The 84,574-nt window shown below is 66.1% G+C and carries 81 protein-coding genes and 2 tRNA genes; 48 read left to right on the top strand and 35 right to left on the bottom strand.

All coding sequences use genetic code 11. The features are described 5' to 3' along the window. Window positions 1-24: 24 nt before the first annotated feature. Window positions 25-1,752, bottom strand: a complete 1,728-nt coding sequence (locus OXS31_RS21125; RefSeq protein WP_044341405.1) for a sigma-54-dependent Fis family transcriptional regulator — start codon at window positions 1,750-1,752, stop codon at window positions 25-27. Between the two features lie 227 nt (window positions 1,753-1,979). On the opposite strand from OXS31_RS21125, the gene OXS31_RS21120 reads away from it, so the two are divergent. From OXS31_RS21120 to OXS31_RS21110, 3 genes are all read left to right on the top strand, one after another. Beyond that, window positions 1,980-3,452 carry a benzaldehyde dehydrogenase gene (locus OXS31_RS21120; protein WP_267401843.1) on the top strand — a complete coding sequence of 491 codons (1,473 nt, stop codon included), beginning with the start codon at window positions 1,980-1,982 and terminating at the stop codon, window positions 3,450-3,452. Window positions 3,453-3,667: 215 nt separating this feature from the next. Further along, window positions 3,668-4,435, top strand: a complete 768-nt coding sequence (locus OXS31_RS21115) for a coniferyl-alcohol dehydrogenase (protein ID WP_267401842.1) — start codon at window positions 3,668-3,670, stop codon at window positions 4,433-4,435. Between the two features lie 70 nt (window positions 4,436-4,505). Continuing rightward, window positions 4,506-5,450, top strand: coding sequence for a transporter (locus OXS31_RS21110; RefSeq protein WP_027602777.1), 945 nt, complete (start codon window positions 4,506-4,508; stop codon window positions 5,448-5,450). Between the two features lie 2 nt (window positions 5,451-5,452). Here OXS31_RS21110 and OXS31_RS21105 read toward each other — a convergent pair whose 3' ends face one another. Further along, entirely contained in the window at window positions 5,453-5,938 is a 486-nt protein-coding gene (locus tag OXS31_RS21105; protein ID WP_007159057.1) for a DUF4124 domain-containing protein, read from the bottom strand. A 180-nt stretch (window positions 5,939-6,118) separates the two neighbouring features. On the opposite strand from OXS31_RS21105, the gene lpxO reads away from it, so the two are divergent. The 4 genes from lpxO to OXS31_RS21085 all read left to right on the top strand — a co-directional run bounded on the left by lpxO (window position 6,119) and on the right by OXS31_RS21085 (window position 12,243). Further along, entirely contained in the window at window positions 6,119-7,018 is a 900-nt protein-coding gene (gene lpxO, locus OXS31_RS21100; RefSeq protein WP_027596814.1) for a lipid A hydroxylase LpxO, read from the top strand. Window positions 7,019-7,140: 122 nt separating this feature from the next. After that, window positions 7,141-7,755, top strand: coding sequence for a translesion DNA synthesis-associated protein ImuA (imuA, locus tag OXS31_RS21095; RefSeq protein WP_267401840.1), 615 nt, complete (start codon window positions 7,141-7,143; stop codon window positions 7,753-7,755). Window positions 7,756-7,762: 7 nt separating this feature from the next. Next, window positions 7,763-9,172 carry a DNA polymerase Y family protein gene (locus tag OXS31_RS21090; protein WP_042135603.1) on the top strand — a complete coding sequence of 470 codons (1,410 nt, stop codon included), beginning with the start codon at window positions 7,763-7,765 and terminating at the stop codon, window positions 9,170-9,172. Next, window positions 9,169-12,243 (top strand): error-prone DNA polymerase, encoded by a 3,075-nt coding sequence (locus OXS31_RS21085; RefSeq protein WP_276591448.1) that lies wholly within the window; start codon window positions 9,169-9,171, stop codon window positions 12,241-12,243. Before OXS31_RS21090 ends, OXS31_RS21085 begins: the two co-directional genes overlap by 4 nt. A 112-nt stretch (window positions 12,244-12,355) precedes the next feature. Here OXS31_RS21085 and OXS31_RS21080 read toward each other — a convergent pair whose 3' ends face one another. From OXS31_RS21080 to OXS31_RS21070, 3 genes are all read right to left on the bottom strand, one after another. Continuing rightward, window positions 12,356-12,628 (bottom strand): HU family DNA-binding protein, encoded by a 273-nt coding sequence (locus OXS31_RS21080; protein ID WP_007159052.1) that lies wholly within the window; start codon window positions 12,626-12,628, stop codon window positions 12,356-12,358. A 397-nt stretch (window positions 12,629-13,025) separates the two neighbouring features. Continuing rightward, window positions 13,026-13,397: a YkgJ family cysteine cluster protein gene (locus tag OXS31_RS21075; protein WP_027602781.1), complete on the bottom strand. Its 372-nt coding sequence runs from the start codon at window positions 13,395-13,397 to the stop codon at window positions 13,026-13,028. Window positions 13,398-13,503: 106 nt separating this feature from the next. Further along, window positions 13,504-14,412, bottom strand: a complete 909-nt coding sequence (locus tag OXS31_RS21070; RefSeq protein ID WP_027596810.1) for a LysR family transcriptional regulator — start codon at window positions 14,410-14,412, stop codon at window positions 13,504-13,506. A 102-nt stretch (window positions 14,413-14,514) separates the two neighbouring features. Between OXS31_RS21070 and OXS31_RS21065 the strand changes: the two genes are divergently transcribed. Next, window positions 14,515-14,913 (top strand): DoxX family protein, encoded by a 399-nt coding sequence (locus OXS31_RS21065; protein ID WP_007159049.1) that lies wholly within the window; start codon window positions 14,515-14,517, stop codon window positions 14,911-14,913. 23 nt (window positions 14,914-14,936) lie between these two features. Then, window positions 14,937-15,713, top strand: coding sequence for a class III extradiol ring-cleavage dioxygenase (locus OXS31_RS21060; RefSeq protein ID WP_267401825.1), 777 nt, complete (start codon window positions 14,937-14,939; stop codon window positions 15,711-15,713). Window positions 15,714-15,783: 70 nt separating this feature from the next. On the opposite strand, the gene OXS31_RS21055 is transcribed toward OXS31_RS21060, so the two are convergent. After that, on the bottom strand, window positions 15,784-16,377 hold the full coding sequence (locus OXS31_RS21055; RefSeq protein WP_007159047.1) for a Yip1 family protein: 594 nt from the start codon (window positions 16,375-16,377) through the stop codon (window positions 15,784-15,786). Between the two features lie 291 nt (window positions 16,378-16,668). Between OXS31_RS21055 and hpxO the strand changes: the two genes are divergently transcribed. The 3 genes from hpxO (at window position 16,669) to OXS31_RS21040 (ending at window position 19,741) form a co-directional block, all read left to right on the top strand. Further along, window positions 16,669-17,826, top strand: a complete 1,158-nt coding sequence (gene hpxO / locus OXS31_RS21050) for an FAD-dependent urate hydroxylase HpxO (RefSeq protein WP_267401823.1) — start codon at window positions 16,669-16,671, stop codon at window positions 17,824-17,826. A 75-nt stretch (window positions 17,827-17,901) separates the two neighbouring features. Beyond that, window positions 17,902-18,915: an ABC transporter substrate-binding protein gene (locus tag OXS31_RS21045; protein WP_007159045.1), complete on the top strand. Its 1,014-nt coding sequence runs from the start codon at window positions 17,902-17,904 to the stop codon at window positions 18,913-18,915. A 46-nt stretch (window positions 18,916-18,961) separates the two neighbouring features. Beyond that, window positions 18,962-19,741: a PhnD/SsuA/transferrin family substrate-binding protein gene (locus OXS31_RS21040; RefSeq protein WP_267401817.1), complete on the top strand. Its 780-nt coding sequence runs from the start codon at window positions 18,962-18,964 to the stop codon at window positions 19,739-19,741. Between the two features lie 266 nt (window positions 19,742-20,007). Here the strand turns inward: OXS31_RS21040 and OXS31_RS21035 are convergent, their stop codons facing one another. After that, entirely contained in the window at window positions 20,008-20,841 is an 834-nt protein-coding gene (locus OXS31_RS21035; protein WP_042135586.1) for an MBL fold metallo-hydrolase, read from the bottom strand. A 284-nt stretch (window positions 20,842-21,125) separates the two neighbouring features. Here OXS31_RS21035 and OXS31_RS21030 point away from each other — a divergent pair, with 284 nt between their 5' ends. The 5 genes from OXS31_RS21030 to OXS31_RS21010 all read left to right on the top strand — a co-directional run bounded on the left by OXS31_RS21030 (window position 21,126) and on the right by OXS31_RS21010 (window position 24,971). Beyond that, window positions 21,126-22,085: an ABC transporter substrate-binding protein gene (locus OXS31_RS21030; RefSeq protein WP_267401811.1), complete on the top strand. Its 960-nt coding sequence runs from the start codon at window positions 21,126-21,128 to the stop codon at window positions 22,083-22,085. Window position 22,086: 1 nt separating this feature from the next. Next, on the top strand, window positions 22,087-22,938 hold the full coding sequence (locus tag OXS31_RS21025; protein WP_027602790.1) for a proline/glycine betaine ABC transporter permease: 852 nt from the start codon (window positions 22,087-22,089) through the stop codon (window positions 22,936-22,938). Continuing rightward, a complete protein-coding gene (locus OXS31_RS21020) occupies window positions 22,935-23,750 on the top strand; it encodes a glycine betaine/L-proline ABC transporter ATP-binding protein (protein ID WP_007159039.1) in 816 nt (271 codons plus the stop codon). The genes OXS31_RS21025 and OXS31_RS21020 overlap by 4 nt, the downstream gene beginning before the upstream one ends. Window positions 23,751-23,861: 111 nt before the next feature. Beyond that, window positions 23,862-24,614, top strand: coding sequence for a TerC family protein (locus OXS31_RS21015; protein WP_007159038.1), 753 nt, complete (start codon window positions 23,862-23,864; stop codon window positions 24,612-24,614). A 132-nt stretch (window positions 24,615-24,746) separates the two neighbouring features. Beyond that, window positions 24,747-24,971, top strand: a complete 225-nt coding sequence (locus tag OXS31_RS21010; RefSeq protein WP_007159037.1) for a hypothetical protein — start codon at window positions 24,747-24,749, stop codon at window positions 24,969-24,971. A 56-nt stretch (window positions 24,972-25,027) separates the two neighbouring features. Here the strand turns inward: OXS31_RS21010 and OXS31_RS21005 are convergent, their stop codons facing one another. From OXS31_RS21005 to OXS31_RS20970, 8 genes are all read right to left on the bottom strand, one after another. Beyond that, on the bottom strand, window positions 25,028-26,449 hold the full coding sequence (locus OXS31_RS21005; protein ID WP_267401802.1) for a TIGR00366 family protein: 1,422 nt from the start codon (window positions 26,447-26,449) through the stop codon (window positions 25,028-25,030). A 169-nt stretch (window positions 26,450-26,618) separates the two neighbouring features. Next, on the bottom strand, window positions 26,619-27,800 hold the full coding sequence (locus OXS31_RS21000; protein WP_267401800.1) for an acetyl-CoA C-acetyltransferase: 1,182 nt from the start codon (window positions 27,798-27,800) through the stop codon (window positions 26,619-26,621). 14 nt (window positions 27,801-27,814) lie between these two features. Next, window positions 27,815-28,441 carry a CoA transferase subunit B gene (locus OXS31_RS20995; protein WP_267401798.1) on the bottom strand — a complete coding sequence of 209 codons (627 nt, stop codon included), beginning with the start codon at window positions 28,439-28,441 and terminating at the stop codon, window positions 27,815-27,817. Window position 28,442: 1 nt separating this feature from the next. Continuing rightward, window positions 28,443-29,144, bottom strand: a complete 702-nt coding sequence (locus OXS31_RS20990) for a CoA transferase subunit A (RefSeq protein WP_007162850.1) — start codon at window positions 29,142-29,144, stop codon at window positions 28,443-28,445. Window positions 29,145-29,163: 19 nt separating this feature from the next. Next, window positions 29,164-29,916 (bottom strand): 3-hydroxybutyrate dehydrogenase, encoded by a 753-nt coding sequence (locus tag OXS31_RS20985; protein WP_108581905.1) that lies wholly within the window; start codon window positions 29,914-29,916, stop codon window positions 29,164-29,166. A 10-nt stretch (window positions 29,917-29,926) separates the two neighbouring features. Then, window positions 29,927-31,321, bottom strand: a complete 1,395-nt coding sequence (locus tag OXS31_RS20980; protein WP_074584685.1) for a GntP family permease — start codon at window positions 31,319-31,321, stop codon at window positions 29,927-29,929. Window positions 31,322-31,682: 361 nt separating this feature from the next. Further along, window positions 31,683-33,119, bottom strand: a complete 1,437-nt coding sequence (locus OXS31_RS20975) for a sigma 54-interacting transcriptional regulator (RefSeq protein WP_267401794.1) — start codon at window positions 33,117-33,119, stop codon at window positions 31,683-31,685. Beyond that, window positions 33,116-34,033 carry a 3-hydroxyacyl-CoA dehydrogenase family protein gene (locus OXS31_RS20970; RefSeq protein ID WP_074584683.1) on the bottom strand — a complete coding sequence of 306 codons (918 nt, stop codon included), beginning with the start codon at window positions 34,031-34,033 and terminating at the stop codon, window positions 33,116-33,118. The genes OXS31_RS20975 and OXS31_RS20970 overlap by 4 nt, the downstream gene beginning before the upstream one ends. A gap of 198 nt (window positions 34,034-34,231) precedes the next feature. Between OXS31_RS20970 and codB the strand changes: the two genes are divergently transcribed. Together codB and codA are read left to right on the top strand one after the other, a co-directional pair. Next, the gene (gene codB, locus OXS31_RS20965; RefSeq protein WP_027602796.1) at window positions 34,232-35,494 is read left to right on the top strand and encodes a cytosine permease; all 1,263 of its coding nucleotides are present in this window, start codon (window positions 34,232-34,234) and stop codon (window positions 35,492-35,494) included. Window positions 35,495-35,504: 10 nt separating this feature from the next. After that, entirely contained in the window at window positions 35,505-36,746 is a 1,242-nt protein-coding gene (gene codA, locus OXS31_RS20960) for a cytosine deaminase (protein ID WP_027597566.1), read from the top strand. A 585-nt stretch (window positions 36,747-37,331) separates the two neighbouring features. On the opposite strand, the gene OXS31_RS20955 is transcribed toward codA, so the two are convergent. The 4 genes from OXS31_RS20955 to OXS31_RS20940 form a co-directional block, all read right to left on the bottom strand. Continuing rightward, window positions 37,332-37,817: a GNAT family N-acetyltransferase gene (locus OXS31_RS20955; RefSeq protein ID WP_027597567.1), complete on the bottom strand. Its 486-nt coding sequence runs from the start codon at window positions 37,815-37,817 to the stop codon at window positions 37,332-37,334. Between the two features lie 35 nt (window positions 37,818-37,852). Then, the gene (locus OXS31_RS20950; RefSeq protein WP_044341382.1) at window positions 37,853-39,955 is read right to left on the bottom strand and encodes an ATP-binding protein; all 2,103 of its coding nucleotides are present in this window, start codon (window positions 39,953-39,955) and stop codon (window positions 37,853-37,855) included. Then, window positions 39,952-41,445: an ATPase domain-containing protein gene (locus OXS31_RS20945; protein ID WP_027597569.1), complete on the bottom strand. Its 1,494-nt coding sequence runs from the start codon at window positions 41,443-41,445 to the stop codon at window positions 39,952-39,954. Before OXS31_RS20945 ends, OXS31_RS20950 begins: the two co-directional genes overlap by 4 nt. Before the next feature lie 254 nt (window positions 41,446-41,699). Beyond that, entirely contained in the window at window positions 41,700-43,313 is a 1,614-nt protein-coding gene (locus tag OXS31_RS20940; RefSeq protein ID WP_181084630.1) for a histidine kinase famiy protein, read from the bottom strand. Between the two features lie 235 nt (window positions 43,314-43,548). Here OXS31_RS20940 and OXS31_RS20935 point away from each other — a divergent pair, with 235 nt between their 5' ends. The 4 genes from OXS31_RS20935 (at window position 43,549) to OXS31_RS20920 (ending at window position 46,470) form a co-directional block, all read left to right on the top strand. Beyond that, window positions 43,549-43,935 carry a response regulator gene (locus tag OXS31_RS20935; RefSeq protein WP_052504098.1) on the top strand — a complete coding sequence of 129 codons (387 nt, stop codon included), beginning with the start codon at window positions 43,549-43,551 and terminating at the stop codon, window positions 43,933-43,935. A gap of 214 nt (window positions 43,936-44,149) precedes the next feature. Next, window positions 44,150-44,638 carry a hypothetical protein gene (locus tag OXS31_RS20930; RefSeq protein ID WP_027597570.1) on the top strand — a complete coding sequence of 163 codons (489 nt, stop codon included), beginning with the start codon at window positions 44,150-44,152 and terminating at the stop codon, window positions 44,636-44,638. Window positions 44,639-44,747: 109 nt separating this feature from the next. Continuing rightward, entirely contained in the window at window positions 44,748-45,368 is a 621-nt protein-coding gene (locus OXS31_RS20925) for a LysE family translocator (RefSeq protein ID WP_267401783.1), read from the top strand. 535 nt (window positions 45,369-45,903) lie between these two features. Further along, window positions 45,904-46,470, top strand: coding sequence for a sce7726 family protein (locus tag OXS31_RS20920; protein ID WP_267401781.1), 567 nt, complete (start codon window positions 45,904-45,906; stop codon window positions 46,468-46,470). Here OXS31_RS20920 and OXS31_RS20915 read toward each other — a convergent pair. From OXS31_RS20915 to OXS31_RS20905, 3 genes are all read right to left on the bottom strand, one after another. After that, window positions 46,425-47,483 (bottom strand): hypothetical protein, encoded by a 1,059-nt coding sequence (locus tag OXS31_RS20915; protein WP_267401779.1) that lies wholly within the window; start codon window positions 47,481-47,483, stop codon window positions 46,425-46,427. The genes OXS31_RS20920 and OXS31_RS20915 overlap by 46 nt on opposite strands. Window positions 47,484-47,508: 25 nt before the next feature. Further along, on the bottom strand, window positions 47,509-48,372 hold the full coding sequence (locus OXS31_RS20910) for a hypothetical protein (RefSeq protein WP_267401777.1): 864 nt from the start codon (window positions 48,370-48,372) through the stop codon (window positions 47,509-47,511). Between the two features lie 904 nt (window positions 48,373-49,276). Beyond that, a complete protein-coding gene (locus tag OXS31_RS20905) occupies window positions 49,277-49,681 on the bottom strand; it encodes a helix-turn-helix domain-containing protein (RefSeq protein ID WP_267401775.1) in 405 nt (134 codons plus the stop codon). Window positions 49,682-49,749: 68 nt separating this feature from the next. Here OXS31_RS20905 and OXS31_RS20900 point away from each other — a divergent pair, with 68 nt between their 5' ends. Together OXS31_RS20900 and OXS31_RS20895 are read left to right on the top strand one after the other, a co-directional pair. Beyond that, window positions 49,750-50,553 (top strand): cation transporter, encoded by an 804-nt coding sequence (locus OXS31_RS20900; protein ID WP_267401773.1) that lies wholly within the window; start codon window positions 49,750-49,752, stop codon window positions 50,551-50,553. Between the two features lie 434 nt (window positions 50,554-50,987). Continuing rightward, entirely contained in the window at window positions 50,988-51,800 is an 813-nt protein-coding gene (locus OXS31_RS20895) for an NYN domain-containing protein (protein WP_267401771.1), read from the top strand. 228 nt (window positions 51,801-52,028) lie between these two features. Here the strand turns inward: OXS31_RS20895 and OXS31_RS20890 are convergent. The 3 genes from OXS31_RS20890 to mobA form a co-directional block, all read right to left on the bottom strand. Then, window positions 52,029-52,105, bottom strand: a tRNA-Pro gene (locus OXS31_RS20890). 76 nt (window positions 52,106-52,181) lie between these two features. Beyond that, window positions 52,182-52,403 (bottom strand): YgdI/YgdR family lipoprotein, encoded by a 222-nt coding sequence (locus OXS31_RS20885; RefSeq protein WP_059314378.1) that lies wholly within the window; start codon window positions 52,401-52,403, stop codon window positions 52,182-52,184. A gap of 109 nt (window positions 52,404-52,512) precedes the next feature. Continuing rightward, window positions 52,513-53,088: a molybdenum cofactor guanylyltransferase MobA gene (gene mobA / locus OXS31_RS20880; protein ID WP_267401765.1), complete on the bottom strand. Its 576-nt coding sequence runs from the start codon at window positions 53,086-53,088 to the stop codon at window positions 52,513-52,515. Window positions 53,089-53,292: 204 nt separating this feature from the next. Here mobA and OXS31_RS20875 point away from each other — a divergent pair, with 204 nt between their 5' ends. The 5 genes from OXS31_RS20875 (at window position 53,293) to OXS31_RS20855 (ending at window position 57,358) form a co-directional block, all read left to right on the top strand. Further along, window positions 53,293-53,784, top strand: coding sequence for a hypothetical protein (locus OXS31_RS20875; protein WP_027597574.1), 492 nt, complete (start codon window positions 53,293-53,295; stop codon window positions 53,782-53,784). A gap of 220 nt (window positions 53,785-54,004) precedes the next feature. Next, complete coding sequence (moaB, locus tag OXS31_RS20870) at window positions 54,005-54,544, top strand: molybdenum cofactor biosynthesis protein B (RefSeq protein WP_007162868.1); 540 nt, start codon at window positions 54,005-54,007, stop codon at window positions 54,542-54,544. After that, window positions 54,541-55,737 (top strand): gephyrin-like molybdotransferase Glp, encoded by a 1,197-nt coding sequence (gene glp / locus OXS31_RS20865; RefSeq protein ID WP_042135518.1) that lies wholly within the window; start codon window positions 54,541-54,543, stop codon window positions 55,735-55,737. Before moaB ends, glp begins: the two co-directional genes overlap by 4 nt. A 126-nt stretch (window positions 55,738-55,863) precedes the next feature. Then, on the top strand, window positions 55,864-56,808 hold the full coding sequence (gene yegS, locus OXS31_RS20860) for a lipid kinase YegS (protein ID WP_007162870.1): 945 nt from the start codon (window positions 55,864-55,866) through the stop codon (window positions 56,806-56,808). A 22-nt stretch (window positions 56,809-56,830) separates the two neighbouring features. Next, window positions 56,831-57,358 (top strand): sterol desaturase family protein, encoded by a 528-nt coding sequence (locus OXS31_RS20855; protein ID WP_082066319.1) that lies wholly within the window; start codon window positions 56,831-56,833, stop codon window positions 57,356-57,358. Between the two features lie 40 nt (window positions 57,359-57,398). Here OXS31_RS20855 and OXS31_RS20850 read toward each other — a convergent pair whose 3' ends face one another. The 6 genes from OXS31_RS20850 to fni all read right to left on the bottom strand — a co-directional run bounded on the left by OXS31_RS20850 (window position 57,399) and on the right by fni (window position 64,036). Next, the gene (locus OXS31_RS20850; protein WP_007162872.1) at window positions 57,399-57,932 is read right to left on the bottom strand and encodes a gluconate 2-dehydrogenase subunit 3 family protein; all 534 of its coding nucleotides are present in this window, start codon (window positions 57,930-57,932) and stop codon (window positions 57,399-57,401) included. 172 nt (window positions 57,933-58,104) lie between these two features. Continuing rightward, the gene (locus OXS31_RS20845) at window positions 58,105-59,040 is read right to left on the bottom strand and encodes a phytoene/squalene synthase family protein (protein WP_267401747.1); all 936 of its coding nucleotides are present in this window, start codon (window positions 59,038-59,040) and stop codon (window positions 58,105-58,107) included. A gap of 2 nt (window positions 59,041-59,042) precedes the next feature. Then, window positions 59,043-60,539: a phytoene desaturase gene (locus tag OXS31_RS20840; RefSeq protein WP_007162874.1), complete on the bottom strand. Its 1,497-nt coding sequence runs from the start codon at window positions 60,537-60,539 to the stop codon at window positions 59,043-59,045. Then, entirely contained in the window at window positions 60,536-61,729 is a 1,194-nt protein-coding gene (gene crtY / locus OXS31_RS20835; protein WP_143008534.1) for a lycopene beta-cyclase CrtY, read from the bottom strand. The genes OXS31_RS20840 and crtY overlap by 4 nt, the downstream gene beginning before the upstream one ends. After that, complete coding sequence (locus OXS31_RS20830) at window positions 61,692-62,987, bottom strand: glycosyltransferase (RefSeq protein WP_267401737.1); 1,296 nt, start codon at window positions 62,985-62,987, stop codon at window positions 61,692-61,694. The genes crtY and OXS31_RS20830 overlap by 38 nt, the downstream gene beginning before the upstream one ends. Continuing rightward, window positions 62,987-64,036: a type 2 isopentenyl-diphosphate Delta-isomerase gene (gene fni, locus OXS31_RS20825; RefSeq protein WP_077173218.1), complete on the bottom strand. Its 1,050-nt coding sequence runs from the start codon at window positions 64,034-64,036 to the stop codon at window positions 62,987-62,989. Before fni ends, OXS31_RS20830 begins: the two co-directional genes overlap by 1 nt. Window positions 64,037-64,171: 135 nt before the next feature. Between fni and OXS31_RS20820 the strand changes: the two genes are divergently transcribed. Next, the gene (locus tag OXS31_RS20820) at window positions 64,172-65,053 is read left to right on the top strand and encodes a polyprenyl synthetase family protein (RefSeq protein WP_077173219.1); all 882 of its coding nucleotides are present in this window, start codon (window positions 64,172-64,174) and stop codon (window positions 65,051-65,053) included. Window positions 65,054-65,120: 67 nt separating this feature from the next. After that, window positions 65,121-65,345, top strand: a complete 225-nt coding sequence (locus OXS31_RS20815; protein ID WP_027602825.1) for a hypothetical protein — start codon at window positions 65,121-65,123, stop codon at window positions 65,343-65,345. Between the two features lie 18 nt (window positions 65,346-65,363). Here OXS31_RS20815 and pdeM read toward each other — a convergent pair whose 3' ends face one another. After that, a complete protein-coding gene (pdeM, locus tag OXS31_RS20810; RefSeq protein WP_267401730.1) occupies window positions 65,364-66,023 on the bottom strand; it encodes a ligase-associated DNA damage response endonuclease PdeM in 660 nt (219 codons plus the stop codon). Window positions 66,024-66,405: 382 nt separating this feature from the next. Here pdeM and OXS31_RS20805 point away from each other — a divergent pair, with 382 nt between their 5' ends. From OXS31_RS20805 to OXS31_RS20770, 8 genes are all read left to right on the top strand, one after another. Next, entirely contained in the window at window positions 66,406-66,669 is a 264-nt protein-coding gene (locus OXS31_RS20805; protein WP_007162881.1) for a DUF1315 family protein, read from the top strand. A gap of 85 nt (window positions 66,670-66,754) precedes the next feature. Continuing rightward, the gene (locus OXS31_RS20800) at window positions 66,755-67,597 is read left to right on the top strand and encodes a DUF2797 domain-containing protein (protein WP_027597587.1); all 843 of its coding nucleotides are present in this window, start codon (window positions 66,755-66,757) and stop codon (window positions 67,595-67,597) included. 11 nt (window positions 67,598-67,608) lie between these two features. Then, a complete protein-coding gene (gene pepN / locus OXS31_RS20795; RefSeq protein WP_267401725.1) occupies window positions 67,609-70,248 on the top strand; it encodes an aminopeptidase N in 2,640 nt (879 codons plus the stop codon). Between the two features lie 383 nt (window positions 70,249-70,631). Next, window positions 70,632-71,240, top strand: a complete 609-nt coding sequence (locus OXS31_RS20790; RefSeq protein WP_108581926.1) for a hypothetical protein — start codon at window positions 70,632-70,634, stop codon at window positions 71,238-71,240. Window positions 71,241-71,363: 123 nt separating this feature from the next. Continuing rightward, window positions 71,364-71,951 carry a LemA family protein gene (locus OXS31_RS20785; RefSeq protein WP_007162885.1) on the top strand — a complete coding sequence of 196 codons (588 nt, stop codon included), beginning with the start codon at window positions 71,364-71,366 and terminating at the stop codon, window positions 71,949-71,951. 4 nt (window positions 71,952-71,955) lie between these two features. Beyond that, on the top strand, window positions 71,956-73,815 hold the full coding sequence (locus OXS31_RS20780; protein WP_267401719.1) for a M48 family metallopeptidase: 1,860 nt from the start codon (window positions 71,956-71,958) through the stop codon (window positions 73,813-73,815). Between the two features lie 67 nt (window positions 73,816-73,882). After that, entirely contained in the window at window positions 73,883-74,785 is a 903-nt protein-coding gene (locus tag OXS31_RS20775; RefSeq protein ID WP_027597590.1) for a response regulator, read from the top strand. A gap of 3 nt (window positions 74,786-74,788) precedes the next feature. Beyond that, window positions 74,789-75,643 carry a hypothetical protein gene (locus OXS31_RS20770; protein WP_052382647.1) on the top strand — a complete coding sequence of 285 codons (855 nt, stop codon included), beginning with the start codon at window positions 74,789-74,791 and terminating at the stop codon, window positions 75,641-75,643. On the opposite strand, the gene OXS31_RS20765 is transcribed toward OXS31_RS20770, so the two are convergent. After that, window positions 75,631-76,821, bottom strand: coding sequence for a serine hydrolase domain-containing protein (locus tag OXS31_RS20765; protein ID WP_042135503.1), 1,191 nt, complete (start codon window positions 76,819-76,821; stop codon window positions 75,631-75,633). The two genes, OXS31_RS20770 and OXS31_RS20765, sit on opposite strands and share 13 nt — an antisense overlap. 59 nt (window positions 76,822-76,880) lie before the next feature. Between OXS31_RS20765 and def the strand changes: the two genes are divergently transcribed. After that, complete coding sequence (gene def, locus OXS31_RS20760; RefSeq protein WP_027597592.1) at window positions 76,881-77,420, top strand: peptide deformylase; 540 nt, start codon at window positions 76,881-76,883, stop codon at window positions 77,418-77,420. Here the strand turns inward: def and OXS31_RS20755 are convergent. Next, window positions 77,417-78,055 (bottom strand): DsbA family oxidoreductase, encoded by a 639-nt coding sequence (locus OXS31_RS20755; RefSeq protein WP_027597593.1) that lies wholly within the window; start codon window positions 78,053-78,055, stop codon window positions 77,417-77,419. The two genes, def and OXS31_RS20755, sit on opposite strands and share 4 nt — an antisense overlap. A gap of 283 nt (window positions 78,056-78,338) precedes the next feature. Between OXS31_RS20755 and OXS31_RS20750 the strand changes: the two genes are divergently transcribed. Beyond that, window positions 78,339-79,277 carry a bestrophin family ion channel gene (locus OXS31_RS20750; RefSeq protein WP_027597594.1) on the top strand — a complete coding sequence of 313 codons (939 nt, stop codon included), beginning with the start codon at window positions 78,339-78,341 and terminating at the stop codon, window positions 79,275-79,277. A 43-nt stretch (window positions 79,278-79,320) separates the two neighbouring features. On the opposite strand, the gene cprA is transcribed toward OXS31_RS20750, so the two are convergent. After that, entirely contained in the window at window positions 79,321-80,472 is a 1,152-nt protein-coding gene (gene cprA / locus OXS31_RS20745) for a cationic peptide resistance protein CprA (protein ID WP_037007239.1), read from the bottom strand. Between the two features lie 138 nt (window positions 80,473-80,610). On the opposite strand from cprA, the gene OXS31_RS20740 reads away from it, so the two are divergent. From OXS31_RS20740 to OXS31_RS20715, 6 genes are all read left to right on the top strand, one after another. Next, on the top strand, window positions 80,611-80,850 hold the full coding sequence (locus tag OXS31_RS20740; protein WP_007162892.1) for a DUF2789 domain-containing protein: 240 nt from the start codon (window positions 80,611-80,613) through the stop codon (window positions 80,848-80,850). Between the two features lie 57 nt (window positions 80,851-80,907). Next, entirely contained in the window at window positions 80,908-81,039 is a 132-nt protein-coding gene (locus OXS31_RS20735) for a hypothetical protein (protein WP_007162893.1), read from the top strand. A gap of 187 nt (window positions 81,040-81,226) precedes the next feature. Then, the gene (locus OXS31_RS20730) at window positions 81,227-82,216 is read left to right on the top strand and encodes a DctP family TRAP transporter solute-binding subunit (RefSeq protein WP_169854214.1); all 990 of its coding nucleotides are present in this window, start codon (window positions 81,227-81,229) and stop codon (window positions 82,214-82,216) included. Between the two features lie 72 nt (window positions 82,217-82,288). Then, the gene (locus tag OXS31_RS20725; protein WP_144946244.1) at window positions 82,289-83,410 is read left to right on the top strand and encodes a beta-ketoacyl-ACP synthase III; all 1,122 of its coding nucleotides are present in this window, start codon (window positions 82,289-82,291) and stop codon (window positions 83,408-83,410) included. A 70-nt stretch (window positions 83,411-83,480) separates the two neighbouring features. Continuing rightward, window positions 83,481-84,359, top strand: coding sequence for a ParB/Srx family N-terminal domain-containing protein (locus OXS31_RS20720; RefSeq protein ID WP_267401686.1), 879 nt, complete (start codon window positions 83,481-83,483; stop codon window positions 84,357-84,359). A gap of 99 nt (window positions 84,360-84,458) precedes the next feature. After that, window positions 84,459-84,534 (top strand) — tRNA-Ala (locus tag OXS31_RS20715). The last annotated feature ends 40 nt before the right edge of the window (window positions 84,535-84,574 follow it).

Below are 84,574 nucleotides of genomic sequence, written 5' to 3'. Positions count from 1 at the left end.
AGTGGAGGGTATCGAGGGGTCATTCTAGTCCAGATCCTGGCGGGCGCGGCGATGGCGATAGGCGAACTGGGCGCGGCTCAGGCCGAGCAGGCGCGCCGCGGCGGCCATGTTGCCCTGGCTGCGCGCCAGGGCTTCGTCGAGCAGCTCGGCTTCCAGCTGCGCCAGCGGCAGCTGGCGTTCGCCGTCCACGCCCAGGCGCTCCAGCCAGCCGGTGGCAGGCGGCGCCTCGTCGACGAGCTCGGCCGGCAGCGGCTCGCCGCGAAACAGGTGGGGCAGGTCGATGAGTTCGCCCGGATCGCTGGCGATCACCCCGCGCTCCACCAGATTCTGCAATTCCCGCACGTTGCCGGGAAAGTCGTAGCGCAGCAGGGCCTTGAGGGCGCGCATGGTCAGGCCCACCGGCGGCCGTTCGTAGGCGGCGCAGAAGCGCCGCAGGAACAGATCCACCAGCAGGGGCACGTCGTCGCGCCGGTCACGCAACGGCGGAATGCCGATGGGATAGACGTTGAGGCGATAGAAGAGGTCTTCGCGGAATTCGCCGCGACGTACCGCCTCGCGCAGATCCAGGTTGGTGGCGGCGATCACCCGGACGTCCACCCTGAGCGTGCGGCTGCCGCCGACCCGCTCGATCTCGCGCTCCTGAAGCGCGCGCAGCAGCTTGCCCTGACCGGGCAGGCTCAGGCAGGCGATCTCGTCGAGGAACAGGGTGCCGCCCTGAGCCCGTTCGAAACGTCCGGCGCGGGACTGGTTGGCGCCGGTGAAGGCGCCGCGCTCCACGCCGAACAATTCGGCTTCGATGAGATTCTCGGGAATGGCCGCGCAGTTGAGGGCGACGAAGGGGCCGTCGGCGCGGCGGCTGAGGCGGTGCAGGTGGCTGGCGAACAGTTCCTTGCCCACCCCTGATTCGCCGGTGAGCAGCACCGTGGCTGGCGTCGGGGCGACCCGCTGCAGCGCCTGGAACGCGCTGTTGAAGGCCGCTGAAGCCCCCACCAGCGGCTGCTGGCCGTCGGCGGCGTGGGGCAGGGGCGCGGGCAGGCGTTCCGCCGGCGTCAGCGCCGGAGCGCCGTCGCCGGCCGCATTGAGATAGCGCAGGTCTTCCGCCACGTCGGGCCAGCGTTCGGCGTTGCGGCCTTCGACCCGGCAGACGGCATGCCCCATGGCCCGGCATTCCACTTCGCGAAAGATCACCAGGCGGCCGAACAGGCTGCTGACGTAGCCGATCGCATAGCCGATCTCCATCCAGCAGGCCGGATCGCTGCCCTGGCCATGGGCGATCTGGTGCTCGTCGCATTCGGCCGAGTGATGCCAGAGGAATTCGCCGCCATAGCGCCCCTGGTCGACATCGAATTCGAAATGCAGCGGCTCGACCCGCACCAGGCCCTCCAGGCCATGCAGCCGGGTACCGGCGGCAAAGATCGCCGCGGCGTCGGCCTGCGGCCAGCGCTTGCGCACCAGCTCGGCATCGCGCACTCCGGAAAGATAGCCGACCCGAGTCAGCAGGCCGCGGGCGCGTTCCTGCCCCAGGGCGCCGATCAGCTCGCGCCGCAGGGCACCAAAGGCGGAGGCGTGTACCAGCAGCATGCGCTGGTCGTTGAGCCAGATGCGGCCATCACCGGGGGAGAAGAACAGGCACTCGGCCAGTTCCGCCTGGGTCGGACTGGCGCTGCCATCCCAGGCGGCACTGTCGCCACGCTGGAAGCCGGTAGCGGCCTGCTGCAGATCGCTGAGGGACAGACGTTCGGAACGGGCCATGGCACGACCTCTCGGGTGAATTGCGCAAATGCGCAATCGAGGAAAAGGTTATACCTCATAACTTTATCTTTTGAGCAAGGCGTTTGCCGGTCGAGCCTGCTGCCTGCGTCCGCTCAAGCCAGCAAGTCCTTGATAGAAAGACTCTTTTTCCTGTCAGCCCGGTCTGGGCACAGCCCTTGCTCCCTTGCCTGTGCCCACCGCGGCCTGATAACAACAAGGAGAAGGCTATGAGCAGATCATCCACGCCGTTCCTGGACGGCGCCCCCTGGCGCGAGCGGATCTTCGATGGCGACTGGATCGCCGCCCAGGGCGGCACCCTGGAGGTCATCGAACCTGCCACCGGCCAGCCCCTGCACCGCACCGGTCTGGCCAGCGTCGCCGACATCGACCAGGCCTGCGCCAAGGCGGCCCAGGCGCAACCGGCCTGGGCCGCCTGGACAGCCCGGCAAAAGGCCGGGCTGTTCCTGGCCGCCGCCGCGCACCTGGAAATGAATCGCGCCGAACTGGCCCCCCTGATCGCCCGGGAGACCGGCGGCATCCTGCCCAAGGCCGAGCTGGAATTGCGTGAAGCCGGGGTCATCCTGCAGCAGGTCGCCGGTCAGTTGCTGCAGGCCCATGGCGTGGTCCTGCCCAGCGAGCGCGGGGCCCTGTCCTATGCCCGGCGCCTGCCCCATGGCGTGGTGGGGGTGATCTCGCCGTTCAATTTCCCGCTGATCCTTTCCCTGCGCGCCGTGGCCCCGGCGCTGGCCTGCGGCAATGCCGTGGTGCTCAAGCCGGATCACCAGACGCCGGTGAGTGGCGGCATCCTCATCGCCCGGCTGTTCGAGGCCATCGGCCTGCCCCGGGGCGTGCTGCAGGTGCTGCCCGGGCGTGCCGAGGCCGGCGCGGCGCTCTGCGCCCATCCCCAGGTGCGGATGATCGCCTTCACCGGCTCGACCCAGGCCGGACGCCAGGTGGCGGAAAGCGCCGGACGCCACCTGAAGAAGGTGGCCCTGGAACTGGGTGGCAAGAATCCGCTGATCGTGCTCGACGACGCCGATCTCGACCGCGCCGTCGGCTGCGCCGCCTGGGGCAGCTTTTTGCACCAGGGGCAGATCTGCATGGCCACCGGGTTGATCCTGGTGCACCAGCGCCTCGCCGCCGCCTTCACCGAACGCCTGGCCGCCCGCGCCGCCGCCCTGCGCCTCGGTGATCCGCTGGAACCCACAACCCAGCTGGGTCCGCTGATCAATGCCCGGCAACTGCAACGGGTACAGGGCATCGTCGCCGACAGCCTCGCCGCCGGTGCCCGGCTGGAGCAGGGCGGCCGGCACGAAGGGCTGTTCTATGCCCCGACCGTACTGAGCGGCGTCCGTCCCGGCATGCGCGCCTTCGACGAAGAGATCTTCGGACCGGTGGCCAGCGTGGTGACCTTCGCCAGCGAGGCCGAGGCCGTCGACCTGGCCAATCGCACCCCCTATGGCCTGGCGGCCGGCGTGCTCTCCGGCTCCCTGGCCCGCGCCCGGGCGCTGGGCGAGCGGCTGGACTGCGGCATGCTGCACCTCAACGACCAGACGGTGAACGACGAGGTGGTCAATCCCTTCGGCGGCCGTGGCCAGTCCGGTAACGGCGGCAGCGTCGGTGGCCTGTGCAACTGGGACGACTACAGCCAGTGGCAGTGGGTGACCGAGCATAACGAGCCGCCACGCTATCCCTTCTGAGAGCCTGCTCAAAGGCTGCTGCGCGTCGGCCAAACCGCGTTGAACACGACCTGGGTCGCCAGTCCGATCGGAATGCTCATTTACCACTCGTAAACCCGAGCGCGGGTCCGATCCGCTTCCTCAGCCGTGTTCGCCTTGTTTGGCTCTAGCTCGTGAGCCTTTGAGCAGGCTCCAAGCCCGTGTTACCCAACCAATAACAACAAGAGGAAAATCCCATGACCCTGAATGGCAAGACCCTGGTCGTCACCGGCGTGGCCTCCGGCATCGGCGCCGAACTGGCGCGGCTGGCGCGCTTCCAGGGCGCCTATGTGATCGGCGTCGACCGCAACCAGCCCCAGTTCAGCCTGGACGACTTCCACCAGGCCGACCTGGGCGACCCCGACAGCATCGCCGCCCTGGTCAGTCGCCTGCCGGCGCGCCTGCACGGCCTGTGCAACATCGCCGGGGTACCGGGCACGGCGCCCCGGGAGACGGTGGCGCGCGTCAACTACCTCGGCCTGCGCTTGCTCAGCCAGCAACTGGTCGCGCGGCTGGGGCCGGGCGGCGCCATCGTCAATGTCGCCTCCATCCTCGGCGCCGAATGGCCAGAGCGCCTGGAGCGGCACCGCGAGCTGGCGCAGATCGCCGACTTCGCCCCGGCCCAGGCCTGGCTGGCGCGTCATCCGGTCGACCAGGCCACCTGCTACCAGTACTTCAAGGAGGCGCTCATCGTCTGGAGCTTCGTGCAGTCCCAGACCTGGCTGCGCGAATTCGGCGTGCGCCTGAATTGCGTGGCGCCGGGGCCGGTATTCACCCCCATCCTCGGCGACTTCGTCAGCATGCTCGGCGAAGAGCGCGTCGCCCGCGACAGCCAGCGCATGCTGCGCCCGGCGCTGGCCGACGAGGTGGCCGCGGTGATCGCCTTTCTCTGCAGCGATGCCTCGCGCTGGATCAACGGCGCCAACCTGCCGGTGGATGGCGGTCTAGCCGCCAGTTACGTCTGACCCGGATCGCCGCGCCGGCCGGTGCGGCGATCGCGTTTTCCCACAACAAGAACAACTTCAGGACGACGTCATGCGCACACGTTTCGGATTCGGTCTGCTGGCCGCGGCCAGTCTCGCCTCCACATTGGCCCAGGCCTACGACCTGCCCGGTCTCAATCTCGGCTCCACCAGCTTCTACGACGGCGCCCCGGCGCCGGACGGTCCCGGCTGGTACTGGGAGGAGTACCTGATCTACGGCAAGACCAGCCGCTTCAACGACCAGGACGGCCGCAAGCTGCCCCTGCCCAAGCAGGAGCTGACCACCTTCGCCCCGGTCAGCCAGATCATCTATGTCGGCCAGCCCCTGGCCAATGGCGCCATGCCCGGATTCACCGCCATCCTGCCCTGGCTGGCCCACGCCGATGTCGATGACGGCCTCGGCGGCCAGGCGCTGAGCGCCCGCGAAGGGGTAGGGGACCTGACCCTGGGTGCCTTCCTGCAACTGCCCACCACCACCCGCCCCGACGGCGGTCCGCGCTGGGCGCAACGCATCGAGGCCGAGATCGTCGCCCCCACCGGTCGCTACGACCGCGACCGGGCGATCAATCCGGGCAGCAACTTCTGGTCCTTCAATCCCTACTACGCCACCACCTATTGGCTGACGCCCCAGTGGTCGGTGACCGGACGCTTCTGGTACCTGTGGAACGGCAAGAACGACCAGCCGCTGCGCAGCTTCGGCGCGGTCTCCGACACCCAGGCCGGCCAGGCGCTGCACGCCAACTTCGCCACCCAGTACGCGCTGAACGATCGCCTCAGCGTCGGCCTGAGCGGCTACTGGCTGCGGCAGATCACCGACACCCAGGTCGATGGTCACGACGTCAGCGGGCGGCGGGAAAAGGTCTGGGCCTGGGGTCCGGGTTTCACCTATGCCTTTTCCCGGGAGAATCTGATCACCGTCAACAGCTACTTCGAGCAGGACGCCGAGAACCGCACCGAGGGGCGCAAGTTCGTCGTCAACTTCCTGCACAAGCTCTAGTGCTAGCGATCGATGGGAATGCCCCGGTTCGGTGGCGGCGGAGGCGCCGGCGGCTGGGGCTGCTGCGCCTGGGGATGGGGCACCATGTGCCAGGTCTCGTTGCGCGGCCGGCGGTCGATGTAGACCGGCACCGGCTGATAGATGATGCCGGAGCCGCGCACCTCGCTTTCCTGGCGAAAGCTCGAAGAGGACGAAGAGCCACCGACCACGGTGACGTCGTCGACCGGACGTTGGCGGCTGGAAGCGGGGGCGGGTACCACGGTGACCTCCCGCGGCGCGGCGGCCGGCGGCGGCGTGGCAGGCCGGGGCGGCGGCGTGAAACCGTTGCTCTCGGGCAGGCTCTGCAGCGGAATGGTGGTGATCTGACTATTCGTCGGGCAGGCGCCCTGGGTATAGGTCGTCCGGCCCTGGTCGTCCACGCACTTGTAGACATCCTGAGCGGCCACGACGCCACTGGCGAGCAGCAGGCCATAGAGCAGCGAACGCATGATGAGGCCCTCCGGGCACTCGAATTGTCACCTGCAGGATACAAGATGCCCGCTACGGCTCCCAGTGCTGCTGTCCGGCTCGACACCAGGCATTCAGCTTATCGTCAGACTGTAAAGACTAGGCCCGGCCCGAGGTGAGGCGTATAACATCCGGAAACATTCTTTTCAGGGCAGCGACGCGTGAAGTGGTTCGTGATTGGCGGTTTTTTTCTCTGTGTTTTGTATGTGCACTTTCGCGGCCGGGTGCGCCATCGCTTGCTGCGTCAGCTCAGTGACCATTCGACCTTTCTGGCGCCGCTGAACACCTTCATGTTCCTGACCTCGCGGGTGCCCAACGCGCCCTATCACCCGGTGGAGCGCTTTCCCGAACTCCAGGTGCTGCAGGACAACTGGCAGCTGATCCGCGACGAAGCCCTCGACCTGCTGCGCGCCGGCCAGATCAAGAAATCCGCCGAGCACAACGATGCCGGCTTCAACTCCTTCTTCAAGAGCGGCTGGAAGCGCTTCTATCTGAAGTGGTACGGCGACAGCCATCCTTCCGCCATGCAGCTGTGCCCCAGGACCACCGAATTGCTGCGCGGCATCGGCACGGTCAAGGCGGCCATGTTCGCCGAGTTGCCGCCCGGATCGCGGCTGGTGCGCCATCGCGATCCCTATGGCGGCTCCCTGCGCTATCACCTGGGCCTGGCCACGCCCAATGATCCACGCTGCTTCATCGAGGTGGACGGCCAGCGCTATCACTGGCGCGATGGCCAGGCGGTGGTATTCGACGAAACCTTCATCCACTACGCCGAGAACACCACCGACCAGGATCGCATCATCCTGTTCTGCGACGTGGAAAGGCCGCTGCGCTATCGCTGGGCAAGCGCCTTCAACCGCTGGGTCAGTGGCACCCTGCTGGCCTCGGCGGCCTCGCCCAATGACGCCAGCGACAAGACCGGCGGCCTCAATCGCGCCTTCCGGCACCTCTATCGCATCCGCCAGCGCGGCAAGGCGCTGAAGAAGCGCAACCGCTTCCGCTACTACCTCGAACAGTGGCTGTTGCTGGCCGCGCTGGTCGGCGTGGTGATCTGGATCTGAGCGATCCCTGCAACCGCAAAGACAGCGGTTCGACTTGACCCCGATGCGAATCGCCTCTAATACTGTATGCATATACAGATAGAGGCGATGGCCATGGACAATATCCCTGCAGGTCTGGCGGCATGAGCGGCGGCGCCAGCCTGGCCCGGCTGTTCGAGGAGCGGCGCCTGTGGAAGGGGCAGACCAGTCCCGACGCCCGGTGCAGCGACCAGCCCACCGGGGTCGCCGCCCTGGATGCCCATTTGCCCGGCGCCGGCTGGCCGGAGGCGGCCCTGACCGAATTGCTGCTCGCCGGCCCCGGCCATGGCGAGTTGCGGCTGCTCTGGCCGACCCTGGCGCGCCTGAGCCAGGCCGCCGAGCGCATCGCCCTGATCGGGCCGCCGCTGTTGCCCTATCCCCTGGCCTGGCAGGCGGCCGGCGTGGCGCTGGATGCCCTGGTGGTGATCCGCGCCCAGGGCGCCGAGGTGCTCTGGGCCGCCGAGCAGTGCCTGCGCTCCGGTTGCTTCGGCGCGGTGCTCTGCTGGCCCGAGCGGGCCGACGATCGCCAGCTGCGCCGGCTGCAGGTCGCCGCCGAGAGCGGCCGTACCCTGGCCTTCGCCCTGCGCCCGGCCGCCGCCCTGGACAATCCCTCGCCGGCGGCCTTGCGCCTGGAGCTCAGGGCGCCGCTGGAACGGCTGCACATCCGCAAATGCCGCGGCGGTCAGCCCGGCGTGCTCGATCTGGCCGGCGGCGCTTGAGCTTGCCATGCGCTGGGCCTGCATCCTCTTTCCGCAGCTGGCGCTGGATGCCGTGCTGCGCCGTCATCCCCAGCCGGAGCGGCCGCTGGTGCTGCTTTCCGGTCCGCCACAGCGCCGCCTGCTGCAGGCGGTCAATCCGGCCGCGCGGGCCCTGGGGCTGCGCCCCGGCCTGACCCTGGCCGCCGCCCAGGCGCTGACCCGCGACTTCGAGCAGCAGGAATACGACCCGGCGCTCATCGAGACGGCCGAGGCGCTGCTGGCGGCCTGGGGCTACGGCTTCAGCTCCCAGGTCAGTCGCCACTATCCGCGGGCGCTGCTGCTGGAAATCCAGTCCAGCCTGCCGCTGCTGGGGCCCTGGCCACGGCTGGAGCGGCGCCTGCGCCAGGAGCTCCAGGGCCTGGGCTTTCGCCACCGGCTGGCGCTGGCGCCCAATCCGGTGGCGGCGCGCATGCTGACCAATGTCGCCGATGGCCTCATCGCCGCGCCGGACGATCTGCCGCGCCTGCTCGATCGGCTGCCCGTGGAGCGCGCCGGTTTCGCCCCCCAGCAGGCCCAGGCGCTGGTGCGCATGGGCATCCGCCGCCTGGAGCAACTCAAGGCCCTGCCCAGGCCCGCCCTGGCCCGGCGCTTCGCCCCCGAGCTGCTGCAGCAGCTGGATCTGCTGGGCGGCAGTCGCAGCCTGGCGCTGGAGTTCTATCGGCCGCCCGATCGTTTCGTGGCGCGGGTGGAGCTCAATTTCGAGGTGGAATCCCACCAGGCGCTGCTGTTCCCCCTGCGTCGCCTCACCGCCGATCTGGCGGTCTGGCTGGCCAGTCGCGACCGGGGCGTGCAGCGCTTCCTGCTCTGGCTGGAGCATCGCCAGGGGCCGGCCACCACCCTCACCATCGGCCTGCTGGCCCCCGAACGCGATGCCGCCCTGCTGTTCGAATTCGCCCGCGGTCGCCTCGAACAGCTGCAGGTGGTGGCCCCGGTGCTGGCGCTGCGCCTGGAAAGCGAGGAGTTGCCGCTCTTCGTGCCGGAACGCCATGGCCTGTTCGACGAGCGTCCCGCCCAGGCCGTGGGCTGGGAAGTGCTACGCGAACGCCTGCGTGCCCGGCTGGGCGAGGAAGCGGTGCTGGGGCTCGGCATCCAGGCGGATCATCGTCCCGAGCGCGCCCTGGTCTGGCGCCACGAGCGGCGTCTGGAGACCGCCTTGCCCGGCCTGCGTCCGGGTTGGCTGCTGAGCGAACCGCGCCCCCTCGACGGCCAGCCACGCCGGGTCCTCGCCGGTCCCGAGCGCATCGAAAGCGGCTGGTGGGACGGGGGCGATCAGCGGCGCGACTACTACCGCATCGAGGTGGCCGACGGACGCCAGGCCTGGGCCTTTCGCCGCTATGGCGAGGAGGCGCCCTGGTGGATCCAGGGCTGGTTCGCATGAGCGGCTATGCCGAGTTGCACTGCCTGTCGAATTTCAGCTTCCAGCGCGGTGCCTCCAGTGCCCTGGAATTGTTCGAGCGGGCCAAGGCGCTGGGCTACACAGCGCTGGCCATCACCGACGAATGCACCCTGAGTGGCAGCGTCCGCGCCTGGCAGGCGGCGCGGCAGGTCGGGCTGCCCCTGATCATCGGCAGCGAGCTGACCCTCGACGACGGTCTGCGCCTGGTGCTGCTGGTGGAGGATCTGCCGGGTTACGAGTGCCTCTGCGCGCTGATCACCCGGGCCCGCCGCCGTGCGCCCAAGGGCCGCTACCAGCTGGGTCGCGCGGATCTGCAGCCGCCCATGCCCGGCCTGCTGGCGATCTGGCTGCCGGGCGGCGAACCCGCGAGCGAGGAGGGCGCCTGGCTCAGGAGCGTCTTCGCCGAACGCCTCTGGCTCGGCGTCGAATTGCTGCGCGGCGCCGACGATGCCGCTCGACTCCTGCAGCTGCAGGCGCTGGGCACGCAGCTGGGCGTGCCGGCAGTAGCCTGCGGCGACGTGCACATGCACACCCGCGGACGCCGTGCCCTGCAGGATGTGCTCACCGGCATCCGCCATCACCTGCCGGTGGCCGAGGCCGGCTATCACCTGCATCCCAACGGCGAGCGCCATCTGCGGCCGCTGCCGGTGCTGGAGGGCCTCTATCCCGCGGCGCTGCGCGCCGAGACCCTGGCGATCGCCGCCCGCTGCCGCTTCGACCTGGGCGAGTTGCGCTATCGCTATCCCCAGGAGGTGATACCCGCTGGCGAGACGGCCGGCTCCTGGCTGGCCGAGCTGACCCGCCGCGGCCTGGCCTGGCGCTGGCCGGAGGGGGCACCGGCAAGGGTCACCGACCAGGTGGCCCGGGAGCTGGCGCTGATCGCCGAGAAGGGCTACGAGAACTACTTTCTCACCGTGCACGACATCGTCGACTATGCCCGCCGCCAGCACATCCTCTGCCAGGGCCGTGGCTCGGCGGCCAACTCGGTGGTCTGCTACGTGCTGGGCATCACCGAGCTGAATCCGCTCACCGGCAATCTGCTGTTCGAGCGCTTCATCTCCCGCGAGCGCGACGAACCGCCCGACATCGACGTCGACTTCGAGCACGAGCGCCGCGAAGAGGTCATCCAGTACGTCTTTCGCCGCTATGGGCGCGAGCGCGCTGCGCTCACCGCGGTGGTCAGCACCTACCATGCCGCCGGCGCCCTGCGCGATGTCGGCAAGGCGCTGGGCCTGCCGGGCGACCAGCTCGACGCCCTGTCCGGGTGCGCCGGGCGCTGGACCGACGAGATCCCCGGCCCCGCGCGCCTGCGCGAAGCGGGTTTCGATCCCGACAGCCCCCTGCTGCAGCGGGTGCTCATCCTCGCCGGCCAGTTGATCGGCTTCCCCCGGCACCTTTCCCAGCACCCTGGTGGCTTCGTCATTTCCGAAGCGCCCCTGGCCACGCTGGTGCCGGTGGAAAACGCCGCCATGCCCGAACGCACCCTGATCCAGTGGGACAAGGACGACCTCGATGCCGTGGGCCTGCTCAAGGTCGACATCCTCGCCCTGGGCATGCTCAGCGCCCTGCGCCGCTGCTTCGACCTGGTCGCCAACTGGCGCGGCCAGCGCTGGACCCTGGCCAGCCTGCCCCAGGAAGATGCGCCCACCTACGCCATGATCTCCCGCGCCGACACGGTGGGGGTGTTCCAGATCGAATCCCGCGCCCAGATGGCCATGCTGCCGCGACTGCGGCCACAAACCCTCTACGACCTGGTGATCGAGGTGGCCATCGTTCGCCCCGGGCCGATCCAGGGCGACATGGTGCATCCCTATCTGCGCCGCCGGAATGGCGAGGAAGAGGCCGACTATCCCCATGACGAATTGCGGCCGGCGCTGGAACGCACCCTGGGCGTGCCGCTGTTCCAGGAACAGGTGATGCAGATCGCCATGGTCGCCGCCGAATATTCGCCGGGCGAGGCCGATCAGCTGCGCCGCTCCATGGCGGCCTGGAAGCGTCATGGCGGCCTCGAACCCCATCGTCAACGCCTGCACAGCCGCATGGTCGAACGCGGCTATCGCCCGGAATTCGCCGCACGCCTCTTCGAGCAGATCAAGGGCTTCGGCAGCTACGGCTTTCCCGAATCCCATGCCGCCAGCTTCGCCCTGCTGACCTATGCCAGCTCCTGGCTCAAGTGCCACGAGCCAGCCGCCTTCGCCTGTGCCCTGGTCAACAGCTGGCCGATGGGTTTCTACAGTCCCGACCAGGTCCTCCAGGACGCCCGGCGCCACGGCATCGAGGTGCGCGCGGTGACCGTGCAGGTCAGCGACTGGGACTGCCGGCTGGAGGCGGGGACCGGCCATCAGCCGGCGATCCGCCTGGGCCTGCGCCTGGTGCAGGGGCTGGCGGAGGCGGTGGGTCGGCGCCTGGTGGCGGCACGGGGTACGCAGCCCTTTCGCGATGTCGAGGACCTCTGTCGCCGGGCCGAGCTGGATGCCCGGGCGCGCGGACAGCTGGCCGAGGCCGGTGCCCTGGCGGAGCTGGCCGGTGATCGCCACCAGGCGCGCTGGGCCATGGCCGGGGTGGAGCGCCAGCTGCCGCTGTTCGCATCGGCGGACAGCGCCCTGGAGGAACGACCAGCCCTGCCCGCGCCCAGTGTCGCGGAAAACGTCCATGCCGACTACCGCATGCTGGGCACCACCCTGGGGCCGCATCCGCTGAGTCTGCTGCGCGGCGAACTCCAGGCGCGGCGCTGTCGGGATTTCCGGCAGCTGGACGAGATCAAGCCCGGTGCCCTGGTGCGGGTAGCCGGACTGGTGCGCGGCCGACAGCGCCCGGGCACGGCCAGCGGGGTGATCTTCGTGACCCTGGAAGACGAGCACGGCATGCTCAATGTGGTGGTCTGGCGCGCGGTGGGCGAACAGCAGCGTCGATCCCTGCTGCAGGCACGGCTGCTACAGGTCGAGGGGCATCTGGAACGGGAGGCGGGGGTGCAGCACCTGATCGCCGGTCGCCTGACCGATCTGAGTCCGCTGCTCGACGAGCTCATGGTGTCGAGTCGGGATTTTCACTAGGACGGAGAGGGGAGAGGGGGAAAAGCGGAGGAGGGAGAGAGCGGGTGGAGCGGGGGACTGTCTTCCGAAGCGCTCTGGAGCGCCCGGAAGACAAGAATCGACCAACGCAGTCTTAGCTGACGGCGTCTTTCAGGCCTTTGCCGGGCTTGAAGCCGGGCAGCTTGGCAGCGGCGATCTTGATGGTGGCACCGGTCTGCGGGTTGCGGCCTTCGCGAGCAGCGCGCTCTTTTACTGCGAAAGTTCCGAAACCGACCAGGCTGACGCTGTCGCCTTGCTTCAGGGCGTCGGTCACCGCAGTGGTGAAGGCGTCCAGGGCTTTGGCAGCGGTGGCCTTGGGCAGGTCGGCAGACGCGGCAATGGCGTCGATCAGCTCAGCTTTATTCATGTAAAAACTCCATGTGTGAGTATTGGCCAGGCAGTATAGCGGCAGCTTTGCCTTGCGTAGAGCCTTTGTGAGCCTCTACGTGGCCGGTTGAAGCAGCCTTGTTGTTCGGCGCTACAGGATACGCATAGCGGGCGAAAGAGCGATAGGGTATTCGATCAAGCAGGGCCGTGAAAACCTGATCCGCACTGCATTTTCCACGCTTTACAGCCCAGCCGTCGCCTTTTTGGGCAGCGGCGATGGCCGTTTGGTTTCCTCTAGGCGCTGAACGAAAAGTCGCCGAGCGATGGTGAGGCGAGGCGAAAAACCTTGAGGAAGCGGAGTTTACGAGTGGTAAATGAGCATTCCGAAAGGTTTTTCAACGAAGCATCACCGAGCGCAGGCAGTTTTCGTACAGTGCCTAAGCTACGCGATCGGGCGATAGATGCGGCTGCAACGGCGGCGTCAGGGGCGGCAACCCATAGGCGGCGCGGGCCGCATCGCAATGGGGATTGGCTTCGCCGTTCTCCCAGGCGGCGGTGAACTCGCGGCAGGTGCTGGAACGGTTCTCGTAGACGGTGCAGCGCGTGCCGCAGCCGACCTCGCCGAGCAGGGCGGTGCAGCGTACCGGCTTCTGCTCGGTACCTTGCATGGCCACCAGATGCGGGCTGATCGCGACGGTCAGGTGGTCGGGCACCAGGCCACCGGCCGACTGGCATTCGCCCCAATAGAAAGACACGCGGAAATGGGCGCAGCAGGCGCCACAGCTGAGGCAGGGATTCTCGGTCGACATGGACGACAGCCATCGCAGAAACCGGCAGCGCCGGCGGGACAGACGGGGATTCTAGGCAAGCCCCGCGAGGCTGCGAAGCCCCTCCCAACGACCGTTCGGCGGCGACCTACGGCAGTGCTTTTCGCGGCCCGGGCGTGACCAGATGTCGCTGCAGCCAGGCGATGAACAGCCGCACCTTGGCCGGCACCAGGCGCCGATGGGGATAGAGGGCATGGATGGCGATGGCCTGGGTGTACCAGGGCGCGAACAGTCGCTCCAGGCGACCCGCCGCCAGGTCATCACCCACCAGGAAATCCGGTTGGCGAATGATGCCATGGCCGTCCAGCGCCGCCTGGTGCAGGACGCTGCCGTTGTTGGCGCGCAGCGGCCCGCTGACCTTGATCTGCAGGCGCTCGTCGTCGCGCCGGAATTCCCAGAGATCGCCGTCGCTGGCATAGCTGTAGAGCAGGCAGCGGTGCTCGCGCAACTCGGCAGGATGCTCGGGGCGACCGTGGCGCTGCAGATAGGCGGGCGCGGCGCAGATGAATAGCTCGACCGCTCCCAGGGGCTGCGCCACCAGGCTGGAATCGCTGAGGTCGCCGATGCGCACGGCCAGATCGAAGCCTTCCTCGACCAGGCGCACCTGGCGATCGCTCAGCTCCAGGTCGATGGCGACTTCGGGATATTCGTGCAGGAAACTGCTCACCAAGGGCGCAAGGTGACGCACGCCAAAGGTCAGGGGCGCACTGACCCTGAGACGCCCGCGGGGCCGTTCGTGGCCTTCCTGCAGGCGCTGTTCGAGGGCCTCCAGATCACCCAGCAGGGGCACCAGTCCTTCATGGAGGGTGCGTCCGGCTTCGGTTAGGCTCAGGGTACGGGTGGTGCGCTGCAGCAGCCGGGTACCGTAATGCCGTTCAAGGGCGGCCAGGTGCTTGGTCAGCACCGAGCGGGACAGCTCCAACCGCTCCGCCGCCGCGGTCAGGCTGCCCAGTTCGACGATCTTGACGAAGGCCTGCAGAGCTTTCAGGGTATCCAAGGATTGTTTCCATAACGTGCACAGTTCATTCCCAGCGTGCACCTTTATTCGCGTCTTGGAAACAGGACAATGGGGTCATCTTTCCTCAGTTCGAGAATCAGCATGACCGACCGTACCTCTTCCTATGCTCCTCTGTTGCTGCGCCTGGCCCTGGGCGCCATGTTCCTGGCCCATGGCCTGACCAAGCTGCTGGTGTTCACCCTGCCGGGCACGGCGGGTTTCTTCGCCTCGGTGGGCTTTCCCGGCTGGCTGGCCTATCCGGTCACCTTCTTCGAGCTGGGCGCCGGCGTGCTGCTGATCCTGGGCGCCTGGGTGCGTCCGGTCGCGGCAGTCGCCGCCGTCCAACTGTTCGCGGCGGCGACGGTCCATTTCGGCAACGGCTGGTCCTTTTCCAATCCCCACGGTGGCTGGGAATATCCGGTCTTTCTCGCCGTGACCGCTGCCGCCCTGGCGCTGCTGGGCGCGGGCCAGCTCTCCTGGGATGCACGCAAGCGCTCCTGAATCCTGCTCGAGAGGTCGCCACCATGTCGCTTCCCACCCTGTTCGTTTCCCACGGCTCGCCCATGGAGGCGCTCGACGCCGGTGCGGCGGGAGCGGCCTGGCGCGCCCTGGGGCAGTCGCTGCCGACCCCGGCCGCCATCGTCGTGGTCTCGGCGCACTTCGACACCCGGATACCGGTATTCGGCAACGCCACGCGGCCGGCCACCGTCCATGACTTCTACGGCTTTCCCGAGGCCCTCTATCAGCTGGAATATCCCGCACCTGGCGCTCCGACCCTGGCCGAGCAGCTGGCCCAGGGCCTACGCGAGCAGGGCTGGGAGGCCGAGACGGGCGAGCAGGGGCTGGATCATGGCGCCTGGGTGCCCTTGCGCTATCTCTATCCCGACGCGCAAATTCCTGTGGTGCCGCTGTCGATGAGCGCCGCCCGTGGACCGGACTATCACTTTGCCCTGGGCCGGGCACTGGCCAGGGTGCTACCGGCGGATACCCTGCTGATCGGTTCGGGCAGCCTGACCCACAACCTCGGTGACTTCCGCCGTGGCGGCGCCGAGTCTCCCGGCTATGTGCGGGACTTCCAGCACTGGATCCAGAGCCGCCTGCGCGAGCGGGATCTGGACGCCTTGCTCGACTACCGGCGTCAGGCGCCGCAGGCCCGTCAGGCCCATCCCACCGACGAGCACCTGTTGCCGCTGTTCGTCGCCCTGGGCGCGGCCGATCCCGAGGGCACCTTCAGCGTCCATCACGATGGCATCGCCCATCGCATCCTGGCCATGGACCTCTACGGCTTCTCCCGCCACTAGCGCCCTGACGACAAAAAGCCCGGATCGATTGACGGATCCGGGCTTTTTGCTATGTCAAAACGACGTTCGATCAGCCAAACAACTCGGGTCCATACCCCCACATCAGCACCGTGGTGGCCATCAGCACCTCCAGCACCAGCACCCCGATGGCCAGGGTGGAGCCGGACATGATGAAGCCTTCCCGCTGATCGATATTGAGGAAGGAGGGGATGCCGGTATAGAGCAGGTAGGCCGAATAGGCCAGGCCGACGATCCCGGCGATGGCGCACAGCCACACCAGCGGATAGAAGCCCACCAGGCCGCTCAGCAGCATGGGCGTGGCCACGTAGCCGGCGAACAGGATGCAGCGGTTGGCGCTGGGCCGATCCGGATAGCGCCGCGCCAGCCAGTGGATCACGTGCCCCATGGCCACCACCGCCGCCATGATCAGCGCATAGCTGATGACCGCCAGAACCACCGCCGTAGGCAGGTCCAGCACATGGGCCTCACCGCCACCGAAGCGCCAGCCGAAGGTCGTGGTACCCACGAGGGAAGCGACGACGGGAATGGCCGCCAGGAAGGCGACATGATGGGCAAAGAAGTGCCCGACCGTTTCCCCTTCGCGACGAATCTGCTGCCACTCGCGATCGGGATGGGCCAGCAGGCCCCAGACATGATTGATCATGATCCTGCTCCTCACCCGCTGTGGTCGCCGCAAGCGGGCCTCTGTGGATGGCGAACGCTGGGTACAACGCGACTGGCGACTACCTTAGGAGTATAGAAGAGCTCTGGAATGCGTCATGCGAGCCGACGAAGGGCAGCCTGCCTGGAAACGAAGCGACCAATGGTCAAGGGGCACCACCCTGGTGCGTTTCTGGGCCCCTGGCAAGCGGGCAACGCCCGGGCGGCAATACTTGACCACTTGGTCAGGAAATTGCTTGCCCAAGGCATCTGTTACCGGTCAACGAGGTCCGTCATGCCATCTCTCGACATCATCATCGCCGGCGCCGGCATGGGCGGTCTCACCGCCGCCCTGGCGCTGCAACAGGCCGGCCACCGGGTCCGCCTGTTCGAGCGCGCGCAGGATCTGGCCCCCATCGGCGCGGCCATCTCCATCTGGCCCAACGGCGTCAAGGTGCTGGAGCAGCTGGGGCTCGGGTCCGCCATCGCCGCGGTCAGCGGCGACATGCAGACCATGAGCTACCGTGACCATGAGGGACAGTTGCTTACCCGGTTCAGCCTGCTGCCACTCTATGAGGCCGTGGGCCGACCGGCACGCCCCATCGCCCGCGCCCACCTGCAGCGCCTCCTGCTCGAAGCGGTAGGCACCGAGCACGTGACCCTGGGCGTCGGCTGCGAGGGCTTCGAGCAGGATACGGCCGGGGTGACCGTGCTGCTCGGCGATGGTCGGCGCGAACGGGCCGACCTGCTGATCGCCGCCGATGGCACCCACTCGCGCCTGCGGGAGCGGGTGGTGGGCCAGGCCATCACCCGCGAGTATTGCGGCTACGTGAACTGGAACGGGCGGGTAAAGATCGCGCCGGATCTGGCCGAGGCCCAGGACTGGGCGCAATTCGTCGGGGCGCATCAGCGGGTCTCGCTAATGCCCATGGGCGGCGATGAGTTCTATTTCTTCTTCGACGTGCCCCTGCCCAAGGGCACGCCCAACGACCGCAGCCGTTACCGCGCGGAATTGGCCGAGCACTTCGCCGGCTGGGCGCCGCCGGTGCAGCGCCTGATCGAGCGGCTGGACCCCCAGGGTGTGGCCCGGGTGGAGATCCACGATACCCGGCCGTTGCCGACCCTGGTGCAGGGGCGGGTGGCGCTCCTGGGTGATTCCGCCCATGCCATGGCCCCGGACCTGGGACAGGGCGGTTGCCAGGCCATGGAGGATGCCTGGGTGCTGGCGCGCTGTCTGGACGCCGAACAGGATCCCCTGGCCGCGCTGCAGGCCTATCAGGCCGCGCGGCTGGAGCGGGTGGCCGGCATCGTCGAGCGGGCGCGCAAACGCTGCGAGATCACCCACGGGCATGAGCCCCTGGCCACCCAGGCCTGGTACGCCGAGCTGGCCCGGGAAACCGGCGACACGGTGATCGCCGGCCTGCGCAAGACCGCCGAGGGCGGTCCGCTGTGAAATAGCTCTGGGCCGCGGGGACGAATGGCAGTGCCGGGGGTCGAAAGGCCCACGTCCTCGTCGGAGAGTTAGCCCATGCGCCTGCGTCTCGCCCTGACCCTTGCTAGCCTTGCCATCACCCCGCTGGCCTTTGCCGCCGATGGCGGCTGTCCCTATCCGCAGACGGTGAAGTTCGCCGGCCCCAACTGGGAGAGCGGCATGTTCACCACCGAGGTGCTGCGCCTGCTGGTGGAAAAGGGCTATGGCTGCCAGACCGACAGCGTGCCGGGCAACACCGTGACCCTGGAAAACGCCCTGGCGCAAAACGACATCCAGGTCACTGGCGAGCAGTGGGCCGGGCGCAGTCCGGCCTGGCGCGCGGCGGAAAAGGCCGGCAAGGTCTTTGCCGTCGGCGAGACGGTCAAGGGCGCCACCGAAGGCTGGTGGGTACCGGAATACCTGGTCAAGGGCGACCCCGCGCGGGGCATCCAGGCCAAGGCGCCGGACCTCAAGAGCGTCGCCGATCTGCCGCGCTACAAGGAGCTGTTCCGTGATCCGGAAGAGCCTGGCAAGGGCCGCTTCCTCAACTGTCCGACCGGCTGGACCTGCGAGATCGTCAACAGCCAGAAGCTCAAGGCCTACAAGCTGACCGACAGCTACACCAACTTCCGCACCGGTACCGGTCCCGCGCTGGATGCTGCCATCGCCACCGCCATGCGCCGTGGCGAGCCGGTGCTCTTCTACTATTGGTCGCCGACCCCGTTGATGGGCCGCTACAAGCTGGTCCAGCTGGAAGAGCCGCCCTTCAGCGAAAAGGCCTGGGAGACCCTGTCGGATCCGAAGAATCCCGATCCCCTGCCGTCGCGCTCGCTGCCGGCCAAGATCACCATCGGCGTCTCCCGCGACCTGCACGACAAGGCACCGGCCCTGGTGGCGCTGTTCGAGAAGGTCGAATTCCCCCTCGACCAGTTCAACGGCATCCTCGCCGGCATGGCCGAGAAACGCGAAGACGCCCAGGTGGTGGCCAAGCGTTTCCTCAAGGAGCATCCGGAGGTCTGGACGACCTGGCTGCCGGCGGAAAACGCCGAACGGGTAAAGGCGGCGCTCTGAGTGCGGTGATAGGGGATAATGGCGGTTTTCCTTGCTGGAGCCGCCCATGACCGTCGCCGCCCTTACCATGTACGTCGAGCCTGCCGAGGTGCGCGACGCCTATCGCCAGCTGGCCGAAGCCGTGGCGCTGCGCCTGGGCGAGACGCTCGACCCCGCGCCCGAGGACCTGCCGGCGCTCTGGACGCATCCCGAGCTGCTGCTGGCGCAGACCTGCGGCTATCCCTGGGCCACCCGCCTGCGCGGCCAGGTGCGCCTGGTGGCGGCGCCGCGCTATCGCTTCGCGGGCTGCCAGGCGGCCGAGCACTGCGCCTTCATCCTGGTGCCCGAGACGCTGGAGGCGACCAGCCTGGCCGATCTGCGCGGCAAGCGCGTGGCGCTCAACGGCCTGGATTCCAACACCGGCATGAATCTGCTGCGCCACGCCGTGGCGCCCCTGGCGGAGCGGGCCCGCTTCTTTGGCGAGATGATCGTCAGCGAGAGCCATGCCAACAGCCTGGCGCTGTTGCAGCAGGGTCATGCCGATGTGGCCTCGGTGGATGCCGTGACCTACGGCTACCTGCGCGCCCAACCCGAGCGGGTCGCCGGCCTGCGCCTGCTGCAACGCACCCGCCCCAGTCCGACGCTGCCCTTCATCACCGCCGCCAGTCGTTCGGATGCGGACGTGGAAGCCCTGCGCGCCGCCCTGAACGACAGCCTGGCCGCCGATCCTGCGCTGGCCGACGTCCTGGCCATCGAGGGTGTCACGGCGGTGGATGAGACGACCTATCTACCGCTGCTGGACTGGCGGCGAGAAGCGGTGGAGCAGGGTTATCCGGTGATTGCCTAGGTTGGTTGAGACGGCCCTGTCGTCGCAACCAACCTGAAGGATTCGGCCCTGGCATTGTTGCCGTTGCGCTCTGATCAATCGCGGCCATGGCGGTCCGCCGATGCGGCCGCTCCTACGGACGCCAGCCCTCTGTAGGAGCGGCCCATGGCCGCGATGAGTAGCCGCTAACGGGTACGCGCGTAGGTTGTTTGCAACGGCTCCATCATCGAAACCCAACACGGGGGAGCTGCCTGGCCACTGTTGGGCTTCGCTGCGCTCAACCCAACCTACGGTGTCCCTGCCTGCAACCGCTTGAACTCCACCAAATCATGACTGCAGAACAGCGTCAGCCCCAAGTCCTGGCGCAGGGAAAGTTCGCGCAGGCGGGCCTGGTTGTCCAGGCGGCTGGCGCGGTCGGCTTCCATCAGTCGCTGGTAGAACCTCAGCCCCGGCGTGCAGTGGCGTTCGGGCTGACGCATCTCGTCGCGGTAGAAATAGGCATCGCCGGCGTGCAGCAACCAGCCCCCGTCGTGCTGGACGGCGATGCCGGCATGGCCCGGGGTGTGGCCGGGCAGGGGGATCATCAGAATTTCCGGCGGCAGGCCGGGCAGGTCGCGCACGCTGGCGAAGCCGTGCCAGGCCTCGCCCCGGGGCTCGTGGAAATGCCAATGGCGGATGCCTTGCCACTGCGCCGGACTGTAGCGGCGCCGACCGATGAAGCCGTGGCGCTGGCGCTGCGCATCCCACTCCCGCTGCAGCACGTGGACCTGGGCCTGGGGAAAGTCGTCCAGGCCGCCGGCGTGGTCGAAATCCAGGTGGGTCAGCACGATATGGCGGACATCGCCCGGACGAAAACCCAGGCGGCGGAGCTGCGCCAGGGCGCTGAGTTCGGGATCGTACTGGATGCGATTCATCAGCCGGAAGAAGGGGCTCAGGCGCCGGCCGCGCTCCCGCAGATCGGCTTCGCCAAAGCCGGTATCCACCAGCACCAGACCGTCCCGGTCGGTTTCCACCAGCAGGCAGTGACAGGCGAGGTGGGCGGCGAGTCCGCGGCTGAAGCCGTCGTACAGCGCCCCGCCCAGGGGGCACATGCAGCCGCAGTTGAGGTGATGGATACGCATGCTCGGCTCCGCGAAGGTGACCTCCGGTAGAAGAGGCGCGCGTGGGCAAAGTTCGAGCGCAGCGGCCATTCGCGCGGGTTTCGCAGCCAGTGAAGAGAGATCGACGGACCCGGGTGGCGACGATCGATCGACCGGAGCAGGCTCCCGGATTCAGCAGCGCCGAGGCGGGTAACGGCAGTGCCAGGGCCTCTGGCTGAACCCTGAGCCATTGGCGCTGACCAAGATAGGATCGCCAGCGGACCGGCTCTGCCGCCCTGGCCCTCCCAGTGCAGACGGAGCCACCCATGCCCACAGCCTTTCCTCGCCGTTCCCTCCTGGCCGCCGGCCTTTCCCTTGGCCTGCTCGCCGCCGGTACCGCCCAAGCCGACAGCTGGTGCGCCAGCAAGCCGGTCAAGTTCGCCGGGGTGAACTGGGAGAGCGGCATGCTGCTCACCGAACTGATGGGCTTCGTCCTGCAGCACGGCTACGACTGCAAGGTGGATAGCATCCCGGGCAACTCCATCACCCTGGAGCAGGCCCTGGGCAACAACGACATCCAGGTGTTCGCCGAGGAGTGGATCGGCCGCAGCGAGGCCTGGAACAAGGCCGCCGCGGCCGGCAAGGTGGTCGGCGTGGGCGCGCCCATCGAAGGCGCCACCGAAGGCTGGTACGTGCCGCGCTATCTGGTGGAAGGCGAGGGCGCCAAGGCGCCCAAGCTGAAGAGCATCGCCGACCTGGGCCAGTACGCCGAGCTTTTCCGCGATCCGGAAGAGCCGGGCAAGGGCCGCTTCTACAACTGCCCGGCCGGCTGGACCTGCGAGCTGGAAAACACCCAGATGCTGCAGAGCTACGGCCTGAGCGACAAGTACACCAACTTCCGCCCCGGCACCGGTCCGGCGCTGGATGCGGCCATCGTCTCGGCCACCAAGCGCAAGCAGCCGATCCTCACCTACTACTGGTCGCCAACGCCCCTGCTGGGTCGGGTCGACATGGTCCAGCTCAAGCCGCGCGACGGCGAAGCCAAGCGCATCCAGGTGCAGGCAGGCCTGTCCAAGCCTTTCCACGATGGCGCCCCCGAACTGGTGGACGTGCTGAGTCGGGTCAATGTGCCCATCGAACTGCTCAACCGCACCCTGGCCGAGCAGGCCGAAACCAAGCAGGACGCCCCCGCCGCCGCCAAGGCGCTGCTCAAGGCCCATCCGGAACTCTGGCAGGCCTGGGTGACCGACGCCGCGGCGCGCAGCAAGATCCAGGCGGCGCTCTAGGATGTTTCCCGAAGGCCTGACCTTTTCCTTCGCCGACGCCGTCAATCGTGGCGTCGACTGGCTGGTGACGCGCTACGGCGACGTCTTCCGAACCATCTCCGACACCCTGCTGCAGGCCATCGTCTGGCTCGAGGGCCTGCTGCGCGGCACCCCCTGGTGGGCGCTGTTGCTGATCGTCGCGGCCCTGGCCGCCCACGCCACCCGCCGGGTGGTGCCGACGCTACTGATCACCGGCCTGTTGTTCCTGGTCGGCGCCCTGGGGCTGTGGGACAAGCTGATGCAGACCCTGGCCCTGGTTCTGGTGGCCACCGCCATCGCGGTCATCATCGGTGTGCCCCTGGGCATCCTCTGCGCCCGTAGCGCCCGCCTGCGCCTAGTGCTGATGCCGCTCTTGGACATCATGCAGACCATGCCCAGCTTCGTGTACCTGATCCCGGTGCTGATGCTGTTCGGCCTGGGCAAGGTGCCGGCGATCTTCGCCACGGTGATCTACGCCGCGCCACCGCTGATCCGCCTCACCGATCTGGGCATCCGCCAGGTCGATCGCGAGGTCATGGAAGCGGTCAACGCCTTTGGCGCCAGTCGCTGGCAGCAGCTGTTCGGCGTGCAGCTGCCGCTGGCGCTGCCGAGCATCATGGCCGGCATCAACCAGACCACCATGATGGCGCTGTCCATGGTGGTGATCGCCTCCATGATCGGCGCCCGCGGCCTCGGTGAAGAGGTGCTCGTGGGCATCCAGACCCTGGACGTGGGCAAGGGCCTGCAGGCGGGCCTGGCCATCGTCATCCTCGCCGTGGTCATCGACCGCATCACCCAGGCCTATGGCCGCCAGCGCCATGAGGTGGAGCGATGAAGATCGTCGTCGAGCGGGTCTCCAAGATCTTCGGCAAGCGCGAACAGGCGGCCCTGGCGCTGCTGCGCGAGGGGCACGACAAGGCCGAGATCCTCGCCCGCACCGGTTGCGTGGTGGGGGTGGACGATCTGTCCCTGGAAATCGCCGAGGGCGAGATCTTCGTCATCATGGGCCTTTCCGGTTCCGGCAAATCGACCCTGGTGCGCCACCTCAACCGGCTGATCGATCCCAGCAGCGGGCGCATCCTCATCGATGGCCAGGACATCCTCCAGCTGCCGCTGCCGGCGCTGCGCGAATTGCGCCGCCAGCGTATCAGCATGGTGTTCCAGAGCTTCGGCCTGCTGCCCCATCGGCGAGTGCTGGACAACGTCGCCTACGGCCTCAAGGTGCGCGGCGAGCCCAAGGCGGTCTGCCGCGAACGGGCGCTGCACTGGCTGGAGGTGGTGGGTCTGGCCGGCTACGAGCGCAAATGGCCGCACCAGCTCTCCGGCGGCATGCGCCAGCGCGTCGGCCTTGCCCGCGCCCTGGCGGCCGATACCGAGATCATCCTGATGGACGAGGCCTTTTCCGCCCTCGATCCACTGATCCGCGCCGAGATGCAGGAGCAACTGCTGGAGCTGCAACAGCGCCTGCACAAGACCATCGTCTTCATCACCCATGACCTGGACGAGGCCCTGCGCCTGGGCAATCGCATCGCCATCCTGCGTGACGGTCGGCTGGTGCAGGTGGGCACCCCGGCGGACATCCTCGGCCAGCCGGCCGACGACTATGTGGCGCGCTTCGTTCAGCGGCGTACCGCTGCGACAGTTTGAAACAATTGCGGCAGAGGCCTTCACGAGCATTTCACAGATGCGAGGCTCTGATGGTGAGACCTGCGGCCTGACCCTGTCAGGCCTTTCTCTTCCCACTGGAACCGCGCCGCAATGGACTATCTGCTACAACTCGCCGCCGACCCGACCGTCTGGGCTGCTCTCGCCACCTTGATCGTGATGGAAGTGGTGCTGGGCATCGACAACCTCATCTTCATCTCCATCCTGACCAACAAGCTGCCCGCGCACCAACAGCAGAAGGGCCGCCGCATCGGCATCAGCCTGGCGCTGATCCTGCGCCTGGGTCTGCTCGGTACCGTGGCCTGGATCGTCCAGCTCACCGAGCCCATCATCGAGGTGTTCGGCAAGAGCTTTTCCTGGAAGGACCTGATCCTCATCGCCGGTGGCCTGTTCCTGCTGTGGAAGGCGACCAAGGAGATCCACCACAACGTCGATCCCGAGCCCGACAGCGCCCTGAGCAAGGGCGGCGAGACGGCGACCCTGGCCTTCGGTTCGGCCATCGTGCAGATCCTCCTGCTGGACCTGGTGTTCTCGGTGGACAGCATCATCACCGCCGTCGGCATGACCGAGCACCTGCCGGTGATGGTGATCGCGGTGGTGGTGGCGGTGACCGTCATGTTGCTGGCGGCCGACCCCCTGGCCAGGTTCATCAACGACAACCCCACCGTCGTGATGCTGGCGCTGGGCTTCCTGATCATGATCGGCATGACCCTGATCGCCGAAGGTTTCGGCGCCCATGTGCCCAAGGGCTACATCTATGCGGCCATGGCCTTCTCGGCGCTGATCGAGGGCCTGAACATGCTGTCGCGGCGGGCCAAGCGTCGCCAGCAGGCTGCCGGCAAGTGAGGGCAGGGCGTGTCGGAAAAGGCCTTGTTACATTCCGGCACGCCTATTGCTAACAATTACTGGAAAGTCTAGGCACTATCGGTCAAGACCTTTGTCATAGCAGCGTCACACGTGAGGTTTACAACTGAAGTCATGAACATACAAGCCCAAGCCCAGAACGCCATGCATGCCCTCAGCGCCGCTTTCGCGCCGATGAGCTGCGTCATCGACGCGCCCAGCAAGCGTGGTTTTTCCTTCATCGTCGTCAACGAGCATGGCGTGGCCAAGCACACCCGCCGGATCTACCGCGACGAATACAGCAACCCGAGCCGCCTGCAGGCCATCATCGACAGCACCCGCCTGGCCATCGCCGGCTGAGATTCAGCCGGCTTCCGCTCCACCCCTCCCGCTTTACCGTCTGCGCCCCACCCGAGCTACGGGTGTACCGGCGGCAGATAGGCCAACGTTCCCCCCAACAGCCATAGCAGCACCAGCACCAGGGGTGCATGGACCAGCAGCTGTACGAAGGAAAAGCCGACCAGGTCGCGCGCCTTCAGCCCCAGCACGCCCAGCAGCGGCAGCATGTAGAAGGGATTGATCAGATTCGGCAATGCCTCGGCGGCGTTGTAGATCTGCACGGCCCAGCCCAGGTGATACTGCAGGTCGTTGGCCACCTGCATGACGTAGGGCGCCTCGATGATCCACTTGCCCCCGCCCGAGGGGATGAAGAACCCCAGCAGCGCCGAGTAGACGCCCATCAGCAGGGCGAAGGTGTCGTGGGTGGCGATCTGGGTGAAAAATGCTGCGATATGGTGCGCCAGGGTCTGGCCATCGGCGCCATTGACCTTGGTCAGGATGGCGGCGATGGAGCCGTACAGCGGAAACTGGATCAGCACCCCGGTGGTGGCCGGCACGGCGCGGGCCACGGCGTCGAGGAAATGCCGCGGCCGCCAGTGCAGCAGGGCGCCCAGGGAGATGAACAGCAGGTTGTAGGTGTTCAGCCCGGAAATGGCCTCGATGGCCGGCTTGCTGGCGAATTCCTGCACCAGCCAGCCCGCGGCCAGGAGCACCAGCAGGATGATCAGGATCGGGCTGTATTCCAGCCATTCGCCTGGACGGGTCGGCGTAGCGGCCGGCTTGGGCGCCGGGGTGACGTCGACGCCACAGGCACGGGCATCGCGCGCACTGTCCGGTCCGGGCGCGGTGACATAGGCGATCACCGCCGAGACCACCAGCAGCACCAGCAGCAGGGCGCCGGATTGCCAAAGGAACAGCGTCTGGCTGAAGGGAATCACCCCGGTGATGGCGAGGATCGAGGGCGGCAGGCTGGCCGGATTGGCCTGCAGCTGCGCCGCCGACGACGACAGCCCCAGCGCCCAGACCGCGCCCAGGCCCAGGTAGGCCGCGGCGCCGGCGGCGCGATAGTCCATCTTGAGTTCTTCGCGGCGGGCCAGGGCGCGCACCAGCAGGCCGCCGAACACCAGGCTCAGGCCCCAGTTGAGCAGGGAGGCGAGCATGGCCACCAGGGCCACCCAGCACACCGCGCCACGTCCGGTACGGGGCACCCGCGCCAGGCGCTCGATCAGGCGCCCGGCCGGACCGGAACTGGCCACCACATAGCCGCCGATGACCACGAAGGCCATCTGCATGGTGAAGGGAATCAGACTCCAGAAACCGTCGCCAAAGGCCTTGGCGGTCTTGGCCGCCGGCGCGCCCATGCCGAGGGCGGTCAGGGCCACCACGGCCACGGCGAGCACGGCGAACACCCAGGAATCGGGAAACCAGCGCTCGGCCCAGTTGGAACAGGCCAGGGCGAACCGCGCGCTGCGCGAATCGCGGGAGGGGGTTGAACTCATGGGAGATCCTTTTGTTGTTGTTTTTCAGGGGAACATCAGGCGTAGCGTGGAAAACGGCGCAGCCTTTTCCACGCGGTTGGGGTCATATCGCGGCCATGGCGGTCCGCCGATGCGGCCGCTCCTACAGTGTGTCCGTATCTGTAGGAGCGGCCCACGGCCGCGATAGGGACTAGCGCCGCTCCACCGCCAGGGCCACACCTTGGCCCCCGCCGATGCACAGGGTCGCCAGGCCCCGCCGACCGTCCCGTCGACGCAACTCGTGCAGCAGCGTCACCAGCACCCGGCACCCCGAGGCGCCGATGGGGTGGCCCAGGGCGATGGCACCGCCATTGACGTTGACCTTGTCATCATCCCAACCCAGCTCCTGGCCCACGGCCAGGGCCTGGGCGGCGAAGGCTTCGTTTGCCTCGATCAGGTCCAGGTCGCTCAGCTGCCAGCCGGCCTTTTCCAGGGTCTTGCGGGTGGCCGAGACCGGGCCGATGCCCATGATCGCCGGGTCCACCCCGGCGCTGGCATAGGCGGCGATATGGGCCAGCGGCATCAGGCCAAGGGCGGCGGCCCTGGTCGCGCTCATCACCAGCACCGCGGCAGCGCCGTCGTTGAGGCTGGAGGCGTTGCCGGCGGTGACGCTGCCGTCCTTGGCGAAAGCCGGGCGCAACCGGGCCAGGCCCTCGGCGGTGGTATCGGCGCGGATGCCTTCGTCGGTGTCGAACAGCAGCGGCTCGCCCTTGCGCTGGGGGATGGCCACCGGGGTGATCTCCTCGCGGAAACGCCCGGATTCCACCGCCGCCGCGGCGCGCTGCTGGGAGCGGGCGGCGAAGGCATCCTGGGCCTCGCGGCTGATCTGGTACTGCTGCACCAGATTCTCCGCGGTTTGGCCCATGTGGTAGTCGTTGAAGGCATCCCACAGCCCGTCGCTGATCATGGAATCGACCAGCTCGGCATGCCCCAGGCGCAGGCCGCTGCGCACCTTGGGCAGCACATAGGGCGCAAGGCTCATGTTTTCCATGCCACCGGCGATGACGATCTCGGCGTCGCCGCAACGGATCGCCTGGACGGCCAGTTGCACCGCCTTGAGGCCGGAGCCGCAGACCTTGTTCAGGGTCAGGGCTGGCACCTCGTGGGGTAGGCCGGCCTTGACCGCCGCCTGGCGGGCGGGATTCTGGCCGGCGCCGGCGGTGAGCACCTGGCCGAGAATGACTTCATCCACCTCGGCCGGTGCCACGCCGGTTTGCGCCAGCAGGGCGCGGATGACCGTGGCGCCGAGCTCCACCGCGGGTACGTTGGCCAGGGAGCCCTGGAAACTGCCGACCGCGGTGCGGGTGGCGGCGACGATGACGACGTCTTGCATGTTCAGGGTCTCCTCTAGACCTGGATGGGGGCACCGGTGGCGGCGCGCAGTTCATCGAGGCTGACGCCTTCGGCCAGTTCCACCAGCTTGAGGCCGCCTTCGGTCACCTCCAGCACGGCCAGGTCGGTGATGATCAGGTCGACCACGCCGACGCCCGTCAGCGGCAGGTCGCAGGCCGGCAGGATCTTGTGGGCACCCTTGGCGGTGTGCTCCATCAGCACCACCACGCGCTGCACGCCGGCCACCAGGTCCATGGCGCCGCCCATGCCCTTGACCATCTTGCCGGGGATCATCCAGTTGGCCAGATCGCCTTGTTCCGACACCTGCATGGCGCCGAGGATGGCGAGGTTCACGTGGCCGCCGCGGATCATGCCGAAGCTCGCGGCGCTGTCGAAATAGCTGCTGCCAGGCAGGGCGGTGACGGTCTGCTTGCCGGCGTTGATCAGGTCCGGATCGACCGTCTCGGCGGTGGGGAAGGGACCGATGCCGAGCAGGCCGTTTTCCGACTGCAGCCAGACGTCCATGCCGGCGGGGATATAGTTGGCGACGAGGGTCGGCAAGCCGATGCCGAGGTTGACGTAGAAGCCGTCCTGCAGCTCCCGGGCGGCGCGTTGCGCCATCTGTTCGCGGTTCCAGGCCATCTTACTTCTCCTCGCTCAGGGTGCGTTTCTCGATACGTTTCTCGGGGCTGGCGTTGACCACCAGGCGCTGCACGAAGATGCCGGGCAGGTGGATCTGGTCGGGATCCAGCTCGCCGACCTCCACCAGCTCTTCCACCTCGGCCACGCAGACGCGACCGGCCATGGCGCACAGCGGATTGAAGTTGCGCGCGGTCTTGTTGAAGACCAGATTGCCGGCCTTGTCGGCGCGCTGCGCCTTGACCAGGGCCACGTCGGCGGTCAGCGCCAGCTCCATGACATGGGGCTGGCCATTGAAGTCGCGGACCTCCTTGCCCTCGGCCACCAGGGTGCCGTAGCCGGTGCGGGTATAGAACGCCGGGATGCCCGCGCCACCGGCGCGCAGCTTCTCGGCCAGGGTGCCCTGGGGGGTGAATTCCAGCTCCAGTTCGCCGGCCAGGTACTGGCGCTCGAATTCCTTGTTCTCGCCCACGTAGGAGGAAATCATCTTGCGGATCTGCCGGGTCTCCAGCAGCTGGCCGAGGCCGAAGCCGTCCACCCCGGCGTTGTTGCTGATGGCGGTCAGTTCGCGGGCGCCGGTGTCTCTCAGGGCGGCGATCAGCGCCTCGGGAATGCCGCAGAGGCCGAAGCCGCCCACGGCCAGGGTGATGCCGTCGCTGACCAGCCCGTCTAGGGCAGCCGCGGCGTTGGGATAGAGCTTGTTCATTATGGAGATCCTCTTGTCGTTATTGGGCGGTCCAGCCGCCGTCCATGGTCCAGGCGGCGCCCCGTACCTGAGCAGCGGCCTGGCTGCACAGGAACAGCGCCAGTTCGCCCAACTGGTCGGTGGTGACGAATTCCTGCGACGGCTGCTTTTCGCTGAGCAGGTCGCGCCGCGCCTGGTCCGGATCACTGCCACGGCTGTCCAGCTGCTGCTGGATCAGCGGGGTGAGCACGAAACCCGGGCAGAGGGCGTTACAGGTGATGCCGGTGCGGGCGGTCTCCAGGGCGGTGACCCTGGTCAGGCCCACCACGCCATGCTTGGCGGCCACATAGGCGGCCTTGCCGGTGGAGGCCACCAGGCCATGCACTGAAGAGATGTTGATGATGCGACCCCAGTCGCGCTCGCGCATGCCCGGCAGCGCCAGGCGGGTGGTGTGGAACACCGCCGAGAGATTGAGCGCGATCACCGCGTCCCAGCGTTCCACCGGAAAGTCTTCCACCGGCGCCACGTGCTGGATGCCGGCGTTGTTGACCAGGATGTCCACGCCGCCGAAGTCGCGCTGGGCGTAGGCGAAGAGCTCTTCGATCTCCTCCGGCCTGGACAGGTCGGCGCCGTGGAAGCCACTGCGGCCGGTCAGGCTGGCCTGGGCCGCAGCGGGATCGCCGAAGCCGTTGAGGATGAGGGTGGCGCCAGCGGCGGCCAGGCGCTGGGCGATGCCCAGGCCGATGCCGCTGGTGGAGCCGGTGACCAGGGCGGTCTTGCCGGTGAGGTCCATGGCTGTCTCCTTAGACGAGGCCGGTCAGGTAGTAGAGGGCGATGACGAAGAACACCGCCACGGTCTTGATCAGGGTGATCTTGAACACGCCGCCATAGGCTTCGCGGTGGGTCAGGCCGGTCACCGCCAGCAGGGTGATGACCGCGCCGTTGTGCGGCAGGGTGTCCATGCCGCCGCTGGCCATGGCCGCCACCCGGTGCAGCACCTCCAGGGGGATGCCGGCCGCGTTGGCGGCGGCGATGAAGGTGTCGCTCATGGCGGCCAGGGCGATGCTCATGCCACCGGACGCCGAGCCGGTGATGCCGGCCAGCAGGGTCACGCTGACGGCTTCGTTGATCAGCGGATCGGGGATGGCCTTGAGGCCCTGGGCGAACAGCACGAAGCCGGGCAGGGCGGCGATCACCGCGCCGAAGCCGTATTCCGAGGCCGTGTTCATCCCGGCCAGCAGGGCACCGGAGACGGCGGTCTTGCTGCCTTCCGCCAAACGTCCGCGGATGGCGCCGAAGCCGGTCGCCAGCACCAGCAGGATGCCCGCCAGCAGCGCGCCTTCCACCGCCCAGATGCCGGTCAGCTTGGCGACTTCCTGGGTCACCGGTTTGGCCATGCCGGGCAGGGCCAGGTTATGGGTGGCGCCGTACCAGTCGGGAATCCAGCGGGTCAGCAGCAGGTTGAGCACGCCCACCAGCACCAGCGGCGCCAGGGCCAGCCAGGGATTGGGCAGCGGCAGGTCGGCGGCGGTCTCGGGTTCGTTGCGCAGCGGTACGCTGGCATAGCCTTCGCCACTGTTGCGCGCCTTGCGGCGAGCGCTGCCGAGGTAGGCCAGGCCCACGGCGATGACGAACAGCGATCCGGCCAGGCCCAGCCAGGGCGCGGCCCAGGCGGTGGTCTGGAAGAAGCTGGTGGGGATGATGTTCTGGATCTGCGGCGTGCCGGGCAGAGCGTCCATGGTGAAGGAGAAGGCGCCCAGGGCGATGGTCGCCGGGATCAGCCGCTTGGGGATGTCGCTCTGGCGAAACATCTCCGCGGCGAAGGGATAGACGGCGAAGACCACCACGAACAGCGAGACGCCGCCATAGGTGAGCAGGGCGCAGACCGCGACGATCACCGGGATGGCCCGCTCGCGACCGAGCAGACGAATGGCCGCGGCGACGATGGCACGGGAAAAGCCCGACAGCTCGATCAGCTTGCCGAACAGGGCGCCCAGCATGAACACCGGGAAATAGAGTTTGAGAAAGCCCACCATCTTGTCCATGAACACCCCGGTGAAGGCGGGCGCCACGGCGGACGGGTCGGTGAGCAGCACGGCGCCGAGGGCGGCGAGAGGGGCGAAGAGGATGACACTGAAACCCCGGTAGGCGGCGAACATCAGCAGCGCCAGGGCGGCGAGTGCGATCAGGACACTCATGGCTTCTCCTAGAGCTTCGCCTGGGGCGAAGCGGTTCTTGTTGTTATAGGGCGATGCAGAGATCGCCCGAAAGCAGGAGCCAGAACCGTGCCAGATTCATAGGTTATTGTTTTGTATGGATTTTTATTTTGATCGCTGCCAATTACCGCCATTTTGTCTCAAAAGCTGGACCCCGTAGGTTGGCTTGAGCGCAGCGAAGCCCAACAACGGCCCGACGCCGGCCATATTGGGCTTCGACGATAGAGCAATCTCAATCCAACCTACGGCAAGGATCTTGTAGGAGCGGCCCATGGCCGCGATAGATCGTCAATCGCGGCCATGGGCCGCTCCTACAGGCTTTGTCTCTATATATGGATCTGTCTCATATTCGAGACATAAGCCCCAGCGCCACCAGCTTCTTGTATAGCGTAGAACGCCCCAACCCAAGGCGCCGGGCGGCTTCGTCTACCTTGCCGCCGCAGGCGGCCAGGGTCGCCTGGAACAATTCCCGGTCGAAGCGCAGGCGCGCTTCGGCGTAGGTTTCGCCGGTAGCGCTCGCTACGGGCTTGGCTGGCAGTTCGGCGGAAACGCCCAAGGCCTCCGCCAGCGCCGCGGCGTCCAGCTGGCTGTCGTCGCCCAGCAATACGGCGCGCTCCAGCACGTTGCGCAACTCGCGCACATTGCCGGGCCAGGGCTGGCGCTGCAGCAGGGCCAGGCCGTCGGCGGTGAGGTCGGGCGTCGACTGTCCGCCCACCTGCGGCAGCCCGTCGAGGATGGCCTCGGCCAGCAGCGCCAGGTCGTCCAGGCGTTCACGCAGCGGCGGGATGCGGATCGGCAGCACGTTGAGGCGGTAATAGAGATCGGCGCGAAAGCGTCCCTCGGCCACGGCGGTCTCCAGGTCGCGGGAGGTGGCGGCGATCATGCGCACGTCGCAGGCCAGCACCTCGTTGGAGCCCAGGGGTTCGTATTCCTTTTCCTGCAGCACCCGCAGCAGCTTGGCCTGCAAGGCCAGGGGCATGTCGCCGATCTCGTCGAGAAACAGGGTGCCGCCCTGGGCGATCTGCAGCTTGCCCGGGCGGGCGCGCCGTTCGGCACCGGTGAAGGCGCCCGGCGCGGTGCCGAAGAATTCCGCTTCCAGCAGGCTTTCCGGGATGGCCGCGGCATTGATGCTGACGAAGGGCCGCCCGGCCCGTGGCGAGGCGCCGTGGATGGCGTGGGCCAGCAACTCCTTGCCGGTGCCGGTCTCGCCCAGCAGCAGCACCGCAGCCTCGCTGGCGGCGGCGCGGCGGGCGCGGCGCTTGACCTCCAGGCTGGCCGGGCCGCTGCCGACGAAGTGGCCGAAGCCGTACTTGGCGGTGCGCGCGTGTTGCAACGAGCGCCGGGTGGTGGCCAGCTCTTCCTGGATGCGCAGGTAGCGGGTCACCAGCGGCGCCAGTTGCTGCAACTGGTCGAACAGGGCGAAACCGATGGCACCGATCAGCTCGCCCTCGTCGGTATGGATCGGCAGGCGCATCACCACCAGCGGTCCGTTGCGCGTCTCCAGCATGTCCAGCAGGATCGGCTGGCCATTGCGCGCCACCTCGCGCAGCAGGCTGTGGGGAATGATCTGTTCCACCGGCTGACCGATGGCGGCGGCGGCATCCGGCAGGCCGAAGTGCTGGGCGTATCGCTGGTTGATCCAGACGATGCGCGCCTCGCGGTCGACGATCACCGTGCCGTTGCTGGTCTGCTCGATGATCTCGAACAGCGAGCGGATCGCCCGCTGGCGGATGTCGGCGTAGTCTTCCAGCCCGGGCAGACCCGGCGGGGTGCGGCTCATGGCTTCAGCGCATGGCGCAGCTGGTGCAGGCGTCGCTGGACGATGCGCTCGCGCCGCGCCGCGTCCCACTCATGGAAGCCGTGGCCGCTGCGCAGGCCGGTACGGCCGGCGGCCACCTGGTCTTCCAGCAGCTGCAGTGGGGATTCGTCCCGCGCCAGGGTCGGCCAGAGATGCCGGGCGATGTCGCGAAAGGTATCCAGGCCACCCATGTCCGCCGCTTCCAGCGGCCCGACCATGGCATAGCGCCGACCCAGGGAGGCGCGCATCACCCGGTCCACCGTCTCGGCGTCCGCCGCGCCGCTCTGCACGATGTGCAGGGCCTCGCGCAGCAGGGCGAATTGCAGGCGATTGCCGACGAAGCCGGGAATGGCGCGCTGCAGGACCACGGCTTCCAGTTCCGCGGCTTCCAGCAGTAGGCGCATGGATTCCAGATGGGCGGGCAGGGTGGCCGTGCCGGGCACCAGCTCCACCAGGGGAATGAAGTGCGGTGGATTCCAGAAGTGGGCGATCAGCAGGCGCTCGGGATGGCGCAGGTGCGCGGCCAGTTCGTCCGGTGGCAGGCCGCTGGTGTTGCTGGCGATCAGGGCGTCCGGGCGCAGCACGGCTTCGAGCTGGGCATAGAGTCGGTGCTTGAGCTCCAGGCGCTCGGGCACGGCTTCGAACAGCAGGTCGCAGTCGGCGAGATCGGCCAGCTCGGTCGTGGTGCTGAGGCGGGCGATGACCGCATCGGTGTCCACCGCGATGTCGGCTTCTTCCAGCTCGGCGAGCAGGGTGCGCGCGGTGGCGGCCACCTCGGCGAGGCGGGCGGGGTCGACGTCCTGCAGCTGCACGGCATGGCCGTGGCGCGCCAGGTGTACGGCGATGCCGATGCCCATGAGACCGGAACCCAGGACGGCGAGGCGTGGCGTGGTCATGATCTTTTCCTTGTTAGACGGCCGCGGCAACCGTCTCACACTTGACCGCCCCCGGCCAAGGCACGGGGTAGCGCCTTGCACCAAAGACGGGCTCCAGGGACCGGCCGGCGAGGGCGCCCTGGCCTCTGCCATGCCGCTTGGCGGAGCCTGGCACGGCCACTGCTAAGTCTCAGGTACGCCCATCCCGAGGAATGCCTTATGAGCAACGCCGGCAACGACTATCCCCTGAGCGAAGTCCCGCCCCACGCCCGCAAGGGGCTGGCCTCCCTGGCCATGGTGCTGCTGGGCTTCACCTTCTTCACCGCCACCATGTTCGCCGGCGGCAAGCTGGGGGTGGCCTTCGGTTTCACCGACCTGCTGTGGGTGATCGCCCTCGGCAATCTGCTGCTGGGTCTCTATGCCGCCGCCCTCGGCCATATCGCCTGTCGCAGTGGCCTCAACTCGGTGCTGATGGGGCGCTTCGCCTTTGGCGAACGCGGCAGCAAGCTGTGCGACCTCATCCTCGGCTTCACCCAGATCGGCTGGTACGCCTGGGGGACGGCCACCGCTGCCGTGGTGCTGGGCAGGTACTTCGGCCTGGAGCAGGGCGCGGTGCTGGCGCTGATGGCGGTGTTCGGCCTGGGCTTCTGCGCCACCGCCTATATCGGCTACCGCGGCCTGGAGATCCTCTCCTGGATCGCCGTGCCGGCCATGGCGCTGCTGCTGATCCTGTCCATGAGCGTGACCACCGCCAAGGCCGGCGGTCTGGCCGGCCTGCTGGCGATCCAGCCCAGCGCCAGCCTGGACCTGTCCACCGCCATCACCCTGGTGTTCGGCACCTTCGTCAGCGGCGCCACCCAGGCCACCAACTGGACCCGCTTCGCCCGTTCCACCCGGGTGGCGGTGCTGGCCAGCCTGATCGGCTTCTTCATCGGCAACGGCCTGATGGTGCTGATCGGCGCCTATGGCGCCATCGTCTACCAGCAGCCGGACGTGGTGGAGGTGCTGATGCTGCAGGGCTTCGCCACCGCCGCCCTGGCCATGCTGCTGCTCAACATCTGGAGCACCCAGGACAACACCATCTACAACTTCGCCGTGGCCGGCTGCAATCTGGTGCGTACCAGCCGCCGCAAGACGGTGACCCTGGCCGGCGCCCTGATCGGTACCGCCCTGGCCGTGCTGGGCATGTACGACCTGCTGGTGCCCTATCTGGTACTGCTCGGCACGGTGATCCCACCCATCGGCGGGGTGATCGTCGCCGACTTCTGGCTGCGCCATCGCGGGCGCTATCCGCTGCTCGCCGAGGCCCGCCTGCCGCACTACAACTGGCCGGGGCTGGCGGCCTACGGCCTGGGCACCATCGCCGCCTTCGGTTCGCCCTGGGTGGCGCCCCTGGTGGGCATCGGGGTGGCGGCGCTCGGCTATGGCGTGTTCAATGGCCTGAGTCGCGGTCGTCGTGCCGCCGCCCCCGCTTCGCTCTAGGAGATCGACCATGCGCATCCTCAACGCCCGCCTGCGTGACCGCGAAGGCCTGTATGACATCCGCCTCGAAGGCGGACGCATCGCCGCCATCGCCGAGCAGCTCATGCCGCCTGCGGTAGGGCCGGACGACATCGACGCCGCCGGCAACCTGGTGGTGCCGCCCTTCGTCGAGCCGCACATCCACCTTGACGCCACCCTGACCGCCGGTGAGCCGCGCTGGAACATGAGCGGCACCCTGTTCGAGGGCATCGAGTGCTGGGGCGAGCGCAAGGCCACCATCACCCAGGAAGACACCAAGACCCGCGCCACGCGCACCATCCGCGCCCTGGCCGCCCATGGCATCCAGCACGTGCGCACCCACGTCGACGTCACCGATCCGTCGCTGGCCGCACTCAAGGCCATGCTGGAGGTGCGCGAGGAGACCGCCCACCTGATCGACCTGCAGATCGTCGCCTTTCCCCAGGAGGGCATCGAGTCCTTCAAGAACGGGCGCGAGTTGATGGAGGAATCCATTCGCCTGGGCGCGGATGTGGTCGGCGGCATCCCGCACTTCGAATACACCCGCGACCAGGGCGTGAGCTCGGTGAAATTCCTCATGGACCTGGCCGAGCGCACCGGCTGCCTGGTGGACGTCCATTGCGACGAGACCGATGATCCCCATTCGCGCTTTCTCGAGGTGCTGGCCGAAGAGGCGCGCAGCCGCGGCATGGGTTCGCGGGTCACCGCCAGCCACACCACCGCCATGGGCTCCTACGACAACGCTTACTGCGCCAAGCTGTTCCGCCTGCTGACCCACGCCGGCATCAACTTCATCTCCTGCCCGACCGAGAGCATCCATCTGCAGGGCCGCTTCGACACCTTTCCCAAGCGCCGCGGCGTGACCCGGGTCAACGAGTTGCTGGAGGCCGGCCTCAACGTCTGCTTCGCCCAGGATTCCATCGTCGATCCCTGGTATCCGCTGGGCAACGGCAACATTCTGCGGGTGCTGGAAGCGGGGTTGCACATCTGCCACATGCTCGGCTATCGCAACCTGCAATCGGCGCTGGACCTGGTCACGGTCAACAGCGCCAAGGCCCTGTGCCTGGGCGATCGCTACGGGCTGGAGGAGGGGCGACCGGCCAACCTGCTGGTGCTCTCCGCCGACAGCGACTACGAGATGGTCCGCAGCCAGGGCCTGCCGCTGTACTCCATCCGTAACGGCAAGGTGCTGATGCAGCGCCGACCGGCACAGGTGGAACTGGCGGATCGGTAACGGGTGGCGGTCCGCCGATGCGGACAGGCTTGTGCCGGCCGCCTGCGATTTTCGGGGCTGGCGAAGATCTGATTATCATTCGGACAGAGCCCCCTCTCCCTCTGGGAGAGGGCTGGGGTGAGGGCGCGCCCCATGCCGCAGTCCCCTGTGGAAAAGGCTGCGCCGTTTTCCACGCTACGGCGCTACGACACTGATACCCATTCGGACAACCCCCTCTACCTCTGGGAGAGGGCTGGGGTGAGGGCACGCCTCATGCCGCAGTCCCCGGTGGAAAAGGCTGCGCCGTTTTCCACGCTACGACGCTGATCCTTGGTCGAAAATCCCCCTCTCCCTTTGGGAGAGGGTTGGGGTGAGGGCGCGCCCCATGCCGACGTCCCCGGTGGAAAAGGCTGTGCCGTTTTCCACGCTACGGCGTTGATCGCGGCCAAGGGCCGCTCCTACAGGGGAATCGGAATCCGTAGGAGCGGCCCATGGCCGCGATCGGCGTCCCCTGGCAACAGCGGATCGCCATAACCGCAACCAACATTACCCATGTCGCGTCCCATCGCGTCGGGCTTCGCTGGCGCGCAACCCAACCTGTGAATCCTACCGCCCACTCTCGGCGAAATCCCGCAGCGCTGCGCCGTCCAGGCGATAGCGCACCCATTCGCTCTGGGCCTGGGCGCCCAGGCTTTCGTAGAAGTCGATGGCCGGAGTGTTCCAGTCCAGCACGCTCCACTCCAGGCGGCCGCAGTCGTTGGCCACCGCTTCGCGGGCCAGTTCGCGCAACAGGCCCTTGCCCAGGCCGGTGCCGCGGGCGCTGGGGCTCACATAGAGGTCTTCCAGGTAGATGCCGTTGCGGCCCAGCCAGGTGGAATAGCTGTAGAAATACACGGCATAGCCCACCACCACGCCGTCGTGCTCGGCGACCAGCGCCCGGGTCGGGGTGTCGGCGGCGAACAGCGTCGCCTCGATCTGGGCCGGACTGGCCAGCACCTCATGGACGGCCTTTTCATAGTCGGCCAGTTCGACGATCAATTCGTGGATGCGGGTGGCGTCTTCGCGGCGGGCGGGGCGGATCTGGGAGGTCATGGGGTCCTTGGCTAGGTCGCGGGGCGGCGGCGACCTCAGGAGGGCGCCACGGCCCGATTGGCGGACCCGGACAGCATGGCGGCGACCTGCGCGGCCAACTGGTCCAGGGTGAAGGGCTTGGTCATCAGCTCCATGTTACCACCCAGGAAGGAAGTCCTACTGAGGGCGCCCTCGGCGTAGCCGGTGAGGAACAGCACCGGCAGCCGCGGCCTGAGCTGCTGGATGACCTCCGCCAACTGGCGGCCGTTCAGGCCCGGCAGGCCGACGTCGGTCACCAGCAGGTCCAGCTGCGGGATCTGATCCAGCAGACGCAGCGCGGCCTTGCCCTCGGCCGCGCTCCAGACCCGATAGCCCAGGGCTTGCAGCGCCTCCTGATTGACCAGCCGTACCGCATCGTCGTCTTCCACCAGGAGGATGGTCTGGCCGGCACCCTGGACGAGCTCCGCCGGCTCGGCGCGCTGCGGCTCGCGGCGCTGTTCCGCCGTGGGCAGATAGACGCACACCCGGGTTCCGCTGGCGTCACTGGCGAGGGTCAGGCGGCCATTGCTCTGCCGGGCGAAGCCATAGACCATCGACAGCCCCAGACCGGTGCCCTGGCCCTGGGGCTTGGTGGTGAAGAAGGGCTCGAGCACCTTGTCCAGCAACCGCTCCGGAATGCCGGTTCCGGTGTCCCGCACCTCGATGCAGACATAGTCTCCTGGAGGCAGCGCCTCGTCTTCGGCCGCCGGCTCGGTGACCGTCACCGGATAGGTCGCCAGGGTGACGACGCCGCCATCCGGCATGGCATCGCGGGCATTGATCACCAGGTTGAGGAGGGCATTCTCCAGCTGGTTGGCGTCGGCCAGGATCCAGGGCGCCGTCGGGTCCAGTTCCAGCGTCACCGAGATCTGCTCGCTCACGGTGCCCTGCAGCAGATCCTGCAGCGCCAGGATCAGGTCGTTGGCCGACATCGGGCGCGATTCCAGCGATTGCCGGCGCGAGAAGGCCAGCAACCGCTGGGTGAGCGCCGCCGCCCGATGCGCCGAGTGCTGCGCCGCCTCCATGTAGCGCTCCAGGCCGGCAAGTTGCCCCTTGTTCTTGATCTTCATCAGGTCCAGGGCGCCCAGCACCCCGGTGAGCATGTTGTTGAAGTCATGGGCGATGCCGCCGGTGAGCTGGCCGACCGCTTCCATCTTCAGTGACTGACGCAGCTGCTCTTCGGCGCGACTGCGTTCGGCGGTTTCCCGCTGCAATTCGCTAAGGGTAAGCGCCAGGGTACGGGTGCGCTCCTCGACCTGGACTTCCAGTTCTTCGTTGAAGCGGCGCAAGGCCAGTTCCGCGCGTTTCTCCTCGCTGATATCGGCGATCACCGTAGTCGCACCGATGATCTGCTGGCCGGCGTCGTGAAGCGGCACCGCGCTCACCCGCAGCCAGGATTCCTCGCCGGTGGCACTGGTGTGATAGAAGTCCTGCCCCTTGACCCGCTCGCCACCCAGCGCCCGAGCGCCCGGGAAACGTTCGGGCGGCAGCAGCCGGCCATTGCTGTCGAGCGCGGTCCAGCGCGCCACTTCCTGCGGTTGCTGGGACGGAATGCGCTGACCCGGCACGTACTGCTCATAGAAGGGATTGCTGACCAGGGTGCGGCCCTGGGCATCCATGAAGCACACCCCCACCGGCAGGTTCTCCAGCAGCGTCTGCAGGCGTTCGCGCTCCTGGGCGAGTTCGGCGAGACGGTCGCGCATCTCGAACTGGCGCAGTCGCGACCGCCAGGCGGCGGCCACGCTGCTCAGCAGGGAGGCCCCACTCAGGGGCCGCTCCAGGATGACCAGATTGGTGGCGGCCGCGGGCAGCTGACGACGCAGGAGATCGTTGCCGCGGCCCGAGCGTTTGGAGTCGGAAGCCAGCAGCACCAGCGGGATGTCCGACCAGGTCGGCTGGCGCTCCAAGGCCTGCGCCAGAGCGTTCAGCTCCTGGCGCAGAGCCTCCTCGGTAAACACGATGATGCCCGTCTCGTCGCCCAGCGCGGCTGCAACCTCGTTGAGCGTGGACAGGTAGCGCGTGTGATAGCCCTGGGTGAAGAGTCGCTGCAGGCTGGCGGCATCGCCCCGGAGCGGGGCACAGATGATCAGCTCGCAGGAAGACGTCTTGGTCTCGGTCAATCGCGCTCTTCCATCAGGGGTTGCTTGGCACCGAAGTACTCCGGGGTGCCGGTCAGCACGCCGCGGAAGTCCACCAGGGGCTGACCCACCCGGATGCCCCGGGTATCGATGCGCAATTCCCGAATCGCGTCCTCGTGGCCGCCACCGCGGTGCTTGAGGATGGAAATGGCCTTGCGCAGTCGGCCCTGGGCCTCGAAGAAACGGATCAGCACCACGGTATCGGCGATGTAGGAGATGTCGAGGCTGGAGGTCATCGTCCCGACCAGACCGTGCTGGGGATTGATGAGAAAGGTCACCACCCCGGACTGACTCAGGTAGGAAAGCAACTCGTGCATCTGCAGGATCAGGTGTTGCTCCTGGGGCATGGCGGCGAGGTAGCCGTTGAGGCTGTCCATGACCAGCAGTCGGCAGTCGTTCTCATCGACATCCCGCCGTACGCGCCAGGCGAATTCGCCGGGAGACAGTTCGGCCGGATCGATCTGGTGGACCACCAGCAGACCCTCGTCGATATAGCGATGGAGCGGCATACCCATGCTTTCCGCGCGCTTGAGCAGGGTGCCGATACGCTCGTCGAATTCATAGACGGCGCACCTTTCGCCGCGCGCGCAGGCCGCGGTGACATATTGCAGGGCCAGGGTCGTCTTGCCGGTACCGGCCGGGCCGGTGATCAGGGTGCTGGTGCCGCGCAGGGGGCCACCATGCAGCAGCGCATCCATGTCCGCGATGTTGCTGGGCACGGGCTGGCCCACGAATTCCTGGTAGTGCCCCGCGGCGGTCATGCGCGGATAGATCTCCAGGCCGCCGCGGCGCAGGACGAAGTCGTGATAGCCGGCGATGAAGTCCACGCCACGCAACTTCTGGATCTGCAGGCGCCGGCGGGCGGCGCCGAAGTCCAGGGTCAGGCGCTCCAGGGTCAGCACCCCGTGGCAGAGGCTGTGCAGATGATTGTCGCGCTCGCCCCCACTGGCGGTCAGATCGTCCACCAGCAACACGGTCAGGCCGCGTCCGGCGAAGAATTGCTTGAGCGCAAGCACCTGGCGGCGATAGCGCAAGGGATCCTGGGCCAGCAGGCGCATCTCCGACAGGCTGTCGAACACCAGGCGGCGCGGCTGGAGTTCGTCGACGCGGGCCTGGATCAGCTCGATGGTGTCACCCAGTTCGGACTCCCAGGGATGCAGGATGGTCTGCTCCTGCGCACCGCCGAGCACGGCATCGGCGGCGGACAGTTCGAACAGGTGCACGCCGTCCAGGCTCCAGCCGTGGGACTCGGCCACGCACCGCAGCTCTTCGCTGGTCTCCGACAGGGTGATGTAGAGCACCGACTCGCCCTGGCGGACGCCTTCGAAGAGAAACTGCAAGCCCAGGGTCGTCTTGCCCGAACCTGGGGTGCCCTCCAGCAGGTAGAGCCGATCCTTGGGCAGACCGCCGCGCAGGACCTGATCCAGGCCGGCATTGCCTGTCGCGATAATGGACGCGCTAGAAGAATTCATGGATGGCCAAACCTCGCGGCGTCGGAAACGAAGAGCACGGAAAACATGCGGCGCAGACGGCTGCTGGAGCAGGGGCGCTGTGCGTTACGCTGAGGTGAAGGGAGCGATGGGGCTGCGTTGGAACCATGCAGCGGAAAAAACGGAGGGCGCGATCCGCGCCCCGTTAATCGTCAGTCTAATCGTGTCGCTGGTCCAAGGCCACTCCGACCCATCGACACGGCCCGGCCCCGGCGCGGGTGAGAGGGCTCGCACCCTCAGGCGATCCCGTTGGGTCCGTCCAGCACCCGGCGAATCTTGCGCGCCAAGTCGTTGGGGATGTAGGGCTTGGAGATCACATCGAATTCCGAACCGCCGATGTCGGTGCGCTCCAGCGAATTCTCGGCGTAGCCGGTGGTGAGCAGTATCTTCATCGCCGGGTGCAGGCGTTTCACCTCGCGCGCCAGCATCACCCCATTCATGCCGCCCGGCATGATCAGGTCGGTGAACACCAGGTCGAACGGCTGCTCGTCTTCGCGCAGCAGGCGTAGGGCTTCGCTGGCATTGAAGGCGATCCGCGCGGTGTAGCCGTAGTCTTCCAGCACCAGCTTGGCCAGTTCCGCAACGTCCGGACGGTCTTCCACGACCAGGATGCGCTCGGTACCGCTGCGGCGCTCCGAGCGCTGCTCCGCCTGTTGCTGGGTGACATGGCTGTCATCCACCGGAAAGTACAGGCGCAGGGTGGTGCCGACGTCTTCTTCCGAATAGATGCGCACCGTGCCGCCGGATTGCTTGGCGAAGCCATAGACCATCGACAGGCCGAGCCCCGAGCCCTTGCCTTCTTCCTTGGTGGTGAAGAAGGGATCCATCACCCGATCGCGGATGCTGGCCGGCATGCCGTGGCCGTTGTCGGTGATCGCCAGGCTGACATAGCGCCCGGGCATGAGGCCGTCGTAGGACATGTTCGCCAGCTCGCGCACCTCGACGTTGCGCGTCTCGATGCCCACGCTGGGCTGCGGGCAATCCGCCAGGGCGTCGCGGGCGTTGATCAGGATATTGAGCAGCGCCACCTCGGCCTGGGTGGGATCGATGCGGCAATTCCACAGCTCGGGGTCCAACTGAGTGCGGATTTCCACGTCGCCCAGGGTCCGCTCCGCCAGTTCATGGGAGGTGCGGATCAGGTTGTTGAGGTTGAGTACCCGGCCTTCGAGCTTCTGCTTGCGGGAAAAGGCCAGCAGCTGCTGGGTGAGGGTACTGGCGCGCTCCGCCGCCGACTTGGCGTGGGTGGCGCTGCGCACGATGCGTTCCTGGTCGAAGCTGGGCTTTTCCGCAGTGCGCTGGATGATGTCGATATAGCCCATCATCACCTGCAGCAGATTGTTGAAGTCGTGGGCGATGCCGCCGGTGAGCTGGCCTAGCGCCTCCATCTTCTGCGCCTGGCGCAGGGCGTCCTCGGCGTCGCGCCGCCGGCTGACATCCAGCTGGGACGCGAAGTAGTAGGTCAGCTCGCCCGCGTCGTTGTACACCGGCGAGACGAACAGCGCATTCCAGAAGGTCGAGCCGTCCTTGCGGTAGTTGATGATCTCCACCGAGATCTCGCGCTCCTGCTCCACCGCCTCGCGAATCTGGCCGACCACCGAACGATCCGTCTCCGGTCCCTGCAGGAAGCGGCAGTTGCGCCCCAGCAACTCGTCCACCTGGTAGCCGGTCATGTCGGTGAAGGCGTTGTTGGCGAAGATGATCGGGTTGTCCGGCTGCTTGGGATCGGTCACCAGCATCGGCATCCGCGTGGTTTCCACCGCGGCAAAGAAGATGTTCTTGCCCTCGTGCGAAACATCGCTGGTAGCGGAATTGTCGACCCGCGCCTTGCGGGAGGGGGGCTGTCGGCTCACGGAGGCGGGGTCCTTGCGCAGGCGAAAAATGGGCGTCTTAGCCCTCAGACAGCCAAGCGGCGAAAAAACTTCATCCGCGCCCCTCACGAGGCCGTCTGGCATGGTTCTTTTAAGGGCTGAAAGCCAGGCGTGGCGCGGGTTTGAAGGCAATTGGCCAGCCTACCGCTCACCTGCCTCAGGTGACCGTTAGGTAGGTTCGGGGAGAACCTCTCCCGCCTTCGCTGTCTGAGCTGCCATGAAGCCGAGAAGCCTTGAAATACAAAGACAAATTCTGGTTCTGGAAGACGATCCGGGGCAGCGCGAGCTGCTGACCGAAATCCTCACCGAACAGGGGCTGAACGTCGTGGCAGTCGCCTCCAGCGATGAAGCGATGGCTCATATGGACACCCGCGGCAGCGATACCAAGATGGTCATCGCCGACGTCAACGTGCCGGGCATGCTGGACGGTCTGGCCTTCGCCCAGCTCGCGGCGGTGAGCTGGCCCACGGTGCCCTTCATCATCATTTCCGGCTACATCGACCAGGATCTCGCCGTCCTGCCGCGGCGCGCCGCCTTCCTGCCCAAACCCTGGAGCGTGGCCGACCTCAGCCAGTTGGTCGAGAGCCTGCTGCCGCGTCGCTAGTGTCCTGTTTCCTGGGATAGGACGGTTGGTGCGACCTACCTACCCAGCTCTTGTCATCGCTCCTTTCGTCCCCTGAATAGACACGCTCGTCGGCCTCGACCGGTCGGCACTGGCCAAATGATATGACGTCCGTCGGCATGCCGGTTTTGCAGGGAACCAAATGCGCTGAACGCTATCAATGTGCCATCTATTCCCGACTAGCAAGGAGCGCTTCATGGACGCAGTCATCACCCAGATTTCTCAGATCACCGATTGGGAATTTCTCATTGCGCTGGAGCGCAGCCTGGAAAGCCGCGGTCGCCTCGACCTGGCCGCGCGAGAAGCCCTCGAACGCCAGGGCAATCTGCTCTCGCGCCGTTACCTGATGCAGAAGGGCAAGCTCGGCAACGGCCCCTTCACCCCGGTGGAAAACGAGATCCTCGACGTCCTGGCCATGGCCACCGCCGCTCTGCGTCGCAGCCGCCGTCTGCCCCACAACATCGTCAAGACCCTGCGTGCAGGTGGTCTGATCGAAGCGGTCGAGCGTAACGTCTGCCACGCCGGCGCCCTGCAGTGCCGCACCGACTTCGAAGCCGACGGCATTCCCCGCGGCACCCTGGAGCGCATCGTCGATCGCAATCCCCAGGCCTTCGAACTGGAAGCCCGCCGCGCCGCCGCCCGCTACATCGCCGACCAGGAACCCGCCTTCCGCGCCGCCGGTTGAGCCTTGCCATGGCCGCCTGCGGGCGGCCATCGCGGTACGAGGACAGGCTGATCGTCGTCCTGACCCCGTGCTACCGTTTCGAGCCTCTCCCGCCGAAACGAGCCCCGCCATGTCCCTCGCCGACAACCTGCTGGCCTTTACGCTGGCCGCGTCCCTGCTCACCCTTACTCCGGGTCTCGATACCGCGCTGATCCTGCGCACCGCCGCGGTAGAGGGCCGCGCCCAGGCCTGGCGCGCGGCCCTGGGGATCAACGCCGGCTGCCTGCTCTGGGGCGCCGCCGTGGCCTTCGGCCTGGGCGCGCTGCTGGCGGTCTCGGAACTGGCCTATACGCTGCTCAAGTATTGCGGCGCGGCCTACCTCTGCTGGCTCGGCCTCAACCTGCTGCTGCGCCCCCGTAATGCCATTGCCCCCACGGCAGGCGCGGGCGGCTCAGGCTCCAACTGGTTCCTCAAGGGGATGCTGGGCAACGTGCTCAATCCCAAGGTCGGCATCTTCTATGTGTCCTTCCTGCCCCAGTTCATTCCCCAGGGCCAACCCCTGATCGCCTGGACCTTCGGCCTGGTCGCCATCCATGTGGCACTGGGCCTGGTCTGGTCCCTGACCCTGATCGGCGCCACCCGCACCCTGGGCGAGACCCTGCGCAAGGCCGCGGTGATTCGCTGGCTGGATCGGGTGACGGGCGTGGTCTTTCTGCTGTTCGCCGCCAAGCTGGCGTTGAGTCGGCGATAGGCGATAGAGGGGGGAGGGCGACGCTCCTTGGGGGCGCCAAAGCCAAACCCCAGAAACGACAAAGCCCGCACTAGGCGGGCCTTGGGGTGATCCTTGCGGATCAAATTGGTCGAGCGACTACGTCAACACAAACCTCCGCAGAGCGCTTTATTGCTGGATTTCCTTCAGGGTCGTGACTCCTGGCATACACGCTGGCATACATTGCGGCTTTAAGGTCGTCAGATCCATGGCTGGAGCCCAAGCTAGGCGTCCATTAACCTTTGACCCTTTTTAAGCAGTGGCTCGGCCCGGGATCGTCAACGCCTGCGTGTGCGTCAATCTGCAGGTTGTCAGATTGCCAGTGAGCGATTACGTGTCTCCGTATACACTCCTGAGGTTAACAATCGGGCTCTTCAGTTAGGTCAGTGGCGTGAGCCTTGGAGTGGGAGGCTTTCATTGCGAGTGCGGCCTTCTTACTCACCACATAACCCTGGTGGTGTTATAAAGAATTTCATATGAAGTCAACATATCTATGCAAAGCCCTGTCGAAATAAGCGTGTCACTGAAGTTGTGGATTACAAAGCGCCTCGGTCATGGGGCCAATGACGTATTTATTGATGAGCTCTGTTTTATTGAGAAAACAAGACGGGCAGACGTAGTCCATGCAAATGGAAAGCTCTGTGCCTTCGAGATAAAGTCAGCTGCAGATAGCCTGTATCGCTGGGAGTCTCAACAGGAGGCTTATTTAAGTTGCTTTGATGAGGTTTGGTTGTGCTGTCATTCTCGGCATGTAGAGAAAGCACTGCTTATTACTGACAGAAAAGTAGGGCTTCTTGTTTCAGATGACTACGGAGATTTAGTCCAGCTGAGGTCAGCCAGAAAAAATCTTGCTGGTGATAAATATAATCTCACTGGATTCTTATGGCGCGAAGAGCTCGATGGCGTATGCAAAGAGTTTGGCTTGCCGGTGAAGTCGGCGATGCGGATAAGAGAGGTACGCCTTCTGGTATCGAAGGCGCTCAGTTGGGATGAAATTATGGTTAACGTCCTAAATGCACTCAAGGCGCGATATGGTGGTCAGATAAGGTCGTCTATTGACAGTTCATCATCTTCGGCAACGTAGTTTAAATACAGCAATGTCGCGCAGATGTGCTGATTAGCTCTGAATCCGTTCCAAACTCCGTTATTGCCGTACTGCTCGCCTGTTCTTGCGATTCTAGAATATTCGCTAGTGGCCCAGCAAAAGCCGTCACCATGGTAGCCGGGTAGGTCGAGAATTTCGCGAGCTAATGCAACATAGTTCTCAAATTCTTTGTCCCGTCCAAGCCGCTTTAGCCACCATTCGTTTGGTGTGTAATAGCTAGCGAAGGGGATTACGGCCATCCCGGCAATATACTCGGTAGCCGCGGTAGGGCTGAATCCGGCGTAATCGCCGTAAATCAAGTCCAATGAATGGCTTAGATCCTTCGCCTCTAGCTGCCAAATGATTTCTCGGCAAATTGCAGTCGCAGTGGAGCCCGACGGAGGCTTTTGGGTCGGGAATGACGAGCTGAGCAAACATACTGATCCAATAGAATATTGGTACAGCATGTCTAATGTGCGTTCAAGATTGCTGCCGGTGCTTGTAGAGGGTTCTTGATCTACGAAGTCAAGTACTACGATAAATTTTGACGGATCGCTAACAGCGTCCAATATGCTTTCAACTCTACGCAGCTGCGGTCCGATCACCTCGCGTGGACACTTTGCTCTAATGGCTACTGTCTCATAATCACGCTCGAGCGCTATTGCCAGCTGTACAGTTTCCCTAGTCCCGTCACTTTCGCTCCAAGATACAACGGGCACCAAATTATCATTTTGCTCTTTGACCGTTTCAAGCCAAGCCCTTTTGTTACTGAAGTTGCCTGTTGGGTTGTGAAGGTCCTCGTCATGTATCACACCTGAGCTTACATCACTAATAGCCCTCGATACGTCCATCATGTATGGAAAGGCGCCCCATGTAGTCAGGAAATTCGTAAGGTGTCTCTGGTTTCCTATGAAAGTTAACAATGGGCAGAAATCTCTCTTCCTTGCGGCGTCAAGATTATGAAGTGCCTTGACATCATTTTGGCCGACTTTAAGCGATGCTATGTACTGCATGTTAGTTCCTTGTCGTGGACTGTTTCTAAGTTCTTTTGCGCTTGTTATTCGTTTCGTAGTTTTCGCCTGTTATAGGTCCTATGTAGTACTCCTCTTCTAGGAATTTGAGAACTTCACGCAGTTCTTTATTATCATCCGGGATTATAAGTTTGTTGCCTTGGGCAGATGTGTGGACTTGTAGGTTTATGTTGTGCGTTGTTGCAAGGGCCACCAGTTGTGGAGTGGTGAAGTTGTCAAGAATCTTGGAGTCTAGAATGTAGGCTATTCTTGTGCGTGCCCACTGGCCGGTATTTTGGTTTAGTGCTGCTGGGTTCGCCACATGTACTTCAGGATGCTGACAAAGTTTTACGATGTCAGCATCCGTGGCAGTACGGTAGTGCGGTGTAATGTCTATAATTTGTTTTAACCACCAAAGTTTTTTGAATTTAATCGATCCTTTTTGATACACGGCGTGGCATGAGTTGCCAATTACGATGCCCGGGTCTTCCAGTTTAGTAAATGTATTCCTTGATAATATTATATTAACTAGTGCTGTGTTCAGTCTTTGCGATTTAGGTATGACTTGGAAGATGGCAAGATCGTCGGTTTGGTCATACGCAAATATACAGCTAATCGATGCTAGTATATCTGGGCTTCTGTTTAGTGTTGCACAGCCAACTATATTTTGTAGTGGGGTGCTTATATGAGGCGGTAGGGTGAATGGGGTTAATTCAAGTACTTCTGTTTCGTCTGGGTGAAAATTTTCCCGCATAAATGGGATGGATGTAAGATGTGTTCCGTTGATTGCCTTGGCTTGATCAAGAAAGATGTTCTCGAGTTCTTGTTGTAGCGCCTGATCTATATCCATTCTATAGGTGTCTTGGCTGCTACTGATTGCGAAAAAATCCATCCCATCCACTCCTTTACGATAGGTCAATTAGAAGGAAGTTTGATAATCTCCCTACTGTCTTAATTGATTTTTTGTCGGTTATATTTTGTTTTGAGATAAGCATGTAGCTTGTGCCGGACTTCTCCTTTATTTCATAAAAGTGGTAGTTTAGAGCGCTTAAAATTGGGTTAAACGAAAACGCGTGAGATAACGATAAAAGTGCTATTAGAATTGAAAAGACGAGTAGCTGCACTGTTATGCTGAGGTTTTCGGGTGGTGAAACTAGCGGAAGCAAATACGTTACAACGTAAGCGATAGATTCGTTATCTATCGATTTAACTTCTTCGCACGAAAACGTTATTTTAGTTAACTTCTTCTCGGCTAGTCGAAGGATAACCATACAAATTAGTATGATAGATAGTGCTAGTGCTAACGCTAAGAGCGGACCCTCATAGTCCCCCTTGTCTTCGCGATCAACAGCAATTAAAGCCCACGTAAGCAGTATTGGAGATAGTGCTGTAGCGGCGATAAACGTTCGCGCAATATTGCTTAGCATGATAGGCGCGATGCCTGTATAGGCTGTACTGGCCTGCATCTATAGCGGTTACACCTGAATCTGCCTTTTTCCATAGTTCCCTCGGAATGTGTCCCAGTTCTCGTATAGCACTCCGAGCGCCAAATGCAAGGTGCGGGTGGTGCAGGGATCTGCAGGTAAAAATACGTAGGTGATTCTGTATCGGCCTCCAGGACTGCCGCGCCTTTGCAGGTCCTGCAGGTATGCAGAAAAACCGACACATTTAGCCCGCAGGTGTGGCGGGGGGACAACAGCGCGCGCCAGATGATGAGGCTGTGGTGGCCGGTGGCGTTTACCTGGGAACGCAGCGCATGCCGGCCGCTGTCAGAGCACCGCCAACCCCTCCGCTGTCTACGCGCCAGCTAAGGATTCGATGATCCTGCATTCCGATATTGTCCCGCCGTGGCAGCACGCCAGCAGACGCTGCAATTCGCTCTCTAAGGCTTGTAGATCTGCAAGCCGCTGCCGCACCTGTTGCAGGTGTTCTGCAACCAGACTATCCACGGCATCGCAAGGCGCCTGCTGCCGATCTGCCAGGCCGAGTAGCTCACGGACTTCTTCAAGGCTGAAGCCCAGGGTGCGGGCACGTCTGACGAAGAGCAGCCGATCCCGTTCGGCCGGGCCGTACAGCCGGTAGCCAGATGCTGAGCGCATTGAGGTCGGGAGCAAGCCTTCTTTTTCGTAGTAGCGGATGGTGACGATCTTGATATCCGTGGCCTTCGCTAGCTGACCGATGGTGTAGGCAGAGGCGTTCATAGCATTGACCTTATAGCGACTATAACCCTCAGCCTAGGCTAAATCCTGAGAGTTGCAGAGAGGTTGCCGTGGACAGTTGCTGCGAAAACAAGGCCGGTGAGCTGGCTCAGCTGCGGAGTCGCCAGAGCCGCGTCCTCTACATGGTGCTGGCGATCAATGCCGTCATGTTTGGAGTGGAGTTCACTGCCGGTTGGCTTGCCGACTCGACGGCGCTGCTTGGGGATTCCCTGGACATGTTCGGCGATGCCTCGGTCTATGCCCTGACGCTCTTCGTGCTGCATCGCAGCGATAGAGCCCGCGCCAGTGCCGCCCTGGTGAAAGGCGGTTTCATGTTGCTGTTCGGCTTGGTGGTAGTCGCGGATGCCGTGCGCAAGGTGATCCTGCAGGAGGTGCCCCAGGCCGACTGGATGGGGACTATCGGACTCGTTGCGCTCCTGGCGAACAGCTACTGCTTCTATCTGCTGTACAGCCATCGCGCGGACGATCTCAACATGAGGTCCACTTGGATCTGCTCACGGAACGATCTGGTCGCCAACACCAGTGTGGTGCTGGCCGCCGTCCTGGTGGCTGTCACTGGCAGCCTCTGGCCAGACGTCCTGGTCGGTCTCGCCATCGCCGCGCTGTTCCTGCATTCGGCTTGGCAGGTCAGTCGTGAGGCCTACGGCGCGTGGCGTCTTGGTGCAGAAGGGCAGGGAGAGCCAGCGCCAGAGAGGCAAGCCGCTTCCATACAGGAGACGTCGGCGCCTGCATGCTGCGGGGGTAAGGCACTAGCCGTCATCGTTGAACCTGAAACCCGCGCTTCGGCTGCTCCGTGCCGCTCTTCGGTTAGCAAGGGCGGCAGTCGAAGTTGTGAAAGAGACTGGAAGAGTTAGGCGCTGGGCATTCGATGCGCAAACAACTCACCTCTAGGACATCCGTTTCCCCGCTTGGAATGTCAGCGGTCGAGACGAGCACTGGCGATGGGCTGATCGTGCATGGAAGGGCAGGTACGCACATTGTCGGCGCGGCTAGGGCGATCGCCTGAGGCCTTTCACCGGCCAGGAGGAGCGGGGTGATGCACTTCGGGCATGCCTGCCAGCTCTCCGTCGCGATCAACTGTACTGCGTGTAGAGGCATGGGCTCATAGTGACTGGCGAGAGGCCAGCTGTGGCAATGCTGCCGCTTGGGTTGGCCGTTTAGATATGGTTGGCGCTGATGATCAAGTTGCGTTGTATTGACTTGCTCGTGCCACCCCGCGCATCGTCGGCCTATGGGGCGGGTTTGAATAAAGCCTTCCAAGGAACTGGATCACTCGATAGGAGCAGGGATGGGAGCTTTCACTCCGGCTGGAGAAACGCGTGTAGCGGTACTTGTAGATTGCGACAACGTATCGCCCGAGATTCTGGAACACGCGTTGCGCGTTGTGGCCCAGTTTGGACGTGTGGTTGTGAGAAGGGGGTATGGCAATCACGGCACCTTGGCCAACAAGTGGCAGGAGGCCCTGGTCCGATTGGCCTTTACGCCATGCCTGCAGTACCAATATGCCGCTGGCAAAAATACCTCCGATATCGCCTTGGCTCTCGACGCAATGGAGGCGCTCTTCGATCACCGTGCGGATACGTTCTGCCTGGTGACCAGCGACTCCGATTTTGCCTACCTGTGCCGCAAGCTTAGAGAGCGCGGCGCTACCGTCTGCATAGTCGGTGAACCCAAGACGCCCGACGCACTACGCAATGCCAGCGACCAGTTCTTCGAGTGGCGCCGCGAGGAGCACTTTAAGGAACCCGCTGCAGAGCATGCCGACAAGCCGGCGGCCAAAACTGAAACGAACTCAAAGCAGGAAATCCCTAAGCCCGAACCTACAAAGCCAGTCGTCAAACGGCGACCAAGATTTGTGGTGGACGCCGTATCTCTGCTTGCAGGTGGAACCAGCGAAGGCAAGGTCACCCTGAGTGCCCTTGGGCAGTACCTCAAGCGTACCGATCCTGCCTTCTCACCAAACGCTTACGGTCATTCCGGTCTGCTCGACATGATCCGAACCTACGATCTGTTGCACCTGATCCAGGAGAGTGGTGGGCACTGGACGGTTGGGCTTGCAGCCAAGGAAGAGGAGTCGGCTGAGAACGCGGCGCACGCTTGAAAGGGGTGAGGTCAGGCCTGTGCAAGATCCGCTCGAATGGATCCGCTGTGGCCGACTCGACGGTAGGGCTGCTCGGCCTACCTGTTTGCCAGGACAGGCTCTGGGTGTTTCTTGAGCAGCTCGTGTCTCTAGTGAGAACGAACCTGCCCAGCCAAAGCAGATAGCCAAACCCCAGACACGACAAAGCCCGCACTAGGCGGGCCTTGGGGTGATCCTTGCGGATCGGATTGGTCGGAGCGACTGGATTCGAACCAGCGACCTTCTCGTCCCGAACGAGACGCGCTACCAAACTGCGCTACGCTCCGTGATGGATGGCGCGCATTCTACCTAAAACTCATGCAAGCACAAGGGGTTAGGTAAAAAAATCGCGCCGGGCAGGAATCAGAGCTCCTTGATGGTGCGAACCTGGTCCTTGTTGATGCGGGTCGGCTTGCCGTCGAGCTGCTTGAAGGTATAGAAGCCCGAGTCGTCATCGTACTTCGGCGTGTCGGTGGCCTGGATCTCGCGGCCATCGTTGAGGGTGATGACGCTGGGCGTGGAGCAGCCGGCGAGCAGGGCGCTGGCGACGACCAGCAGGGCGGCGGGAAGCAGGTGCTTGTTCATGTGACGGTCTCCTTTCTTGGCAACCAAGCGGGCTTAGGACCGCGGGTGCAGGGCCGAGTTCGTCCGGGAACCGGTGGGTCACGCCGTCTGGCCGGGTGGATCGCCGCGTTCAGACCGCGCTTTCCAGCGCCGCGGGGTCGTTGAAGTTGGCCAGGCGAATATCGTCTTCGGCGAAGTCCACGGCGGTCAGGCCAAGGGGCAGCAGGGCGCCACGCGGACTGCGCTCGCCATCCGCCCAGGCCTGGCGCAAGGCCGGCAACAGGCGCCGGGGCAGGGCGCTGAACAGCGGTTGCCAGTAGCCACCCTGGCGCGCCATTACTGGCCCCACGCTCGCCTGAGCCGCCGCGAGCAGTTGCAGGGCGAGGGCGGCATCGATACGCGGCGCATCGCAGGGCAGCAGCAGCACCCAGTCATGCCGCGCCACGGCGAGGCCGGCGAGGATGCCGGCCAGGGGGCCGGGATAGTCCGGTTGTTCATCGGCCACCAGCTGGTCGGCCCACTGGGCATAGCGCGGCGCATTGCGGTTGCAGGAGATCACCAGGTCATCGGTCAGTGGCCTTACCGCGGCCTGCACCTGGGCCACCAGGGGCTGGCCGCGCCATTCCACCAGTCCCTTGTCGCGTCCGCCCATGCGCTGGCCGCGACCGCCGGCGAGGATCAGGATGGAAGCGGGCAGAAGGGACATACAGCGGACCTCGGCTTTCGGACGTGGGGGGCGGGCTTTCATCCTAGCCCGGTTTCGCCGCTGGCGGTCGGCTGGAGCAGGGTTTGTCCGGGCGCAACGGCTGGGCTAGACTCGGGCGCGTCCCGTGCAAAGGGGCGTGCTAGACACCTTTGATCCCTGCCGTGCGGTGGCGGGGAGTCCCTGCCCAGAAGGAGTTTGGAAACGATGAAGACGATGTTGCTCCCTGCGTTGGCCCTGGCCGCCTTGCCCGCCTTTGGCGCGGGCGGCGGTGAACCTCCCTCGGTCAAGGTCACCTTTGGCCAGCCGACCATCCGCCAGAAGCTGTTCTACGAAAAGCTCTACGAGAAGAAGCCCTATCCCGACGCCACCCTCTATTACTACAGCAACGGCGTCTACAAGATCATCTCGCCCGGTGAGGAGCACTACGGCGTCTACGTGGTGCACGGCAAGCTGACCGACGACCAGTACCAGGTGGATTTCATCTCCCTGCCGTCCGCGGACTGGGGTGGCAAGACGGCCCGGCATTTCCTCAAATTCGATCGCAAGGCCGGCACCTTCACCCAGCAGGCGACCTGGGAGGAGGACCCGAACATCGCGCCCCAGTACGGGCGCTTCAGCCAGGATGCCAACGACATCGCCGATCCGCGTCCCATCAAATGGGAGACCCATGCCGAAGGCGAACAACGCCAGCGCTAGGCGTGGCCAGGTGTCCTCTCGGTTGAAGGGGCGCCGGCTTTTCCTCTAGGCTGTGGCGATGCAGCCTTTTCGGACCTTCCTCGCGATCCTGGCCGACAGTCGGCGCGGCTATCTCCTGGCCGCTGCCAGTCCGGCGCTCCCCCCCTTTCGGGAAACCCGCGGCCCGTCCGGCGGTCTTCCGCTGCACCCTTTCTTTCGCACACTTCGGAAACCCAAGCAGATGAGCCACAAAGCCGAGGCGGTTTTCGTACCGCTGAACATCGCCGTCCTGACGGTCAGCGATACCCGCACCTTCGAGACCGACACCTCGGGTCAGCTGTTCGTCGACCGCCTGGAGGCCGCCGGCCATTTCCTCGCCGACCGCGTGCTGCTCAAGGATGACCTCTACCGGATCCGCGCCCAGGTCGCCCACTGGATCGCCGAAGACCAGGTGCAGGTGGTGCTGATCACCGGCGGCACCGGCTTCACCGGTCGCGACAGCACCCCGGAAGCCGTGGCCTGCCTGCTGGACAAGCAGGTAGATGGCTTTGGTGAACTGTTCCGCCAGATCTCCGTGGCCGACATCGGCACCTCCACCGTGCAGTCCCGCGCCCTGGCCGGCCTGGCCAACGGCACCCTGGTCTGCTGCCTGCCGGGTTCGACCAATGCCTGCCGCACCGCCTGGGACGGCATCCTCGCCGAGCAGCTGGACAACCGTCATCGCCCCTGCAATTTCGTGCCGCATCTCAAGCAGGCCGAACCCTGCGGGCCACGCGGATGAGCCTGCTGTCGCTGGAAGAGGCCCTGGCGCGACTGTTGGCCCTGGCGGCCGAAGACGGTCCCTTGCCCCTGGAGCAGGTCGCCCTGGAAAAGGCCGACGGGCGCATCCTGGCCGCGCCCCTGGTAGCCGACCTGGATCTGCCGCCCTGGGACAACAGCGCCATGGACGGCTACGCCCTGCGCCTGGACGACTGGCAGGGCGAGCCGCTGCGGGTCTCCCAGCGCATCTTCGCCGGCCAGGCACCGGCCCCGCTGGAGCCGGGAACCTGCGCCCGCATCTTTACCGGCGCGCCAGTGCCGGCGGGTGCCGACTGCGTGGAAATGCAGGAAAACACCGAGGTGCTGGACGATGGCCGGGTGCGCTTCGTCGAGCAACTGCGGCTGGGCCGCAACATCCGGCGCCGCGGCAACGAGGTCAAGGTGGGTGACGAGGTCCTGTCGGCCGGCACCGCCCTGGGTCCTGCGGAGCTGGGCGTCGCTGCCTCCCTCGGCCGTGCCCAGCTGAATGTCTTTCGGCGCCTCAGGGTCGCGGTGCTGTCCACCGGCGATGAACTGGTGGCGCCCGGCCAGCCGCTCGGACCGGGGCAGATCTACAATAGCAATCGTGCTCTGCTGATCAGCTGGTTACGGCGGCTGGGTTGCGAGGTGTCGGACCAGGGCATCCTGCCCGACGATCTCGCCGAGACGCGCCGGCGGCTGGGCGCGCTGCAGGCCGATCTGATCCTTTCCACCGGCGGTGTCTCGGTGGGCGAAGCCGACTACCTGGGGCAGGCCCTGCGCGAGGAGGGCGAGCTGACCCTGTGGAAGCTGGCGCTCAAGCCGGGCAAGCCGCTGACCTGTGGGCGCTTCCGCGGGATCCCGCTGATCGGCCTGCCGGGCAATCCCGCCTCGACCCTGGTGACCTTCGGTCTGCTGGCGCGGCCCTATCTGTTGCGGCGGGCCGGCAAGATCGACGTGGCCCCGCTGAGCGTCGAGGTGCCGGCCGGTTTCGACTGGCCGCGTGCCGGTGCCCGCCGCGAATACCAGCGGGCGCGCCTGGAGAATGGCCGGGCGGTACCCCACCGTAACCAGGGCTCCAATGTGCTGCAGACGGCGGCCTGGGCCCATGGCCTGGTGGAGATCCGCGAGGACCGCACCTTCGCCGTGGGTGACCCGGTGCGCTTCATTCCGCTCGCGGAATTGCTCAAGGCCTAGCCAACCGGCGGTCAGGACTGAACGTGGCCGTTGGGCCACAGTCCTAGTCTCCAGATTCGCTCGCCGGGCGCTGCCCGGTACCTGACGCGGCATCTCGCCGCGCAGCGCCAACCTTGGACGACAGACATGACGACGACAGGCACCCTGGCTGACGCAGCCCTGGTCATTCTCAATGGCAAGGAAACCGGTAACGAGGACGTTCGGGAGGCCATTCTCGAACGGCGTGCCGCCGGTCATCGCATCGATGTGCGGGTGACCTGGGAAGAAGACGATGCCGCGCGCTTCGTCGAGCAGGCGACCCGCGAAGGCTACGGTACCCTGGTCGCGGCCGGCGGCGACGGCACCCTGCGGGCGGTGGCCGAGGCCATGGCGCAGAACCACAGTCAGGCCCGTCTCGGCCTGCTGCCCCTGGGGACCGCCAACGATTTCGCCCGCGCGGCGGGTGTGCCGGTGGAGCCTGCCGCGGCCCTGGCCCTGCTGGACGGTCCGACCAGCGCCATCGACCTGGTCGAGGCGGAGGGTCAGCTGTTCCTCAACATGGCCACCGGCGGCTTCGGCTCCCAGGTCACCGCCAACACCCCGGGTGAACTCAAGCGCCTGCTGGGCGGCGCGGCCTACTTCCTCACCGGCCTGACCCGCTTCGCCGAGGTGCATTCGGCCCATGGCCGCTTCCGCGGTCCCGGTTTCGAATGGGAAGGCGAATTCCTCGCCCTAGGCATCGGCAACGGTCGCCAGGCCGGCGGTGGTCATGTGCTCTGTCCCACCGCCGTGGTCAACGATGGTCTGCTCGACGTGGGTATTCTGCCGGCGTCCCAGGACGTGCTCGGCACCCTGGGCGAATTCCTCAGCAAGGGCTTCAGCACCGAGGAGATGTTCATCCGCGCGCGACTGCCCTGGGTGGAGCTGGAAGCCGCCGAAGGCCTGGACATGAACCTCGATGGCGAACCGGTCAAGCGAGACCGGGTGAGATTCGAGGTGCGTCCGGGTATCCTGCAGGTCTGTCTACCGGTGGATTCGCCCCTGCTGGGCGAGACCGCCGGCACCCTGGCCGAGCCGGCGGCGACGTCCTGAGCAGGCGCCTGCGGAGGTAACGTTGGAGCTACTGATCAATGCGGGAATCGTGCTGGCCACCGTGGCCGGCATGGAAGCCTTCGCCTGGTGGTCGCACAAGTACATCATGCATGGCTGGGGTTGGGGCTGGCATGAATCCCACCACCGCCCGCGTACCGGCTGGTTCGAGAAGAACGATCTCTATGCGGTGGTCTTCGCTGGCCTCGCGATCCTGCTGATCGCCTTGGGCAACGCCGGCTACTGGCGCCTGCAGTGGATCGGCGCCGGCATGACCCTCTATGGCCTGCTGTACTTCATCGCCCACGACGGCCTGGTGCATCAGCGCTGGCCGTTCCGCTACATCCCGCGCAGCGGCTATCTGAAGCGGCTCTATCAGGCGCATCGCATGCATCATGCGGTGGACGGCAAGGACGGCTGCGTGTCCTTCGGTTTCCTGCTGGCGCCCACCACCCAGCAACTCAAGCAGCAGCTGCGCGAGATACACGGCGGCGCCCTGGATTCTTCGCGCGAGCGCAAGGCGCGGGGTCAGGTGCAGGAAGGTGCGGATTAGGCGGGAGAGGGGAGCGCCTCCGAGGAGGCGCTAAGCGGGGTCAGGCGACGGCAGGGGTGTCGTCGTAGGCGGCGAACAGAGAGTGGGCGTACTGACTGCGTTCGCTTTCGTTGCGCAGCAGATCGATGAATTCCTTGGCGGGCGGATTCAGGGTACCCGCTTCGGCGGCGGTGACCACCTGGGCCTGTTCACCGGCTGCCAATTCGGCGAAACCGGCACCCAGACGCTCGGTGCAATAGCTGTCCACCACGGCCAGACCGTCACGCAGCAGATCGCGCAGGTTGGCGCCCTGCTGGACCTGCGCCTGCTCGTCGAAGGGATCGACGATATTGGAGCGGTCGCCGTGGGCGTAGGGGGTCAGCATGTGGCGATCGATGAATTCGGGCAGCCGGGCATCGGCCTGCTCGCTGTCGGCCTGCAGGTGAGCGCAGAGGGCGACCAGGGTACGCCACTGGGTGGCGTTGAAGAATTCGGGCTTGTAACCGGACTGCGCGTTAGCGGAAAGGCCAAGGGCAAGTAGTGACGAGGAGGCAGCGAAGCGATCGTGTGAAACAGCCGTTTCCGTCTTGTGCATGTGCAAATCCCATACTCGTAGGCTGACTACCGGATGCAGCGCTCTGGCTCAGGCATCCATCCATCCGCGGCCCACCAGGGGTCGCTTTAATCCGACCCGTTTATCGCATAAAAGTTTGCGGGTGGGCAGCCCCAAGATGCGCACAAATGTGACCGAAGCGCGATCGCTGGCGTCAGCGCCGCGGCCGGGTCCAGAGCTCGCCCGCGCGTGGCTCGTCGCGCTGGTGGCGGGACAACATGGCGCGGGCGGCGCCGCGACAGACCAGGCGCAGCTTGTCGGCGGTGCTGGTGCTGACCCGCTGATCCCAGGCCTGGGCGCCCAGGTGCAGCACCTGCACGCCGATCTCGCGATAGACGCCGCGGGCGGTGGCGATGGCCCAGGCCGAACGCAGGGGCAGGGCAGCCAGGCCCTGGCGTGCCGAGTCGTAGTAGGGCTCGGCCAGGCGCACCAGACGCTCGGCCAACTGGGCGACGGCTTCGCGATGGCGCGGCGCGGCCAGTTCGTCCGCCGGCACCCCGAGTTCGTCGAGCCATAGCCGCGGCAGATAGACGCGGCCGATACGGGCGTCCTCGACGATGTCGCGGGCGATGTTGGTGAGCTGGAAGGCCATGCCCAGGTCGCAGGCACGATCCAGGGTTTCCTCGTCTTCGGCGCCCATGATGCGCGCCATCATCACCCCGACCACCCCGGCGACGTGATAGCAGTACTCCAGGGTGTCTTCCAGTTCCACATAGACGCGCTCCTCGACGTCCATGCGAAAGCCGGCCAGGTGATCCAGCGGCAGCGCAAGGGGAATGCCGTGGCGCCTGACCACGCGCTGGAAGGCGGCGAAGGCAGGGTCCTGCAGCGGCTCGTCGCCGTAGGCGGCGCGGGTCAGCCGTTCCAGCTCGGCCAGGCGTTCCCCCCCGGCGCGGCGATCGCCGTCGACCTGGCCATGGCCCAGTTCCTGGCCATCGATGACGTCGTCGCAGTGGCGACACCAGGCATAGAGCAGCACGGCGCTCTCGCGGGTTTCGGGGGCGAACAGCTTGGCGGCCGCGGCAAAGCTCTTGGAACCGACGGCAATGCTCTGCTCGGCGTGGTCGACGACGTCAGGGGTGGCTGGCATGGCTAACCGTGCTCCTCGAGGATGACGCTGGCGGTGGCCTTGGCCGAGCCGACCACGCCCGGAACGCCGGCCCCGGGATGGGTGCCCGCGCCGACCAGGTAGAGGTTGGGAATGACACTATCGCGATTGTGCGGCCGGAACCAGGCGCTCTGGGTGAGGATGGGCTCCAGGGAGAAGGCCGAGCCGACATGGGCATTGAGCTCCTGGCGGAAATCGGCCGGGGTGAAGATGCGCGAGGTGACCAGGTTGGCCCTCAGGCCGGGCATGTAGCGCTCTTCCAGGTAGGCGAAGATCTTGTCTCTCAGGAGCGGGCCTTCCACGCTCCAGTCGACGTCGGCATTGCCCAGGTGCGGCACCGGCGCCAGCACGTAGTGGGAACTGTGGCCGGGCGGTGCCAGTGACGGATCAGTGACGCAGGGCGAGTGCAGGTAGAGCGAGAAGTCGTCCGGCACGCCCGGGCCCTTGAACAGTTCGTCGATCAGGCCACGATAGCGCTGGCCGAAGCAGACCATGTGGTGTTCGAGACCCACCGGCGGCTGGCTCAGGCCGAAATGGATGACGAACAGCGACATGCTGTGTCTCTTGCGCTTGAGGCGATTGCCCTCGACCACGCCATGGGTGTGGTGGCCAAGCAGCTTGCGATAGGTGTGCACCACGTCGGCGTTGGAGGCCACCAGATCGGCCGCGAGCTGGCTGCCGTCGGCCAGGCAAACGCCGGTGGCGCGATTGCCTTCGGTGAGGATGCGTTCCACCGGCGCGTTCAGCCGCACCTCGCCGCCAAGGTCGGTAAAGAGCTTCAGCAGGCCGAGCACCAGCTGGTGGGTACCGCCCTTGGCGAACCAGACGCCCCACTTGCGTTCCAGCGCATGGATCAGCGCATAGATCGAGGAGGTGGCGAAGGGGTTGCCGCCCACCAGCAGGGTATGGAAAGACAGCGTCTGGCGCAGCTTCTCGCTCTTCACGAAGCGCGACACCTGGGTGTAGACGCTGCGCCAGGCGCTGAGCTGGGCCAGCTTGGGACCGGCGGCGAGCATGTCGCCGACCTTGAGGAAGGGCTTGGCGCCGAGGCGGATGTAGCCTTCTTCGAATACCGCCTGGGAATAGGCCAGGAAGCGCTGGTAGCCGGCGACGTCGTCCGGTTCCAGGGCGCGGATCTGCTCGTCCAGCCGGGCCTGGTCGTTGACGTAGTCGAAGCGGGTGCCGTCTTCCCAGCACAGCTGGTAGAAGGGGCTGACCGGCAGCAGCTCCACATAGTCGCGCATCTGCCGACCACTGAGGGTGAACAGTTCTTCCAGGGCCGAGGGATCGGTGATGACGGTCGGACCGGCGTCGAAGGTGAAGCCCGCGTCCTCGTAGACGTAGGCACGGCCGCCAGGCTTGTCGCGGCCCTCGATGAGGGTGGTGGCGATGCCGGCCGACTGCAGACGGATCGCCAGGGCGATACCGCCAAAGCCGGCGCCGATGACAATGGCCCGCTTGGGCGCGTTACCTTGGGTCATGGTGCTTCCTTGAACTGAGGAGGACGAGCCAGCGCGGCATCCAGGGCCGGTTTCAGCGGCACCGGCGGTTTGCCGGAAAGGATGCGCAGCCGATCGAAGGCGGTGAGGCGGCCGGCGTAGAAGCGCTGGATCAGCGGTTCTCCGAGGCCGTAGAACCTTTCCATGACGCGCACCCGGTGCTCGGGGCGGCCGGCGAGAAATAGCATGCGATTGAGCAGGCGGAAGAAGCCCTGGCCCTGCCAGCGGCCCTGGGCGTACTGGCGCAGGCCGTCGCGCAGCACGGCGCTGGAGGTGAAGGGCTGGGCAGCCAGGTGCTCCGCCAGGCGCACCGCTTCGGGCAGCGAATAGCCGGTGGTGGGATGGAACAGCCCGGCGGCCAGGCCAATGGGGGCGCCGGCGGTGACGTTGTCCCAGTAGCGGTCCAGATCGCCGCCCAGGGTAATGGGCAGCACGCCCTGTTCCTCGCGCAGCACCTCGGCGATCTCCCAGCCCTGCTGCCCGGCATAGTCGGCCAGGTGCTGGCGCAGGCGCTCGACCGGCAGGCTCTCGCCATCGGCATAGTAGGTGTCTTCGATCAGCAGCCGGTCGGGGGCCAGTGGCAGGCTGTAGACGAAGCGATAGCCGTCCAGCTGATCGACGGTGGCATCCATCACGATGGGTTCGGCCAGGCCATGGGGCCGCGCGAGGCGTACCTCCTGACCGAGAAATTTCTGATAGCCGAGCCAGAGCGCCGGATCGGGCCGCGGTCCGCGGGCATCGATCACCGCGCCGGCGGCCAGGGTGTAGCCATCGGCGAAGACCACGCCATCGTCCTGCAGGCGAAGCACCTGGCGTCCCAGCAGCAGGCGCTCGGCGGGCAGGCGCGCGCTCAGGACTTCATGGAAGCGTTCGGCGCTGATGCTGGCGTAGCCGCTGCCGAGCTGCCGCTGGCGCTGGGGGAAGCGCACCTCGTAGCCCGGCCAGCGATGGGCGACCAGCGGATCGATCCAGGCATGCTGCGGCGCGGTGAGGTCCGGCTCGTGGAAGGACCAGGTGTGGTTGCCGCCCAGGCGCGGACCGGCTTCCACCAGGCGCCAGTCCAGCTCCGGACGCGTTTCGGTCAGGCGCAGGGCGAGCAGGCCGCCGGCCAGGCCGCCGCCGACGATCAGCAGGTCAGGACGCACGTTCGAGTCCTCGGCGGGCCAGGTCATCCACCAGGCGAGCGGCCGTGGCGACGCCGCCTGCCGCTCTGGCGATGGGCACGAAGCGTTCGGCCGCCTGGCGATAGCTGGGGTCGGCCAGCACGGCGCCCAGGGCCTGGGTCAGGCGGGCCTTGCTGGCCAGCCGCGGTGCCAGGCAGATGCCGGCGCCGACCCGCTCCAGGCGCCGGGCGATGCCCGGCTGGTCGAACACCATGGGCAGGGCGAGCATGGGCTTGCCGGCCGCCAGGGCGTCCAGCACGGTATTGAAGCCGCCGTGGGTGATGACCGCATCGGCGCGGGCAATGGCCGCTTCCTGGGGCGCGAAGTCGGTGACCCAGGTGGCGCCGTCGTCGAGCAGGCGGCGTTCGCCGCTGGCATCCAGGCGCCCGCAGTGGGCGATCAGCACCTGGACGCCCAGGTGGCGACAGGCCTGGGCGATGCGGCGGAACAGGGGCAGACGGCCACCCTGCAGGGTGCCGAAGGAGGCGAAGACGAAGGGCCGGCGCGGATCGATCTCCAGCGCCAGCCGTTGCTCGCTCACCGCCGGCGAGCGCAGCGGCCCGACCTCGTGGAAATGCGGCGGCGGGGCCTTCCGCGGAAAGTCGAAGCCCGGCAGGCACTGGCTCAGCTGCAGATAGGGCGAAAAGCAGTCGTCGAGGGTCCGGCGGTCGCCAAGGCCGAAGGCCTGGGCCTGGCGCTGGATGACCTTGCCCTGGCCGCGCATCATCAGGTCGAACACCTGGGTGGCGCCCTGGACGATCTGCCTTTCCCGCTCGCTGGCGGGGTAGGCGAAGGGCAGGGTGGGCAGGGGCAGATGGGGCTCGCGATTCATCGGCACGGCGCAGGCCAGGGACGCATAGGGCAGGCCCAGGTGGTCGCCGAGCAGGCCACCGGCCGGTTCCATCTGGTCGGCGATCAGGCAGTCGACCTCGAGGTCACGCAGGGCGGCCGGGCCTTCGCGGCAGAACAGTTCGGTATTGCGCGCCATGTCGGCGATCACGCCGAATACCGACCAGGGCTTGCTGCTGGCGGTACGGGCCAGCAGCGGCGCCAGGCTGCCGCGCGGATGACTGGTCGCGCCTATCGCCTGGAAGCCGACACCCGCCGGCAGCGCCCGATCGCCCACCTCCACCTGGTGCAGCAGGGTGACCCGGTGGCCGAGCGCGACCAGCGCCTCACCCAGCACCAGATGGGTGGACAGGTGGCTCGGCAGCGGCGGCGAGATCAGGGCGACATGCATGGCGGCGTCCGGTCGGGTGTCGGCCACTATGGGCACCGCAGCGGCGCGGCGTCTAGCAGCTCGGCCTGGCGCAGGCCGGCCAGATTGGCCGAGCCAGTGCAGAAGCAGGCGATGCGCAGCTGTTCGATCACCACCTGGAAATGCGCGATCACCGCCTCGGTGGATTCGGTGGCGCCGGGCAGGGCCGCGGCAGCCTGACCGGCCAGGTCCGCGCCGAGGCGAATGGCCTTGGCCACGTCGATGCCATCGCGGATGCCACCGGAGGCGATCACCGTCGCCTGGGGGCATGCAGCGCGCACCTGGCGCAAGCTCTCGGCGGTGGGGATGCCCCAGTCGGCAAAGGCGCGGGCAACGGCGCGCTGCTGGTCGTCACGGGCCCGTTCGGCTTCCACCGCCGCCCAGCTGGTGCCTCCGGCGCCGGCGACATCGAGTACCGCCACGCCAGCTTCCACCAATTGCTTGGCGACTCGGCCCGACAACCCGGCGCCGACTTCCTTGACGACGACCGGCACGGCCAGTTGTGTAACCAGATTTTCCAGAGCGAGAAGAATGCCGTGCCAGCGGCGATCGCCACCGGCCTGCACGGCTTCCTGCAGGGGGTTGAGATGCACGATCAGGGCGTCCGCCTCGATCATCTCCACCGCGCGGCGGGCTTCGTCGAGGCCATAGCCCGCCACCAGCTGCGCCGCGCCGAAGTTGGCCAGCAGCGGCACGTCCGGCGCCAGACGGCGCAATTCGCCGGTGAGGCCCTGGTCGCCACCCTGCTGCAGGGCGATGCGTTGGGACCCGACTGCCAGGGCGATGCCCAGGGTCTGGGCCGCTTCGGCGAGATGGCGATTGATCAGCGCGGCCCGCTCTGGGCCGCCGGTCATGGAGCTGATCAGCAGCGGCGCGGCCAGGGGACGCTCGAACAGGCGGGTGCCGAGGTCGATCTCGTCGAGGTTCAGCTCGGGCAGGGCGCAGTGCGTGAAGCGGTAGGCGTCGAAGCCCGTGGTGACGGCGCTGCGGGCCTTGTGGGGATCCAGCACGATGTCCAGATGATCGTTCTTGCGGCTTGCCAGTTCCCAATCCACCATGTCTTCTAGAGTCCGCCCTGAATGACCTTTCGTCGGTCGTTGTGGTCTGGTAGGGGACGACGGGTTCGCTTTGCGAAGACCTAATCCACCAAGGTGCGACCGTTCGTCGGTTCCACATATGGAGTATCTCGACTCATGGCGACCGTATTAGTGCCGAACGCGACAGACAATTTTGCCGCTGCGCTGCAATGGCAGCGTACCCGTATCGACGAGCGTCTGGCAGAGCTGTTACCGGCCGGCAGCGATCCGGTCGCCGAAGCGATTCGCAGTGGTGTGCTGGCACCCGGCAAGCGGCTGCGTCCGCTGCTGATGGTGCTGGCCGCCGAGGACCTGGGTCAGGGAGACGAGGCCGTCCTCGATCTGGGCTGCGCCGTGGAGATGGTGCACGCCGCCTCGCTGTTCCTCGACGACATGCCCTGCATGGACGACGCCCGCCTGCGCCGCGGGCGTCCGACCCTGCACGTCGAGTTCGGCGAGGACGTCGCCATGCTGGCCGCCGTGGCCCTGCTCAGCCACGCCCTGCGCCTGGTCGCGGGCCTCGCCGGGGTACCAGCGGAAACCCGCACCCAGATGGTCTGCCAACTGGCCGATGCGGTCGGCACCGCCGGGCTGGTCTGCGGCCAGTACCATGACCTGCACGGCGGCCGCCAGGCACGGCCGGCCGATGCCATCGCCCTGACCAACCAGCTCAAGACCGGCGCGTTGTTCTCCGCGGCCATGGCCATGGCCGGTGCCACCCTGGTCACCACCGCCGTGCAGCGCGAGGCCTTCCACGTCTTCGCCTGCCAGCTCGGCCTGGCCTTCCAGTTGCTCGACGATCTGGACGACGGCAAGGGCCTGGGCAAGGACGCCGGCAAGGATGGCGACAAGTCCACCCTGGTCAGCCTGCTCGGCCGCGACCATGCGCAACGCCAGTTGCACGGTCACCTCAAGCAGGCCCGCGAGGCTCTGGCCCAGGCTGGTTGCGCCGACGGCGCCCTGGCCGGCCTGCTGGATATCGTCTTTCGTCCGCGTTAGGGCGAATTACTGGGGATCCGGCCCTCTAATCTCTCGATAGCCTTTTTTCCCCGTGAGGAGTCCTGAGATGTCGAAGTGGAAAATTGCTTACAGCAACGTTGATGGCAACACCTCGGTGGTCACCACCGACGCAGACCAGAAACCGGACATGGAGCGCGTCGCCCAGATCGTCCGCGACGATGCCTTGGAAGAGTACGACGACAGCGAAGTCCCCCGGGATTACGACGAACCCACGGTGGCCCTGCTGGAACGCCACGGCATCACCATCACCGGGATCACCGAAGAAGGCTGATCGCCAGGGTATCTGGCTCTAGCGCAAGGGCCAGATACCGCCATCCCCCACCACGAAGATCCGCCGCGCCGGATCGGGTGCCAGCAGGTGCCCGCCGGTGAAGTCGCCAAAGGCCGGCAGGATCAGTACCTCGTCATTTTCCAGGCAGAAGCAGGGCAGGCGCAGCGCCTGGCGCCCACGCCCCTGCAGGCGAAACGCCGGATGAATGTGGCCGGCCAGCACCGGCAGGCGCGGGTGTGGATCGGGTTCGTGCTGCAGCGACAGGCCGTCCAGCTCCAGCGGCTCGCCCACCACGTCGATGCCCAGCGCGGCCGGTGGGTCCCCGGCGCGCCGGTCATGGTTGCCACGAATCAGCAGCAGCCGCAGATGGGCCTGATGTTCCCGCCAGCGTTCGAGGGTGTCCAGGGTCAGGGGCGCGCGGGATTCCGGGGCGTGCAGGAAGTCACCGAGAAAGATGATCTCCCGGCAGTCATAACGCGCTAGCAGGCCGTCCAGCCGCGCGATGTTGCCCGCGGTGGTGCCATGGGGCACCGGCTGGCCCAATGCCCGGAAGGCGGCCGCCTTACCGAAATGGATGTCGGCCACCAGCAGCGCCCGGCGCGCGGGCCAGTAGATCGCCTTTTCTGCGAGCAGCCAGAGTTCGACACCGGCGAGGATGAGAGGGTGATAGGCAGGCATGGGTTCTCCAGGAAGCGCTTCCTGCTCTGATGGCGGCCAGGTGCCGGGGTTCAGCCCTGTTGGAGGGGAGGGCCGCTCTGCTAACGCCCTCTCCCTGCGGCAGGGTTGGGGTGAGGGCGACCCTGCCCCGAATTCTTCAGTGGAAAAGGCCAGGCCGTTTTCCACGCCACGGAATACGCACCCGCGTAGGTTAGGTTGAGCACAGCACAGCCCAATCGGCATCGCCCCTATCGGGCTTCGACGATGGAGCCGTCTCAACCCAGCCTATCGCGACACCGGGCCGCGAGCCGAAATACAACCTATGACCCCCATTGAACCAGGCCAGGTGCACCGTCGTCGGCAGCCCGGTAAACTGGCGGTTCACTAGAGTCCGGAGCGACCCATGTCGACATCCTTCGCCCAGATGCTGGAAAACATCACCCCCGATATCTACGAAGGCCTAAAGCTGGCCGTGGAGATCGGCAAGTGGCCGGACGGCCGCAAGCTCAGTCGCGACCAGGTCGAGCTCTGTCTGCAGGCGGTGATCGCCTACGAGGCCAAGCACCTGCCCGAAGACCAGCGGACCGGCTACATGGGTCCCCAGGAGTGCGCCTCCAAGTCGGTGCCCATCGAGAACATCCTGTTCAAGTCCGACGCCATCCACTGATTGTCCGCGCCTTACCCCGACGAGGTGCCCTTCGGCGACGAAGAGGCACCTCGCGTCTTTTAGAAATCGAGAAATTCCTACCGTGATGACCGAACTGGGCCGTGGCGCCCTGCGCAAGATGGCCGTGACCCTGGCCGACCCCGTCAACTACGCCTTTCGCCTCGACGAGCGCGAGGTACCGGTCAATCCGCTGATCGGCCGTCGCCTGCGCCTGGAATACCTGGGCGCCATCCACTGCACCCACTGCGGCCGCAAGACCCGAAAGAGCTTCAGCCAGGGCTACTGCTATCCCTGCTTCACCGCCCTGGCCCAGTGCGACAGCTGCATCGTCAGCCCCGAAAAGTGCCACTACGAGCATGGCACCTGTCGCCAGCCGGAGTGGGGCGAAGCCCATTGCATGGTGCCCCACGTCGTCTACCTGGCCAACTCCTCGGGCCTCAAGGTGGGCATCACCCGCGCCACCCAGCTGCCCACCCGCTGGATCGACCAGGGCGCCTACCAGGCGCTGCCGATCCTGAGGGTCGCCACGCGCCAGCAGTCCGGCCTGGTGGAAGACCTGCTGCGCAGCCAGGTGGGCGATCGCACCAATTGGCGCGCCATGCTCAAGGGCGTGGCCGCACCGGAAGACCTGGTGGCGGTGCGCGAGCGGATCTTCGACGCCTGCGCCCAGGGTCTGGACGATCTCCAGGGCCGCTTCGGCCTGCAGGCGATCCAGCCGGTGGTCGACATGGCGCCCATCGAGATCCATTATCCGGTGACGGTCTATCCCACCAAGGTGGTCAGCCACGACCTGGAAAAGACCCCCGTGGTGGAAGGCACGCTGCTGGGCATCAAGGGTCAATACCTGATGTTCGATACCGGCGTGATCAACATTCGCAAGTACACGGCCTATCAGCTGGCCGTGTCCGCCTCCGCAGCAGAGATGTAAGGACGTAAGCCATGCGCACCGACCAGCCCCAGACCATCTACCTCAAGGACTACCAGGCGCCCGAGTACCTCATCGAGGAGACCCGCCTCAGATTCGAGCTGCACGACGACCAGACCCTGGTACATGCCGAATTGCGGCTGCAGCGCAATCCGGCCCGTGGCGCGGGCCTGCCGCCGCTGGTGCTGCATGGCGAGGAACTGGAGCTGCTGGCCGTGGCCCTGGACGACCAGGCCCTGGCCGCCGACGACTATCAGGTCGAGGCGGGCAGCCTGACCCTGCAGCCCCAGGGCGAAGCCTTCGTGCTCAAGACCGCGGTGCGCATCCATCCGGAAAGCAACACCGCCCTGGAAGGCCTGTACGTCTCCGGCACCATGTTCTGCACCCAGTGCGAGGCCGAAGGCTTCCGCAAGATCACCTACTACCTGGATCGGCCGGACGTGATGAGCGTCTTCACCACCACGGTGGAAGCCGACAAGGCCAAGTACCCGATCCTGCTCTCCAACGGCAACCCGGTGGCCAGCGGCGAAGCCGAGGGCGGCCGTCACTGGGCCACCTGGGAAGATCCCTTCCCCAAGCCGGCCTACCTGTTCGCCCTGGTCGCCGGGGACCTCTGGTGCGTCGAAGACAGCTACCGCACCGGCAGTGGCCGCGACGTGGCCCTGCGCATCTACGTCGAACCGGAGAACATCGGCAAGCTGCAGCACGCCATGGACAGCCTGAAGAAATCCATGCGCTGGGACGAGGAGGTCTACGGCCGCGAATACGATCTGGACATCTTCATGATCGTCGCGGTGAACGACTTCAACATGGGCGCCATGGAGAACAAGGGCCTCAACATCTTCAACTCCAGCGCCGTGCTGGCCAGCCCGCGCACCGCCACCGACGCCGCCCATCAGCGCGTCGAGGCCATCGTCGCCCACGAATACTTCCACAACTGGTCGGGCAATCGCGTGACCTGCCGCGACTGGTTCCAGCTGTCGCTCAAGGAAGGCTTCACCGTGTTCCGCGACGCCGGCTTCAGCTCCGACATGAATTCGCCCACGGTCAAGCGCATCGAGGACGTGGCCTTCCTGCGCACCAACCAGTTCGCCGAGGACGCCGGTCCCATGGCCCACCCGGTGCGCCCGGACCACTTCATCGAGATTTCCAACTTCTACACCCTGACGGTGTACGAGAAGGGCGCCGAGGTGGTGCGGATGCTGCACACCCTGCTGGGCGCCGAGGGCTTCCGCAAGGGCACCGATCTCTACTTCGAGCGCCACGACGGTCAGGCGGTGACCTGCGACGACTTCATCAAGGCCCTGGAAGACGCCAATGGCGCCGACTTCAGCCAGTTCAAGCGCTGGTACAGCCAGTCCGGCACCCCGCGCCTGGCGGTCAGCGACAGCTATGACGCCGCGGCCCAGACCTATCGGCTGACCTTCAGCCAGAGCTGCCCGCCCACCCCGGGCCAGCCGACCAAGGAGCCCTTCGTGATCCCGGTCCAGCTCGGTCTGCTGGATGGCCAGGGGCGCGACCTGCCGCTGCGCCTGGAAGGCGAGGGCGCTGCCCAGGGCACCGACCGGGTGCTGTCGGTCACCCAGGCCGAGCAGACCTTTACCTTCGTCGACGTGCCCGAGCGCCCGCTGCCGTCGCTGCTGCGTGGCTTCTCCGCGCCGGTCAAGCTCAGCTTCCCCTACAGCCGTGAACAGCTGACCTTCCTCATGCAGCACGACAGCGACGGCTTCAACCGCTGGGACGCCGGCCAGCAGCTGACCGTGCAGGTGCTGCAGGGCATGATCGCCGGTGAGCCGCTGGACACCCGGCTGGTGGAAGCCCTGCGCACCGTGGCGGCGGACGAGTCCCTCGACCCGGCCATGGTCGCCGAGATGCTCTCGCTGCCGTCCGAAGCCTATCTGGTGGAGTTGTCCGAGCAGGCCGATCCCGGGGCCATCTACGGCGCCCGTCGTCAGGCGCGTCGGGCCATCGCCGAGGCCCTGCGTGACGTGCTCTGGCAGCGCTATCGCCGTGCCCGCGAGGAATCCCGCACCACGCCTTACCAGGCCAGTGCCGACCACATCGCCCGCCGCAGTCTGCAGAACGCCGCCCTCGGCTATCTGATGCTGCTGGAAGAGCCGGAAGCCCGCGACGCCGCCCTGGAGCAGTTCGATAACGCCGACAACATGACCGAGCGCCTGGCCGCCCTGAGCGCTCTGGTCAACTCCAGCTTCGAACAGGAGAAGGCCGACGTCTTGGCGCGCTTCTTCGAAGAGTTCAAGGCCGATCCGCTGGTCATGGACACCTGGCTCAGCGTGCAGGCTTCAAGCCCGCTGCCGGGCGGCCTGGCGCGGGTCCAGGCGCTGATGGAAAACCCGGTCTTCACCCTGAAGAACCCCAACAAGGTACGGGCCCTGATCGGCGCCTTCGCCAACGCCAACCTGGTCAACTTCCACGCCGAGGACGGCAGCGGCTATCGCTTCCTGGCCGGCCAGATCATCACCCTCAACCGCCTCAATCCGCAGATCGCCTCGCGCCTGCTCACGCCCCTGACGCGTTGGAAGAAGTACACGCCGGAGCGTCAGGCGCTGATGCGTGCCGAGCTGGAGCGCATCCTGGCCAGCGGCGAGTTGTCCAGCGACGTCTACGAGGTGGTGAGCAAGAGCCTGGCGTAGGAGATCCGACTGGGCTGCTTGTTGGGCTTCGACGACAGAGCCGTCTCAATCCAACCTACTTCGTCTCGTAGGTTGGGTTGAGCGCAGCGAAGCCCAACATCCGCCCACCGTTGCAAAGCCTGACGTCCAGCGTCGGGCTTTTTTTCGCCCGGATTTTCCCGCGCGGCCCTAGCCTATAGCGCCTCTGCTGCCTACGGAAAAAACCGCGCACACCCCCGTGCCTGACAATTCGTCTCCGCCCTGGCGCCGCTTGGCTGATAGAAATGCTTTAGGCTGCCAGCTGTATTCAAATCGGCTGCAGAACGAGGCGCCGCCGCCGACAGGGTAGGCGAGAGGTCTCGACAGGCCTTGGATCCAGTCACCGGAAAAGCACGGAGCGGCAGATGAGTCATGCACAGCTGATGGATTGGGGATTCGTCCTGATAACCCTGTGCAATATCCTGCTGATCGCCCTGGTGGTGTTTCTGCTGTGGCAGCGGTACGTCGCCAGCGACGCGGCTTCCAAGGCCGAGGGCGCTAACGAGGAGCAGGCGCCGGTCGCTCCCGAGGTGGTCGACAGCGCGCCTGCCGACGCTCCGCCGCCGCCACTTCCCGCCAGTCCCGCCCCGGCGGCGAACCGCAACGTCGACCTCTTCGACGAGGGTCCGGAAGAGGTGTACGACGCCAACTATCCCGAGTGGAAGAAAAGCGACGACCCCTATGTCGAGGAATTGCTGTCGCACCGCGAAGCCCTGGAGCTCAAGGTCGACAACATGGTCATGCGGCTGACGCGGGCGCACAAGGTGGTGACCGGCCTGCGCGCGCAGAATCGCGAATTGCGCGCCTCCGAGGCCCAGGCCCAGCGACTGCAGGAGGAACTGACCCGGACCCAGACCAGCCTCGCCCAGATGCGTCAGGAGCGCGATGCCCTGCTGCTGCAGCTCCAGCCCGGCCGCAAGGCGGACGCAGCGCCACGCCAGCCCACCGACCCGGGCACGCCATCCCCGTCTTGAACCGCGGTATGCCCCCCGGATTCACCAGCCATCCCCTCAACCGCCGCATCCGTCGCGCTGTGCAGCGGGCGCAGCGGCGCGCGCCCTAGACTGGAAATTCTCAGCACCTTCAAGGACGATTCGATGAAACTGCTGCTCCTGCTGGCTGCCCTGGTCGCTCTCGGCCTGTTCGCGATCAGCCTCTACAACGCTCTGGTCACGGCGCGTAACGCCTACCGCAACGCCTTCGCCCAGATCGATGTCCAGCTCACCCGCCGGCACGATCTCATCCCCAATCTGGTGGAGGCGGTGAAGGGCTATCTGCAGCACGAGCGCGAAACGCTGCAGGCGGTGATGACGGCGCGCCAGCAGGCGCAGTCCGGCCTGCACCAGGCCAAGACCCGGCCGGAGGATCCCGTCGCCCTGCACGCCCTGGAGCAGGGCGAGCAGGGACTCGGCATTGCCCTCGGGCGGCTGTTCGCCGTGAGCGAGGCCTATCCGGAGCTCAAGGCCAACGACACGGTCCTGCAGCTGATGGAAGAGCTGAGCTCCACGGAAAATCGCCTGGCCTATGCCCGTCAGGCCCATAACGATGCGGTGATGGACTACAACAATCGCTGCGAGACCTTTCCCGGATCGCTGCTCGCCCGTCGCTTCGGCTTTCGCCTGGCGCAGCCGCTGACCTTGCCAGACGGGGCCGCGCGTCAGACCCCGCGCATCAGCCTGAGCTGAGTGCGTGCGCTTTCTCGACGACCAGGCCGCGGCGCGCCGGCGCACCCGGCTGTGCCTCGCCTTGCTGGCCCTGGTGGTGCTGCTCATGGCGCTGGCCAGCGCCGGTCTGGCCCTGGTGTTCCTGCCGCGGGAGGTGATCGACTACCTCGGTGGGCGTGGGGCGACGCTGGTCAAGATCGGCCTGGCATTCATGGGCATCATCGCTGGCGCTTCCTTCTGGAAGGTGCGGCAACTGGCGCGCCAGGGCGGCGAGGCCGTGGTCAGGCGGCTGGGCGCCGTGCCACTGGATGATGAGGGAGACCCCCGTACCCGTCAGCTGCACAACGTGGTGGCGGAGATGGCCCTGGCCGCCGGCGTACCTGTGCCGCGGCTGTACCTGCTGCCGGACGAGCCGGCCATCAATGCCTTCATCAGCGGCTACGGACCGGCAGATGCCAGCCTGTGCCTGACCCGCGGCGCGCTCCAGCTCTTGAACAGGGACGAATTGCAGGGTGTCGTCGCCCATGAATTCAGTCATCTGCTCAACGGCGACATGCGCCTGAATCTGCGCCTGCTGGGCTGGCTGCATGGCATCAGCCTGATCGCCGACCTCGGACAGGAGCTCTTCTCGGATCGCACCTCGACCATCACCCGGGTCGATGGCAACCACCTGCTGGGCTGGTTGCTGGGCACTGTGCTGCTGGCGGTCGGCGGCTGCGGACTGTTCTTCGCCAACCTGATCCAGGCTGCCGCGGCGCGCTCACGCGAGCGTCTGGCGGATGCCTCCGCCGTGCAGTTCACCCGCCAGCCCCAGGGTCTGGCCAATGCCCTGAAGAAGATCGCCGCCCATCCGCTGCAGGGGCGGCTCTATCACCGTCGGGCGCGCAGCGTCGCGCACATGGTGCTGGGCGACTCGGGCGCCTCCTGGTTCGCCACCCATCCCCCGGTGCTGGAGCGCATCCAGCTCTTGGAACCGGACTTCGACGAATGGCAGTTGGAGCGCCTCCGGGCGGAAGCCTTGCTGCCCATGGGCGTCGCCTATGTGGCAGGGGGTACGCCGCCCGCTTCGCCGCCGCCGACCGCCGTAGCGCTGCCGGTTGCACCGGCACTGGCCGATACGCCCCTGCGCACCCTTCCACCGGCCCTGCTCGAAGTGCTGCGCCAGCCGCAGCAGGCGGCGGAGCTGTTGCTGGCACTGGCCGGCACGCCGCCGGCAGCGGGCGGCGGGGAGGGCGCGCGCTGGGTGAACAGTCTGCATGCCTCTCTGCGGCTGCCGGTGGCGCAACTGACCTTTCCGGCCATCCGCCAACTTCCGCGGCCGGTCCTGCGCCAGCTGCTGATCGATCTCAAGGCAGGCTTCGCCGCTGCGCCGGACCTGGAGTTGTCCCGCTACTGCCTGGCGCAGATCATCCAGCGTCAGCTGATCGCCAGCTTGGCGCCGGGTCGCCAACGGCTGTCGGGGCGGGGCAAGCTGGCACAGGCCCGGACCGCGGTGCTTACCTTCTATGCGGTGGCCGCCGAACAGAGCCACGATGACGTCCAGGCCGCTCGTCGGGCCTTCCTGCTCGCCGTCGCCCGTACCTTTCCCGGTTTGCACTGTAGCTACGCGCCGCCGCGTCCCTGGCGTCCGGCGCTGGACGGCGCCCTGGCGCAGCTCGCCCAACTGAGCGTGGCGGCGCGCACCCTGGTACTGGAGGGCCTGCTCTGTCTCATCGAGGCGGACGAAAGGGTGCAAACCGCAGAGCTGGAGCTGCTGAGGCTCTATTGTACGGTCCTCGAATTGCCGTATCCCGCCCTGGACGAATACCTTTCACTCGCCGATGACAAGCTCTCGCAAAAAGGTTGCCGTTCGGCTGATACTGGCCAGGTGATATCTGCACTGTGATCCACACTGGCGCCCGCGGCGACAGCTCGCCGAGGGATAACGTGGCGTTCATAATTCAGGATGATGCATGAAGTTCCTCGTGGTAGACGACAGTCGAGCGGTCCAGACCATCATCAAGCGGATTCTGGCGAATACCGGTTACAGGGATATCGAATTGCGCGTGGCGTCCACCGGTGAGGAAGCCGTGGCGCTGCTGGAGAGTTGGACGCCCAACCTGGTGCTCACCGACTGGCACATGCCCGGCATGACCGGTCTGGAACTGCTCCAGGCGATCCGTCAGCGGGTGGGCGCCGACATCCACGTGGGTTTTGTCACCACCGAGTCGTCGGCGCGCAACATCGAGGCGGCCTACCGCAATGGCGCAGCCTTCGTGGTGACCAAGCCCTTCGCCCAGGAAACCCTGCAGCAGGCGGTGCTCACCGTGCTGCAGGATGGCGCCAGCGCCGAACAGGCCATTGAATCCTCCGGTCGCGAGAGCCTGCCGATCCCGACTCGTTTCAACCCTGATCCACAGCGCATCCGCCAGTTGCTCGGCCTCTCGTCCATCGTCTGCCAGATAGAGCCCATGGCGCCGATTCCGGTTGATCGGCTGGCCTTGCCCTATGTGATCGGCATCTATGGCCATCCGCAGAGCAAGGCACTGGAAGCCGTCTGCCTGCTGGACCTCAACGCGGCCTGCATTCTCGGTGGCTCCCTGGCCGGACTCGCGCCGGCAGCCATCCACAGCGCCATTGCCAGCGCGACCCTGAGCCGGGAAATCTACGAGAACGCCACCGCCTTCCTCGCCGACCTCAGCGGCATGATCTCCGCCGGCAAGGGTGGTGCGCCGCTGGTACTCAGCACCAGTCACTTGGTGCAGAAGCCCTTCGAGAAGCTCTACAGCCTCTGGCGGCAGAACAATGGTCGCGCCGATTTCAGCCTGTCCTTTCCCGGGCTGGGTGACGGCTTCATCGCCTTCCTGTTGAGCTAGGGGATGGCCGACTCGCGCTTCGTCGAATGGGGTTTCCTGCTGGTCACCCTGTCCAATGTCCTGCTCATCGCCCTGGTCCTGACCCTGCTCTGGCAGCGCCTCTTTCCACGCCCCGAGGCCGCGGTCGAGGACCCCGAGGTCCCTGCGGCGTCTGCGCCCGGCGCGCCGCTGCCGCTCACCAGTCAGGCCGAGACCGCGGCCAGCCTGATCGACGCGGCGCGGCAGGCGGATGTCGAGCCCCTGGGGCAGGCCATCAGCGACAGCCTGGATCTGGTAGGCCGCCTCGACGGGGTGGGCGGTGACGACTATCCGGACTGGAAGAAGACCAACCAGCCCTATATCGACGACCTGCTGTCCCATCGCGAGAGTCTGGAATTCAAGCTGGACGATCTCAAGTCCAAGCTGGACCGGGCGCACAAGCTGATCACCAACCTGCACGTGCAGAATCGCGAGATGCGCGGCGCGGAAGCCAAGCTGCAGCGCCTCAGTCTCGATCACGATCGGGTGCAGGGCACCCTGCTGGAAGTGCGCCGCGAGCGCGATCAGCTCAAGGTGAAGGTACAGCGACTCGGCGAAGAGCTGCTGCGGCTGCGGCAACAGCCCGCGGCGCCGGCTGCGGCGGGCGTGGCCGAGGTGGATGGGCGCCTGCAGGAGGAGCTGGAGACCCTGCGCGAGAGTCTCGAAGAGGAGCGGGCGAAGCTGTCGCGCACCCTGGTGGAAAAGGAGTTCATCGAGCAGGTGTTCATCGATACCGACGCCGTCACCGACAGCTATCAGGCCCTGCAACAGGAGCATGCCGCGCTGCAGGAGCAGCTGCAGGCGCTGCAGGCCCGGCTGGACGCCGCTCAGTCGCGGTAAAGGGCATCACGGATGGCGTCGGGGAAGGGGCCGCTCATGCCGGCGATCGCCGTGTTGGTGAGGATGACCACGCTCAGCTCGCGCGCCGGGTCGATGAACCAGGCATTGCCGTAGACGCCACCCCATTGCAGGGTGCCAGGCGTCTGCGGGGTCTTCGCCATCCGGGCATCGCGCAGCACCGCCGCGCCCAGGCTAAAGCCCCAGCCCGGGGCGTCGTCGCGCTGCAGCTCAGGGATCTGGTCTTCCATGAACAGGCGCTGGCTGGCCGGTTGGAGCAGCCGCCCCTGGCGGAGCGCCTCGAGAAAGGCAAGATAGTCGCCCGCGCTGCCCTGCATGCCACCGCCGCCCGAGGCGAAGGCCTGCGCCGAAAGGGCGCGTGCCGGCGAATAGAGAATGCCGCCCTTGGGCATGGGTAGCAGATAGGGCTCGCTCATGGGTTCGGGGCGCGGATAGCCGTCGCGATAGGCTGTGGCCAGGCGCCCGGCGTCGCTGACGTGGAAGCTCAGGTCGTGCAGACCCAGCGGTGCGGCCACCTCCCGCTGGACGACCGCCGGCAGGGGCTGCCCGGTGGCGGCCGCCAGCACGCCGCCCATCACGTCCAGCCCCAGGGAGTAGCGCCACTGGGTGCCCGGCTGGAAGTCCAGCGGCACCCCCGCCAGGCGTCGGAGGTTTTCTTCCAGGGTGAGGGAGGCATCATCCAGGCCGTCGGATACCCCGGCACGGTGATAGGGACCGTGCTGGTCTTCGCCGAAACCATAGTGCAGGCCGGCGGTGTGGCTGAGCAGCTGCGCCAGGGTCGGCGTGGCCGGAGTGCCATCGGCCAGAGCCGGGGTGAAGTAGGGCAGGTAGCGACTGACCGGCGCCTGCAGATCCAGGCGGCCCTGGTCCGCCAGCCGCAAGGCGGTCACGGCCACCAGCGGCTTGGTCAGGGAGGCGAAGCGAAACAGCTGGTCTTCCTGCATCGGCCGCCGGGCTTCGCGATCGGCGAAACCGGCGGCGCGCCGATACACCACGCGGCCCTGGTGAGCGACCATGACCACGGTGCCGACGATGCGCTGCTGGGCGATGGCCTGTTCCAGGATCGGATCGAGGCGGGCGGCGAGGGCCGCGTCCTCGGCCTGGGCAAGGGGGGTACTCAGGCCGAGGCCGAGTGCGCTGGCGAGCAGTAGGGAAGACATCTGGTTTAAGCTCCTGGCGAATCGCCGGCGGCTGGACCGGCCAAAGGAGGAATCCTCGCATGATTCGTGACATTTTGAAGATGGGCGATCCCCGCCTGCTGCGGTTGGCACCGCCGGTGGCGGCCGAGCGCTTCGGTTCGGCCGAGCTGCAGGGGCTGATCCAGGACATGTTCGACACCATGGCTGCCGCGGGTGGCGTGGGCCTCGCGGCGCCGCAGATCGGCGAAGACCTGCAACTGATGGTCTTCGGCTTCGAGCGCAATGTCCGCTATCCCGAGGCGGCGCCGGTGCCCCTGCAGGTGCTGATCAATCCGCGGATCGAGGTGCTGGACGCCAGCGAGGAGCTGGGCTGGGAAGGCTGCCTGTCGATCCCGGGGTTGCGCGGCGAGGTGCCACGGCCGCGGCGGATCCGCTATCGGGGCGTGGATGGCGACGGTCGTCCGGTGGACCAGGAGGCCGAAGGCTTCCATGCACGGGTGGTGCTGCACGAATACGATCACCTGATCGGGCGACTCTATCCCTCGCGCATCCAGGATTTCGCCCGCTTCGGCTTCACCGAGGTACTGTTTCCCGAGTTGACCGCGGCCGCGCAGCGCTAGGCGCCGGCGGCCTCCAGCTGCGCCCTGACGGCCGCCGCCAACTGGGCGAAGGGCACCGCGCCATCCAGGGCGCGAGCCTCTTCGACGGGCGCCCCGGCGGAGCGCAGCAGCAGCGTCGGTACCGCGGTGATGCCCAGGGCTTCGGCGCGATCCTCGGCGTGCAGCACGACATCGGTATGGTCGCCCCGGGCCAGGCTGGCTCTTAGCGCCTCGCTGTCCAGACCGCTGTGACGCGCCAGGTCGAGCAGCACGTCCAGCTCGCCGATATCCCGACCCTCTTCGAAAAAGGCCTGGAAGACCGCCAGGTGGAAGGCGTCGAAGCGATCCTGCTCGCGGGCGAATTCCGCCGCCTCCAGCGCCAGGCGACTGCGGGGTTGCACGGGCGGCAGCCGCAGCACCATGCCGTATTCCGCCGCCATGGGATAGACGGCGCGATCCCAGGTCCGGCGCAGGTAGTCACCGGCAGGGTCGAGGGTGGGCGTGGGCTCGGGACGCAATTCGAAGGCATGCCACTCGATGGCCAGCTGGTCGCCGAATTCTTCCTGCAGACGCGCCAGCTGGGGCAGCTCCAGGTAGCAGAAGGGACAGACGTAATCGCTCCAGACATCCAGACGAACGCGCGGGGTGGCGGTCATGGCAGTGCTCCGGAAGGGCATGGTGTCTGTCGGACCGCACCCGAAAGCGGATGTTCGGTGAACGTGCCGATATCCACGGCCGATAGGGCCTCCAAGTACGGGTTGCGAGCCACAGGTTGGCAGCCAGCAACCGACATCCTCTTCATATCCGGAAACGGAATGGCCACCGGCCAATTGCGTGAAATGGGTGGCGATCCGCGCTCTAGACGCTTGCCTTGAACCTGTCCCCGACCCCAGGTTCCTATGGCTGCATCCTTTCTTTCACGCGCTAAGGACTATCACCTTGGGTTTTTTCGAACGCAAACTGACATTCCTTCGGCAAACCTTCAGCTACGTCGGCTGGTCGGTTTTCTGGCTGCTGCTGTGGGACATCGCCGTCACCGTCGACTACATGATCTTCGTCGACCAACGGGCGCAGCTGCCCAACATCCCCCTGACCCTGATCGGCTCGGCGCTGATCGTGCTGACCAGCTTTCGCAACACCAGTGCCTATCAGCGCTGGTGGGAAGCGCGCACCCTCTGGGGCGGCATGGTCAACAGCTCGCGCAGCTTCGCCCGTCAGGCGCTGACGCTCATCGACGATGGCGACGAGCATTTCAACGCCATCAAGACGGTACTCATCGAGCGCCATCTCGCCTACGTCCGCTGCCTGGCCTGCCAGCTCAGCGGCGACCCGCTGCCCAAGGAAGTCCGCACCTACCTGGGCAAGGAGGAGTGGGCGATGCGCAAGGAGACCAACAACTTCGCCAACGCCATCCTCAGCGGCTCTTCCAGCCTGATCGCCCTGGAGTACCGCGCCGGTCGCCTGGACAGCATCCGCCTGGAGCGCCTGGAAGCCACCTTCGTCGACATGTCCAACTGGCAGGGCGGCATGGAGCGCATCGCCAACACGCCCTTGCCCTATCCCTACGTCAACTTCCCGCGGTTGTTCGTCTTCCTGTTCTGCGTGCTGATGCCCATCGGCCTGGTGGAAAGCCTGGAGTGGTACACGCCGCTGGCCTCCACCGTGGTGGGCTTCATGTTCCTGGCGCTGGAAAAGGTCGGAACCGATCTGCAGAGTCCCTTCCAGCGCAGTCGGCACCAGATCACCATGGGCACCATCTGCAATACCATCGAAGGCAACCTGCGCACCATGCTGCGCGATGCCCGCGGGGGTTACGCCTCGGTCAGCGAGATCGTGCGGGATTCGCGGTTGAGCTCGCCGGAGAAGGATTCCGTCTGAGCGGCGCCCAGTGGCTGGCCATCGCCAGCCCCGGGCATGGGCCTTACTTGAAGTCCCACTGCATCTGCGCCGGGATGCTGATGTCGCGCGAGGAATGCACGCAGACATCCAGGTAGTCGGTGAAGCGCGGCGGGGCGGCGATGCCTTCGTCCAGCAGACGCTGATTGTCGAACAGGTAGTTCAGATCTGCGAAGCCGCCGTACAGCTTGAGCGCCCGCAGCACCAGCCGCGGATTCGCCGGGCCGATGCGTTCGTTGAAGTCGGCCGCCAGTTCCTTGAGATCGGCGCTGTCCACCTGGCGATAGCGCTCGCCCACCGGGGCATCGCCCATGGCGCCGGCATAGGCCTCGTCGATTTCACCAAAGGTGCAGGCGCCGGCATTGCCCGCCGAGATGTGATACAGGCTGTAGTTCAGCTTCGGCTTGAGGGCCAGTTCCACCAGGGCTTCGGCGCAGTAGTCCACCGGAATGACATCGATCTGCTCGTCGAGGCCACAGGTGAAGCGCTCCAGGGCGAAACCCATGCGGAACACCCAGAAGATGCTGCCTGACGCCTTGCAGCCGGAACGACGGTGACCCACCACGATGGAAGGGCGTGCCACCACCAGCGGCAGCAGCGGCAACTCGTTGCGCAGCTTGAGTTCGATGGCCGCCTTGGAGGCGGTGTAGTCCACCAGTTGCTGCTCCGGCTCGGGGAAGTCCCAGGTCTCGGCGACCGGTGACTGGCGCTGCGGACCGCAGGCCATGGCGGTGCTGACGTGCAGGAAGCGCTTCAGCCGCCGCGACTGGGCGCAGGCCTCGGCCAGGGCGAAGGTGCCTTCGACGTTGACTGGCCAGATCTTCGGATTGCGCGAGAAGGAGGCGACCGCCGCGCAGTTGATGACCTCGTCCAGCGTCTGCAGGAGCGGCTTGGCGGCGTCGATCCAGTGGGTGTCCAGCAGGTCGCCACAGAGGATCTGTTCGGGCCTGAGCAGGGCGGCCAGGCGCTCGTCGACGTCATGCACGCGCAGATTCTGCAGCAGGCGCTCCAGGCCTTCTGCGGGAGTCGCGGCCCGGACCAGGAATCTCAGCCCTTCGACATGGCCCAGCTCCAGCAGGCGCAGGGTGACGGCGCCGCCGAGAAAGCCGGTGGCGCCGGTGACGAGGATACGGCGCGGCGCGGCGGTGAATTGGATGGAAGAGACGGGAAGCGACATGGCGGAGGCCCTGGTTGGCGGAACGTGGGCGTACCTTAAGGGTCGACGCTGAAGGATTTATTAAGGCCGGGGAACCCCTCCAGGCTGGCGTCTTTCTAGATGCCCAGCGTAACGACCGATAACCGCCTGGAGACCCCCATGGAACTTCCCGTTCACGATCTGACGACCCTCTTCGAACAACTGGGCCTGGACTCCGATCCGGCTGCCATCGACGACTTCATCGCCAGTCATTCGCCACTGCCCGATGAGGTCAAGGTGTCCGAGGCCGACTTCTGGTCGCCGGCGCAAAAGGCCTTTCTCAAGGACGAAATCATGGGCGACGCCGACTGGGCGCCGATCGTCGACGAGCTGAACGTCCGTCTGCATAGTCATGACTAATGCTGTAGGGCTGGAGGTCTCCAGCCCTGCCACACCTCTCGTGTCCGGAGATTTGCCATGAACGCCGTCCATGCCCAGCAGCAGCCCAACGATCCGCCCGTCGCCGATGACGAGGACGAGGTCAGCGAAGAGCAACTCGACGAATCCGTCGAGGAAACCTTTCCCGCGAGCGATCCCATCTCTCCCTGATGGATTCTTGGCGCCGTTTCGGCGGCGCTGTTCCTACCCCTGATCCGGCTTTCCTGCACTTTCGTCGTGCCGTTTTCCTCCGCTGACCAGCCTTTCCCGCCGCGGCTGCTAAGGTAATCGCGTCGCGCACGCATCGCGACCGGGGTCGCGCAGGCGATCCGATGGATCGTTCAACGCAGGGAATCCCATGATCAAGACCTTTTTCGCCACCCTGGCCGGCTCGCTTATCGCTCTGGCCATGCCCTTCGCCGTGGCCGAACCCATCGTCATCAAGTTCGCCCATGTGGTGACGGACGACACGCCCAAGGGGCGCGGTGCCCTGCAGTTGCAGAAGCTGGTGCAGGAACGCCTGGCGGGCAAGGTCAAGATCGAGGTCTATCCCAACTCCAGCCTGGTGGGCGATGCCGACGAACTGGAGGCGCTGCGCAGCAACAGGGTCCAGCTGCTGGCACCCTCGGTTTCCAAGCTCAATGCCCTGGCCAAGCCGCTCAAGGTCTACGATCTGCCCTTCCTGTTCGACAATATCGAGGCGGTCAAGCGCTTTCAGCGCCGCGACAAGAGTCGCGAGCTGCTGGGCAGCCTGGTCCCCCATGGCATCACCGGGCTGGCCTATTGGAACAACGGTGGCCGGCAACTCTCGGCCACCCGGGAAATCCACGTTCCCGCCGACCTCAAGGGCCTGAGCTTCCGCGTCGAGTCCTCCGATGTGCTGGCGGCCTACTACCAGCAGCTCGGCGCCCAGGCGGTCAAGCTGCCCTTCGCCCAGGTCTACGACGCCCTGCGCACCGGCAAGGTCCAGGGCGCGGAAAATCCCTGGTCGAACCTGCTGGGGCAGAAGATCAATACCGTGCAGCCCTACATCGTCGAGGACAACCACAGCTTCCTCACCTACATGCTCATCACCAACACCACCTTCTGGAACGGGCTGCCCTTCGAAATCCGCAGCGAGCTGGAGGCCATCCTCGACGAGGTGTCCCAGTCGGTGAATCGCGATGCCGAAGCCATCAACGCCAAGGCACGCGAGCGGGTGGTGGCGGCCAATACCAGCAAGATCCTGGTGCCGACGGCTGCCGAGCGCGAGGCCTGGCGCGCGGCGGTGGCGCCCCTGATCAAGGGGTACGAAAGCGAAGTGGGCAGCGATGTCCTGCGTGCCGCCGAGGCCGCCAATCGGCGCTGAGATTGCACGGGCGTCCACCCCGGATTTGCGGCAAACTGGCACGGCGTCATCCCGACAACAAGAGGAATAGCCGTGCAGCACGCGGTCATCAGCGGTAGTGGGCTCTATACGCCGCCCGAAAGTATTTCCAACGACGAGCTGGTTGCGTCCTTCAACCAGTGGGCAGGCCAATGGAATGCCGAGCATGCCGACGCCATCGCCCAGGGCAGCCTGGCGCCCCAGCCGGAATCCAGCGCCGCCTTCATCGAGAAGGCCTCCGGCATCCGCAGCCGCCATGTGGTCGACAAGGCCGGCATCCTCGATCCGGCGCGCATGGTGCCGCGTATCCCCGAGCGTTCCAACGACGAGCCCTCGATCCTCTGCGAGATGGGTGTCGCCGCGGCACGCGAGGCCCTGGAACGGGCCGGAAGGACGGCCGCCGACATCGACGGCGTCATCGTCGCCTGTTCCAACCTGCAGCGGCCCTATCCGGCGGTGGCCATCGAGGTCCAGGCCGCGCTGGGTATCCAGGGCTACGGCTTCGACATGAACGTCGCCTGCTCCTCGGCGACCTTCGGCCTGCAGACCGCGGCCAACGCCGTGCAGCTGGGCCAGGCGCGGGCGGTGCTGGTGATCGATCCGGAGATCTGCACCGGTCACCTGAATTTCCGCGACCGCGACAGCCATTTCATCTTTGGCGATGCGGCCACCGCCCTGGTGGTGGAGCGTGCCGACCAGGCGACCTCGGCGCACCGCTTCGAGATCCTTGGTACCCGGTTGTTCACCCAGTTCTCCAACAACATCCGCAACAACTTCGGCTTCCTCAACCGCGCGGCGGAGGAGGGCATGACCCACCCCGACAAGCTGTTCGTCCAGGAAGGGCGCAAGGTGTTCAAGGAGGTCTGCCCCCTGGTGGCCGAGCTGATCGGCAATCACCTGGCCGAACTGGACATCCCCGTCGAGCGGGTCTCGCGCTTCTGGCTGCACCAGGCCAACCTGGCGATGAATCAGCTCATCGTCAAACGCCTGCTGGGTCGCGAACCCGAGTCCAACGAGGCGCCGGTCATTCTCGACACCTACGGCAACACCAGCTCGGCCGGTTCGGTCATCGCGCTGCATCTGCACCACGAGGATCTGGCCAGCGGCAGCCTGGGGGTGCTCAGCTCCTTTGGCGCGGGCTACTCCATCGGCAGCGTGGTGCTGCGCAAGGTCTGATCGACGGCAGGAGTCTTCCCCGGATGACCGTTGTCGGACCTGGGAAGACCTCTTGAAATAGGAAGACCCCGTGCCGCCAGGAAGCCTGCTCCAGGTGCAGCTGCATCAGCTGCGCCCCACCCAGCCCGCGATCGGCCACGACCAGGTGCTGTACAAGCTTGGCAAGTATACCTGCGACCGGCGCAAGCTATTCGACGACTACTGCGAAGCCAACGGCCAGCACCTGAGTGGTGGCTTCCAGCCGAGCACCAGTCTGCGCTCGGCCGGCGACGCCCTCGGGGTACGGCCGCCGGGTAGCTGTCCGGATGAAATGAAGACCGTCGTCATAGGTCCGGGGCGGCAGCTCTATCTCACCGACGGCCACCACACCTTTTCCGCCTTCTGGGAGCACCCCGGTGGCGGCCCCGAGACCCCGGTGTGGGTCAGGGTCACCGACGATTTCAGCGACGCCGCGAGCATGGCCGACTTCTGGATCCGCCTGCTCGACGAGCGCAAGGCCTGGCTCAAGGATCCCCAGGGCCGGCCCATCCTGCCCGAGCAGCTGCCGCCGACCCTGGGCCTCTCCGCCATGGCCGACGACCCCTACCGCGCGCTGGTCTATTTCACCCGCCAGATCGGCTACGACAAGCCGCGGACCCCGGATGGCCGGGTATTGCCGTCGGAATTCCTCGAGTTCTACTGGGCCGAATGGCTGCGCATGCTGCTGCCGCTGCGTGACTACGATCTCGACGATCGCAAGAGCTACGCCAAGGCGGTGGAGCAGGCCGCCAGGCTGATGGTGGCCAACCCGGGCATGCTGATCGGCAGCTCGGGCCGTACGGCGCTGGAGATGGGGGCCTATCGCGCCCTGGACAAGAAGGTCCTGCGCAAGCTCTCCTCCAGCGATGGCAAGTTCACCTACCTGCTGGCCGCCCGTGCCCAGCGTGCGGCCCTGTCCCGGGCGATCTAGTCGGTTTCCGGCTTAAGTGTCTGTTACTAGCAGGTTTTTTTCTTATTGGTGTTGACAGGGGAGGCCGGGCCTCTTAACATGCGCCCCGTCCTGACCGACGGGGCTATAGCTCAGCTGGGAGAGCGCTTGCATGGCATGCAAGAGGTCGACGGTTCGATCCCGTCTAGCTCCACCAAATTTCGGTTTCGCCTTCGGGGGGAATCGGTAGAAGGTTT

Source organism: Pseudomonas sp. GM_Psu_1, from assembly GCF_026544185.1.
GTDB lineage: Bacteria > Pseudomonadota > Gammaproteobacteria > Pseudomonadales > Pseudomonadaceae > Chryseomonas > Chryseomonas oryzihabitans.
The sequence above is the reverse complement of the archived record's forward strand: the minus strand, read 5'-3'. Positions and strand labels throughout refer to the sequence as shown.

What these genes read in the sequence shown, in the direction of transcription:
- OXS31_RS21125 (WP_044341405.1), bottom strand. Translation starts at nt 1,752, where the DNA reads ATGGCCCGTTCCGAACGTCTGTCCCTCAGCGATCTGCAGCAGGCCGCT.
- OXS31_RS21120 (WP_267401843.1), top strand. Translation starts at nt 1,980, where the DNA reads ATGAGCAGATCATCCACGCCGTTCCTGGACGGCGCCCCCTGGCGCGAG.
- OXS31_RS21115 (WP_267401842.1), top strand. Translation starts at nt 3,668, where the DNA reads ATGACCCTGAATGGCAAGACCCTGGTCGTCACCGGCGTGGCCTCCGGC.
- OXS31_RS21110 (WP_027602777.1), top strand. Translation starts at nt 4,506, where the DNA reads ATGCGCACACGTTTCGGATTCGGTCTGCTGGCCGCGGCCAGTCTCGCC.
- OXS31_RS21105 (WP_007159057.1), bottom strand. Translation starts at nt 5,938, where the DNA reads ATGCGTTCGCTGCTCTATGGCCTGCTGCTCGCCAGTGGCGTCGTGGCC.
- imuA (WP_267401840.1), top strand. Translation starts at nt 7,141, where the DNA reads ATGAGCGGCGGCGCCAGCCTGGCCCGGCTGTTCGAGGAGCGGCGCCTG.
- OXS31_RS21090 (WP_042135603.1), top strand. Translation starts at nt 7,763, where the DNA reads ATGCGCTGGGCCTGCATCCTCTTTCCGCAGCTGGCGCTGGATGCCGTG.
- OXS31_RS21085 (WP_276591448.1), top strand. Translation starts at nt 9,169, where the DNA reads ATGAGCGGCTATGCCGAGTTGCACTGCCTGTCGAATTTCAGCTTCCAG.
- OXS31_RS21080 (WP_007159052.1), bottom strand. Translation starts at nt 12,628, where the DNA reads ATGAATAAAGCTGAGCTGATCGACGCCATTGCCGCGTCTGCCGACCTG.
- OXS31_RS21075 (WP_027602781.1), bottom strand. Translation starts at nt 13,397, where the DNA reads ATGTCGACCGAGAATCCCTGCCTCAGCTGTGGCGCCTGCTGCGCCCAT.
- OXS31_RS21065 (WP_007159049.1), top strand. Translation starts at nt 14,515, where the DNA reads ATGACCGACCGTACCTCTTCCTATGCTCCTCTGTTGCTGCGCCTGGCC.
- OXS31_RS21060 (WP_267401825.1), top strand. Translation starts at nt 14,937, where the DNA reads ATGTCGCTTCCCACCCTGTTCGTTTCCCACGGCTCGCCCATGGAGGCG.
- OXS31_RS21055 (WP_007159047.1), bottom strand. Translation starts at nt 16,377, where the DNA reads ATGATCAATCATGTCTGGGGCCTGCTGGCCCATCCCGATCGCGAGTGG.
- hpxO (WP_267401823.1), top strand. Translation starts at nt 16,669, where the DNA reads ATGCCATCTCTCGACATCATCATCGCCGGCGCCGGCATGGGCGGTCTC.
- OXS31_RS21045 (WP_007159045.1), top strand. Translation starts at nt 17,902, where the DNA reads ATGCGCCTGCGTCTCGCCCTGACCCTTGCTAGCCTTGCCATCACCCCG.
- OXS31_RS21040 (WP_267401817.1), top strand. Translation starts at nt 18,962, where the DNA reads ATGACCGTCGCCGCCCTTACCATGTACGTCGAGCCTGCCGAGGTGCGC.
- OXS31_RS21035 (WP_042135586.1), bottom strand. Translation starts at nt 20,841, where the DNA reads ATGCGTATCCATCACCTCAACTGCGGCTGCATGTGCCCCCTGGGCGGG.
- OXS31_RS21030 (WP_267401811.1), top strand. Translation starts at nt 21,126, where the DNA reads ATGCCCACAGCCTTTCCTCGCCGTTCCCTCCTGGCCGCCGGCCTTTCC.
- OXS31_RS21025 (WP_027602790.1), top strand. Translation starts at nt 22,087, where the DNA reads ATGTTTCCCGAAGGCCTGACCTTTTCCTTCGCCGACGCCGTCAATCGT.
- OXS31_RS21020 (WP_007159039.1), top strand. Translation starts at nt 22,935, where the DNA reads ATGAAGATCGTCGTCGAGCGGGTCTCCAAGATCTTCGGCAAGCGCGAA.
- OXS31_RS21015 (WP_007159038.1), top strand. Translation starts at nt 23,862, where the DNA reads ATGGACTATCTGCTACAACTCGCCGCCGACCCGACCGTCTGGGCTGCT.
- OXS31_RS21010 (WP_007159037.1), top strand. Translation starts at nt 24,747, where the DNA reads ATGAACATACAAGCCCAAGCCCAGAACGCCATGCATGCCCTCAGCGCC.
- OXS31_RS21005 (WP_267401802.1), bottom strand. Translation starts at nt 26,449, where the DNA reads ATGAGTTCAACCCCCTCCCGCGATTCGCGCAGCGCGCGGTTCGCCCTG.
- OXS31_RS21000 (WP_267401800.1), bottom strand. Translation starts at nt 27,800, where the DNA reads ATGCAAGACGTCGTCATCGTCGCCGCCACCCGCACCGCGGTCGGCAGT.
- OXS31_RS20995 (WP_267401798.1), bottom strand. Translation starts at nt 28,441, where the DNA reads ATGGCCTGGAACCGCGAACAGATGGCGCAACGCGCCGCCCGGGAGCTG.
- OXS31_RS20990 (WP_007162850.1), bottom strand. Translation starts at nt 29,144, where the DNA reads ATGAACAAGCTCTATCCCAACGCCGCGGCTGCCCTAGACGGGCTGGTC.
- OXS31_RS20985 (WP_108581905.1), bottom strand. Translation starts at nt 29,916, where the DNA reads ATGGACCTCACCGGCAAGACCGCCCTGGTCACCGGCTCCACCAGCGGC.
- OXS31_RS20980 (WP_074584685.1), bottom strand. Translation starts at nt 31,321, where the DNA reads ATGAGTGTCCTGATCGCACTCGCCGCCCTGGCGCTGCTGATGTTCGCC.
- OXS31_RS20975 (WP_267401794.1), bottom strand. Translation starts at nt 33,119, where the DNA reads ATGAGCCGCACCCCGCCGGGTCTGCCCGGGCTGGAAGACTACGCCGAC.
- OXS31_RS20970 (WP_074584683.1), bottom strand. Translation starts at nt 34,033, where the DNA reads ATGACCACGCCACGCCTCGCCGTCCTGGGTTCCGGTCTCATGGGCATC.
- codB (WP_027602796.1), top strand. Translation starts at nt 34,232, where the DNA reads ATGAGCAACGCCGGCAACGACTATCCCCTGAGCGAAGTCCCGCCCCAC.
- codA (WP_027597566.1), top strand. Translation starts at nt 35,505, where the DNA reads ATGCGCATCCTCAACGCCCGCCTGCGTGACCGCGAAGGCCTGTATGAC.
- OXS31_RS20955 (WP_027597567.1), bottom strand. Translation starts at nt 37,817, where the DNA reads ATGACCTCCCAGATCCGCCCCGCCCGCCGCGAAGACGCCACCCGCATC.
- OXS31_RS20945 (WP_027597569.1), bottom strand. Translation starts at nt 41,445, where the DNA reads ATGAATTCTTCTAGCGCGTCCATTATCGCGACAGGCAATGCCGGCCTG.
- OXS31_RS20935 (WP_052504098.1), top strand. Translation starts at nt 43,549, where the DNA reads ATGAAGCCGAGAAGCCTTGAAATACAAAGACAAATTCTGGTTCTGGAA.
- OXS31_RS20930 (WP_027597570.1), top strand. Translation starts at nt 44,150, where the DNA reads ATGGACGCAGTCATCACCCAGATTTCTCAGATCACCGATTGGGAATTT.
- OXS31_RS20925 (WP_267401783.1), top strand. Translation starts at nt 44,748, where the DNA reads ATGTCCCTCGCCGACAACCTGCTGGCCTTTACGCTGGCCGCGTCCCTG.
- OXS31_RS20915 (WP_267401779.1), bottom strand. Translation starts at nt 47,483, where the DNA reads ATGCAGTACATAGCATCGCTTAAAGTCGGCCAAAATGATGTCAAGGCA.
- OXS31_RS20910 (WP_267401777.1), bottom strand. Translation starts at nt 48,372, where the DNA reads ATGGATTTTTTCGCAATCAGTAGCAGCCAAGACACCTATAGAATGGAT.
- OXS31_RS20905 (WP_267401775.1), bottom strand. Translation starts at nt 49,681, where the DNA reads ATGAACGCCTCTGCCTACACCATCGGTCAGCTAGCGAAGGCCACGGAT.
- OXS31_RS20895 (WP_267401771.1), top strand. Translation starts at nt 50,988, where the DNA reads ATGGGAGCTTTCACTCCGGCTGGAGAAACGCGTGTAGCGGTACTTGTA.
- OXS31_RS20885 (WP_059314378.1), bottom strand. Translation starts at nt 52,403, where the DNA reads ATGAACAAGCACCTGCTTCCCGCCGCCCTGCTGGTCGTCGCCAGCGCC.
- mobA (WP_267401765.1), bottom strand. Translation starts at nt 53,088, where the DNA reads ATGTCCCTTCTGCCCGCTTCCATCCTGATCCTCGCCGGCGGTCGCGGC.
- OXS31_RS20875 (WP_027597574.1), top strand. Translation starts at nt 53,293, where the DNA reads ATGAAGACGATGTTGCTCCCTGCGTTGGCCCTGGCCGCCTTGCCCGCC.
- moaB (WP_007162868.1), top strand. Translation starts at nt 54,005, where the DNA reads ATGAGCCACAAAGCCGAGGCGGTTTTCGTACCGCTGAACATCGCCGTC.
- glp (WP_042135518.1), top strand. Translation starts at nt 54,541, where the DNA reads ATGAGCCTGCTGTCGCTGGAAGAGGCCCTGGCGCGACTGTTGGCCCTG.
- yegS (WP_007162870.1), top strand. Translation starts at nt 55,864, where the DNA reads ATGACGACGACAGGCACCCTGGCTGACGCAGCCCTGGTCATTCTCAAT.
- OXS31_RS20850 (WP_007162872.1), bottom strand. Translation starts at nt 57,932, where the DNA reads ATGCACAAGACGGAAACGGCTGTTTCACACGATCGCTTCGCTGCCTCC.
- OXS31_RS20845 (WP_267401747.1), bottom strand. Translation starts at nt 59,040, where the DNA reads ATGCCAGCCACCCCTGACGTCGTCGACCACGCCGAGCAGAGCATTGCC.
- OXS31_RS20840 (WP_007162874.1), bottom strand. Translation starts at nt 60,539, where the DNA reads ATGACCCAAGGTAACGCGCCCAAGCGGGCCATTGTCATCGGCGCCGGC.
- crtY (WP_143008534.1), bottom strand. Translation starts at nt 61,729, where the DNA reads ATGACCTGGCCCGCCGAGGACTCGAACGTGCGTCCTGACCTGCTGATC.
- fni (WP_077173218.1), bottom strand. Translation starts at nt 64,036, where the DNA reads ATGGTGGATTGGGAACTGGCAAGCCGCAAGAACGATCATCTGGACATC.
- OXS31_RS20820 (WP_077173219.1), top strand. Translation starts at nt 64,172, where the DNA reads ATGGCGACCGTATTAGTGCCGAACGCGACAGACAATTTTGCCGCTGCG.
- OXS31_RS20815 (WP_027602825.1), top strand. Translation starts at nt 65,121, where the DNA reads ATGTCGAAGTGGAAAATTGCTTACAGCAACGTTGATGGCAACACCTCG.
- pdeM (WP_267401730.1), bottom strand. Translation starts at nt 66,023, where the DNA reads ATGCCTGCCTATCACCCTCTCATCCTCGCCGGTGTCGAACTCTGGCTG.
- OXS31_RS20805 (WP_007162881.1), top strand. Translation starts at nt 66,406, where the DNA reads ATGTCGACATCCTTCGCCCAGATGCTGGAAAACATCACCCCCGATATC.
- OXS31_RS20800 (WP_027597587.1), top strand. Translation starts at nt 66,755, where the DNA reads ATGACCGAACTGGGCCGTGGCGCCCTGCGCAAGATGGCCGTGACCCTG.
- pepN (WP_267401725.1), top strand. Translation starts at nt 67,609, where the DNA reads ATGCGCACCGACCAGCCCCAGACCATCTACCTCAAGGACTACCAGGCG.
- OXS31_RS20790 (WP_108581926.1), top strand. Translation starts at nt 70,632, where the DNA reads ATGAGTCATGCACAGCTGATGGATTGGGGATTCGTCCTGATAACCCTG.
- OXS31_RS20785 (WP_007162885.1), top strand. Translation starts at nt 71,364, where the DNA reads ATGAAACTGCTGCTCCTGCTGGCTGCCCTGGTCGCTCTCGGCCTGTTC.
- OXS31_RS20775 (WP_027597590.1), top strand. Translation starts at nt 73,883, where the DNA reads ATGAAGTTCCTCGTGGTAGACGACAGTCGAGCGGTCCAGACCATCATC.
- OXS31_RS20770 (WP_052382647.1), top strand. Translation starts at nt 74,789, where the DNA reads ATGGCCGACTCGCGCTTCGTCGAATGGGGTTTCCTGCTGGTCACCCTG.
- OXS31_RS20765 (WP_042135503.1), bottom strand. Translation starts at nt 76,821, where the DNA reads ATGTCTTCCCTACTGCTCGCCAGCGCACTCGGCCTCGGCCTGAGTACC.
- def (WP_027597592.1), top strand. Translation starts at nt 76,881, where the DNA reads ATGATTCGTGACATTTTGAAGATGGGCGATCCCCGCCTGCTGCGGTTG.
- OXS31_RS20755 (WP_027597593.1), bottom strand. Translation starts at nt 78,055, where the DNA reads ATGACCGCCACCCCGCGCGTTCGTCTGGATGTCTGGAGCGATTACGTC.
- cprA (WP_037007239.1), bottom strand. Translation starts at nt 80,472, where the DNA reads ATGTCGCTTCCCGTCTCTTCCATCCAATTCACCGCCGCGCCGCGCCGT.
- OXS31_RS20740 (WP_007162892.1), top strand. Translation starts at nt 80,611, where the DNA reads ATGGAACTTCCCGTTCACGATCTGACGACCCTCTTCGAACAACTGGGC.
- OXS31_RS20735 (WP_007162893.1), top strand. Translation starts at nt 80,908, where the DNA reads ATGAACGCCGTCCATGCCCAGCAGCAGCCCAACGATCCGCCCGTCGCC.
- OXS31_RS20730 (WP_169854214.1), top strand. Translation starts at nt 81,227, where the DNA reads ATGATCAAGACCTTTTTCGCCACCCTGGCCGGCTCGCTTATCGCTCTG.